The sequence below is a fragment of the Pseudomonas sp. 21615526 genome (assembly GCF_013386245.1).
GTDB lineage: Bacteria > Pseudomonadota > Gammaproteobacteria > Pseudomonadales > Pseudomonadaceae > Aquipseudomonas.
The window spans coordinates 1-115,343 of record NZ_JACAOM010000014.1; the positions used below are offsets into that span (position 1 = coordinate 1).

Below are 115,343 nucleotides of genomic sequence, written 5' to 3' on the forward strand. Positions count from 1 at the left end.
GAGGGCATTCTGAATGAACGCGGCGCTCTCAGGTTTTTCGCGAGCAAGCCCGCTCCCACAGAAAAGCAGATCTGTTTTCGCTCTGGTCTTTGCTTTTAACACTCAAGCCCGCCGGGAGGCCGCTGTGCTCTTGCTTTTGATCCCCAATAAGTCCGAGGCCGAACGCAGGTATTGCGGAGCGGCGGCCCGCGGAGCAATGCCGTTTGGTGGACTTTGCCGCTTTTGCAAAGTGACTCGCTGTAAGAGCGAAACCATACGCCGCCGTTACCCAAATAACGGATATGTACCCAATCACTGAGCTGGCTTGCAGGCCATGGCATCAGGTTTTTGCAGCCAACTCCCGCAGCACCTTGAGCAATGTGGTCTCACCCTTAACCACGTCCGCCTGCTCAAAGCAGATCCAACCTTCGTTAAACCCATCAATCATGCGCATGCGCGGCATTGGATTCTGCGCGCCTTGCTCACGAAACATCGGCTCCCACGCATCGCGAGGCACCACCTGTGCTGTCACACCACGACCAAGCACTTCGGTCAACGTGCGAGCGATGTCGTTCGGGCTGACCCATTGGCCTTCCAGCTCAACTACCCGATGCCCACTCCAGTGCTGCTGTAACAATTGCGCGGCAAGGCGGCCGACGTCGGCAGTAGCGATCATCGGCACGGTCTTATCCAGCGGTTGCAGGAAGCTGTTGATCACCCCGTGCTCGCGGGCGGCCAGCACGTCATAGGCCGAGTTCTCCATAAACCAGCCCGGACGCAAAAAGGTCACCGGCACGTTCAACGCGCTCAGCGCCTGTTCCATCAAGGTGCGTTGGGTCAGCAGATTCAGGTGCTCGGCCTGGGCGCCGATGGTCGACAGGCAAACAACTTTCTGCGGGGCCGCCGCTTCAATGGCCTGAGCGACGGCGGCAATCACCTTGCGCGCCTCGGGAAAACCCGGCTCCGGGTCGAAATCCGAAGGCGGCAGGATGAACACGCCGGTGGCACCCTTGAATGCTTCAGTGAGGGCCGCAGCGTCGTCCATATTGGCGATGGCGACCTCGCAACCAAGGGCGGCCCATACGGCGCCTTTGCTGGCATCGCGAATGACTGCGCGCACGGGTTGACGATCGTTGAGGAGAAAGCGCGCGAGGGCGCCGCCAACTTTGCCTGTGATTCCGGTGATGACATACATGGTGTTTACGCCTGTTGTTCCAATGTGTGGATCAAGCATAAACACCGCCCTGGATTGACAGAATAGCGATCCCGTCACTGCATCAGTGACTCAGAATCATGAATCACTCAGTGGTGGCAATCGGCGTTTTACCGGGGTTTTCTTGACGATGGCGGTGTTGGTTTCGGCGTAAGCGTTGAGCTTATCCAGCAGTGTGTCGAGTTGGTCCATGGTGCGCACATGCAGGCGTGCGATGAAGCAGTCATCGCCGGTCACCTTGTCGCATTCGGTGAACTCGGGGATTGCCTGGATCTGGCGCTCCACCTCCTGCAGTTTCCCGGGCAGCGGGCGAATGCGCACGATGGCTTGCAGCAGGTAGCCGAAATGTTTGGGGTCGATGTCCACGGTGTAGTTCTTCAATACGCCGCGCTCTTCCAGGCGCCGCAGCCGCTCGCCGACGCTGGGGGAGGACAGGCCGGTGATACCCGCCAAGGCCTTGAGGGACAGGCGCGAATCGTCCATCAGCGCTGCGATCAGTTGCTGGTCAATGCTGTCAATCATGGTCGCTCCGAAAGCGATTGCTCAGGTTTGCCTAATAAGAATAGGCGAAATGCAAGGTTCGCCTTATTTAGAATCTGGAGTCGCTACAGGCCAGATTGCCATAATTGAGCCTCACTTGAGGAGCTCAATCATGGACAAATCCATACGTCGCGGTTCATGGGAAATGGTCGCCGCCATGCTCATATCCGGCACCATCGGCTGGTTCGTGCTGGTATCGGGGGTGCCGGTGGTCGAAGTGGTGTTCTGGCGTTGCGTGATCGGCGCGCTGACGTTGCTGGTGGTGTGCTGGCTGCTCGGCTATCTGCGCCTGGACTTGCTGGACTACCGCAAACTCGGGCTGGCGATGCTCAGCGGCGTGGCGATCGTGGGGAATTGGTTGCTGCTGTTCGAGTCCTACGCCAGGGCATCCATTTCCATCAGCACGGCGGTGTATAACGTCCAGCCGTTTATGTTGGTGATGCTGGCGGCGGTGTTCCTGGGGGAGAAAATCACCTTGCAAAAACTTGTCTGGTTGAGCGTGGCTTTCGTCGGGATGCTGGCGATTGTCACCGCCCATGGCAGTCAGCAAAACACTGGGGATGACTACCTGGTGGGGGTGGCATTGGCCCTGGGCGCAGCGTTTCTGTACGCAATTGCGGCGCTGATCATCAAACGCTTGAAGGAAGTACCACCGCATCTGATGGCGTTGATCCAGGTGACCACGGGCGCCTTGCTGCTGGCACCGCTGATGCAGTGGCACAGCCTTTCGGCGTCGATGGATGCCTGGGCCGCATTGCTGACCCTGGGCATGGTGCATACGGGCTTGATGTACGTGTTGCTGTATGGCGCGATCCAGAAGCTGCCGACGGCAATTACCGGGGCGCTGTCATTTGTCTACCCGATCGCAGCAATCTTCGTCGACTGGATTGCCTTTGGGCATCGGCTGGGCTGGATGCAATGGCTGGGCGTGGCGGCCATTCTGCTGGCGGCGGCGGGATTGCAGCGGGGTTGGTGGTGGCGTTCGAAAACAGTGATGAGCGTCACGCCGTAGCATGACGCTCACCGGCGACTCAATGTGCGCCGCGCGGGATGGTCTTGAGCAGGTCATCCGGGCTGATATAACCCACCACGCTGCCCGGTTGCGGCAGGCCGAGGATGTGGCCCTTGATCTTGCCGATCACGTGCATCTCGCAAGGCTTGCAGTCGAACTTCAGCGTCAGCACTTCGTCGCCGTGGATCAACTGCATCGGCGCGACCTTGGTCTTCACCCCGGTCACCCCCTTGGCCTGTTTGGGGCACAGGTTGAACGAGAACCGCAGGCAGTGCTTGGTGATCATCACCGGCACTTCGCCAGTTTCTTCGTGGGCTTCATACGCCGCATCGATCAGTTGCACACCGTGACGGTGATAGAAGTCGCGGGCCTTCTGGTTGTAGACGTTGGCCAGGAACGACAGGTGCGATTCCGGGTACACCGGCGGCGGCGTGGTTTCTGCCTTGCGGCCGCCCCGTGGATGGGCCTGGATACGCGCCTCGGTCAGCGCCTCGATCACTTCACGGCGCAGGGCCTTGAGCTGCGAGTTCGGGATGAAGAACGCCTGCGGCGCATCCAGCTCGATCGCAGTGGCGTGGTACTGCGTGGTGCCCAGTTGGCCCAGCAGGTCACGCAGGGTTTCCAGGGCCTGTTCCGGCTTGTTGGCCACGCCAAACGGGCCGGGCAGGGCAACGCTGGCGCTGATGCCTTCTTCGCTGGTGACGGTCAGTTCCAGGCGATCTTCCTGCAGGCGAGCCGCCCATGACACGCCGATCCGGCGTTCGGCGGAAGTCTTCAGCAAAGCCTGCTGCCAGTTATGGTCCAGGTTGCGGTTCAACGGATGGTTCGGGCGCAGTTGGTGCAAGCCTGCCGGCATCTCGTTGGGTTCGACGCGGTAGCGATAGCGCTTCTCGCCGTCTTCTTCGAACTCACCTTTTGGCTCGGCGATGTTGGCGCGGAAACCCACCACTTCACGCTTGATCAGCACATTGAGGCCGTCGCCATTGGACAGCGGCTCATGGGTGACCACTTGCAAGTCACGCTTGCCGGCTTTTTCCACCACCCCCACCGGCAGGCCGGTAAAGGTTGGGGTGTCGAAGGCGCCAATGTCGACCTTGCGGTCGGTGACGAAGTAGTCGGTGCTGCCACGGTGGAAGGTCTTTTCCGGGTCCGGCAGGAAGAAATGCGCGGTGCGGCCGCTGGAGGCGCGAGCCAGGTCCGGGCGGTCTTCAAGAATCTCGTCCAGGCGCTGGCGGTAATAGGCGGTGATGTTCTTCACATAGCCCATGTCCTTGTAGCGGCCTTCGATCTTGAACGAACGCACGCCGGCATCCACCAGGGCGCGCAGGTTGGCGCTCTGGTTGTTGTCTTTCATCGACAACAGGTGCTTTTCAAAGGCAACCACACGGCCCTGGTCATCCTTGAGGGTGTAGGGCAGGCGGCAGGCCTGGGAGCAATCGCCACGGTTGGCGCTGCGGCCATTCTGGGCGTGGGAGATGTTGCACTGGCCGGAGAAGGCCACGCACAAGGCACCGTGGATGAAGAACTCGATGGCGGCATCGGTTTCATCGGCAATCGCACGGATTTCCTGCAGGTTCAGCTCACGGGCCAACACCAGCTGCGAAAAACCGGCCTGGTCGAGGAACTTGGCCCGGCCCAGGGTGCGGATGTCGGTCTGGGTGCTGGCATGCAGTTCGATGGGCGGGATATCCAGCTCCATCACCCCCAGGTCCTGGACGATCAGCGCGTCGACGCCGGCATCGTAGAGCTGGTGGATCAGCTTGCGCGCCGGCTCCAGCTCGTTGTCGTGCAGGATCGTGTTGATGGTGGTGAACACCCGCGCGTGGTAGCGCCGAGCGAACTCCACCAACTGCGCGATATCGCTCACGTCGTTGCAGGCGTTATGGCGCGCGCCGAAACTCGGGCCGCCGATGTACACGGCGTCGGCGCCATGCAAGATGGCCTCGCGGGCGATGGCAACATCGCGGGCAGGGCTGAGCAATTCCAGGTGATGCTTGGGCAAGGACATAGTTTTTTTAGTCAGGCTTGTCACGGAGGCGGGCATTGTAGCTGCGAAATGCGCTATCGACATCTATCAAGCCCCAGGTGTGCTCCCAAATTGGAATGCACTCAACGGTGGGAGCCGGGCTTGCCCGCGATGCAGACACCGCGGTGTATCAGTGACACCGCGGCGATCCCATCGCAGCCTCGCTGGGGCTCGACAGCTCCCACATCTGATCATCGTTGGTTGATATAGAGCGTTTGGCTCAGCCCTTGGCGGCCATCGCAGTGACTTCAACCCGCATGCCTTCGACGGCCAGGGCGGCAACACCAACCGCCGCACGCACCGGCCAGGGCTTGGCGAAGTAGCGCTTGTAGACTTCATTGAAAGCGGCGCGGTCGGCCATGTCGGTCAGGTAGATGGTCAGGTGCATGACCCGGTCAATCGAACTGCCGGCACGTTCGAGCGCAACCTTGAGGGCTTGCAGGGTGCATTCGCTTTGCAGGGTGATGTCGCCAAGCTCCAGGCTGCCGTCGGCGCGGGTAGGGATTTGCGTGGAGACGAGGATGCCGTTGAAGCCGATGACGTCGGAGGAGATGGAGTCCGGGTCGAGATCGGGGGTGAAGGCGAGGTCGTGGTTGGCCATGGGATTCCCTTGGGTGACATCAGAAAGAAGGCCGATATGGTCCCCGAAAAAAAGGCCCGGGGCAAACCCGGGCCTTTTCGGCGAAGCAGCAAGGTAAAACGAAAGTCCACGATCAACCGTGTTTGTTTAACTAGCCTGTTGTTTCGTGGATAGTTTAATTGCCAATAGTTGCGTGCGCAGGTGCACTGCCGATTAAACTCGATTAATTAAAATTCACTGTGCATATGCGCACGCTGCTGTAGTTTTAACCCTGTCTTAGCCGCTCTGCTTCGACAACATCCTTTGGTTTGCCGCCGCAGTCTCTGCGGCGGATTTTTTATGGGCGCTGATGTATATATATTTAACTTATTTATAAAGTGGCACTTTGATAGTTGGTTGAATCAAACTATCAGTACACCAAGAGAGGCTTGTGCCTGCCCCATTTCGCACAACTGCTGTGCAAGATGAGGGATTAATCCACCGCCGCTGAATGCCTATAGTTCTTTCACCGCCGCAGCGCCCCACGGGGCATGCGAAATCCAGTCGTAGATTGAGGTGATCATAATGAATAGCGAATTCAAGCCTGACGTGGCCGATACCCAACTGCAGCACCTGCTCGATGCCGAATACTTTGAATACAGCAAGGCTGCCAATCCCATCAGCGCCAACCTGATCACGCGCATTCCCTATCACAGCTTCCCGGCCTCGCTGTACGACAGTGGGCCCTCTAGGGTAGTGCCGCTGGACCTCAGCGATGCCTTGGGTTGCGAAGGTCCGGCCACCGGTCCGGGGCTGTGTGCGAACTTCATTCGCCTGAACGCCGGCGATACGCTGGAACTGCACCCCAACGCCACCTCACAGGTGTTTTATGTCATCGCCGGGCAGGGCAGTGTGGTTCAGGGCGCGCACCGCATCGACTGGACCAAAGGCTGCTTCATTGCGCTGCCAGGTCTGCAGCAAGCGCGGTTCAGCGCATCAGAGGATGCGCGCCTGTATTACGTCCACGATGAGCCGCTGTTGCGTTACCTGGGCGTGACCCGCAGTGCCGATCGCTTCGTGCCGACGCTGTATCCCGCGGAGCTGGCCAACGCAAAACTGCGGGAAGCGGCCGATGATCCCCGCGCCCAGGACCGTAGCCGTATCAGCATCCTGCTGGGCAATCGCAACTTCCCGCAGACCCGTACCGTGACCCATGTGCTTTGGGCGATGTATGGGATTCTGCCCGCCGGCTCGATTCAGAAGCCCCACCGACACCAGTCGATTGCGCTGGATTTCATCATTGATTGCCCCAAGGGCTGCTATTCGCTCGTGGGCACCGAACTGGACGCCGATGGGCAGATCCGCAACCCGGTGCGGGTCGACTGGTCGCCGGGCCTGGCGTTCGTGACGCCGCCAGGTTACTGGCATGCCCACTTCAATGAGTCCGACACGGAAGCCTTCCTGATTCCGATCCAGGACGCCGGGCTGCAAACCTATCTGCGGTCGCTGGATATCCGCTTCAGTTGAAACGTTTCCAGTGCGGTGATTCGCCCATCTGCTCGACGATAAAGTCGATGAAGCACCGCACTTTGGAAGACACGATGCGCTTGGGTGGATACACGAACCACACCGCCGATTCACGGCCTGCGATGCGGATCTCCCACTCAGGCAACCACACCAGCAACTCGCCGGTTTCAATGGGTTTGGCTACCAGCCAGTCGGGCAGCAAGGCAAATCCCAGGCCCTGTTGTGCGGCGATCAATTGTGCGTCCAGGTCGTTGATCCGGATGCTGTCTTTATGCACCAGCGGTGACACCTCACGCCCGTTGGCAAATGCACTGTCAGCCGCCCCCAGAATCGCCGGCATGGCAGCCAGGTCGGCAGGGTTGACCGGCGCCGGATACTCCCGGCAAAACGCCGGGCTGGCCACCAGCCGGTAGCGCTCATCGCAGATCTTGCGTGCCTTCAAGGTGGAATCCGCCAGGGTGCCAATGCGGATCGCCAGGTCCGCGCCGGCATGAATCAGGTTGACGTGGCTGTCGTCCAGCACCAGTTCCAGCTTGATCTGCGGGTAGCGGGCCAGGAAGGCATTCAAGGTGGGAAGGATATGGTGGCGGGCAAAGGCGGGCGGCAGGTTGAGCTTGAGCACGCCCCGTGGTTGTTCGTTCAGCGCGGAGGTGGCCGCCTTGGCTTGTTCCAGCTCGTCCAGCACCCGGCGTGCGTGCGTCAGGAATGTCTGGCCACCCTCGGTCAGGTGCAGCGTACGGGTAGAGCGGTTGAACAAGGCGATGCCGAGGTCCTGTTCTAGGTCCTTCACGTAGCGTGAAACCGTGGAAGCCTTGATGCCAAGCCGGTCGGCGGCACGGGAGAAGTTATTGCCCTCGGCGGCTTCGACAAAGGCGGTTAACGCAGCGAAGTAATCCAAGGGCGGCCTCGACTTGACGGTGGGTTGCCTGGCGCTACAGCGGCGTCAGCACGTTCATCACGGTGTCCAGCGCCACCCGGGTATCGTCCAGTTGCACCAGGGAGGCATGCCGCGCGCCGAGGGCGTCACGGTTCTTGATCGCCGTGAGAATCGCCTTGTGCCGGGGCAGGCTGAGGCCCTGGATGTCGGGGCGGCGGTTGGTGATGTTGATGGACTCGCGAAGTGGCAGCGACAGCATGTTGCACATGTAGGCCAGCAAGTCGTTGCGGGTCGCATCGGCAATCGCCCGGTGGAAGTCCAGGTCGGCCTGCAGCAACGTTTCGTGGGTATTGGCGGTTTCCATGCCGAGGTAGGCTTTTTCGATGGTGGCGATGTCGGCGTCGGTGGCGGTGGTCGCGGCCATCGCGGCGATTTCCGGCTCGAGGATCCGGCGCACACCGGCCAGGGTGTTGAAAAACTCGCTGTGGGGTGTCGACTGCATCAGCCAGGTCAGCACGTCCGGGTCCAGCAAGTGCCACTGCACCCGTGGGCGCACCACGGCGCCAACCTTGGGCTTGGAAATCACCAGGCCCTTGGCGCTGAGCACCCGGGTCGCCTCACGCAATACCGAGCGGCTGACCTTGTACTCCTCGCACAAGGTGGCCTCCATGGGCAACCGTTCTTCCGGCTTGAAGCGCCCGGAAACGATGTGCATGCCCAAGTCCTGGACGATTTGGGCGTGCATGCTCTTGCGCGGCTTGGTCGGCTGCTGATCCATAACAGGGAGGCTACTCTGGCGAAATACGCGGCATCATAACATTGCTCCCGTCCCAATTAGTGGGAATGACGCGGCACTTCGGCGCCACGGCAGCCCACCAGGAAGTCGAAGTCGCAGCCCTGGTCTGCCTGCAGTACGTGGTCGATGTACAACTGGCGGTAGCCCCCGACAATCAGCTGCTGCGGCGGCGCGAGGTCGGCCATGCGCGCCGCCAGTTCGGCGTCCGGTATATCCAGGTGCAGGCGGCCGTTGGCGCAATCAAGTTCGATCCAGTCGCCTTCCTTGACCGTCGCCAATGGACCGCCGGCCGCGGCTTCCGGTGCCACGTGCAGCACCACGGTGCCGTAGGCCGTGCCGCTCATGCGCGCATCGGAAATCCGCACCATGTCGGTCACGCCCTGGGCCAGCAGTTTGGCCGGCAAGCCCATGTTGCCGACTTCCGCCATGCCCGGATAACCCTTGGGCCCGCAGTTTTTCATCACCAGGATCGAGTTGGCATCCACGTCCAGTTCCGGGTCGTTGATCCGTTCCTTGTACATGTCGAAGTTCTCGAACACCACGGCACGCCCACGGTGCTGCATCAGCTCGGGGCTGGCAGCCGATGGCTTGAGTACCGCACCCAGTGGCGCGAGGTTGCCACGCAGCACACAAATGCCGCCGTCGGCGCGGATCGGGTTGTCGAGGGTGCGGATCACTTCGTCCTGGCCGTAGATCGGCGCTTCCCGGGTGTTTTCGCCGAGGGACTTGCCGTTGACGGTCAAGGCATTCGGGTGCGGGATCAGGTTGGCCTCACCGAGGCGGCGCAGCACCGCCGGCAGGCCGCCAGCGTAGTAGAACTCCTCCATCAGGAAGCGCCCGGACGGCTGCAGGTCGACGATGGTCGGCATGCCACGGCCCATGCGGGTCCAGTCGTCCAGGTCGAGCTCGACGCCGATGCGTCCGGCGATGGCTTTCAGGTGAATCACCGCGTTGGTCGAGCCGCCGATGGCTGCGTTGACGCGAATCGCGTTTTCGAAAGCCTCCTTGGTCAGGATCTTCGACAGCTTCAGGTCTTCACGCACCATCTCCACCGCACGCATGCCGGACATGTGCGCCAGTACATAACGCCGTGCATCCACCGCGGGAATCGCCGCGTTGTGGGGCAGGGAAGTGCCGAGTGCTTCGGCCATGCAGGCCATGGTCGAGGCGGTGCCCATGGTGTTGCAGGTGCCCGCCGAGCGGGACATGCCGCCTTCGGCCGCGAGGAAATCGTCGAGGGTAATGGTGCCCGCCTTGACCTGTTCGCTGAGCTGCCACACCACGGTGCCCGAGCCGATGTCCTGGCCCTTGTGCTTGCCGTTGAGCATCGGCCCGCCGGTGACGACGATCGCCGGCACGTCGCAACTGGCGGCGCCCATCAGCAGCGCCGGGGTGGTCTTGTCACAGCCGGTCAGCAGCACCACGCCGTCGATGGGGTTGCCGCGAATGGCTTCCTCCACGTCCATGCTGGCCAGGTTACGGGTGAGCATCGCGGTGGGGCGCAGGTTCGATTCGCCGTTGGAGAACACCGGAAATTCCACTGGAAAGCCACCGGCCTCGATCACGCCGCGTTTCACATGCTCGGCAATCTGGCGGAAGTGCGCGTTGCAGGGCGTCAGCTCCGACCAGGTATTGCAGATCCCGATGATCGGTTTGCCGTGGAACTGATGATCGGCAATCCCCTGGTTTTTCATCCAGCTGCGGTACATGAAGCCGTTTTTATCGGCGGTACCAAACCAACTGGCGGAGCGCAGGACGGGCTTTTTCTCGGACATGGCTGACTCTCTTATTGTAAGACTATATTGATCCATTCTCGGCTTAACATAGGCGTAAATTCGGGTGTTTGGAAGTGTTGTTGATTAAATAGTATTACTATATAGTCCGATTCAACGAGGCCTGGCCCTGGCGGTTTTCCGCGAGAGGCGACCCGAAACGCTCTATAAAAATAACAATCGGAGACCGCTCACATGAGCCAGGAACAGCGGCTGATACGTCGCATCACGCTGAAACTGATTCCCTTCCTGATCTTGCTGTACCTGATTGCCTACGTGGATCGCTCGGCCGTGGGCTTCGCCAAATTGCACATGGGCGCGGATGTCGGCATCGGCGATGCGGCGTATGGACTGGGAGCAGGGCTGTTCTTTATTGGCTACTTCCTGCTGGAAATCCCCAGCAACCTGATGCTCGACCGTTTCGGCGCGCGGCGCTGGTTCGCACGAATCATGGTGACCTGGGGCGCGATTACCATCGGCATGGCATTCGTCCAGGGCCCCCACAGTTTCTATGTGATGCGCTTTCTGCTGGGCGCCGCCGAAGCCGGGTTCTTCCCGGGTGTCCTCTACTACATCACCCAATGGTTCCCGGTAAGGCACCGCGGCAAGATCCTCGGGCTGTTCATCCTGTCCCAACCCATCGCCATGATGATCACCGGCCCCGTGGCGGGCGGCTTGCTCGGCATGGACGGGATACTCGGCCTGCACGGCTGGCAGTGGTTGTTCATCGTCATCGGCACCCCGGCGATCCTGCTGACCTGGCCGGTGCTGCGCTACCTGCCGGATGGGCCGCAACAGGTGAAATGGATGGACCAGGCGGAGAAGGCCTGGCTCACCGGCGAGCTGGCCAAAGACCTGCAAGCCTACGGCCAGACCCGGCACGGCAACCCGCTGCATGCGCTGAAGGACAAACGCGTGCTGCTGCTGGCGCTGTTCTACTTGCCGGTGACCTTGAGCATTTATGGGCTGGGCCTCTGGCTGCCGACCTTGATCAAGCAGTTTGGCGGCAGCGACCTGACCACCGGGTTTGTGTCGGCAGTGCCCTACATCTTCGGGATCATCGGTTTGCTGATTGTCCCGCGCAGTTCCGATCGCCTGAATGATCGCTACGGTCATCTTGCCGTGCTCTACGTGTTGGGCGCCATCGGCCTGTTCCTCAGCGCCTGGCTGACAGTGCCGCTGTGGCAACTGGCAGCGCTGTGCCTGGTGGCGTTTGCGCTGTTCTCTTGCACGGCGGTGTTCTGGACCTTGCCGGGACGTTTCTTTGCCGGCGCGAGTGCAGCGGCGGGCATCGCCTTGATCAACTCGGTGGGCAACCTCGGCGGCTACATCGGGCCGTTCGTGATCGGCGCCCTCAAGGAGTACACCGGCAACCTTGCGTCGGGCTTGTACTTCCTGGCGTGCGTGATGCTGTTCGGGGTGGTGTTGACCGGGGTGGTCTATCGGTTGCTGGAGCGCAGGCACGTGCTGCCGCCCGACCAGTTCGCCGCCAGCGCCCGTGGCGCCACGCGTACTTAATTGGCAATCAGGAGAACACTCATGGGGTTAGTGCAGTTTGAATTGAACAACGGCGAACGCCGAGTGGGCGTGGTCGACGGCGATCAGGTACGCGAGGTGCGGGCCGCCCGCACGGTACGCGACCTGGCACTCGCCGCCATCGAGGCTGGCGTCACCCTGCAACAGCACATAGACCACCTCGGCCTGGCCGAGAGCCACGACTACGCCAGACTGCTGGCCGCGCAGAAGATCTTGCCACCGCTGGATCACCCGGACCCGGCCCACACGCTGGTCAGCGGTACCGGCCTGACCCACCTGGGCAGTGCGTCGGCGCGGGACAAGATGCACCAGAACGCCAGTGACGAAAGCGCGATGACCGACAGCATGCGCATCTTCAAATGGGGCGTGGAGGGCGGCAAACCGGCTGCTGGCCAGGCCGGTGTGCAGCCGGAATGGTTCTACAAGGGCGACGGCAGCATCGTGGTGCGTCCGGGCCAGCCATTCCCGTGGCCGGCGTTTGCCGAAGACGCCGGCGAAGAGCCGGAAATCGCCGGGCTGTATGTGATTGGTCACGACGGCAAGCCGTATCGCCTGGGCTACGCGGTGGGCAACGAGTTTTCCGACCACGTGATGGAGCGCAAGAATTACCTGTACCTGGCCCACTCCAAACTGCGCAGTTGCAGCTATGGTCCCGAGTTGCGCCTGGGTGAACTGCCCCGGCACCTGGCGGGCACCAGCCGTATCGTGCGCAATGGCGAGGTGTTGTGGCAGCACGAATTCCTCAGTGGCGAAGCCAACATGTGCCACAGCCTCGAAAACCTTGAATACCACCATTTCAAATACACCCAGTTCCTGCGCCCAGGTGACGTGCATATCCATTTCTTCGGCACCGCCACCTTGTCGTTTGCGGACGGCATTCGTACCCGGCCAGGCGATGTGTTTGAAATCAGCCAGGCCGAATTCGGCGCGCCATTGATCAACGGCATTGCCGTGGCCAACAGCGGCGTGGCACCTGGCGGCATAGGCACCCTTTGAAGGAGACAGGCATGACCCGGATTTGTGGCCACAACTACATCGGCGGCCAGCGCAGCGCTGCCGGCAGCATCACCCTGCAGAGCATCGACGCCACCAGTGGCGAGGCATTGCCCTTTGATTTCTACCAGGCCACCGCGCAGGAGGTCGACGCCGCGGCCAACGCCGCCGCTCAGGCTTACCCGGCTTATCGCAGCCTGAGCGCGCAGCATCGTGCGTCGTTCCTGGAGGCGATAGCCGATGAACTGGACGCCCTGGGCGATGACTTTGTCGCCCTGGTCTGCCGCGAAACGGCGTTGCCCGCCGGGCGTATCCAGGGTGAGCGCGGTCGTACCAGCGGCCAGATGCGGTTGTTCGCCAAGGTACTGCGGCGCGGTGATTTCTACGGCGCGCGGATCGACCAGGCGCTGCCGGATCGTCAGCCCTTGCCGCGCCCGGATCTGCGCCAATACCGCATCGGCCTGGGGCCGGTCGCGGTGTTTGGGGCGAGCAATTTCCCCCTGGCCTTTTCCACTGCCGGTGGCGACACCGCCGCCGCGCTGGCGGCCGGTTGCCCGGTGGTGTTCAAGGCCCACAGCGGCCACATGGCCACCGCCGAGCGGGTCGCCGATGCGATCATGCGGGCGGCCGAGCGCACAGGTATGCCCGGCGGCGTGTTCAACATGATCTTCGGCGGCGGTGTGGGGGAAGCGCTGGTCAAGCACCCGGCGATCCAGGCCGTGGGTTTCACCGGCTCGCTCAAGGGCGGCCGGGCGTTGTGCGATATGGCGGCGGCACGCCCGCAACCGATCCCGGTGTTCGCCGAGATGTCCAGCATCAACCCGGTGATCGTCTTGCCCCAGGCCCTGCAAACCCGGGCAGACACCATCGCCCGCGACCTGGTCGCCTCGGTGGTGCAGGGGTGCGGCCAGTTCTGCACGAACCCGGGCCTGGTGATCGGGATTGCCTCGCCAGCGTTCACAGGCTTCACCCAACAGGTCGCCCAACTGATCGGCGGCCAGCCCGCGCAAACCATGCTCAATGCCGGCACCTTGAACAGCTACGGCAAAGGCCTGCACACGCTGCTGGCCCATCCTCGCATCGAGCACCTGGCGGGCCAGACGCAAACCGGCAATCAGGCGCAGCCACAGCTGTTCAAAGCGGACGCCAGCCTGCTGATCAACGGCGATGAAGTGTTGCAGGAGGAAGTGTTCGGCCCCACCACGGTGTTTGTGGAAGTCGCCGACCAGGCCCAACTCGCTGCGGCGTTGCACGGCCTGCACGGCCAATTGACCGCGACGATCATCGGCGAACCGGCGGATTTCACCCAGTTCGGCGAGTTGACGCCGCTGCTGGAGCAAAAGGTTGGCCGCATCCTGCTCAACGGCTACCCCACGGGCGTCGAGGTGTGTGATGCGATGGTCCACGGCGGGCCGTATCCGGCAACGTCGGATGCCCGTGGCACTTCCGTGGGCACCCTGGCGATCGAGCGTTTCCTGCGACCTGTGTGCTTTCAGAATTACCCTGATAGCCTGCTCCCCGACGCGCTGAAGAATGCCAACCCGTTGCGCATTCAGCGTCTGGTAGATGGGCAGCCGTCGCGCGACGCGCTGTAACCGGTACCACCTGAAAACAACAAGAAAGCAGGAGGTTTCATGTCGTGGACCGCAGTCACACCGCACCGGGCTCGGCTGGGCGAAGGGCCGTTCTGGGATGTACCGGGCCAGGCCTTGTATTGGGTGGACATCATCGGCCAGCAGGCCTTGCGCCTGCAGGGCGGGCAATTGCACACCTGGCAATTGCCTGAGCCGGTCTCGGCGTTTATTCCGTGCGCCAGCGGCGATGCACTGGTGACCCTGAGCAGCGGCGTGTATCGCCTCGACCTCGATTCGACGCCGAGCGATCCGCGCCTGACCTTGCTTTGCGTCGCCGATCCGCAACCGGGCAACCGTGCCAACGAAGCCCGCTGCGATGCCCAGGGTCGGCTGTGGCTGGGCACCATGCAGAACAACATCGGCGAGCACGGTGAAGACTTGCCGGTGCTGCGACGTTCCGGCGGCCTGTTCCGGGTCGATACCGACGGGCAGGTCACGCCGTTGCTGCAAGGCCTGGGGATTCCCAACACCTTGCTCTGGAACGACGCCGCCACCCACGTGCATTTCGGCGACAGCCTGGACGGCACGCTCTATCGATACCCGATGACTGAACAGGGCCAGCTCGCACCCGCGCAAGTCTGGTTCGGGCCTCACTCCCGGGGTGGCCCGGACGGTTCGGCCATGGACGCCGAAGGCTATATCTGGAACGCCCGCTGGGACGGCAGTTGCCTGCTGCGGCTGACGCCGGGCGGTGAAGTCGACCGGGTGATCGAGCTACCGGTCAGCCGTCCCACCAGTTGCGTGTTCGCAGGCCCCGACCTCAAGACCTTGTACATCACCAGTGCCGCCAGCCCGCTGGATCACCCGCTGGACGGTGCGGTGCTGGCGATCGAGGTCGATGTGCCGGGGAAAATCTGCCACCGCTTTGCAGGATAACCAACAGGCTGTTTAACGCATTCAAAAACAACAACAAGGAGTCACCCTATGAATCGTCGTCGTGGTATCCGTTCCCTGTGCTGCGCCGCTGTGGCGGTGTCCGCCGTCGGCCTGAGCAGCCTGTTGCTGGCGGCCGAGCCGGTGAAGATCGGCTTTCTGGTCAAGCAGGCGGAAGAGCCCTGGTTCCAGACCGAATGGGCCTTCGCCGAAAAGGCCGGCAAGGACAAGGGCTTCGAGGTGATCAAGATCGCCGTGCCCGACGGCGAGAAAACCCTCTCGGCCATCGACAGCCTGGCCGCTAACGGGGCCAAGGGTTTTGTGATTTGCCCGCCGGACGTGTCCCTCGGCCCGGCGATCATGGCCAAGGCCAAAGCCAACGGCTTGAAAGTGATCGCCGTGGATGACCGTTTTGTGGATGCCAAGGGCAACTTCATGGAAGACGTGCCTTACCTGGGCATGGCCGCGTTTGAAGTGGGCGAGAAGCAGGGCAGTGCCATGGCCACTGAAGCGAAAAAACGTGGCTGGGATTGGAAGGACACCTATGCGGTGATCAACACCTACAACGAACTCGATACCGGTAAAAAGCGCACTGATGGCTCGGTCAAATCCCTGAAGGCCGCGGGCATTCCGGATGATCACATCCTGTACGCAGCCCTCAAGACCCTCGACGTCCCCGGCAGCATGGACGCCACCAACTCGGCGCTGGTCAAGCTGCCCGGCGGCGCGAAAAACCTGATCATCGGCGGCATGAATGACAACACCGTGCTTGGCGGCGTGCGCGCCACCGAAAGCGCCGGGTTTGCGGCGGCGAATGTCATCGGCATCGGCATCAACGGCACCGATGCCATTGGCGAATTGAAGAAAGCCAACAGCGGCTTCTTCGGCTCGATGCTGCCCAGCCCGCACATCGAGGGCTACAACACCGCGAGCATGATGTTCGAGTGGGTCACTACGGGTAAGGAGCCGCCGAAGTACACGGCGATGGATGAGGTGACGCTGATCACCCGCGAGAACTTCAAGCAGGAGCTGCAAAAGATCGGTTTGTGGAACTGATGGCCGCTGACGTTTCCCGGCAGCCCTGCTAACGCCGGTACTGTGGGAGCTGTCGAGCTTCAGCGAGGCTGTGATAGCGGTGGGTCAGGCACCTTGGATATTGATAGTGCCGACGTCATCGCAGCCTCGCCAAAGCTCGACAGCTCCCACAGGTTTAGTCAGCAGAGAATTTCAGCACGGTATTCTGCGTGTAGGTCTGGCCAGGATCGAGACGGGTAGAGGGGAAGCTCGGCTGGTTGGGGCCGTCGGGAAAATGCTGGGTTTCCAGGGTGAACGCACTCCAGTGGGCGTAAGGCGTGCCACCCTTGCCCTTGATCGTCCCGTCGAGGAAGTTGCCGGTATAGAACTGCACGCCAGGCTCGCTGGTATACAGCTGCAAGCGGCGACCGGACTGCGGGTCACGAACGTCGGCGGCCAGTTTGCCGATATCACCCTTGGCATCCAGCACCCAGTTGAAGTCAAAGCCACCTTGTTTAGGTTCGGCGAATTTCAGCTGGGGATGATCGTCCTTGATGTGCTGGCCGATGGCAGTGGGCTTGAGAAAGTCCATCGGCGTACCGGCGACCGGGGCCAGTTCGCCGGTGGGAATCAGGGTGCTGTTGACCGGGGTGTAGTGGCTGGCATGCAGGGTGGCGACCTGCTTGAGCACATCACCGCTGCCGGCGCCGGCGAGGTTGAAGTAACTGTGGTTGGTGAGGTTCAGCACCGTGGGTTTGTCGGTGGTGGCCTTGTAGTCGATGTGCAGTTCGTTCTTGTCGTTGAGGCTATAGGTGACATCGACTTTCAGGTTGCCGGGAAAACCCATCTCGCCGTCCTTGGACAGGTAGCTCAGGGTCACGCCCACCGAATCGTCCTGCTTGACCGGCTGGGCTTTCCACACATGCTTGTCGAAACCTTGCGGGCCGCCGTGCAGCGAGTTCGGCCCGTCGTTGAGGGGCACTTGATAGCGTTTGCCGTCCAGTTCAAAGCTGCCCTTGTCCAGGCGGTTGCCAAAACGGCCGATGGTCGCGCCGAAGAACGCAGTACCGGCCTGGTAGCCCTGGACGTCATCGAAGCCCAGCACCACGTCGGCGAACTGGCCGTGTTTGTCGGGTACTTTCAGCGACTGCAAGACCGCGCCATAGGTGATGACCGTGGCTTGTACGCCATGGCTGTTACGCAATACATACTGCTCGACGGCGGTGCCGTCATTGGTTTTGCCGAAGGGTTTGTGTTCGCTGGACAAGCCAGCCGCCTGAGCGCCCAGGCTGGCCACCGCCAGGGAGAGGCCAAGGCCGGTAAGCAGGAATCGGGATTGCCGCATGACTGAGCTACCTTTATTGTTGTTAATTAAATAGTTCTACTATTTATTCGGCTGCAGGGCTGATTTATAGCCAATATCGCAAAACATGCAATATAAAATAAGACTAAATACAGCGGAGTGACTGCCCCATGAACACTGAAAAACAGCCCGGCGCGCAGGCGATGTACCCGGACCTGCGGGATAAAACCGTGCTGATCTCCGGCGGTGCTTCCGGGATAGGCGAGGCCATGGTGCGTGCCTTCGCACGCCAGGGGGCCAAGGTAGCCTTCGTGGACCGGGCGCAAGGGCAGGGCGACCGATTGGCGGCGATATTGTCGGCCGAGGGCCATGCCGTCGAATTCGCCCATTGCGATATCACCGACGAGATCGCGTACAAGGCCGCGATAGCGTGCCTGGCGCAGAGCCTCGGGCCGATCGACGTGCTGGTGAATAATGCCGCCAATGACGTTCGGCACACCCTGGATGAAATCGACTCGGAGCGGTTCGACCAACTGATTTCGGTCAACCTGAAGCACGGGTTTTTCGCGGCCCGGGCCGTGGTGCCGATGATGAAGGCCGCAGGCGGCGGGTCGATCATCAACCTGGGTTCCATCGGCTGGATGATGGCTTCCAGCGGCTACCCGGTATATGCCGCCAGCAAAGCCGCCGCCCACGGCATGACCCGGGCCCTGGCGCGGGAGCTTGGGCCCAGCCGTATCAGGGTCAATACGCTGGTGCCGGGCTGGGTGATGACCGAGAAACAACTGGCGATGTGGGTGGATGACGCGGCCCGGGAGTTGATCGCCCGCAGCCAGTGCCTGCCGGGCAGTGTGGAGCCGGAACATATCGCCAATATGGCGCTGTTCCTGGCCTCTGATGTATCGGCGATGTGTACCGCACAGAACTTCATTGTGGACGGCGGCTGGGTCTAGGCCGGGGAAGGGTCGCCATCCCGGATGCAACGAATCGCCGCCCGGGGCCTCATACAGTAACGAACGGTGGTTCATATGCAGCCACCGCAACCGACTACTTCATGGGTGCAGGTGATTGATTTATGACGGACGCCGATAAGAAACATGTGGCCTGGCTGGTGGAACAATCGATGCTGCATGCCGCCAAGCAGCGCGCCAGGCTTTATTCGGGGCAAGGCCGGTTGTGGCAACAGCCATATGCCCATACCCGGCCCCGTGATGCTTCAGCCCTGGCATCGGTGTGGTTCACGGCCTATCCGGCGTCCATCGTCACCCGTGAGAACGGCAGCGTACTGGAGGCCCTGGGCGATGAAACCTTGTGGCACGCGCTGTCGAAAATCGGCATCCAGGGCATCCATAACGGCCCGTTGAAACGCTCGGGCGGTCTATCCGGCACCCAGCACACCCCCACCATTGACGGCAATTTTGACCGCATCAGCTTCGACATCGACCCGCAACTGGGCACCGAAGCCCAGCTTCAGGCGCTGGCCCGCATGGCCGCCGCGCACAACGCGGTGATCATTGACGATGTGATTCCGTCCCACACCGGCAAGGGCGCGGACTTCCGCCTGGCCGAGATGGCCTACGAAGACTATCCCGGGCTCTACCACATGGTGGAGATCCGCGAGGAAGACTGGCCGCTGCTGCCCGACATCAGCGAGGGCCGCGATGCGCAGAACCTCAGCCCGCAGCAGGTCGACGTGCTCAGGGACAAGCACTACATCGTCGGCCAGTTGCAACGGGTGATCTTCTTCGAGCCCGGGGTCAAGGAAACCGACTGGAGCGCGACCGATATGGTCATCGGCGTGGACGGCAAGCCCCGCCGCTGGGTGTACCTGCATTACTTCAAGGAAGGGCAGCCGTCGCTGAACTGGCTGGATCCGACCTTCGCCGCGCAGCAGATGATCATTGGCGATGCCCTGCACGCCATCGACGTGATGGGGGCGAAGATCCTGCGCCTGGACGCCAACGGTTTCCTTGGCGTGGAACGAAAACTGGAAGGTAACGCCTGGTCTGAAAGCCATCCGCTGTCCATCACCGGCAACCAGATCCTGGGCGGCGCGATTCGCAAGGCGGGCGGTTTCAGCTTCCAGGAATTGAACCTGACGGTGGACGACATCGCCGCCATGTCCCACGGCGGCGCAGACCTGTCCTACGACTTCATCACGCGCCCGGCTTACCAGCACGCGTTATTGATGGGCGACACCGAATTCCTGCGCCTGATGCTGCGGGAGATGCACACCCTGGGCATCGACCCCGGCTCGCTGATCCACGCCTTGCAGAACCATGACGAGCTGACCCTGGAACTGGTGCACTTCTGGACGTTGCACGCCCATGACACCTACCTCTATCAGGGGCAGACCTTTCCCGGCGGCATCCTGCGCGAGCATATCCGTGAGCAGATGTACGAACGCCTGGCTGGCGAACACGCGCCGTATAACCTGAAGTTCGTGACCAACGGCGTGTCCTGCACCACCGCCAGCATCATCACGGCGGCGCTGGGTATTCGCGACCTTGAGGCGATTACCCCGGCGGATATCCAGCAGATCCGCCAGATTCACCTGCTGCTGGTGATGTACAACGCGATGCAACCGGGAGTGTTTGCACTGTCCGGCTGGGACCTGGTGGGCGCATTGCCGTTACCGGCGCAGGAGGTGGCCCACTTGATGCTGGATGGCGACACACGCTGGATCCATCGCGGCGCCTATGACCTGGTGGACCTGAATCCGGATGCGGAGCAATCCGCCGGGCAGATGCCGCGCCCGAAAACCTTGTATGGCAGCCTGATCAGCCAGTTGGCCGACCCGGATTCATTTGCCTCGCAACTGCAAAGAATCCTCGCGGTGCGCCGAGCCTACGACATCGCCGCCAGCCGCCAGATCCTGGTGCCGGATGTGCAGCACCCGGGGCTGTTGATCATGGTGCACGAGCTGCCGGCGGGCAAAGGTACTCAGATCACGGCGCTGAACTTCGGCTCGACGCCGATTACGGAAACCCTGCACCTGCCCGATATTGCGCCCGGGCCGGTGGTGGACATCATCAATGAGCGGGTGGAGGGCGATCTGACACCCGAGGGTGATTTCACCATCACCCTGGATGCGTATGAAGGCTTGGCGCTGCGGGTAGTGATCTGACCCACTGATCCACTGCAGGAGCGAGCAAGCTCGCTCCTACACGGGGACCGGCTGTTCCGCCTCCTGATGGTGCGTGGAGCCAATGAACATATACATCGCCGGCACCATGAACAGCGTCAGCACGGTACCGATCGACAACCCGGCGAAGATCACCAGGCCCATGTCATGCCGTCCCGCAGCCCCGGCACCGGAGGCCCACACCAGCGGCACCACGCCCAGCACCATGGCGGCGGTGGTCATCAGGATCGGCCGCAAACGCACGCCGGCGGCTTCTTCTATGGCCTCACGCTTGCTGTGACCGGCGCGCTGCAACTCGTTGGCAAACTGCACGATCAGGATCCCGTGCTTGGTGATCAACCCCAGCAACGTCACCAGCCCCACCTGGGTGTACACGTTGATCGAGGCAAAGCCCATGGTGATAAACGCCAGCGCGCCGAAGAGTGCAGGGGGCACCGAGAACAGGATCACCACCGGGTCGCGGAAACTCTCGAACTGAAACGCCAGGGCCAGGTACACGATCAGGATCGAAAACATCAGCAGGCCGAAGAACCCGCCGGATTCCTGCATGAACTGGCGTGATTCGCCGGAGAAGTCCGAGGTGTAACCCGACGGCGCAATATTGGTCAGAATGGTGTTCAGTTTCGCCAGCAGTTCGCCCTGGGCCACGCCGCTGACGCCCGACAGGGTCGCCGAGTTGAGTTGCTGGAAGTGGTTGATGGATTCCGGCTGGGTCGAGGTTTCGATATGCGCCACGGTCCGCGCCTGGATCATGCTGCCGGATGGCGTGCGAATGTAATAATCGAGAATCTGGTCCGGGTTGAGGCGATCAACCTGCAACACCTGGGGAATCACTTTGTACGAGCGCCCGGCAGTGGAGAAGTAGTTCACGTAGTTGCCGCCCAGTGCCGCGGACAGCGCCGCACCGACGTCGGCCTGGGTCATGCCCAGTGCGGCGATTTTTTCCCGGTCCACCACCAGCTTGGCTTGTGGCTTGTCGAGTTTCAGGTCCATGTCGGAGAAATAGAACAGCTGTTGTTTCTGGGCCTCGGCCACCACGGCCTGGGCGACTTCGTTGAGGTTTTCCACCGAGTCGGTGGTGGTGATCACGAACTGCACCGGCAAGCCCTGGGCGCCCGGCAGCGATGGCAGCGGGAAGGCCGCAATGGTGGCGCCCGGCACCTGGTTCCATTTCTGCTGGAGTTCCAATATCAGTTGGGCCTGGGAGCGCGAGCGGTCGCCCCAGTTTTTCAGCAGCACACCGCCCAGGCCCTGGTTGAGGATAGGCAACCCGGTCAGCTGGAACATCTGCGCGTATTCCGGCTCTTTGTTGGCGATCTGGAAGGCCTGGTCGGCGATGCGCTCCATCTGCTGCGGCGAGGCGGTGGGCGGGCCCTTGATCTGCATGAACACCAGCCCCTGGTCCTCGGTGGGCGACAGTTCGCTTTTGGCGGTCATGCCGCTGGCGGCCACCAGCAGGAACAGCACAAAACCAAACGTCACCAGCACTGGCCATACGTTCAGGCCGCCCGAGAGTACGCGGTGGTAACGGCCCCGCAACCAGTCGAAGTACTGATCGAGCTTGCGGGCAAACCGGCCTTCTTCCTGCCCGGACTTGAACAGCCGGGACGTCATCATCGGCGAAAGCGTCAACGCCACCACGGCCGACACAGTCACGGCACCCGCCAGTGAGAAGCAGAACTCCTTGAACAGCGCACCGGTAAGGCCGCTGCGCAGCCCGATGGGCACGTAGGCGGCGATCAGCACCACGGTCATCGCGATGATCGGCCCACCCAGTTCCCGGGCGGCAACCAGCGCAGCTTCCAGCACGCCTTTACCTTCTTCCTTGATATGCCGGTCGACGTTTTCCACCACGATAATCGCGTCGTCCACCACCAGGCCGATCGCCAATACCAGGGCGAGCAGGGTCAGCAGGTTAATCGAGTACCCCAGCAGGTACATGATGAAGAAGGTCCCGACCAGCGACAGCGGGATCGCCACCAGCGGCACGATCACCGCGCGGAACGAGCCGAGGAACAGGTAGATCACCACCGACACAATGATCATCGCCTCGACCAGGGTCTTCACCACCTCATAGATCGAGGTGTTGATGAACTCCGTGGAGTCATACACGATCTCGCCGCGTACCCCGGTGGGCAACTGGGATTGCAGCTCGGGGAAGGCCTCGCGCACGCTGTCGGCCACCGTCAGGATATTGGCAGTCGGCGCCGTCTTGATGCCGATGAACACCGAACGCTTGCCGGAAAACGCCACGCTGCTGTCGTAGCTTTCGGCGCCGAGGGTGACGGTGGCCACGTCCTCCAGGTACACCAGGGCATCGCCTTTCTGCTTGACCACTAGCCGCTTGAATTCATCCACGGTGTGCAAGTCGGTCCCGGCCGTCAGGTCGACCGTCACCGTTTGCCCGCGGGTGGAACCGACGGCAGACAGGTAGTTGTTGTTGGCCAGGGCGGTGGATACGTCCTGGGCGGTCACGTTATGCGCCGCCAGTTTGTTCGGGTCCATCCAGGCGCGCAGGGCGAACTGGCGCCCGCCGAGGATTTCGGCGGTTTGCACGCCCTGGATCGAGTCCAGCTTGGGCTTGACCACCCGCACCAGGTAGTCGGTGATGTTGTTGGTGGGCAGGGTGTCGCTGTAGAAACCCAGGTACATGGCGTCGGTGGTCTGCCCGACCGCCACCGTCAGCACCGGCTCCTGGGACTGCGCCGGCAGTTGGTTCTTGACCGAGTTGACCTGGGTGTTGATCTCGGTGAGGGCCTTGCTCGCGTCGTAATTCAGCCGCAGCGTGGCGGTAATCGTCGAGACACCGGTGATGCTCGTTGAAGACAGGTAGTCAATGCCCTGGGCCTGGGCGATGGCCGACTCAAGCGGCTGGGTGATAAAGCCGGCAACGGTGGAGGCGTCCGCGCCGTAGTAGGCGGTGGTGATGGTGACCACGGTATTTTCGGTGCGTGGCCATTGGTTCACCGGCAATTCGAAGATCGAGCGCAGCCCCAGGATCAGGATGAACAGCGAGACGACAATCGCCCAGACCGGCCGCTGGATAAAGGTATCGGTAAGCTTCATGGGACACCTTTAGTGTTCTTGGGGAGTCGGCGCAGGATCGTTCAGCGGCGCGGCGCTGTTATCGACCTTCACCGGCGAGCCATTCTTGAGCTTCATCTGGCCGCTGGTGATCAGCAGGTCGCCTTCCTTCACGCCCGACAGGATCGCCACCTGATCGCCCCGGGTCGGTCCGGTCTTGATAAAGGTCTGTTGCGCGGTGAGGACTTCCTCACCCTTGTCGTTCTTGCTCGATGTGGCAATGAATACCGTGGTGCCGTAAGGGTTGTAGGTCACCGATGTCTGCGGGACGGTGAGGTAGCGCTGCGTCGCACCGGAGTTGACCACGGCGCGGGCAAACATCCCGGGCACCAGGTTCTGTTTGGGGTTGTCGACGGTGGCTTCCACGGTGACATTGCGCGTGGTGGCGTCGAACTGGGTGTCGATGGTGCTGATCTTGCCGGTGAAGGTTTGATTCGACAGTCCGTCGGCCGTTACCGAAACCCCTTGGCCGATGGCGATGGCCTCCATTTGAGTCTGGGGCACCGTGAAGTCGATGTAGATCGGATCGAAGGTTTGCAGCGTGGCGATCTTGTCGCCGGGGTTGAGGTATTGGCCAGGGTTGACGCTGGTGATGCCGATGCGCCCGGCAAACGGCGCGCGGATGGTTTTTTTCGCCACCAGCGCGCGCTGTTGTTCGGCGGCGGCGAGCTTGGCTTTGAGGTCGGCGGTGTCAGTGTCCACTTGTGCCTGGGAGATGGCGTTAACCGCCAGTTGCGCCTTGTCACGCTTGAGGACGATCACCGCCAGGTCAGCCGTGGCCTCAAGGGAATGCAGTTGCGCGATGTCCGAGTCGGCATTCAGTTGGACGAGCAGCGCCTGGGCCGCCACTTCTTGCCCGGGCGTGAAGCCGATGGTGCGCACGATGCCGCCCACTTCAGTGGTCACATCCACCCCCCTGACCGCTTTCATTGAGCCCACGGCGCTGACATTCGGTTGCCAGTCGCTGAACGGCACCTTCATGGCCGTGACCACGGAGGCCGGCAGGGGCATTTTCGACTGGGCGATCAGCGCCGAAATCTGCACGAACTTCACCCCGGCAATGATCGCGACAATCACCAGCACCACCACGATCATGATGATCATCGGCCGCCACAGTCGGCGCTTGCGCGGTGCGCCGGGCTCGGTGGGCAGGGGAGAGGCGGTTATGACGTCAGCCATGGATGTTCTCGCTGTTTCAAGAGTTCAGTTCAGTTGAACCGTGCCGAATCGGCGGGCGCTGCCTCGTTCCTGGCCGGCATGATCTCGTTCCACGAAGGCAGGCCGAACCGATCAGGCCGGCCCTTGGTGGCAGGGTCCACATCGGTACGGTTCCACCATCCGCCACCCAATGCCTGGAAGAGCGCGGTGGTGTCGCTGTAGCGGGAGGCCTGCGCCCTGACGCGGGCCAGCACGGTGTTCTGGTAGGTTTGCTGGGCCGTGAGCAGGTTGATGTACGCCACGGCACCGAGCTTGAACTGCGCCTGCACCAGGTCCAGGTTGGCTTGGGCAGAGCGCTCGGCCACCACCTGCTGGTTGAGCGCATCGGCATCCGCCTCCAGCGCCCGCAGTGCGTTGGCCACGTCCTGGAACGCGCCGATCACCGTGCCACGGTAGCGGGCTGCCGACTCGTCATAGGCGGCCACGGCAGCGCGTTTGCGATGTTCGAGTGCGCCGGCATCAAAGATCGGTTGGGTGATCGACCCGGCAAGGCTCCAGACCCCACTGCCCGCCGAAAACAATTTGGTCCCGCTGGCCACCGTGGAGCCCACCGACCCGGTAATGCTGAACTGGGGCAACTGATTGGCGACGGCCACGCCGATATTGGCACTGGCCTGATGCAGTTGCGCCTGCGCAGATCGCACATCGGGCCGCTGGCCAACGATGGCCGAAGGCAGGCTGAGCGGCAGTTCTTCGGGCAGGTGCAGGGAGGCGAGGTTGAAGCGCTCGTCCCGGTCCTGGTTGGGAAACCGGCCGAGGTAGGCCATCAACTGGTTGCGGGTCTGGGCGAACTGCTTTTGCAGGGACGGCAAGGTGGCACGGGTTTGCGCCAGCGCGGTCTGCTGTGTGAGCACGTCGGTGTCACCGATCGCACCCAGCCGGCGCTGCGCCTGCAGGACGTCGAGCTGATCACTCTGTAGCCGAATGATGGTTTCGGTGGCGGCGATCTGGTCGCGTATAGAGGCGAGGCTGACTGCGGTGTTCACCACATTGGAGGTCAACGTGAGGTAGGTCGCCTCCAACTGGAAGCGCTCGTACTCGGCCTGGGCCGAGGTGGATTCAATTTGCCGGCGCGTGCCGCCGAATACATCCGGGGCATAGGACACGCTCAGCGACGCCGAGCTCACCGTGAGAATCGGCGACTCCGGCAGGCCCGAGGTGACGCCCGATACTTTCTCGCGGGCCTTCTGCACGTTGCCGCTCACCGAGGGAAACAGCGACGCCTGGTCGGCATAGACCAGCTCGTTGGCCTGGCGCAATGCCGCCTGCGCGGCGGTGACATCCGGGTTGGCGCGCAAGGCTTCCTCCACCAGCGCGTTCAGTTCCGGTGAGCGGAACAGCGTCCACCATTGCCCGGGAATATCCATCCCGGCGATCAACCGCTGCGCCGCACCGCCGGTGTCGATATCGGCCTTGGCGGTGGAGGTGAGTTTTTCTCGTGAATAATCGGCGTTCGCCGGCACCTCAGGACGCGCGAAATCGGGCCCGACGGTGCAGCCGGCGAGGGCGATGCACAGCAGGCTCAAGGGAGCCAGAAGGTGGGGTGGTCGAAAAAGGGCGCGGCTGTGCGCCACTGGTTGCGGTGCCGATGCAAGCTGCCGAGGCTGCTCTTTCATATTTACTCTGATTAATCAGTTGGTTAACTGCTTTATTTGTTGAGCAATGAGTGCGCGGGCATCGGGCCATACGGCTGAAAAAATGGCGCGAGAGTCGCCGAATTCAAATCAGTGTAGGTGGTGCAGGCGGGTACGCAATGTCCGTGCGCGCCGACCACCCCCAAAAATGCATTTAACGCATTAATATCGAATTAGGTTATGCGTTATAAGTATTTTACATGCAGCCGTCAGCCCCTCATCGTAGCCCTCCCTACGAACACTGCCGAGACCGCACGCGCGGATCGACTTTCAATGCTTGAGAAGGCATCTGGAGACGAACGTGCGTTACCTGACAAAACTGGCGGCCGGGTTGGCCGCCACGCTGCTGTGCCTGACCGCGAACGCGCAAACGCTGGTGGTCGGAGACCAAAGCTACAACGCCCAGGCCGTGATGGAAGCGGCGGGGGTGCTGGATGATCTGCCCTACACCCTTGAATGGAAGCAATTCACCGCCGGGTCTCCGGTGGCGGAAGCCCTCAATACCAACAGCCTCGACATCGGCCTGCTCGGCGATGCGCCCGTGCTGTTCCTCGGTGCACTCGGCGCGCCAATCAAGGTGATTGCCATCAGCCGGCAAAACCTCGAGGGCGTGGCCATCCTGGTGAAAAAGGATTCCTCGATCCACAGCCTTGCGGACCTCAAAGGCAAGCGCGCCGCCATCTGGAAAGGCTCCTGGAGCCAGCAACTGCTGCTGACCGCACTGGATAAGGCCGGCGTGCCGAAGGACGCCCTGGAGTTGCGCTACCTCAGTGCACTGGATGCTTCCCACGCACTGGAAGGCGGTTCGGTCGACGTCATCGCCACCTGGGAACCCTACGTCACCCAACAGGAACGCCAGGGCGCACGGGTATTGGCGACCGCAGACGGGCTGATCCCGGCCCAGAGTTTCGTCGCCGCCAGCACCAGGGCCGTCGATAACAAGCGTGCGCAAATCAGCGATTTTCTCCAACGCCTGAAGAAAGCCCGTGACTGGACGCGCCAAAGCCCGGCCAACGCCGACGCGTATGCAGATGCCTGGGCCAAGCGCACCCGCGCAGATGCCGACATTGCCCGCGCCTGGTTTGCCCGGGCACGCACGACGGTCGAACCGGTGACAGCCCAGTCGCCTGTAGAAGCACAAAAGACCGTGGACTTTTTCACAAGCCAGGGACTGGTCAAGTCTTACCCGGCAGCCAAGCTGTTCGACGACTCCTTCGCGGCGTCCTTGCAACCAGCCGTCGCCAGAACCCAGCCCTGAACGTTTCCAGGAATACGTTGGACATGACTAAAAGACAGCTCAAACTCGGCGCCCTGACCATGGGCTGCGGCGGGCCCGGCCGCCACAATCTGTGGCTCGACCCGCAATTGCCGGCCGATGCCAGCGTCAACGTCGACTGGTACATCGACATTGCACGCCAGGCCGAGGCGGCATTGTTCGACTTGATGTTCATCGTCGACAGCCAATTCATCACACCGGGTTCGCCATCCCACTACCTGAACCGGCTGGAGCCGCTGACGCTGTTATCGGCACTTGCCGTAAGCACCCGGCACCTGGGCCTGGTCGGTACGCTGACGACCTCTTACAACTCGCCCTATAACGTCGCGCGGCGCCTGGCCTCACTCGACCTGATCAGCAAAGGCCGCGCCGGCTGGAACGTGGTCACCAGCGGCGACGCCGGTACCGCCGGCAACTACAGCCGCGACGAACATTATGACTACGACACCCGCTATGGCCGGGCGGCCGAACACGTCCAGGTCGTGCAGGGCCTGTGGAACTCCTATGAGGAAGATGCCTTCGTGCGTGACCGCGCCACCGGCCGGTTTCTCGACCCCGCCAAACTCCACAGCCTGAATCACAAGGGCGAGCACTTTTCCGTGGTCGGGCCGCTGAATATCCAGCGCTCACCCCAGGGCCAACCGGTGATCTTCCAGGCTGGCGATTCGGAACAAGGCCGCGACCTCGGTGCGGCCACGGCCGATGTAATCTTTACCCATGCGGCCAGCATCGAGCAGGGCCAGGCTTTCTATCGGGATATCAAGGGCAGGGCGCTGCAACATGGCCGTGACCCGGAGCAATTGCTGGTGATGCCCGGCGCCGAGATTTATGTAGGCGATACCGATGAACAGGCGCGTGAAATCGAGCGGCACTACCATCAGGCCGACCACAGTTTCGAGCTGGCGCTGAAGGAGTTCGGACGCAATTTCGGCTGGCATGATTTCAGCCAGTACGACCTTGATGCGCCGTTCCCGCAGGAGAGCCTGGAGGCGGCACGCAGCAGCTTTTTTACCGCGGCCAAACGCATTGCCGATCAGGCACGGGAGAAAGGTTTTACATTGCGCCAGGCGGTGGAATTTGGGCGGCAACTGCGCCCGGGAGCGTTTGTCGGATCGGCGGATACCGTCGCTCGGAAAATGGCTGACTGGCTTGAAGCCCGCGCGGTGGATGGTTTCAACATCTACATCGGCCATCCGGAGCAGTTCAAACGCTTCACGCACGAGGTCATCCCGTTGTTGCAGGAGCGCGGCGTGTATCGCACGGCTTATGAAGGTACGACCTTGCGGGAAAGCCTGGGATTGAAGATTCCACGGTTTGCGCGCAACGGCGGCGGTTGACTCAAAAAAACTGTCCAGATGAATAAATTGGTGGGCCGGGGATTTTTTTAGACATACTGAGGGCTCAAGCCACTCATTTGTCCCGAGACTTTCCTGATGCCATCCCATCCTGCACAAGGGCCTTTCAATCAGGACGACCGGTATCGACTGCTCGTCGACGCAGTGGTCGACTATGCCATCTATATGCTTGATACGAACGGCTTGATTCGCAGTTGGAACTCCGGGGCGAGAAAGATCAAGCAGTACGAACAGAGTGAAGTGCTGGGCAGGCATTTTTCGCTGTTCTACACCCCGGAAGACCTGGCCTCGGACTTGCCGGGCCGGGCACTCCAGAGCGCCGAGCAGTCAGGGCGCTTCGAGGGCGAAGGTTGGCGCATCCGCAAGGATGGGACTCGTCTCTGGGCACTGGTGATCATCGACCCGATACGCGCCGACGACGGCACGTTGATTGGCTTCGCCAAGGTCACACGGGACCTGACCGAGCGTAAGGCCGCGGAGCAGGCGCTGCGCCAGAGCGAGCAGCAATTCAGCCTGCTGGTGCAAGGCGTCACCGACTACGCGCTGTATATGCTGGACCCCAACGGCGTGATCACCACCTGGAACGCCGGCGCCCAGCGCATCAAGGGTTATCAGCCGGCAGAAGTCATCGGCAGGCATTACTCCATGTTCTTCCAGCGTGAGGACGTAGACCACAACGTCCCGCAGCGCGCCCTTGAAACGGTGGTCAGGGAAGGTCGTTACGAAGGGCAGGGCTGGCGCCTGCGCAAGGACGGCACGGGATTCCTCGCCCATGTGGTTATCGACCCGATCAAGAATGAACTGGGTGAGCTGGTGGGGTTTGCGAAGATCACCCGGGACGTTACCGAAAGCGTGCAGGCTCAACAGGAGATCAAGGAAACCCGAGAGGCGTTATTCCAATCCCAGAAAATGGAGTCCCTGGGCCAGCTCACCGGCGGCATCGCCCATGACTTCAACAACCTCTTGATGGTGATTCTGGGGAGTCTTGAACTCGCCAAGAAGCGTGTCCCGCAGGACTCGAGAACCTGCGCCTTACTGAATAATGCCATCGCGGGCGCCCAGCGGGGCGCAACGCTGACTCAGCGCATGCTGGCCTTTGCCCGTCGCCAGGAGCTTGACCCTCAGCCTGTGGATGTGGGCGATCTGATCCGCAACATGTCAGACCTGCTGTCCCGCATGTTGGGCGCAGGCATCAACGTCGACACACAGTTCCCATTGATCCTGCGGCCGGTATTGGTCGACATGAGCCAACTGGAAATGGCTGTGATGAACCTGGTGATCAACGCCCGGGACGCAATGGAAGGTCGGGGCAGGATCCTGATTTCAGCGCGGGAGGATGCGTTTCCCGACGGGGCGAATGACTCGCAAAGGCTGATTTGCATCTCTGTCATCGACACCGGCCCCGGGATGAATGACGCGACCTTGCAACGGGCCATGGAGCCGTTCTTCACCACCAAGGGAGCGGGAAAAGGCACCGGGCTTGGGCTTTCGATGGTGCATGGCCTGGCGGCACAGTCACAGGGCCACTTTGTGCTGAAGAGCCGGGTAGGAGAGGGCACAACCGCAGAGCTCTGGTTACCGGTGGCGGTGACCGACACCACACAGTCTGCGGCGCTGGCATCAACGGCAGATACACCCGATGCAGCCCATCAGCAAAGCCTCGAGATTCTGCTGGTAGATGACGACCCGCTGGTGCTGATCAGCACCGGGGCGATGCTTGAAGACCTGGGCCATCATGTTGTGTCGGCAGGAGATGGGCATGCTGCGTTGGCGCTCCTGGCGCAAGGCGCATGCTTTGACCTGGTCGTGACAGACATGGCAATGCCGGACATGACCGGGATCGAGCTTGCCGGCAACATCGAGTCGTTGTATCCCAACCTTCCCATCATTCTTTCCTCAGGCTTTGCGGAAATCTCCCTGGACCTCAAGACCACATTGACGCGCTTACCCAAGCCATTCGATCAATCTGCACTGGCCAGGGTGATCGCCGAAACCATGCGCAGCCGGATCGACAAGCCGTGTTGAGCCAGGCGGCTGGCCGTCCGTTGTTTGTTTCCATGGATGGCCCCAAGGGTACTGGCAAAACCACATTGCTGGAGGCCGTAACAAAAGCGCTTAGGGCTGACAACAGAATGGTGATCCGGCTTTGCGAGAGAAAAAGCGATCCCTTCAGAAGTGAAACAATGACCCTCGTTAACAGACTCGCCAGGCATCCCGGCCTGGATCTGGAGTGGGAGGTTTGTGAACGCTTCGCTGATAGCCGCGCGTGGATTTCCCGGCACGTGCTGGCTAGACAGCCACCAGGCAGCATCGTCCTGATCGACCGCTGGTACCCGTCTGATGCCGCGTTTCGCCGGGAAGTCCCGCTGGCAGAAATCCTGCAGTTGAACATTGATCGAAACGTGCAAGTGCCGGACCTGCATGTCGGGGTCGTCACTGCCCCTGATATTTCATGGGCACGGGCCGCGGCACGCCGGCGCGGACTGAGCAGTACCGTGATCCACACGCTGGCAGAACATGTCGCCTGTACCCAGGCGTTCGAGCGAGCGGTTGCGGATCACGGCTGGGTGTTATGCCGGAATGAAGGAACCATTGAGGGCGCAACACGGCAGGTGGTTGCCGAAATTTATAACGTCCTTGAGTCCTTCCAGTGTGATTGACCCGAGCCCTGTTCAGGCACTTGCCCCGTTGAACATGCTGACCAGGCTATAGGGTGCATCGTCACCAAACAGCAACTCGTGCAGTTCATTCCCCTCGGCAGCCATTTGCGCGCTGCGCGGGAACATGGCCTGTTCGTATTCGCCCAGGGCGGCTTCGACGTCATCAGGGTATGAGGCGATGGCCTTGCCGAGTTCGGCACCATCGTACATGGCCAGGTTGGCACCTTCGCCATTCGGGGCCGCAAGGTGTGCGGCATCACCGATCAGCGTTACGCCCGGCACCCGGTCCCAGCGGTGATCAACCGGCAGCATAAAGAGCGGGCGCCATACCAGTTCGGTGTCACTGTCGGTGATCAGCGCCGTGAGGGCAGGGGACCAGCCTGCGAATTCCTGCGCGATCCGTGCCGCCGCCGTTGCCGTGTCGGTGAAATCGATGGCGGCAAACCAGCTTTGGGATTCGGTGAGCACTACGTAGGTGTGCAGCGTGGCGCCCGTCTCACGGTGCGCCTGGATCCCTTTTCCCGGTTGAAGTGCGAACATCGCACCGCCACCTACCGCCCTGGAGGTGGCCGGGTGCCGGGCGTCGCTGTCATACAGGTAGGTTTCGATCAACGAGCGGCCCATGTACTCGGGGGCAGCGTCGCTGAGCAGCGGCCGGACCTTTGACCAGGCTCCGTCCGCGCCAACCAGCAGGTGGGTAGCAACGCAAGTACCGTCGGCGAAGGTCACTTCGTGGCGACCCTCGCCGAGGGCGCGCACGCTCTTGACCTTGTGGCCCCAACGCACAGTACCGGCGGGCAGTGAATCGAGGAGCATCTTGCGCAGCTCGCCACGCATGACCTCGGGACGGCCGCCTGTGCCGTCGTCGGGTTGATCCAACAGAGTGGCACCCTGCCAATCAAGCACCCGAGTCGCCTCGCGACCTTTCAGGATAAGCGCGCGGAACTCGTCCGTCAGGCCCGCTGCCTGCAAGGCCAGTTGGCCGTTGTAGTCGTGGATATCGAGCATCCCGCCTTGGGCGCGTGCGGTTGCCGACGGCTCTGCTTCATAGACGGTGGCGGCAATACCGTGGACGTACAGCACGCGAGCCAGGATGAGACCGCCCAGGCCAGCACCGATGATTGTGACGGGGGTGTGCATAGGGTACCTGTTGAATGTGAGAAATCTTCCGGACTGTTTTTACGCTATTTTGTGGAAAAAATGGCCTGGTTCAAGGGGTTTACTTTCCGCAGGCGATTGAATATAAAGTTTGCTTCGGCGCACAACCGTTGTTGCGCCCCATGATGTTGACAGGAGGAAGCTATGTCACCGTTAAACGTGATGAAGTTCTAAACGATCAAACCGTCACCCCCTCGCTTGAAAACCTCGAAACACGCTGGTCTCAGCATTGGCAGCTCGAAGGCACGTATGCCTTTGACCACAGCGCCCAACGCGACGCTGTATTCTCCATCGACACGCCGCCACCGACAGCCTCAGGTTCGTTGCACGTTGGCCATGTCTTCAGCTACACCCACACCGATATCATCGCCCGGTTCCAGCGGATGCGCGGCAAGGCTGTGTTCTACCCCATGGGTTGGGACGACAATGGCTTGCCGACCGAACGCAGGGTCGAGAATTTCTACGGCGTACGTTGCGACTCGTTGGCCGCTTACCAGCCTGGCTTCAAACCCTCCGAGTCGATTCCATTAAAACGGGCTGACTTTGCCGTCATCAGTCGGCGCAACTTTATCGAGTTGTGCCATGAGCTGACGGCCATCGATGAGCAAGCGTTCCGTGCACTGTTCGTGCAACTGGGCTTGTCCGTTGATTGGAGTCTTTCATACGCCACCATTGATGAACGCTCCCAACGAGCCAGTCAGCGCGCGTTACTGCGTAACTACCAGCGTGGCGAACTGTATAGCCAGGAGGCTCCGTGCCTCTGGGATGTGACGTTCCAGACGGCCGTAGCCCAGGCAGAGCTTGAGGAGCGCGAGGTTGCGGGTGCGTATCACGAACTCGGCTTCGACGCGGCTGATGGTGCCGAACTGAAGATTGCTACGACTCGACCTGAGTTGCTGATGGCATGCGTGGCGCTGGTGGCTCACCCGGACGACGCTCGTTATCAGGCGAGGTTCGGGCAGACCGTGCGTGCGCCGATTTTTGACCTGGACGTTCCGCTGCTGGCCCACCCTTTGGGTGACCCCGGCAAGGGCACCGGGTTGGCGATGGTCTGCACCTTTGGCGATCTAACCGATGTGATTTGGTGGCGGGAGTTGCAGCTGCCCACACGGTCAGTCCTGGGAAAGGACGGGCGCCTGTTACTTGAGACGCCCTCCTGGTTGACGACGCCGCGCAGCCAACAGGCCTACGCAGGCCTGGCCGGCCGTACCCTGTCCCAGGTTCGTACGCAGCTCGTTTCGATGTTGCGTGACTGCGGCGCCATGCGAGATGAACCACGACCGATTAACCACGCGGTAAAGTTCTTCGAGAAAGGCGACCGGCCTTTGGAAATTCTCGCGACGCGGCAATGGTACTTGCGCAATGGCGGACGCGACGCGAACCTGAGGGACGTGTTGCTCGACGCTGGCCAGGCGTTGGACTGGCATCCGCCGCACATGCTCAGGCGTTACGAGCATTGGGTAGGGGGGTTGAATGGAGACTGGCTAATCAGTCGCCAACGTACGTTCGGCGTGCCGATTCCGTTCTGGTATCGCCTGGACGCACAAGGCGAAGCCGAGCATGGCGCTCCGATTATCGCCAGTGAGGCAAGCCTGCCTGTTGATCCGGGCCTGGATACACCGCCTGGGTATCGACCCGAACAACGTGGTCAACCCAACGGGTTTATCGGCGAACAAGACATCATGGACACCTGGGCCACCAGTTCCCTGACGCCTCAGATTGCCGGCGGCTGGGGAGAGGACGATGGGTTGTTTGCCAAAATATACCCGATGGACCTCAGGCCCCAAGGTCACGACATAATCCGAACCTGGCTGTTCTCGACACTGGTACGCAGCCATTTTGAACACGGTTGCGCGCCATGGCGCAACGTCGCGCTTTCCGGGTGGATCCTTGATCCCGATCGCAAGAAAATGTCCAAGTCCAAGGGGAATGTGGTCATCCCTCAAGCCTTGCTCGACCAGTATGGAAGTGACGGCGTGCGCTATTGGGCTGCCTCGGCGCGGCTCGGCAGTGACACAGCCTTTGAAGAGCAGCAGATGAAAATCGGCCGCCGCCTGGCCGTCAAGCTGTTCAATCTTTCGAGGTTGGTTCAAGGCTTTGCGAAGGATGACACCGGGGATATCGACCAACCGCTGGATCAAGCCATGCTTGAACGCTTGGGTGGCGTAGTCCAGGACGCAACCGTCGCGCTGGAGGCCTATGACTACAGCGGGGCGTTGTCGCGTATCGAAGGATTCTTCTGGTGGTTTTGCGATGACTACGTCGAATTGGTCAAACGTCGTGCCTATCGACCCGACGGCTACTCGGCGCGTAATGCATTGGCACATGCGCTGAGCGTGCAGCAGCGACTGTTTGCGCCATTTCTGCCCTTTGTGTGTGAGGAGGTCTGGCAATCCTGGAATTGCGGCTCAGTGCACAAGGCGCCCTGGCCGCAAGGGGGCGCTTGCCCTGACGCGGCTGTTGAACAGTTATTGATGAGCCTGAGCAGCGTGCTGTCTGCAATTCGCAAAGCAAAGTCTGACGCCAGCCAATCCATGAAGGCTCCGGTAGCACGTGTTGAGCTGGTCGACAGCGCCGCGCAGCTTGAACTGATAAAAGGCGTCAGCCAAGACCTGATAGAGGCGGGGCAGGTCGAGGCCTTGGTGTTTATAGAGGGCGCGGAGCGGCAGGTCGATGTCTGGCTGACGTAACGAGGAGTGGTGCCGACCGCCTCAGTGACACCCACTGGGGCGGGCCGGATCATGCAAGCCTGTTACGCCACCCCACCTTTCAGAATTGTGCGCCGGCCATAAGCACATACTTGACGTGTACGTACTCCTCGATCCCGTAGTAACTGCCTTCGCGACCGTAACCGGACTGCTTGATACCGCCAAAGGGAATCGACACGGTACCCACGGATCCCGAGTTCAGAATCACCATGCCCGCCTCCAACTGGCGGGAAAGGCGCAATGAGCGCCCCAATGCGCTTGTGTAGGCATAGGCGACCAGGCCGAACTCAGTCTGGTTGGCGCGAGCAATCACTTCCTCCTCATCCTTGAATGAATAAATGGCGAAGACCGGGCCGAAGATCTCGCTGGTGGCCAGCGGCGAATCATCCTGCAAGCCGGTCAGCACAGTCGGCTCATAAAACAGACCGCCCTTGGCGTGAGGCTTGCCGCCCATCAGGACTTTTGCTCCGGCGGCCTTGGCTTGCTCCACCAGCGATACAACTTTGTCAAAACCCGTCTGATTGACCAACGGCCCCACCACAAAGTCTTCACGCATGCCCTGGTCAACATCGATCCTGGCTACGCTTTCCTTCAGGCGCTTCACGAAGTCTTCAAAAATAGTGTTCTGCACGAAGATGCGGTTAGGCGAGATACACACCTGCCCGGAATTGCGCAGCTTTGCACCCACCAGGCCTTTGATTGCTTCCTCGATATTTGCGTCCTGGAACACGATGAAGGGTGCATTGCCACCCAGCTCCAGAGTCATTTTTTTTACCGTCGCCGCACATTGTGAAGCCAGGAGTTTGCCTACACCGGTCGAACCGGTGAACGAGATTTTGCGAATGCGCGGATCGCCAGTCAGGATCAGGCCGATCTCCTTGGGATCACCGACGATGACCTCGAATACACCTTCAGGAATTCCCGCCTTGCGAGCATGTTCCAGCAACTTGAAGGCAGTAAGCGGCGTGTCTTCTGCGGGCTTGATCACCATGGTGCAACCTGCGGCCAGCGCGGTCGCCACTTTGCGGGTAATCATCATGAAGGGGAAGTTCCAGGGGGTGATCGCGGCGACCGGCCCGATAGCTTCCTTGGTGACAACCACATTGGCATTTTTATCGTGGGTAGGAATAGTGTCCCCGTAGACGCGCTTGGCTTCTTCGGCGTACCACTCGATGAACCCCAACCCATAGTCGATTTCGCCTCGGGCTTCAGAAAGGCACTTGCCGTTCTCCCGACACATCAGTTCGGCGAAGGCTTCCTTATCATCCTTAACGCTGTCGTGCCAGCGCCGCAGAATATCGCTGCGCTCGCTGGCCAGTTTCGATGACCATTCCGGGAACGCTGCACAGGTACGATCTACAGCAGCCTTTACTTGTGCTGCGTTGCTTTTGGCCACGCGGCCGACTTCGCTGCCATCGGCCGGGTTGTAGACGACTAACATGGGCTTATCTCCAATAGTTAAGTATTCATCAGCGCAGAAGCTGAGCGCCCAAGGTAAGGCGCGGCAGACATGGCGCGAATACCGGTTCATCTGCTTTGCTTGCCTAATCCAATAACTGCCGGGCGATGTCACGAGGGGTGTGCCTGGACGAAGCAAGCACAGAGAGGAATGAGCAAGACCCTGATGCTTTCAGGCGTTTTCATCGGGCGATGCCTTGCCTAACGTGGCAGGCTCAACCAGGAGCGCGCCATGAAATCAACCCAACAAGCGCTGAACGCATTTGACGCCATCGTATTGTCTGTCTGCTGCGGACTGTCGGTGGCCACCGCGTACTACAACCAGGCAATGCTGCCCTTGATCGGTGCCAGCTTTACGGTGTCGCCTACGCACACCGGCCAGGTCGCGACCGCCACACAACTTGGCTACGCGCTGGGCCTGTTGCTGTTTGTACCGCTGGGCGACCGCGTGCAACGCCGCAACCTGATCATGGCTTTGCTGACAGGCAACATCGTCAGTTTGCTTTGGTGTGCCAGCACCGGAAGTTACAGCACGCTGTTAGTGAGCAGCGTTGCGATCGGGGTATCGGCCATCAGTGCACAAATCATTATCCCGGGCACGATGACGTGGGTGGATGCGCAGCATCGGGGCAGGGTGCTTGGCCTTATGGTCAGCGGATTGTCGGCTGGCGGGTTGCTTGCACGTACGGTCAGTGGTGCGTTGGGGCACTGGTTGGGTTGGCGAGGAATGTTCACTGTAGCGGCAGGCATGGATGTGTTGGTGCTGCTGGCGATTGCCGCGCGTATGCCGCGCAGCGAGGTTGTCATTAGCTTGCCCTACGGCGCGCTCCTGGGTTCGTTGGGAGGGCTGCTCCGGCGCTATCCGTCACTGTGGCGTTCTGCGCTGTGCGGTGGCTTGTTGTTTGGCGCACTCAATGTGTTCTGGGGTTCGATGGCAGGCTTGCTGGCGCGGCCACCGTATGGATTCAGCACCCTGCAGTCAGGATTGATAGGGCTGTCGGCCGTGGTTGGCATTGTCAGTGCTTCGACCCTGGGGCGCTGGACGCGACAGCATAGCTTGCGCCTGTCCTGCCTTGGGGCCACGCTGGTGCTGGCGGCGTTCTTGGCATTGGTGTTTGCCGCAGACGCCAAATTGATACCGCTGGTGGTACTCGCTGCCACCTGTATCGACCTGGGCAATCGTGCCAACCAGTTGGCCCATCAAACCCAGGTACTGGCCTTGCAACCGGATGCCGTCAGCCGCCTGAATACGGTATTTATGATGATTTACTTTATTGGCGGTGCCTTGGGTTCATCGTTGGGCGCTGCTGCCGCGGGGCGCTATGGCTGGCCAGGGATGGCGGCAGCCGGGGCCTTGCTGTCCATTGCGGCAGGTGTCGGCAGCGCCGCTTTTTCCAGAACTCGCCAGGGCAGCAAAGCCATTCCTCGCCAAGCGAATAGGAATAGGCAAGCCTCATAGATGATCCGGCATAGGTCGCCAGCGGTGGCTTGGCTACCATTAGCACTCAGTAACCGAGAGGAATTTCTATGAGCACTCACAAAACCCTGTTTATCACCGGCATCAGCAGCGGCTTTGGCAAGGCCCTCGCGACCGAGGCACTGGCTGCAGGCCACCGTGTCATTGGTACCGTTCGAAACGAAGCCGCGCTGCAAACGTTCGAGGCATTATCAGCGGAGCGTGCTCATGGCGTGATCCTGGATGTCACCGACTTTGAGCGGATCGACAGCGTCGTTGCCGAGATCGAGACCCGCTACGGCCCGGTGGATGTCCTGGTGAACAACGCAGGTTACGGCCATGAGGGCATTTTCGAAGAGTCGCCGCTGGAAGAAATGCGTCGTCAGTTCGACGTCAACGTGTTCGGCGCCGTCGCCGTGACCAAGGCGTTCGTGCCGTACTTCCGCCAGCGCCGCAGCGGGCACATCATCAACATCACGTCCATGGGCGGCACCATCACGATGCCGGGTATCGCCTACTACTGCGCCAGCAAGTTCGCGCTGGAAGGCATCTCCGACACCCTGAGCAAAGAACTCAAGCCATTCAACATTTTTGTCACCGCCGTGGCGCCAGGCTCATTTCGCACCGATTGGGCCGGCCGCTCGATGCAGCGTACGCCCCGCAGCATCGCCGACTACGATGCCAGCTTTGATCCGGTACGCCAGGCGCGCGAAGCGAAAAGCGGCCACCAGTTGGGGGACCCGCAAAAAGCTGCGCAAGCCATGCTGCAGTTGATCGCCAGCGACAACCCACCGGCCCACCTGCTGCTCGGCAGCGATGCCATAGGCTTTGTGCGCGAAAAGCTGACGCAATCCCTGCGTGACATCGACCAATGGGAAGCACTGACACGCTCTACGGATGGTCACGCTTCATGAAACCGCAAGAGGGGCCTATGAATCATTTTGCCGCGCGAACCCGGCGCATGGTCCAACTGATGGAGCAGTTGGCCCCCCTGGAGGGCTACAACCTGAGCGCACTGGAAGACATACGCTTTCTGCGCTCCAATCGCCCGCTGACCCGCACGCCAGTGCTCTACGAGCCTGGCATCGTCATCCTGTGCCAGGGGCGCAAGCTCGGCTATCTGGGCGACGAGGTCTACCTTTACGACGCCCAGCACTACCTGGTGGTGTCTGTGCCAGTGCCTTTCACCATGGAAACCGACGCCAGCGAAGAGGAACCGATGCTGGCGGTATACATGCGCCTGGATTTCAAACTCGCTGGCGAACTGATCCTGGAAATTGACGAAAAATCCGGTCCGACCCACGAACGTCCCAAAGGCATGTATTCCTCGCCGATGGACGAGATGTTGCGCGAGTCCACACTGCGCTTTCTCGAAGCGATGAGCCATCCGGTCGATGGCCCGATCCTCGGCCCCTCGCTGGTGCGCGAGATTTACTACCGGATCATCGCAGGTGAACAAGGAGGGTCCATGCGGGCGGCCCTTGGCAAGCAAGGCCATTTCGCAAAGGTGACCCGCGCCATTCGCAAGATACACAGCTGTTACCAGGAGCGGCTGGACGTCGAGTGCCTGGCCCAGGAGGCAAGTATGAGCGTACCCAGCTTTCATCTGCACTTTCGAACAGTCACCGACTCCTCACCCATGCAGTACCTGAAATCGACGCGTCTGCACCAGGCAAGGTTATTGATGCTCCGCGACGACATGTCGGCCTCATCTGCGGCTTTTAACGTGGGCTATGAAAGCGCATCGCAGTTCAGCCGAGAGTTCAAGCGCTACTTCGGCCGCACACCCCATGCTGAAGTCGAATGGATGAAAGCAACCTATTCGCTGCCAGCGCCGGCGCAGCCTTCTGTCTATGTGTCTTCGCACTGACCTGACAGCCAGGGCGCTGCCCCGTATCTGATTTTTCTGCATATGCCAATTTGACAGGCTATTGTTATTTTTTATTCTTTCCTAACCTATGCTCCCCTCATGCAAAGTCCGCCTCCAGCGATGGCTTTCCATTGCTCATCAACCGCCAGGCTGAATGGCCTTTATTCGCATGGAGCATGCAATGGGTGTGAATCAGAACCCACATTTCGGTCTGATTGGGCAGATGTTCAAAAGTGACTACAGTTGGCTTTGCACGCGGGTAAGCCGGGCCATGGGGTGCGCCCATGGGGCTCAGGACATTGCATCGGAGACCTTCCTGCGGGTACTGGCATTGCCCGACCCTTCGCAAATCCGCGAGCCGCGGGCGTTGCTGACCACCATCGCGCGGCGCCTGATGTATGAGGGCTGGCGTCGCCAGGACCTGGAACGTGCCTACCTGGAAGCATTGGCCCAGGCGCCGATGATGGTGCACCCGTCGCCCGAGGAGCGTTTGCTGTTGATCGAGACGCTGCTGGAAGTCGACCGCTTGCTCGACGGTTTGTCGGCCAAGGCCAAGGCGGCGTTTTTGTATCACCAGCTGGACGGTTTGACCTATGCGCAGATTGCCGAGCGCCTGCAGGTCTCGGTCAGCCGGGTTCAGCAATACATGGCCGATGCGTTCAAGCGCTGCTACCTGGCGATGACACAGCCATGAGCCACAGCGCGCCGGATGAGGCGATCATCGACGAGGCAGCACAGTGGATGGCGTTGCTGCAATCCGGGCACGCCAGCGCTCAGGAGCACCAGGCGTTCCGTCGCTGGAGTGAGGGCGACCCACGGCGTGCCGAAATCTTCAACATGATGGGCGGCGTTCCGGCCGTGCTGAACAATGACGAACTGCGCCGCATGCCCCGCGACAGCCTGTTGCACACCCTCAACGCACCGTCGGGCCGCCGGCGCTTCTTGCGCAATACCCTGGCGCTGGTTGGCGTTGTGTCGTTTGGAAGTCTGATCACGCGGCTGTCCGACAGCTGGTTGCCGTTGGGCGCTTTGCGCACCGGTACGGGCGAGCGCCTGAACCTCACGCTGGAGGATGGCAGTGCATTGACCCTGGATGCGCGCAGCAAGGTGCTGACGCATTTCGATGCTCGGCAACGGCTGTTGCAGTTGCTCGACGGCAAGTTGCTGGTGGACGTTTTCAAGGACAGTCTCAGACCGTTTATCGTCGAGACCGAACACGGCCGCATGCGCGCCTTGGGTACGCGGTTTCTGGTACAGCAGGGCGAGGATCGAACCCAAATCACGATGCTGCATTCCCAAGTGGAAATCACCACGCGCGACGGCGCTGTGCAGGTGATCAGTGCCGGCCAGAAAGCCACGTTCAATGCCCATGGCATCCTCGACCTGGAAACCGCCAGCGGCGGCGAGGCCTCGTGGACCCAAGGCTTGCTGGAAGTGCGTGACCGCTCATTGGGTGAAGTGGTGCAAGCCCTGCGTGACTACCGGCGCGGCATCATCCGCGTCAGCCCCGAGGCGGCGAGCCTGAGGCTGAGCGGGATTTTCCCGCTGGACGACAGCCAGGGCGCCCTGCAATTGCTGGCCAAATCCCTGCCGGTGCAGATCGATTATCACAGCCCTTATTGGGTCAGTATCGAGCGCCGATAAAAATAATTTTCCCAGCTCTATAAAACCTCCGCCACTGTTGCACAACCCAATACAGGCCGGGGTGTATCTGCCTGGGAGTGTTGTTTCGGGCCGTTATAAACCCATGCTTTTTTAGCCTAACGGCCGCCTATAAAAAAAACCGATCTGTTGTTCAACCCATCAACGGCATATCAATGATGGGAACCTCAACCATGCAACTCAAACCTCTCAGTCGCGCATCTCTGGCGGCACTGTCTCTGACGATTGGCCTGACTTTGGCGGGACATGGCACGGCGGTGCTGGCACAGCCGCTGTCCGCGATATCGACCGCCCAGACTTTTGATTTTGATATCGCCAGCGGCCCCCTCGACCAAGCGCTGTTGACCCTGTCGCGCAGCAGCGGGCAGATCATTTCCTTCCAGCAAGACCTTGTGCAAGGCCTGACCAGCGCGCCGGTGCGGGGCACCTTCACCACCGAGCAAGCGCTGCGACAGGCACTACACGGTGCAGCCCTCGACGCCGTGCCCAGTGGCGACGGCGGTTGGACCCTGCGCCGGGCGGCCAAGCCACCTGCAGCGGCGGTCAAGGCGGCGCCCACGGCGGCGAAAGTCCCGGGCGATGTAGCGTTGGAAAAGGTCGTGGTCACGGGGTCACGCATTGCCCGTGCCCAGGTTGAAGGGCCGTCGCCGGTCACGGTCATCACCGCTGACGAAGTCACCCGCAGGGGCTACAAAAACGTCTACGACGCCATCGCTTCGCAAACCCAGAACACCGGCATGACCCAGGGCGAAGACTACGGCAACACCTTCCAGCCGGCCGCCAGTGCCCTCAACCTGCGAGGGCTGGGGCCGAACCACACACTGGTGCTGATCAACGGCAGGCGCGTGGCCGACTACCCCACGGCGTACGACGGCGCGGTCAACTTCACCAACCTTGCGAACATCCCGGCGGTGATGATCGAGCGTATCGAGATCCTCAGCAGCGGCGCCTCGGCGGTGTATGGCTCCGACGCGATTGCCGGGGTGGTGAACATCATCCTCAAAGACAAAATCAGCGGCGTGGACGTCAATCTGCGTGGTGGCGCCGCCGAGCGTGGCGGCGGCGACAACCAGCGCCTGCAGATCAGCGGCGGCGAGACCTGGGGCGATTTTGACGGGGTATTCGGCCTGGAGCTGACCCAGCGCCAACCGATCTGGGCCAACCAGCGCGGCTTTATGAGCGACGGCCCGGCCAAGGATGTGGGCTACCGCCGTAACCTCGACAGCGGCGCCTACCTCGGCCCCGGCTGCGGTGCCTACGGCGGTATCTACAACGGCAAGCTCGGTGGCAGCAGCACCCGCTGCACCACCAACCAGTACTACAACGACTACTGGACCTTGCAGGCGCAAAAGGAAAACTATGACGGCTACACGCGCGGCACCTGGCACTTCAGCGACACCGGCAAAGTGTTTGCCGACTTGATGTTTGGCTTTGATCACACGCAGAACAACACCCGCGGCCCAAGCTTCACCTCGCCGGACTTTATCAACCGCAACACCGGCAACCTGGAGCGCTGGTCACGCAACTTTTCCAGCGAGGAAATCGGTGGCAAGACCAGCAACAACAGCAAATGGCGCGAAGTGTCCTGGACCGGCACCCTGGGCCTGGAAGACAAGTTCACCAACAGTGATTGGGGTTATCAGATTGCGGCGAACCGCTCCGAGTACACCAGCGACCGCACCACCCGCTACACGCCTTTGAGCGGCATCCGCGATTACTACCTCGGGCCGCAACTGGGCACGCAGGACGGGCACCCGGTCTTCGCGCCAGACCCTTCGCGGCTGGACCAGCCGCTGACTCCGGAGCAGTGGGATCAGTTTCGCGGCAACCTGGTGCAGAAGAGTAAATCGGTTTCCCAAACCTTCAGCGCCAACATTAACGGCGACCTGTTCGAGCTGCCCGCCGGGCCGGTGGGCTTTGCCGGTGTGACCGAAGTGGGGCGGCAATCCTACAGCGTCGATGTCGACGACCAACTCAATGACGGCACGTTTTACAACACCACGCCGGCCTCCAATTCAGGCGGTTCGCGTGACCGCTACGCCGCGGGTGGCGAGCTGAGCATTCCCGTTACCGACACCTTGCTCGCCTCGGCGGCCGGGCGCTGGGACCAATACAAATTCAGTGGCCGCACCGAGCAACAAAAAACCTACAACCTGGGCCTGGAATGGCGCCCGGTGACCAGCCTGCTGTTTCGTGGCAGCTACGGCACCAGCTTTCGCGCACCCGACCTCAACTACCTCTACCAGGCCGCGACCAATGGCTACACGCCTGACCAGATCGACTATTACGGTTGCAGCAAGGGCGTAGAAGGGGCGTGTGACCGAGGCCGCGTGGATTACACCCAGACCGGTAATTCGGATCTCGCCTCCGAGCGTGGCAAGTCCTGGACGTACGGCTTTGTCTGGTCACCCTCGCATCAGTTTGATTTCTCCGCCGACTTCTGGCGCGTCGAAATCAAGGACCTGTTGACCACCGTCGACATCAACCGCTTGCTGCAACAGGAAAACCAGTGCCGCAACGGCCAGCTTGATGCGACCACTTGCGCCGACGTCCTGGCACGCATCCAGCGCAATGCCAGCACGGCGGCAGTGGACCCGAACGTGCTGCAACGGGTGCAGGTCAATGCGATCAACGCCGCCAGCGAGCGGGTCAGCGGCCTGGACCTCAAGAGTAATATTCGCTGGGGCGCAGGCCAGTACGGCGCGTTCAGTTCGGCGATTGGCTACAGCCTGGTGCTGTCCCACTACCTCAAGGAATCGGACGATGCGCAAACTCAGAACCTGCGCTCCAGCACCGACAACCACGACTGGCGCAGCAAGGTCAACGCGAGCCTGACCTGGGACTACCAGCACCTCACCACCACGCTGACCGGCATTCGCTACGGCAGCGTGACCAATGGCGCCGGAGATGGGCGCCTGTCGCCGTGGACCACCTTCAACGCCAGCGCCCGTTACCAGGTGAACGAGCAGGCGAGTGTCGGCCTGACCGTCAACAACCTGCTCAATCAGGTCAAGCACGATGACTCCGCCGGCTGGCCGTATTACCCCAGCGGCAACTACGACCCCTATGGCCGCCAGGTCTGGCTGGACGTGAGTTACCACTTCGGCAAGTAGCGCATAAGCACATGCGCTAACGGTCTAACCGGTGCTCTATAAAAACCCTGGCGTCGACGCACAACCCTGCATAAGTGAGCCTTCAGTGTTTTTGGAAAAGGAGTTGAGTTTGTGAGCCTGTTTCGCTTCATGGTGTGGGCACTGCTGACGGGCCTTTGGGCGCCGTCACTGCTCGCTCAACCGACGCACGCTTTGACGGTATACGGCGAAGCGCCCAAGTACTCGGCCAACTTCAAGCACCTGGATTACGTCAACCCGAACGCGCCCAAGGGCGGCAGTTTGCGTCGTTCGTCCATGGAAGGCGGGGCGTTTGATCACCTGATCCCGTATGTCGACAAAGGCACCGGCATCACCCAGATCCAGGGTTGGCTCTACAGCCCGTTGGCGTACCGTTCGCAGGATGAGCCGTACACCGTGTACGGGTTGGTCGCGAAAGGCATGGAGCTGGCAGATGACCATTCATGGCTGCGTTTCTACCTCAATCCCAAGGCGCGTTTTGCCGATGGCACGCCCATCACCGCGCAGGACGTGGCCTACACCTTCAAGCTGTTCACCACCGAAGGGAGCCTGGCGTATCGCCAAAGCTTTGCCGATGTGGACCAGGTGCTGGTGGAATCGCCGACCCAAGTGCGGTTCACCTTCAAAAGCGCCGACAATCGCACCTTGCCCCTGGACCTCGCTTCACTGCCGGTGCTGCCGGAACATTGGTGGCAGGGGCGCAATTTCGCCAACGGTGGCGGCTTTGAACCGCCGGTGGGCAGCGGCCCGTACCGTATCAGCAGCGTGGACAACGGCCGCAGTGTCACCTTCGAGCGGGTCAAGGACTGGTGGGGGCGAGACCTGCCGGTGACGCAGGGGCAGTACAACTTCGACACCCTGCGGCTTGAATTTTTTGCCGACGGCGACGTGTCGCGCCAGATCCTGCAAGCCCAGGGTTACGACTTCAATCGCGAATTTTCCGCCACCAGTTATTCGGTGGGCTACGACGGCGAGGCTTTGCGCGACGGTCGTCTGCAACGTGAACAACTGGCACCGAATGCCGTGCAGGGCACCCAGGGTTTTGTGTTCAACCTGCAAAAACCGCAGTTCCAGGACCGCCGCGTGCGCGAGGCGCTGAGCCTGTTGTGGGATTTCGACTGGAGCAACCGGCAGATGATGCACAGCCTGTACCTGCGCCAGCGCAGCTTCTTTTCCCGCAGCGCATTGGCGGCCACCCAGCTGCCGGATGCCCAGGAGCTGGCCATTCTGGAACCCTGGCGCGGGCAAGTGCCGGAGGAGGTGTTCACCCAGGTCTACCAGCCGCCGCGCACCGATGGCAGCGGGCGCATTCGGCCGCAGCAGGCGCAAGCGCTGAAGTTACTGGCCGAGGCGGGCTGGACCCCGCGCGGCGACCAGTTGGTTAACGCCGAGGGCACGCCGTTGCAGTTCACCTTCCTGAATGCCCAGAAAGGCTTCGAGCGTTTGCTGCTGCCCTACAAACGCAACCTGGCGCAGATCGGCATCGGCTTCACGATCCGCATGATCGACTCGGCCCAATACGCCAACCGCGTGCGCGCACGGGACTACGACATGATCGTCAACGGCTACCCGGTCAGCCCATCGCCGGGCCGCGAGCTGACCAACTACTTCGGTTCCGAGAGTGCCGATGACCCTGGCTCCAACAATTACATGGCACTGCGCAACTCGGCGGTGGACGCCTTGATCGATGGCCTTGTCCGCGCCAACGACCGCCCGACCATGGTGCGCTACGCCCATGCCCTCGACCGCGTGTTGCAGTGGGGCTTCTACTGGATTCCCAACTATTACCCGCCGGGCTCGTCCTCGCTGTGGTGGAACCGTTTTGGTCGGCCCCGCACAGCGCCGCTCAATGACGTGGGCATCGACACCTGGTGGGAAGTGAGCCCGACACCGCTGACCACCGCACAGATGCGTCAACTGACTGAGGCTTCCCAACATGCTGGCCTATAGCGCGCGCCGTTTATTGCTGATCGTGCCGACGCTGGTGTGCATCCTGCTGGTCAACTTTTTTATCGTGCAAGCCGCCCCGGGTGGCCCGGTTGAGCAAGCCATCGCGCGCTTGCAAGGCATCGGCAGCCAAGCGTCGGTGGCCGGCACACGGGTGGAAACCGGCAGCACTGAATCGCGCACAACTCGTGGCCTGGACCCGGCGCTGGTGGCCGATATCGAGCGCCAATACGGCTTCGACAAGCCCCTTGGCGCGCGGCTGTGGTTGATGCTCAGCAGCTACGCGCGGCTGGATTTTGGCGATAGCTTCTTTCGCGGCGCCAAGGTCACCGACCTGATCCTGCAAAAACTGCCGGTGACTTTGTCCCTGGGCTTCTGGGCCACGCTGATCAGTTACCTGGTGTCGATCCCGCTGGGCATCCGCAAGGCCGTGCGCCATGGCAGCCGCTTCGATGTGTGGAGCAGTGCGGCGGTCATTATCGGCCACGCCATGCCGGCGTTCCTGTTCGCCTTGCTGCTGATCGTGGTATTCGGCGGCGGTAGCCTGTTGAACTGGTTTCCGGTGCGCGGCCTGGTCTCGGAGAACTTTGCCAGCCTGTCATGGGCGGGCAAGGTCGTGGACTACTTCTGGCACCTTGTCTTGCCGGTATCGGCGCTGGTGATTGGCGGCTTTGCCACACTGACCATCCTCACCAAAAACAGCTTCCTCGACGAGATCAGCCGCCAGTACGTAGTGACCGCGCGGGCCAAGGGCTTCAGCGAAAAACAGGTGCTGTACAAACACGTGTTTCGCAACGCCATGCTGCTGATCGTGGTTGGCCTGCCCCAGGCGCTCACCGCGATGTTGTTCGGCGGCTCGTTGCTGATTGAAGTGATTTTCTCCCTCGACGGCCTCGGTCGCCTGAGCTACGAAGCGGCAGTGGCACGGGACTATCCCGTGGTCTTTGGCACGCTGTTTATCTTTACCCTGGTCGGGTTGGTCATCAAGTTGCTGGGCGACCTGTGCTACCGCCTGCTGGACCCCCGGCTGGATTTTTCCGCGAGGTCGCATTGATGCCGGTTTTTACTCCGATTACTCGTCGCCGCTGGCTGCACTTCAAGCGCAATCGCCGCGGCTGGTGGTCGCTGTGGATGTTCCTGGCGCTGTTCGCCGTATGTCTGGGTGCCGAACTGCTGGCCAACGACAAGCCACTGGTGATGGCGTACCAGGGCTCACTGTATTTCCCGGCCTTCGAGCGCTACACCGAGCAGGATTTCGGCGGCACGTTGCCGTTTCAGCCGGATTACCGTGACCCTTACGTGCATGAACTGATTGAAGGGCAGGGCGGCTGGATGCTGTTTGCGCCTATTCCGTTCAGCTACGACACGGTCAACTACGACCTCACGACCCCTTCGCCGGCGCGGCCCAGCGCGAGCAACTGGCTGGGCACCGATGATCAAGCCCGGGATGTATTGGCGCGGGTGATTTTCGGCACCCGGGTATCGCTGTTATTTGCCTTGGCGCTGACCGTGGTGAGCACTTTGATCGGGGTCGCCGCCGGCGCGCTGCAAGGCTATTACGCCGGTTGGGTCGACCTGTTGGGGCAGCGCCTGATCGAGATCTGGTCGGGGCTACCGGTCCTGTACTTGCTGATCATCTTGTCCGGATTTGTCGAACCGGGTTTCTGGTGGCTGCTGGGGATCATGGCGCTGTTTTCCTGGTTGACCCTGGTGGATGTGGTGCGCGCCGAGTTCCTGCGCGGGCGCAACCTGGAGTACGTGAAGGCCGCGCGGGCCCTGGGTGTGGGCGATGTTCAGGTGATGTTGCGGCACATTCTGCCCAACGCGCTGACTGCCACCTTGACCTACTTGCCGTTCATTTTGACCGGGGCCATTTCGACCCTCACCGCCCTGGATTTTCTTGGCTTCGGCATGCCCACGGGCAGTGCGTCCCTGGGTGAGTTGATCGGCCAGGGAAAAAACAACCTGCAAGCCCCGTGGCTGGCGCTGACCGCGTTTTTTGCGTTGGCGTTGATCCTGTCCCTGTTGGTGTTTATCGGCGAAGCCTGCCGCGACGCCTTCGACCCCCGATCCTGATAAGCGAGCTGTGCCGTGACTGACGCGTTGATTGAAATTCGTAACCTGAAAGTGGCGTTCGACGGGCACAAAGCGGTGCGTGGCATCGACCTGGATATTCACCCGGGCGAGTGCCTGGCGCTGGTGGGCGAGTCGGGCTCCGGCAAATCGGTGACCGCCCACTCGATCCTGCAATTGCTGCCGCCCCACACCACGCGTACCCAGGGCAGTATTCGCTACCAGGGCGAAGAGCTGCTCGGCGCGCGGCCGGAGCGTTTAAGGCAGATTCGCGGCGATCGCATCGCGATGATCTTTCAGGAGCCGATGACCTCGCTCAACCCGCTGTACAGCGTCGAACGGCAGCTGTCCGAAACCCTGCTGCTGCACAAAGGCCTGGGCGGTGCGGCGGCGCGTGAGCGCGTGTTGGAGTTGCTCGAACTGGTGGGCATCCAGCACCCGCGCCAGCGCCTTGCGGCGTACCCGCATCAGCTATCCGGCGGGCAGCGCCAGCGGGTGATGATCGCCATGGCGCTGGCTTGCGAACCGCTGCTGCTGATTGCCGACGAGCCCACCACGGCCCTGGACGTGACCGTGCAACGACGCATTCTTGCGCTGCTCAAAGACCTGCAGCAACGCCTGGGCATGGCGCTGCTGTTGATCAGCCACGACCTCAACGTGGTGCGCAGCATCGCCCAGCGCGTGGCGGTGATGCGCGCCGGCCAGATCGTCGAACAGGCCGACTGCCAGGCACTGTTTGCCGCGCCGCAGCACGCCTACAGCCGGCAGTTGCTCGAGGCCGAGCCCGAGGGCAGGGCGGTGGTACGTGAGACGGCGGACAACCTGCTGGAAGTGGACAACCTCAAGGTCTGGTTCCCGCAAGGCGGCCTGCTGCGGCGCAAACCGCCGATCAAGGCGGTGGACGGCATCGACCTGCGCCTGCAACGTGGCAAAACCTTGGGCATTGTTGGCGAATCCGGCTCGGGCAAATCCACCCTTGGCCAGGCGATCCTGCGGTTGATCGACGCCCAAGGCAGCATTCGCTTCCAGGGCCAGGCCCTCGACGCACTCAAAGGCAAGGCCCTGCGTCCCTGGCGGCGCAAACTACAGGTGGTGTTTCAAGACCCGTTCGGCAGCCTCAGTCCGCGCATGAGCGTGCAGCAAATCATCGAAGAAGGCCTGCGCGTACACACGGACCTCAATGCTTGCGCGCGCGAAGCTCAAGTGATTGCCGTGTTGCGCGACGTCGGACTCGACCCCGATACGCGCCATCGCTTCCCCCACGAATTCTCCGGCGGCCAGCGCCAACGCATCGCAATCGCCCGCGCACTGGTGATCAAGCCGGATTTGATATTGCTCGACGAACCCACCTCAGCTCTCGACCGCACTGTGCAAAAGCAGGTGGTGAGTTTGCTGCGCAGGTTGCAGGAGGAGCATGGGCTGACCTACTTGTTTATCAGCCACGACCTGGCGGTGGTAAGGGCGTTGGCTCACGACTTGATCGTGGTGAAGGATGGCGTGGTCGTGGAGGCGGGGAGTACCGAGCAATTGTTCGACGCACCGGAGCATGCCTATACGCGGGATTTGCTGGTAGCGTCGTCGTTGAGGAATCGCGAGTAGTACAGCCTAGTGGGCGCTGATCTCACGCTTTACCGTCTGCTGTGCTTCTGCCAACAACCAGTCCCGGAACGTCGTCAGTTTGGGCAGGCTGGCGCACTCAGGCCGATAAATGACGTAGTAGGCCAGCTCCGAGTGTTCGGCGTGATGGCGGTCGGGTCTTTTTCGTCGGGTGGGCTGCTGTCGGCTTATGGCTGGAACACAGTGCTGTGGGTTTCGCTTTTACCGCTGGTGTTGGCTGTCGTCGCGCTGGCACTGACTGTCCCCAAGTACATGGCCGGTCGGTTTGATCTGAAAGGGCAAGGTGCGTTAGCCACTCGAGCGCATTTCCTGCTCAAACAAATCCCGGGCGCTATACGTTATTTAACAAGTGGGCGATGTCAGATGTTCATAAGCAGTTCACGGGCCCGATTTTACTGAATCAGTGATCTCGAAATTAGCGCGACTGTTCATCGATGAATGTTCACGGACCTAGTTTTCCCCGCCATCCTTAGCCCCGTCGCCCGGCCTGTGACGGTCCCAGTCCAGAGGCTAAGCCCTTAATGCTGGAGTTCGGAAGGTGAGTTTGCCGGATGCTTACGAAAAGCGTGTGGCACAGATAGGAGAAAAAATCTGAGAAAATGGATGGTAAGGAGATCCCGCTTTTTCTTTGTCCCTCAAATATAACAACTCCGTTTTATTTTTTGTTTTATAGGGTTGACATTCGGAAATCATACAGAATTGTGATGTGCATCAGGGAAAATGGCTGATTTCTTTGGTTTCCGTTAGGTTTGTTTTTCAAGTGGCGTCTTTTGAACCCGTCGCAGCGACGACTTAAATGAAGCCGGTCAGCCTGTCATTTTTAGGGCTTTTTCGTGACCCTATCCGGGAGCTCGCAAGGGCAGAAAATAGGCTTGCTGAAAACCCTGTGGCAGATAAGCTGGTGTTGGACGTTCGCAAATCATCGCAGCGGGAGATGCTCCCGCTGCGTCACGGACGTCAAGGACGGGGAGTTGCGGGAGGAAGTGCTGCTATGTATTGCAGGGCTTCCAAATTCATGCTCAGACCGAGTATGAAACAGGATCGCCATCCGTTGAGGGAGCGGTCGGATGCCTCCTCAACCCTCTGCCAGCGCTGCAGGACCCTGATCACAGCATTGATGTCGGTCGGGTCATCAAAATAAGCGTAAGGGTCGAGAAGTATTGAACCCCATAGGTCGCGGATTTCTCTGTGAAAACCTGCTGGCACGATAATGTTGTCGATGTGCCACTTTGCAGTTACCAGCTCAGCGCCCGTGACATCATAAGGGATAGCATTGACCTCTGGTGCCTTCCAAGGAGGTGAGATCACGATGAGCATGATTCTGCGCTCTGCAAAGGCATCGAAATAAGGGTGAATAGGGCGTTCGCCGTCAAGCGCACCTTTGGTGAGGTTGCCTCTCTTCGTGTTGCAGTTGAAGCAAGCAGGCACCAGATTCTTTGAGTAGAAAGAAAACTCCGCATAAAAGCTTTTTGGCAGGTAATGATCGAGGGTGCCAACACCTCGCCCCCCGCACACCGGACAGGCGCCCGCCAGCGAATATCTTAATTGCTCTATAAAACCCAACGCCAAGGGTGGGCTTGTGTAGAGATGTTGCAAATGGGCTTTCTTATCCTCAAATTGCTGATCAACATCAACCAGCCACGGATTACCACAGCCTCGATCGTATTCCGCAAACCGTTCTCTCATAGCTGGCATGTGCGCCACGATGGCTTGCGCATTATCGGATTTTGAAGCCTCAAGAAGCTGCAAGTTTTCAATGTCATCTACGACGGGTAGCGGGATCTTACGCATTTTCGCTATCCATTTTTTTATGAAGCAGCATCAACGCTTCAGTACTTAGCTCACCCGAATACTTTTGCAAGGCCTCGGTAAATGTGCTGCTCTGATTTTTGGCATGAACGACGAGCTCCTCATAAAGGTGCATGGGAAGATCGTCGCCAAACACTTCATTAGAAATGGACGCAACGTTTGCCCCCAGGGTTTGGAGGCGAGGGTGGCTCACCTTTATTAACCCCTCTGACTCCCACATGACATGCACCTGAGCGCTTTGGACTTCGCGAACTACGAATGGCGAATGGGTCGCTATAATTGCTATGGACTGTGTTGCTTCTAGGATTTTATTGAGCGTTCGCATGAACCTTGAAATAAGGTTCGGATGCAAGAAGTTTTCAGGCTCATCAATGATAAACGCGGAAGAAGGGCCAGCGTTTGCAAGCGCTATCAGGCAAAAATTAATGAATGACTGCTGTCCCAAACTCAGGGGTCGTTCGCTGCCTCGCTCGTCGACAAACTTAATTGGACGGGAGTGATCAATCTGTGCGATCTGTTTCAGCTGGCTGAATTCTCCACCCCTCATCCAATCTTCAAAATCGGCGTGACCGTCTCGTTTGTTAGAGTTGGGCTCGTTATTGTTCGGGTGGTCGATCGGAATGTATAGCTGAAGATTTGGGAATTCAGCGGCGAGGACTTCTCGAAAAATGTCCAATGATTTATACATGGGGCCAAGACTGCGGGCGACATCGACCAGCAGTTGTGTCATAGGCACTGAGTCATATTTTTTGGGCGTAGCGGGGTTAAACGTGAATATCCGGGCTCTACCCATGCCTGCTTCTGAAGCAGGTGTAAACTGGCGGCGTGATGAGGTGTGAATGAAGGCCAGAACCTGATTAAGATCTGGGCGATTGGTGATCTCTACGCTCTTATTTTTTGTATCCGCCAAGCCGCGCGCCAGCTTTGCAAGCGATGCAGTTTTACCTGATCCGTTTTGGCCGATTATGACTGAAATTCGTCCTCTGAAGAAGTTTGACTTGTCGAATAGAAAGTTGAACGTAACGTTCGGCCCTTTTCCTATTAAAGCGGCGCTGAAGGTCTGGCGGGCATCCGCTACTTTGATGCTCAATCCTTGGATAATTCTCTTTGCCCGACGGAAGGCGAAATAAGCTTCGCTTGATCTGATAAAGCCCAAAGAAAATTCGGAAGAAGAGGTGAAACCGCGCCAGGATACATGGAACCCAGTTGCCACAGCGATGTCTTGAGCGGCTGTTAATAGCTCTCGTGCCCGCTTGGCTCCGAAGATGTTGTGCAGAAGATTGTAAGATTTGCTGTCGGAAAGTAAAGTTCTGAACGGTACTTTGAGCGAGCGGGCATCAATAGGCTCATGACTTTGTAATACGCTGTTGAAAAACTCATTCAGGTTGTTGTTTCCTTGGATGGCGCAGTGCCCATTGAAACTCTCGTATGCGCCGTCATATGTCCTGAAGTAGATTGCGCACCCCATTCCAAACTTTGTGTCTTTTCGATTGCTCAGCTTAGGTGTGATGACGATATCGTGTGAGTTTTTGTTAAAGTTGGGATAAGGGTCATGGTAGAAAAAAACTGTGACGGGTTCCGTCGGAGATGCCTTTTTTGTCTTCATTGAATTGGGTATCATTCGGGCAATAGAGTGTTTTGGAGACGCCGCTATCTATTAGCAGGGCTTAGTTATGCTGTGGCGAAATGATATCACGAAAATTGATGCCTCTACTGCACAGATAGCTCAGGCCAATCGTTACTGATCGACCACCGGCTCAGCGTGAGGAGGTGGATGTAATGGAGTTGAACCATTCCAAAGTCGATGCCGGATGCGGCTAATTGGTTAATCTAATCCGGGAGGCTCTTGCGGGTTAGATAGCGAGACAAAGCGGCCTGTGGCTCGGCACCAGGCGATCGTTGTGCCTGACTAGCTCTCGCCACTTTGGTGAATCCACGTTGCGTATGCCGATATCAACGTTTCGGGCAGGCTGGGTAGATTCCGCTCGGCCTGTGCGATCTCCGGAGCACTTTTGATGCATTCAGCTAGCCAGGTGATTAGCCGAAGGCGTGAGGTAGGGCATCGCATTACTTGACTTTCCAGAGCGTCGGCCAAACTACCCGAGCAAAAGAAGATCAACGTCTGCTTGGCTTGATCAAACACGCTTGGCTAGAAAGCGGAGGTGTATACGGCTACCGCAAAATTCACGATGACCTACGTGAACTGGGAAAGGCATGCGGGCGAAATCGAGTCGGGCGCTTGATGCAGGCGGAGGGGCAGCTTCGATATGGCTGTAGCCCTGGTCGAGCACCAGACTTGCAGCTTCGCGCTTGAACTCGGGCGTAAAGGAACGACGTTGCTTGGTCATCGGACACCTCTCTATGGCGAGCATTCTCGCCTAAATGGGTGTCCGGTTTCATTAGACCACTACAATGAGCCCACACCTGATTTTCTAGGCCCGTAGCTAAGAGAAGCTAGATAACTGTTTTGCAGAGCCGTCCTCTCTCTCCCGATTTTCTTAATTTTAATCAGCTTCTGCTCCTTCCACTCAACAACCTTGGTTCAGCTATTTCCCGCTTTATTCCGAGCAAAAATATCAGCAACGCAGCCAGCAGAAGTACGCTAGTGATCCAGTGCAGTTGTGAAACATCAATTCCACGCGCGATAGCGGCACCGCCGATGGCTGCTCCAGTCGCAAAGCCGATGTAAATGACGGAATGATTCAGTGCAATTAGAAGGGCGCTATTTTGCGGCGCCAGGTTGATCAAGCGTGCCTGTTGAGGAGCGAAGGTCGCCCAACCGGTGATCGACCATATGGCTAATGCACATGCGGTAGTTAACGTAGAAGTCGCACTTATCTGCATCATGGCTTGATTGATGGCTGCGATAGCCAAGCAAAATGCGAGAGGTGTTGTTACGCCAAAACGGTCGAGAAGACGACCGCCCAACTGGCTACCGATCAGCCCTCCGACACCGTATACGAAGAACAAAAAAATCACTGTCTGAGGATCATGACGCTCTGCAAGCATGGCGCCCAAATACGTGTAGCTAGTCAGGTTTGCGGTGTTCCAAAGCAAGCTGGGCAGCAAGGCCAGCAGAACCGTTGGCCGTATAAGGGGCGCAAATCGTGCTGCGTAAGTCAGCCGACTCGTATTCAGGTGTGATTGGTTTGCAAACGTACGACATGAAAGTGCAAATACAGCCCCCCCCGAGAGGGTCGCCACGAGCCAGAATGTAGCTCTCCAGCCAATCGCGTGGCCAATGGCCGCGCCGATTGGAACGCCAAAAACCGCGGCCGCAGTCAATCCCAATGCAACGGCGGACAGGGCCGCACCCTTGCGATTGGCTGGCGCAAGAGCGGTGGCCAGGGCATAGGCGGTTGAGGTGTACAGCGCTGCTGCGATGCCTGCAATGGCACGGGCGACCATCAGCAGTTCATAGGATTGAGCCAGGGCACAAAGGAAATTGCCGACAGCGAACATGGCCAGTGCTGAGATACACACACGCCGTTGGTTCAGTGTTGCAGTCATTGGCACTATCAATGGCGCGGCCAAGGCGTAAGTGAGGGCGTATGCGGTGACTGTAAGGCCCGCTGACTCAAGGCTGGTGCTCAGGTCTTGTGCCATGAGTGACAATACGCCGGAGACTACAAAGACGTCTGTTCCTATGGCGAAGGTGCCCAATGCAAGCAGCCAGATGACAGGGTTCAGTGCTGTGGTGGGTGCTTTACTCATCAATCATTCATCACTCTTTGCGCGTTCAACCCTCATGCAAATGTTTCGTCGAGCCAATCAAAAATAGTCTGATGAACGCGACTCATCGCCCCCATATGGCAATGCTCCCCGGCACCTTCGGAGGTCAGCAGTAGAGCCAGATGTTTTGGGCAGGTTAATACCGCATACACCTGCTCGGGTTGCCCTTTTAAAAACTGATCGTTTTCGGCGTCCAATACCAAGGTGGCAGCCTTGATCAAGTGAGCGCAGTCTTTCAGCGTGTACTGTCTGGTCATGCGGATAAACTCGGCGCCGGAGGTAACGCCAAACGTCCATTTGCCGTTATCAAGTGCCCATCGCTTGCCCGTGTTCAGGCGTCTGGCCAGGTTCAGCAACGGTTCCGCGAGGCTGTCCTGCTTGTTCGAGATCCATGTGGTCAGGAAAGAAGGGAGTGCGTTTCTAAACGCAAAATTAAAATCATAAAGCCCGTCATCCAGGATGATTGCAGCGACGCGATGCTCATACGCTGCAGCACGCGCGACCAGGTAGCCGCCAAGGCTGTATCCGAACAATGCGATCTTGTCGGCGAGCACTTCCGCACGCGTCAATGCAAAATCGATGACAGGCGTAATCACCGCCTCCCAGTCGTGCCGAAAGGGAATTCGCTGATCGCGAATAACCGATCCCTGGCCTGGGCCGTCAAACGCCAACACGTTATACCCACGTAACAGCGCCGCTGCGGCGATTGCGTAATAGGACTCTTCCTGAGTGGAGTCAAAGCCGTTGTTATAGATGATTGTGGGTTTGGGACTGCCCGAATGATCAGCCAGGAAAAGGTACCCCGGAAGGGTCGTTCCCTCATAAGGGATGGATACTATTTCGAAGGGGGTATCCAGAAGCTGTGCTGCCGAAATGAATGCCTCACGCGAGGCGTTACTGATTCGCGCAACGTCTTTATCCGTTTCAGGGTTGGCGCGTTTGAAAAACTCGGCCGTCCTGTAGTAATTAGCCGCTCTGAAAAAAGCTTCACGGGCGCTGACTCGGTGGCCACGCGCCAGAGAATGCTCTGCCAATCCCGCAACACGGTCCGCGGTGGCTTCCCACTCCCGTAGCCATGCTTCTTCGTTTCCTTCTGGAATGGCTTTAGCTGTCATAAGTACTTCGCCCAAATCAGCACCGCTGTAGCCAGCAAAACCGGCGGTTCTGAGGGTTTCGAAAGAAAAAGACTCATTTTTGAAAAGGAATTTCATGGCAGACACCCCGGCGCAGAAAATGGAATCGTATTCTCAGTGATGGAGCAAATGCAACGTTAATGTTCGATCGATAAATAAAGCGGATGAGTATTTGATTGAATCATAGACGTACATTCGGGAGTGCCGGCTCGATTACAGGGTTTCGATCATTTTGGCTTTACTAAAGGCATCCCGAGTGGAATGGCGCGCTTTGCCACGTCATCTGATCAAAGCAATTCGCTTAGAAATTCGATGAACGCATTGACTCTTCTAGAGCCTCGATAATTGGGCAGATAAAGCGCTGAGATGGCCGAGCTCGCGCTATTGGGGTTGACCACAAAAGATTCAAACAAGGACGTCAGCCTTCCGCTTTCGATATCTTCGCTGACGAGCCAGTCAGGCAACAGTGCCACGCCACCGCCTGCCAGTGCGACTTCGCGCAAGACTTCGGCATTGTTACTTTTGAACCGGCCATCAACCGATACGCGGACCTCCCCACTGTCTTCCTGAAAGGTCCAGACCTGCTGCTGAGGGCCATAGCTGAAGCGCATACAGTCATGTTGCAACAGGTCGGTTGGCTGCTTTGGAAAGCCGCGTACGTCCAGGTATTCGGGGCTGGCGACTACTTTTCGGCGAAACGTACCTATGGCGCGGCTGACCACTCCGTCCATGGTTGCTGCTGTTCCCAGTCTGATAGAAAGATCGATACGCTCACCGAGCAAATCGACGATGTCATCCGACAAGGTCATATCTAATTCAAGGTCTGGATAGCGCTGTAGAAATGCACCGATATGAGGGCTGATCAATCGTCGTCCAAACGCGACAGGCACTGAAATACGTAATTGCCCGGTAGGTGCATCACCCCGATCCGTGACCGACGCATCAGCGTCAGCCATGGCACTCAGAATTTCCCGAGCCTTCAAATAATATGCGGAGCCCGCGTCAGACAAGGTGACTTGACGGGTTGAGCGATTGAGCAATACAGCGCCTAGTTCGGCTTCCAGCCCATCGATCATTCGCGTTACCGAAGAGGTTGCCAGGCCCAATTGTCTGGCCGCAGATGAAAAGCCCTTGGAGTCGACGGTCTGCACGAACATCTTCAGGGCCAGCAGCTTGTCCATAACACTCCTTAAACGATATCAGCGCGTCTGTTGGTGCAGTTGATAGCGATCAGAGATTCTTCTCTGACCGCGCATGTCGAGATCCGCAGGGTGCTTTGCGCATTGCGCAAGATTGTGTTGCAGATCGCACCGATTCTCCTGTTGAGACAGCGCCGCTACCTTGCACGCCTGAAACCTATTCATGCGCGGCGTAGCCCGCTTATCTACAGGAAAGCCTATGAAACTTTTCGACCCCATTACAATTGGCACTCACACTCTCAAGCATCGTATCGCGATGGCTCCCCTGACGCGCTCGCGTGCCGGTCAACCAGGTAACGTGCCGACGCAGTTGAATGTCGAGTATTACCGTCAACGTGCAAGCGCCGCGCTAATCATCACAGAGGCTTCTCAAATTTCACAGCAGGGTCAAGGTTACGCCTGGACTCCAGGTATCTACACGCCCGAGCAAGTTGCTGGATGGAAGGCCGTCAGCGATGCCGTTCATGCCGAAGGCGGTACGATATTCTTGCAGCTTTGGCACGTGGGTCGTATCTCCCATCCCAGTTTTCAACCCAACGGTGGATTGCCGGTCGGGCCGAGTGCTTTGAGTGTAGAGGGCGGCAAGACATTCATTATTGATGAAGAAGGCAATGGCGTCTGGGGTGACGTTCCAGTACCACAGGCCCTGACAATCGAGGGTATCCAGTCAATTATTCAGGACTACCGTGTTGCCGCGCGTAATGCTGTACTGGCGGGTATGGATGGCGTAGAAATCCATTCTGGCAATGGGTATCTGCTAGACCAGTTCATCGATTCCAACAGCAATAAGCGTGATGATATTTACGGAGGGAGTATTGAGAATCGTGCTCGACTTTTGCTCGAAGTCACTCAGGCAGTGATTGAGGAAGTGGGGGCTCACCGTGTCGCGGTACGCCTGACGCCCATGGGGCGTTTCATGGGCATGGGAGATGCGACACCAGAAGCGACATTCGGTTATGTGGTGACGCAGCTCAACACGATGAATCTGGCTTATCTGCACCTGGTCGAACCGGTCATTGTGGGCATCGAGCGAGATGAAAACTTCGATCCGCGCTGGGACACGATCATCAAGCAGCTTCGTGAGAGTTACAGCGGTGTGCTGATGCTCGCCGGTGGGTACGATCAAAAGACTGCCGAGGCTGCACTCGAAAGTGGGCGAGGGGACATCATTGCATTCGGGCGTAACTTCCTCGCCAACCCCGATCTCCCAGCGCGTTTCAAGGCAAACCAGCATTTGAATCCGGCTGATGGCGCCACGTTCTTTGGTGGCGATGCGACGGGTTACACCGATTACCCCGCTCTGGCAGATCATGCCTGAACTGGCGCGTGAACGTTGAACCCCATCGGTAGAGAGCCTGGCCATTCATAGCCAGTGCATTCTTTTGTTTTGTATGATGCCTCAATCAGCTCGAGCGAGGCGTTATGCAAGACTCAAAAAAGGTCAACAACAAGGCCTCCGGCAAGGTGGCGCAGACAGCCGCGGTGGTCAAATCGACCGCACGGCGTTTGTCGCCCGAAGTCAGAGAACAGCAAATCGTGCAGAAGGCGATAGAGCATTTTGCGACGTGCGGATTTTCGGGCAGTACGCGCGAACTGGCGCGCCAACTTGACGTCACCCAACCGCTGCTCTACCGATACTTCCCCAGCAAAGAAGCACTGATTGACCGCGTATACGATGAGGTCTATCAGTGGGATGACGCTTGGGAGTCCATCATAAAAGACCGCTCGGAAGGTCTTCAGTCTCGCTTGGTGCGTTTCTATACCGCTTATGCCCAGGTGATCCTGCGACGAGAATGGATTCGTATCTTCGTGTTTGCCGGTTTGACTCGCGAAGGTATCAATGATCGCTATCTGGCCAAATTGCGCGAGCGGGTCTTCATTCCCGTTATCGCGGAAATTCGCCACGCGCATGGTCTGGCGCCGTCAGCGAGTGCGACGATCAGTGAAAGCGAACTCGAACTGATCTGGAGTTTGCACGCCAGTATTTTTTACGTGGGCGTTCGAAAGTGGATCTACGATCTTCCCGTGACTGAGGACATAGACGTGCTGATCAAGCAAATGGTCGACGCGTTCCTCAACGGCAGCCCTCACACCCTGCAACAACTGGATAGCGACGCGCTCGACATCCACTCTTGAGTTGAACAGCGATGCCGCCCCTGTGCGGCGTTGAACACTGCTTTTAGACGTCTGCATTACTGGCTGTCATTACTTTCCTTGGCGATTTGCGCAAAGGGTGATGGATGGCGCGCCCCCCGCTTTCGCGCTAAGAAAACTCCCTGATACCCGCCTGATAAGCCTTCCGAATCGGCGGCACGCAGCATTGCGCGCACAAAAATATGCCCCCCAACCTATTTACTTCAAATTCGTGAAGCTCTATTGTTTATCAAGTGATAAATAAACACAAAACGTTGGAGGCATCATGCAAGTCTTGAAGCTCGCTCACTATTCAATACGCTCGTTCGATCTGGAAAAATCGAGCCGATTTTATGAAAAAGTGCTTGGGTTTACTCCCGGCTACCGGCCGCCGTTCGATTTTCCCGGCGTCTGGCTGTACATGGGCGGCGACGAGAAGGATTACGGCACGGTTCACATTATCGGGATTGATCCGAATAACCCCGAAGGCCTCAAGCAATACCTGGGTGATAAAGAAATCCCGCAGACCGGCACCGGTACCGTCGACCATATTGCGTTTCTGGTCACCGGCCTGGTCGATTTCTGGAGCGTTTTCAAAGCCGAAGGGGTTGCTTGGCGTGACCGCACCGTTCCCAGTCTTGGCCTTCATCAGGTGTTTATCGAAGACCCTTCAGGCGTGACCATCGAGCTCAATTTTCCGGCATCGGAAATTCAAGCGGTCGGTTCTTATGCAGACCATGTGGCGGCCATGGGAGGAGAGCGGTCATGACTCATTCTTCGAACAAGCGCCGGGCTATTGTTGTGGGTGGTTCTCTGGGAGGGCTGTTTGCAGCGAATATGCTATTGCGCAAAGGTTGGGATGTAGAGGTCTTCGAGCGCGTGCCGGATGAGCTTGCCGGACGTGGCGCCGGCATCGTGACGCACCCTGAGTTGTACGAGGCGATGGCAGTGGCGGGTATTCCTCTCGACACCTCCATCGGTATCGATGTGCATTCACGCGTTACCCTGGCGCAGGGCGGTAGCGTCGTACTTGAGACGGCACACCCGCAGACTTTGACCGCGTGGGGGAAGATGTACCAGGTGCTTCGCGCGGCTTTTCCAGATTCTCAGTACCGCTGCGGTGGCAATGTAATCTCGGTCGAAAGTACTCCGACGCACGCCAGTGTCACGTTGGCCGACGGGACAACCCACCAGGCCGATCTCATTATCGCCGCGGATGGATTTCGCTCGACCATTCGCCAGCATTTTTTACCAGACGTGCACCTGCAATATGCCGGGTATGTTGCCTGGCGCGGACTGGTTGATGAAAGTGCGCTCTGCGACGCCACTCACACGGCGCTTTTCGACAAGTTTGCATTTTGTTTGCCGCCTCAAGAGCAAATTCTGGGCTACCCCGTAGCCGGGCATTCCAATAGTACGGCTGCAGGCCAGCGTCGCTACAACTTTGTGTGGTATCGCGCGTGCGACGACGATGCCTTGCGCGACTTATTGAGGGATGAAAGCGGTAAACAATTTGAAGGCGGAATTCCTCCCGGGCTGATACGCGGTGACGTGCTTGATGCTATGTACAAGGCAGCCGATACCTTACTGGCTCCCCAGTTTGCCGAAGTCGTAAGAAAGGCGTCTCAACCGCTGTTTCAGCCGATTTACGATCTTGAAGTTCCGAAGATGAACTTCGGCCGTATTGCTTTAATCGGTGACGCCGCGTTTGTAGTGCGTCCTCACTGCGGCATGGGTGTTACCAAGGCTGCCGGCGATGCTTTGGCCATTGTGGAAGCACTGGAGCGTCATGCATCTGTTGAGCTCGCATTGGCAGACTTCAGCGAACAGCGCTGCCAATTCGGGACGTCGATTGTTCAGCATGCGCGGCACTTGGGGGCCTATATGCAAGCGCAACTGAAAAACGAAGAAGAGCGCGAAATGGCTGAGTTGCATAGGACTCCGGAAGCCGTCATGCGTGAAACTGCCGTGCCTGTGAGCTTTTAATTCGGTCGTAAGCCCTTCTGCAGGAGATTCCTATGCAAGCTCTATATCCGCAAGACGGTGACCCGGCCGTGTCTGCCAATCAGCTGGAAAACGCCATCAGGAGTCCGATACTCGACAGCCCCGACTTTCGTGGGCTGGTCAAACAGCGTCGCAGATTTTCGTGGAGCATGAGCCTTCTCATGTTGACGGTCTATTTTGGATTCATCCTTTCCCTGGCCTTTATGCCCGAACGTTTGGGCACTCCGATTATTGAAGGGCAGCCCATTACCTGGGGCATCCCTGTCGGCTTTGGAATGTTTGCCTTCACCACGCTGCTGGTGGCCATCTATGTATGGCGCACTACGACCTGTTATGACCCGAAAATAAAAAAAATCATCAGGATCTTTCACACATGAAGCGTCTACTCATTGGAGCCACAGCCGTTGTTACTTCAGCGGTGGCACAGGCAGCCGAGCCCTCCATCGCCGCACAACAACATAGTTATTTAGCCATTGGTATGTTTTTAGCGTTCGTTATATTCACGCTATTTATTACGCGATGGGCTGCACGCAAAAACAACAGCGTCGCAGATCACTATGCTGCCGGTGGAAAAATCACCGGGTTCCAGAATGGTTGGGCCATCGCCGGGGACTATATGTCCGCCGCCTCGCTGCTTGGTATATCAGCACTGGTGTTTACCAACGGCTTTGATGGGTTGGTTTATTCAATTGGGTTTCTTGCAAGCTGGCCAATCATCCTGTTTTTGATTGCAGAGCCCTTGCGCAATTTGGGCCGTTATACGCTCGCGGATGTGCTGAGTTATCGGCTGAAGCAACGGCCTATACGCGCTTTTTCGGCATCCAGCTCGATCGTCATTGTTCTTCTGTACCTGGTGTCTCAGTTGGTAGGCGCCGGGAAGCTGGTGGAGCTGTTGTTCGGCTTTGATTACACGGCAGCCGTGCTGCTTGTAGGCACGCTCATGGTGATCTACGTTTTTTTTGGCGGGATGTTGGCCACTACCTGGATTCAGATTATCAAAGCAGTATTGCTGCTGACCGGCTGCGTTTTCATGGCGGTCATGGTCTTGGCCGAATTCGGCTTTAGTTTGAATCAGCTGTTTACTCAAGCAATCCGTGTCCATCCCTCTCATGTGGCAATCATGAGCCCCGGTGGGTTGATAAGTGATCCTGTGTCCGCGATCTCACTGGGCTTGGCACTTGTGTTTGGTACGGCAGGCCTTCCGCATATCCTTATGCGTTTCTTTACCGTAGGCAACGTGAAGGCAGCACGCCAAAGCATTCTTTATGCGACGGGTTTAGTCGGCATCGGCTATGCGCTAATTGTGATCATTGGTTTTGGCACCATCGCATTGGTTGCAGGCAACCCCGACTATCACGATCAGTCAGGCGGAATATTGGGCGGCGTGAATATGGTTGCGATTCATCTGGCACACCATGTCGGCGGCGAGGTGTTTCTTGGCTTCATGTGCGCGGTATCGTTTTCGACGATATTAGCGGTCGTGGCGGGGCTGACCCTTGCCGGCTCATCTGCTGTTTCACATGATCTCTATGCACATGCCTTGCGTCGCGGCGCGGCGAATGATCGTGAAGAGATGCTGGTGTCACGTGTGACCACTATTGTGCTGGGCGTTTTGTCGATTCTTCTGGCCATCGCGTTTGAAAAACAGAACATCGCTTTTATCGTGAGCTTAACGTTCTCCATCGCTGCCAGCTCCAATTTTCCAGTGCTGCTGCTGTCCATTTACTGGAAAGGCCTGACAACACGCGGCGCAGTGGTGGGCGGTTCCTTGGGACTGGTATCTGCAATCACCTTGTGCATTCTCAGCCCTACCGTTTGGGTCAAGATACTGCACCATCCGCAAGCCTGGTTCCCATACGAGTACCCGGCTCTATTTTCCATGTCGATAGCATTCATCGGTATCTTCCTGTTTTCCATCACAGACCGCTCTGCGGGCGCAGCGGGGGAGCGCGACCGATACGCAAACCAATTGGTAGATTCTGAACTGGGGACACCTGCAACGTGGAGCGCGCAGTTGAAGGTTGAGTGAGCATTATGAGAATCCTGCTCGTACGCCTTGCTCCAGGACTCAAGGTCAAGCCGGTTATTGCGCCATCAATCGTCGAAAATGCAGAGGGTACCGGCCGGTAACGCGCTTGAAGGCGCTGCTGAAGGCGCTCTCGGATGTATATCCGAAAGACCGTCCAATGTCCCCGATGGAGGCACGCGTCTCGCGCAGTGCACGCTCTGCGAGTCGCATGCGCCAATGGGTCAGGTAGGTCATTGGGGCGACACCGGCGACCGTTTTGAAGTGTAATGCGAACGTCGCTCGCGACATGGCGGCTGCCTTCGCCAATGCTTCGAGTTGCCAGGGATAGCCGGGATCGCCGTGCATCAATCGAAGCGCCGGCGCAATGCGCTTGTCGGTCACGGCCCTCAACCACCCCGGGTTCAGGGGGGCTTCAGTAACAAAATGAGCGCGCAGGGTCTGGATGAACATCAGGTGGGCAAGCTGTGCCGAGGCAACGCCAGAGCCCGGTGAATTGTCTTCGCGCTCCTGAATAAGTTCATCCATCAACCAGGAAAGTTTTAGCGCTTGACGCGAAGTGCCCCGCACGTGAATGGTTGCCGGGATGGCGTCCAGAAACAGCTGATCGTAGTCAGAGCCAAGTTCCACACCCGCAACGATCACATAGCAGTCATCACCGGACCCGAGTTGCACCGTGGCGCCCACGCGATTCTTGACCACATCACTGAGGTCTACTCGTGGTGCGCAAAGGTCGCTGGCGATGGTGAGCGAGCGAGGCCTCGAAGAGAGAAACACATCACCTTCTTCCAGCAGGATGGGCGTCGCTTCGTCATCGAACGACAACCAGCAGCTGCCGCGAGCCACCCCCCAGAACTTGATCGTGTCCGGCGCTGGAATGGCTATCGCCCAGGCACCGCCTGCCACTAGTCCGCCGGACATGACGGATCGCGCGTTTACGAAATGCAGGAACTCTGAAAGGGGATCGCTGTGCATGCTCAGACGATGACGCAAGTAATGCAGAGGATCAAGCATTAATAATCTGGTTTGACAGCGTTATCTTGCAGGTGTACCGGGGGAGAGCCACCGGACAACACGCCCTTCGCGATGATTGCGGTGGGCCTACTCATTGAACGACTACTCGTCTAAAAGGGCACCCATGACACAGCGCACTTGGTTTATTACTGGCGTCAACAGCGGTTTCGGCCGCGTCATGACAGAGCAACTGCTAGCCCGCGGTGATCGGGTGGCAGGCACCACGCGCAAGATGGAAGCACTGAGCGATCTCAAGGACAAGTATGGCGATCAACTGTGGCTCGCCCACTTGGATATGACGGACACCGTCGGCATCCAACAAGTGGTGAGCAACGCTTTCGGTGCGCTTGGCAAGATCGATGTCATTGTCAGCAATGCAGGCTATGGCTTGTTTGGCGCAGCGGAAGAGTTGAGTGACGAACAGGTCAACCATCAATTGTCGACAAACCTGATTGGTCCAATCATGTTGATTCGCGCGGCCTTGCCTCACTTGCGTGCGCAAGGGGGCGGCCGAATCATCGGCCTTTCGACGTTTGGCGGGCAGACAGTGCTGCCCGGTGGCTCTCTTTATCACGCGAGCAAATGGGGGCTGGAGGGTTTTCTGGATTCTTTGTCCATCGAGCTTGCACCCTTCAAGATCGGCGTCACGATTATTGAACCCGGCAGCGCACGCACCAATTTCCGTTTCGGTGGTGCACAGCTCGGTAAGCCTCTCGCTGCTTACAAGGACACTCCGGCCGGGATGGTGCATATGATGATCAAAGATACCTCGCGCCAGCCTCTCGGAGACCCGGCGAAGATGTCGGAAATAATCCTCGACAGTGTCGATCACGAACCTGCACCGAAACGGATTGTTCTTGGCTCCGACTCTTGGGGCATCCTCTTCAAGTCGTTGACTGATCGGTTGGCGGCGGTTGCGGATCAGAAGGCTCTCGCTTCATCGACGGACATCCCGGCCAGTGCCTGATCATCATGCTTTTTGTGGGCGCTCCATCACCAGCAACGTGGAGGTAGCGCTTGCGTAGATGCGCTCGTCGGGGCCCTTCAAGGTAGCCTCGGCAAACGCCGCCCGCCGGCCGACCGAGATGACACGGCCCTCTGCGCGCAGTGGGCCTGTCTCAGTGGTAATGGGGCGCAAGTATGAAACTTTCAGTTCAAGGGTTGTGTAGGCCTGGGTGGCTGAAAGCTTTGAGTGAACGGCGCACCCGCATGCCGAGTCGAGCAGCGTTGCAGCATATCCGCCGTGGACCGTGCCGATCGGGTTGTAAGCATGCAGGCCGGGCGTGCCTGTAAAGACCGCCCACCCATCACCTGCCTCGACAAACGTGAAGTCGAGCGAATCTCCAATCGGCGGTCGTCCCCCGGCTGAAATCAAAGCCTGGAGGGTTTCAAGTCCGGATAGGCCGGGTGCAACTTCATTGACTAGATTCACTGATATTTCTCCATTTGGGCCGCAGCGTTCTCGCTGGCCGGACGATGCAACGGGATTGAGCGCCTGATGTGTGGCGGCTCCTGTCGTTTAAATTCAATGGGCATTCGCGGACGGCTGCTTCGGCGGCTGCACCTTGTGCATCAACGGCACCAGCAACACCGCGACAACAAAGCACGCCATGATCATCAGGAACGCATCGGCATACGTCAGCGTCTGCGCCTCGCGCCATGTCAGCGCCCATAGTTGATGCAGCGCGAACTGGCCCGCATCCAGGCTGTTTTGCCCAAGTGACTGAGCGTTGCCCGAAAGCTGATCAAGCCAGACATTCATGGTTTCGTTCTGGATGTTCAGGTGCTCGGCCAGCCGCAGGAAATGCAGGTTGGTGCGGTCGTTGAGCACCGTAGCGCAGGCGGCGATACCGATGGCGCCGCCGAGGTTGCGCATCAAGTTGAACAGCCCGGAGGCGAGTTTCAGCCGGTCGGGGGCCAGTGCACCGAGAGTCAGGGTCACCACGGGTGGCACCGTTATTTGCTGGGCAAACCCGCGTATGGCCTGGGGCAGCAGCAGTTCCCTGGCGCCCCAGTCGTGGGTGATGGGGGAGAAGTCCCACATCGACAAAGCGAACAGCGACAGCCCGAACATCAGGATCCAGCGCAGGTCGAAACGGCTGGCCAGCACTGCGTACACCGGGATGGCCAGCAACTGGAACACCCCCGTTGAAAACACCGCCAGGCCGATATCCAGCGAGCCATACCCACGCACCCGGCCAAGAAACAGCGGCGTGAGGTAGATGGTGGCGAAAATGCCGATGCCAGTGATGAACGAAAACAGGCAGCCCAGGGCGAAGTTTCGGTCCCGCAGAGCGCGCAGGTCGACAATCGGCTCCTTGATTTCCAGGCAGCGCCAGATAAACAGTGCGCCGCTGATGGCGGTTATCCAGGCAGTGGTGGCGATGGTGCTGTCACTGAACCAATTCCAGCGCGGGCCTTCTTCGAGGGTGTATTCCAGGCAGCCGAGAAACACTGCCATCAACGCCATGCCGATGTAGTCAGCGCCCTTGAGCAACGATGGGTTGGGGCGGTCGACCTTGACCAGCATCGGCACGGCAAAGGTCACAAACAGGCCGGGCAGCAGGTTGATGTAGAACAGCCAGTGCCAGGAGGAAATGTCGGTGATCCAGCCTCCCACTGCGGGGCCCAGTGTGGGCGCCAGTGACGCGATGGCGCCGATGGTAGACGCGGCGATCACCCGTTGCTTGCCGTTGAAATACATAAACGCGGTGGTGAACACCAACGGGATCATCGAGCCCCCCAGAAACCCCTGCAGGGCGCGAAACGCGATCATGCTCTGGATGTTCCAGGCCAGCGCGCAGAGCAGGCTGGTCAAGGTAAAACCGGCCGCCGAGGCCGCGAACAGCCAGCGCGTGCTCATCACTCGGGAGAGCCAGCCCGACATCGGGATCACGATGATTTCCGCGATCAGGTAGGCGGTCTGCACCCACGCCGTATCGTCCGCACCGGCAGACAACCCGCCGCCAATGTCCTTGAGCGAGGCGGACACGATCTGGATGTCGATCAGGGCGATGAACATGCCCACACACATGGTGGCGAAGGCCGCGACCTTTTGCGCGGTGCTGAGGGTGGGCAACGGGCTGTTCATAGCTGGGCCTTGAGTGCGCTGGCCTGGTCGTCGAACACCTCCTGGGTGTTGACCTTGGCCATCACCGACAAGCCCGGTCGCAGGGCGCCAAAGTCGGCGTCATTGCTGTCGAGCCGCACACGTACCGGCACGCGTTGCACAATCTTGGTGAAGTTGCCGGTGGCGTTCTCCGGCGGCAACACGCTGAACTGCGCACCGGTGGCGGGAGCCAGGCTCTCGATGTGCCCGTGGAATTCACGGCCGGGGAGGATGTCGGCGCGGATACTCACGCTTTGCCCAATCTGCAGGCGACCCAACTGGTCTTCCTTGAAGTTGGCGTCTACCCATAGCCCTTTTGCCGGTACCACCGAGATCAGTTGGCTGCCGGCCGCGGCGTAGGCACCGACCCGGGCGCGGCGGTTGCCCACATACCCGTCCACCGGTGCTCGCAGTTCGGTGTAGCTGATATTCAGTTGGGCCTGGTCGCGTTCGGCTTGCGCCTGTTGCAGCGCGGCGCGAGCCTGGCCGCGCTGGGTTTCAATCACGTCGATTTGCCGGCGTGCCGCCATCAACCCGGCTTGCGCCCGGGAGTGATCGGCGCGGGCGGTCTTCCACACGGCGTTGACCCGTTGCGCGCTTTCGACCGACACGGCCTGGCTGCGCACCAGGTTCTGGTAACGCGTTTGATCGTCGCCGGCCCGTTGCGCCTCGGCGTCGGTGGCGTCGATCTGCGCCCTGGCCTGGTTGATCACCGCCAGTTGCAGCTGTTCGGTGGCGTCCAGGTTGGCGAGCGCGGCCTGTTGCGCAGCCACGGCGCCGTCGGCTTTGGCCAGGGCGGTGCGGTAGTCGCGCACATCGATGCGGGCCAGCACGTCGCCGGCGTGCACGAACTGGTTGTCCTGCACGGCCACTTCGCTGATATAGCCGGGCACTTTGGCGCTGATGACGGTCACATCCGCCCCCACGTAGGCGTCGTCGGTGTCTTCAACAAACCGGCTGACCAGCCACCAGTGGCTGGCGTACCAGACGCCGCCAGCCACGGCCAGGGTCAGCAGCCCCAGGCGCAGCACCTGTTTGCGCCGGGATGTTTTGGTGGGTTCGGGCACAGCGCTGACTGGAGCGTCCATGGCGAAATGACCTCATTGAGTATTAGTGGGGGAAGGGGCTGACCAGTTGGTCTTTTTCGGCGTAGGCCCGGCCGGTTCGCGCGCGCCACAGGGTCAGGGGTTCGGCGTCGGCGGCGACATGCACCCGGTGGCCCTCGCGGGTGATGGGTTTACCGGTGTTGGCGTCCATCAACGCGAGTTTCACGGGGCGCCCGGTGGCTTCATCGGCCAGAAACACCTTGGTCGAGCCTTCGGCATGCCGTGCGCCCCAGGCCATCAGCGTGAGAATGACCTGGCGCAGCTCCCGACCGGCTTCGGTGAGGTGGTACTCGTGGCGCGGCGGGTTGTCCTGGTACGGGCGCCGCTCCAGCAAACCGTGGGTCACCAGGGCGTTCAGGCGGCGGGTCAGGGTGTTCGAGGCGATCCCGAGGCTCTGGAGGAACTCATCGAAACGGCGCAGCCCGTAGAACGCATCCCTCAGGATCAACAGGCTCCAGCCATCACCAATGTGCTCCAGAGCACGGGCGACCGGACAGGACATGGGCTGGAAGCTGGCTTTTTTCATCATGGTCACCTGCGTCAGTCGAGCAATATTACATACGTAATATTGCATTGTGACTTTCATAATGAAAGCTACTTTAGAAATTATTTGTTACGTTGGGCTGGGTAGGGGCGCTTGGCCCTAAAACGAAAGGAAACGAAGTCGTGCCGTATGGAAGGCACGCGGACCCCGGAAATCATCTTCAAAGCTCGTGATTTACCGTCTGTTGTGCCTCTGCCAACAACCAGTCCCGAAATGTCGCCAACTTGGGCAAGCTCGCACACTCAGGTCGATAAACGACGTAGTAGGCCAGCTCCGATGCAACACTGATGTCTGGAAACAACCGCACCAACCGTCCGCTTGCCAGGTCGTCGTGGGCCATGACGCTGCGTGCAAGTGCGACGCCGTGCCCCTCAACCGCAGCCTGCAACACGGCGGCGGAATTGTTGATTTGCATGCCCCGCATGGAGCGGGTGTCTTTCGCCCCGGCTTTCTGCATCCAGGTTTCCCAGCTTGGAAAACCGGTATGGCTATCCATTGAGAGGTCGTGAATCAACATCTCCTGCGCCAAGTCATTGGGCTTTTGCAAACGCGAGTGCTCGCGCAGCAATTGTGGTGAGCACACCGGATAGACCTCTTCATCCATCAGTTTTTCGGCGCTCAACCCTGGCCACCGCCCCGTGCCATAACGCACACCGATATCGATCCGCTGCGCGACGAAATCCACCGGTTTGAGGTTGGTATCCAGGCGCACGTCTGTTTCGGGACAAACCGCCTGGAAGCGCTCGATGCGAGGCAGCAGCCATTTGGCGGCAAACGCCGGGCTCACGGCCACGGTCAATACGCCGGTGATCGAACTTTCCCGCAGTCGCTCCATCCCCAGCGTCAGCCTGTCGAAACCTGCGCGGATGTCGGGCAGCGCGCGCTCGGCCACTTCCGTAGGCACAAGCCTTGCCCGGCCACTGTTGCCGCGCACAAACAGTGGGCTACCGAGCCATTCCTCCAGCGTGCGTACCAACTGACCGACCGCCGCGGGTGTGACGTTGAGTTCGACCGCCGCCGCAGAAAAGCTCTGATGGCGGGCGCTGGCCTCGAAGGCGCGCAGGGCGTTCAGATGGACCGGTGATTTCATGGTGATAAAGTTTTTCTTTCAGGGATTGACACTTTATCTCGTTTGTCTGCAGCCGTGAAGAAGAGAAAAATCGCCTCCATGCCGACTGTTGATCTGTTTGATGGGTGAGCGCATAGGCATGCGAGTGCCGTTGGAAACAATAGTTTTTCTTCCATTCAAGTCCTGCCTGGCGGCGGGCGCACAGAGAGATTTTCAAGATGAGCAATCAATTCAAGGGCAAGAAGCTGTTGGTCGTCGGTGGCACCAGCGGCATGGGCCTGCAGACGGCGCGCACCGTACTGGCCGAAGGCGGCAGCGTAGTCATCGTGGGCAACCGCCCGGAAAAAACCGAAGCAGCCCGCCGGGAATTGGCTGAACTGGGCCAGGTATGGGCACTGACCGCCGACCTGGCCAACGACGCCGCCGTCGCTTCGCTGATCAAAACCCTGGACGAACAGCATTCGGATATCGACCTGCTGGTCAACGCCGCTGGCGTGTTCTTCCCCAAGCCATTCCTGGAGCATTCGGAAGCCGATTACGCCCAGTACATGTCGATCAACAAAGCGACCTTCTTCATCACGCAAAAGGTTGCCGCCAACCTGGTCGCCAAGAACCGCCCGGGCGCGATCGTGAACATTGGTTCGATGTGGGGCAAGCAGGCGATCGCGGCCACACCGTCGTCGGCCTACTCGATGGCCAAGGCGGGTCTGCACTCGCTGACCCAGCACCTGGCGATGGAACTGGGCAGCAAGAACATCCGTGTTAACGCGGTGTCGCCTGCCGTGGTGCAGACCCCTATCTACGAAGGCTTCATTCCAAAAGCCGAAGTGCACAGTGCGCTGCAAGGCTTCAACAGCTTCCACCCGATTGGCCGTGTGGGCACGCCTCAGGATGTCGCCGAAGTGGTTGCCTTCCTCCTCTCGGACAAGGCGGGCTGGGTTACTGGCGCCGTCTGGGACGTCGATGGCGGTGTCATGGCTGGCCGTAACTGACCTGCGCCGCTGACGCACTGAGTTCTTTGCCAGGCGAGACCCCACACCTGGCTTCAATCTGTTTTTGGAGAAAGACCATGATGCAAGACTGGAATGGCTACCGCGACGCCCTGATGGAGCGCGTGGGCGACTACGCTAAACAAAGCCCGGACGTGATGCGCGGCCTGATGATGATCGACAATTCGGCGGTCAAGACGGGGCATCTGGAACCGAAGATCCACGAGCTGATCGCATTGGCGGTGGCTGTGACCACGCGCTGCGACGGGTGTATTTCCGTTCACACCAAGAAGGCGGTCGAGCACGGTGCCACGCTTGAAGAAATCACCGAAGCCCTCGGTGTGGCGATTGCCCTGAACGCGGGTGCTGCACTGACGTACTCGGCACGCGTCGTCGAGGCCTATCAACAACTGCCCAGTCAGTAAGCCCTATCGATATGCACCGCCCACCCACGGACGGGTTGGCCGGTGTCTTTGTCCCCGTTTGGATAACCCTCATGCTGATCAATGCCGATTTCACTCGCCGCGCCATCGTGGCGTCCCAGCAGTGTCAATGGGTGGCTTCGCCCCAGGATGGCGTCGAGCGCGTGATGCTGGATCGCGTGGGCGCGGAACAAGCCCGTGCCACCAGCCTTGTGCGGTATGCCCCTGACTCCCGTTTCCCTCGCCACCCCCATCCCGGGGGAGAGGAGATTCTCGTGTTGTCGGGGACCTTCTCCGACGGGAGTGGGGACTACCCGGCGGGCTGGTATTTGCGCAATCCCCCCGGGTCCAGCCATCAACCCTCCAGCGCCGGGGGCGCCGTCATTTTCGTCAAGCTTCAGCAGATGCAGGGACGCGAGCAGCGCCATGTGCGCATTGATACCCGTGACCCTGCCGTGTGGCGTCGGGAGGGCCGGCGCGAGGTTTGCACGCTGTTCCGTGATGAAACGGAGCAGGTCTGTCTGCAACGTCTGGCACCGCATGACGCGATTTTCGAGACGCTGCCTGATGGCGCTGAACTGCTGGTGCTGGCGGGCAACGTGACGCTGGATGGAAAGGCATACGAGTGCGGCAGTTGGGTGCGCCTGCCTGCTGGTGAGTCTGCGGATCTCTACGCTGGCGACCAAGGCGCCACCCTGTACCTCAAAACGGGCCACCTGGCCGATGTGGCGGCAGAGGAATGAGCAAGCACACGGTACGCATTGCTATCGTTGGTGCCGGTTTGAGCGGCCTGTACGCCGCCTACCTGCTGGAACGCCAGGGCATAACCGATTATGTGTTGCTGGAGGGGAGGGAAGCCCTCGGCGGCCGTATTGCGTCCATCGACGCCACCGGCCAGGCCGTTACCCACATTGGCGCGAACACCGACGGCATCGACCGCTTCGACCTGGGCCCTACCTGGTTCTGGCCTGGCTACCAACACGAGCTTGGCCGGCTGGTGGAGGCCTTGGGCCTGGAGCAGTTTGAGCAGTTCGAGGAGGGCGACATGATGGTGGAGCGCTCACCCGAGGAGCCTGCTGTGCGCATGCATGGCTACGTGAACTCGCCCGCGTCCATGCGCCTGGCCGGTGGCATGGGGCGCTTGACCGAAGCCCTGCGAGATAAGCTCGCCCCGGCAAACATCATCACCGGCCACACGGTGCGCCGACTTCGCAAACACCACGGCTGTATCGAGCTTGAGAGCGAAAACGCCGCAGGCCATGTCAGTGCCTGGCAGGCCGAGCATGTCTTGCTAGCGCTGCCGCCTCGACTGGTCGAACGCACCATCGCATTCGAACCGGCCTTGCCTGCATCGCTGGCCCTGCAGTGGCGTGAAACGGCGACGTGGATGGCACCTCAAGCCAAGTACGTCGCCATCTATGACACACCGTTCTGGCGGGAGCAGGGGTTGTCCGGTGAAGGCCGCAGTGCACGTGGGCCACTGGGTGAAATCCATGACGCCTCCATGCCGGGTGGCAGCGCAGCGCTGTTTGGCTTCCTGGGCGTGCCGGCGCGTGTACGCAGCACGGTCTCCGACGAGGCATTGCGTACGCACTGCCGTGCGCAACTGGTACGGATGTTTGGCCCTCTGGCGGCGACGCCCAAGGCCGAAGCCATCAAGGACTGGGCGCAAGACCCGCTTACGGCCACCGCAGTCGATGTAAATGCGGCGGCCCAGCATTCCCGGGCGCCCTCGGCCAAGGCAACTTCGGGACCCTGGCAGGGATGCCTGACAGGCATCGCCAGCGAGTGGTCGCCGCAGTTTTCCGGCTATTTGGCCGGGGCCGTCGAGGCCGCCGGCCTGGGCGTGAAGGCGTTGACTGAACATGCCAGTGCGGCTGCGTTGAATCCATCGAAGCGTTGACCTGAGATCGCAAGGCAAGACGGCGCTCGTTGTTGTTTCGGCCTGACACTTTTCCGTTTTTTATCTTTTCAGGAGCCGAGGGCTATGAACGCTACATACCGTGCCATGCAAGTCACCCGACCGGGTTTTCTGGAGCTGGTTAACCGTCCAACAACTGCCCCTGGTAGTGGGCAGGTGCTGATTGCCGTGGAGGCCTGCGGCATCTGTGGTGCCGATATTGGCGACATCGAAGGGGCAGACCCTGCACTGCAGCCGCCGCGTGTGCCGGGTCATGAAGTGGTCGGCCGCATCGCCGCGCTGGGCGAGCACGTTCCATCGCTCTGGAAAGTCGGCCAGCGTGTGGGCGTGGGCCGCCTGGGCGGGCCTTGCGGCGAATGTGTACCGTGTCGCCAGGGGCACTTTCAGCTGTGCCAACACCAGCCCTTTGTCGGCGCTACTTGCGACGGTGGTTATGCCGAAATGATGCTGGCGCGAGCCTCCGGGTTGGTATCGATTCCTGACGAACTCCTTGCCGAGGAAGCCGCGCCGTTGCTTTGCGCCGGCATCGCCACGTTCAATGCGTTGAAGAAGTGCGGCGCGCAGGCGGGCGATACGGTTGCCATCTTTGGTATTGGCGGCCTGGGGCATATGGCCCTGCAGTACGCGCGCCGGATGGGGTTTCGCGTGGTTGCCATCGGGCGCGGCACTGATATCGCCGACGACGCATGGAACCTGGGAGCCCATGTCTACATCGACACCCATGAAGAAGACGCGGCGACGAAGCTCAAGGAAATGGGCGGCGCTCAGGCCATCGTGAGTACTATCAGCGCCCCTGCTACCGTATCGGCGCTCATGGCCGGGCTCGCACCACAAGGCCGTCTTGTTCTGCTTGGAGCGGGCAAAGATCCGTTGCCGGTGTCGACCGGCCACCTGGTCGTAGGTGAGCGCAGCCTGCTGGGTTCGATCACCGGCTCGCCCTACGAAAACGAAAGGACCCTGGATTTCAGCGTGCTGGCTGACGTACGCCCGAGGATCGAAGTGATGCCCTTCGAACAGGCCAATGAAGCCTACCAACGGATGAAGTCCGGCGACGTCAAATTCCGCATGGTATTGAGCATCGCAGGTGAGCACGCCGCTGCGCGCATTGACCCGTGATGACGACCTTGCGATGGGTACTCGACACCCATTAAGAACCATGACCTCAACACTGCCCCAACAGACTGCCGATGCCGACGGCTGAAGAGCTTGGAGGAGGGCGTCCGCTCGGAATTGGCCATGCACCTGCGGGCATTAGCAATGCCTCGGCCAATCTGGGACTGCAATTCGACGGGGCGCTGATCCTGCTCAAGCAAATCCCGGGCGCTATACGTGATTTAACATAATATACATTATGCGTAATCATATGATCCGTTATCAGGGTCAGTGCAGCCAGATTTCAACCAGTGCACCACGCTCCTCATCGACCAAACCCAGCCTGTCTCGATTTGGTCGATGAGCCTGGATCACACCTGAGCGAAACCGCCATCCACGAACATCTCGCTGCCCGTCATGAAGCTGCTCTCATCCGATGCCAGGAACAATGCCGCATTCGCCACTTCATCTGGCTGCCCCATACGACCCAGCGGTACACGCGTAACCATCGAATCGACAATCGCATCCTTCTGGCCGGTACCTGATAGCGCTCTGTCCAAACCCGGTGTCGTTGTCGGCCCAGGTGAAAGCACGTTCACGCGAATACCTGTGCCTTGCAGATCCAGCGCCCAGCTTCTCGCGAAGTTTCGCAGTGCGCCTTTCGACGCGCTGTAGACGCTGAACGCTGCGGTGCCCATCGAGGCCGTCGTCGAACCTGTCAGCACAATCGAGCCACCGGCGCTCATCAATGGCAACGCGTTCTGTACGGTGAACAACGTGCCTTTCACGTTCACGCCAAAGGTGCGATCAAACGATTCCTCCGTGATCGCCCCAATGGGCTCCAGATCCCCAAGGCCTGCATTGGCGAACAACACATCAACACGACCTTTGTCAGCCTTGATCTGCGCGAATACCCGCTCAAGATCACGCAGGTTTGAAATGTCGCCCTGGATCGCGATCGCGTCATGCCCGATCAGGACCAAGGCTTTGTCCAGTTCATCCTGGCGGCGTCCCACGATAACGACCTGTGCACCTTCGGCCGCAAAGCGTATGGCGCTGGCCAAGCCGATCCCGCTGTTGCCACCGGTGACGACGGCGATTTTCCCGTTGAGCCTGTTCATGAGTGTTTCCTTCAAATGTTGAGGCCCAAGCGTAGATCTGCGCTATTGTTTTGAATAGTATGCACCTTTTGGTAAGTACCAAGCCTGAGGGCAAAAACATGTCAAACAGCACCTTTAACTGCGGGCTCGACGCCGCCCTGGCGGTGATTGGCGGGAAATGGAAACCGTTGGTCCTGTACCACCTGGCCCATGAAGTTCACCGTTATGGCGAACTGCGGCGCGCCGTTGGCGGCGTGACGGACAAGGTGCTGATCCAGCAATTGAAGGAGCTGGAACGCGATGAGATCATCGCGCGCATCGACTACAAGGAGATACCGCCAAAGGTCGAATACTCCCTGACTCCCTTCGGACGCTCGCTGGCCCAGGCATTGGGGCCGCTTTGCCAATGGGGGACCGACCATATGCTGGCGGTTGAACGCATCAGTGAGCGCCGAGCGACCGCCCTCGCCCAGCCTTAAATTCGCGAAATATCCAACTCGACTAAATGGATATTTAGTTGAGTTAAATCAATACTTTACGTCTATCTCCCGTATCAATTGCCTATTCACGACACCCTGCCGCTGGTGACTATGTAGCGAGTCTGTAAACACCGGCTTGTATGCGCCGAGGGCGATCACTAAGCTGGCCCCTCTTTTTTACCGCCGCCCGGAACCACCATGTCTCGAAGTATCGCCCACCTCGCCCTGCTGCTGGGGTTGATCACCGCCGTCGGCCCGTTTGCCATCGACAGCTACCTGCCGGCGTTGCCGACACTCGGCGCCAGCCTGCATGCCTCGCCTGCCGCGGTGCAGATGAGCCTGACGGTGTTCTTCATGATCATCGGTGTGTGCCAGCTGTTCTACGGCCCGATCAGCGATGTGTTCGGGCGCAAGCCGCCGATCTATGCCGGCCTGGCGATTTTCATCGTGGCCAGCATTGGTTGCGCCCTCGCCCCCTCCATCGAGGTGCTGATCGGCTTCCGGGCGTTGCAGGCCTTTGGCGCCTGCGCCGGGATGGTGATTCCGCGGGCGATTGTGCGTGACTTGTACACCGGCCATGAAGCCGCGCGCCTGATGGCGTTGCTGATGCTGGTGGTGAGCATTTCACCGATTCTCGCACCGCTGGCCGGCAGCGTGATCATTGCCGTGTGGAGCTGGCGCGAAGTGTTTTGGGTACTGGGTGTGGCCGCAGTGCTGTGCCTGATCATGACCGCCGTGCAATTGCCGGAAACCCACCCCGCCGAACGCCGCCTGGGCAAGACCCTGGGCAATGCGTTCGGCAGCTACGGCGCGTTGCTGCGTGATCCGGTGTTTACCGGGTTGTCGGTAGTGGGCGGTTTTGGCCTTGCGACGTTCTTCGTGTTCATCGGCAGCGCGCCATTCGTTTACATCGAGTACTACGGGCTCACGCCAACGCAATTCAGCCTGTGCTTTGCCCTCAACGCGGCGTCGTTTTTTGCCCTGAGCCAGTTGACCGCGCGCTTGAGTGCACGCTTCGGCCTCGCGCCGTTGATTCGCTGGTCGGTGGCGGGCGTGGCAACGGTCATGGCCTTGCTGGCGCTCACCACGCTGTGGGTCAATAGCCTGCCGTTGATGATGGCGCTGCTGTTTATCGGCTTCGGTTTTCTCGGGCTGCTGTTGCCGGCGGCCGGGGTATTGTCCCTGGAAGACCATGGCGCAGTGGCCGGTTCTGCATCAGCGTTGCTGGGCGCGATCCAAATGATCACCGCCGCCGTGTGCATGGCGGTGGTGGGTGTGTTTGCCGACCACACCCCGGCACCGATGTTGATCGGCATCGCCCTGAGCGCGGTGGCGGCGATGCTGACTGCGTGGTGGACCCTCAACCGATTGCCACCGCACCTGGCCCGCGCGGGGTCATAGCGACGCCGGGTAGGTCGTCGCCAGCCTTCGACCGAATGGCTCACGCCTGTTCCTGGGGTTGCCACACCCGGCAGTCGGGCCCCTGCTCTACCCCGCTGTCCGGGACTTTCGCGCTTTTGCGTACGATCAACCGCCCCCTCACGACTTCCTGAATGGCAGGCGTATCGGGGTTTTCCAATTGCGCGCAGATGATCCCAACCGCACGACTCACCATATCGCTCACCGGTTGAACGTAGGTGGTCAACGAAAACACTGGCCAGGCGGCCAGGCCGATGTCATCGAACCCGACGATCGAGATCTCTTTGCCCGGTGTGAGCCCGAACTCCTCGCGTGCGACATTGATGGCGCCCAGGGCCATGATGTCATTCGCACAAAAAATCCCGTCAGGCGGACTGGCACTCGACAGCAGCCGGCGTACGGCCTCCATCGCGCCTTCAAAGGTGTAGTCACCCACGGCGCGTTGCGGTACCGGATGCCCCAGACGTTGCAGTGCGTCGACAAAGGCGATTTCCCGGTCACGACTGGTCGAGGAGCTTTCCTTGCCGGCGATATAAGCCAGCTCGCGATGCCCGCCAGCCACCAGGAACTGCGCAATTTCCATGCTGCCCTGGGCGTTGTCGCTGGTCACGCTGGAGATACTGGTGCTGTCATTTCGACGGTTGACCAGCACCACTGGCAACCCGGTTTGCTTGCACTCCTCGGCAAACCGCGAAGACAGGCTCGCCGACACCAGCACCAGCGCCTCCACGCGGTAGCCCAGTATCTCTTCCAGCACCGGGTCAGAGTCTTCGTGGTTGGCCGTGGAGAACAACAGTACTCGATAGCCAAGCTCTTCGAACGCCGCCGACAAGGCTTCCAGCACTGCAGAATAAAACGGGTTTTCCATACTTGGCGCGACCACGCCAATCAGGTTGGAGCGCCGCTTGATCAACGAACGCGCCCACTGGTTCGGACGGTAGCCCAATGCTGCCGCCGCCGCCTCCACCTTTTGCCGGGTTTTCGGCGAAACACTGGCGCCTTTGGTGAACGTTCGCGAGACCGCAGACTGCGAGACACCGGCCAACCGGGCCACATCATGGGCAGTGATCGGGTGTCTGGAAGGGTCGTTGGAGTCTGCCATTGAGTCTGCATCCACATTTCAAATGCCGATCATACCTGCCATTTAAAGCAAGGTGTGTCGCCCGTCCCATGCTCGCCCGTCTCGCGCAAATTTCTCGGTCTTTTTTCGCCCTCCCCCTTTTCATCTCGTCCGGGAATGGCTTAGCATCGGCTAAATTGCATACGTATGCAATATCTAAAACAACAACGCTAGGAATTCATCCCATGGCAATTTGGCTCAAAAAAGGCGCAGAAGCGTCCGTCATCAAATCAGCAGCGCGTGAGGTGCGTGACACCGTCGAAAAGACCCTGGCAGACATCGAAGAACGGGGTGATGACGCGATTCGTGAGCTATCGATCCGCTTCGACAACCTGGACCGGGATGACTACCGGCTCTCCAGCGCCGAGATCGATGCCTGCATGGCGCAGTTGACCAAGCGCGACATCACCGACATCGAATTCGCCCAGACCCAGGTGCGCAATTTCGCCCAGCACCAGCGCAACAGCATGCGTGACCTGGAAGTCGAAACCCTGCCGGGCGTAGTGCTCGGCCACAAACACATTCCGGTTAACGCGGCGGGCTGCTATGTACCCGGTGGCAAGTATCCGTTGTTGGCCTCCGCGCACATGTCGGTGATCACCGCCAAGGTCGCCGGGGTTCCACGCATCATCACTTGCGCCCCGCCGTTCCATGGCAAGCCGGCACCGGCGATTGTCGCCGCACAGCACATGGCGGGTGCCGACGAGATCTACTGCCTGGGCGGCATCCAGGCTATCGGCGCCATGGCCCTGGGCACCCAGTCGATTGCTGCGGTGGACATGCTGGTGGGGCCGGGCAACGCGTTTGTGGCGGAAGCCAAGCGTCAATTGTTCGGCCGCGTCGGTATCGACCTGTTCGCCGGTCCGACCGAGACCCTGGTGATCGCCGATGAAACCGTGGACGGTGAAATCTGCGCCACGGACCTGCTCGGTCAAGCCGAACACGGCCCGGATTCCCCGGCGATCCTGCTCACCACGTCGGAAAAACTCGCCCGCGAGACGATGGCTGAAATCGAGCGCTTGCTGACGATCCTGCCGACCGCCGGGATTGCGCGCCAGGCCTGGGAAAGCTTCGGCGAAGTGATCGTCGCTGAAGACGAACAGGAGATGCTCGCCATTGCCAATGACCTGGCGTTCGAACACGTACAAGTCATGACCCGTGACCCGGACTTCTTCCTGGACAACATGCGCAACTACGGCGCCCTCTTCCTCGGCCCTCGCACCAACGTCTCCTACGGCGACAAGGTGATTGGTACCAACCACACCCTGCCCACCAAAAAAGCCGCGCGTTACACCGGTGGGCTATGGGTCGGCAAGTTCATCAAGACCTGCACCTACCAGAAAGTGATGACCGACGAAGCCTCCTCCCTCATCGGCGAATACTGCTCACGCCTGTGTGCCCTCGAAGGGTTCTCCGGGCATGGCGAACAGGCCAACATCCGCGTGCGTCGCTACGGCCACAAGCACGTCCCTTACGCCGGTATCGCAGAATAAAAACAGCTTGGCTACAACGGGTCGCGCCACGTGCGCGGCCCGACAAAAACAAAAATCATAGCCATCGCGCAGCCCAACACTGGCCCTCTGCGCCAAAGGCCCAGCCTCGAAGGACATCCCATGAGTGTCATCATCGCCTTGCTGGCGTTGTTCGCGTTAATGCTCGCTGCATATCGGGGATACAGCGTCATTATCTTCGCGCCTCTCGCCGCACTCGCTGCCGTTCTACTGACTGACCCCGGCGCCGTTGCGCCGGCGTTCACTGATATTTTCATGGACAAGATGGTCGGCTTTATCAAACTGTACTTTCCGGTGTTTTTGCTCGGCGCCGTGTTTGGCAAGTTGATTGAGTTGTCCGGCTTTTCCCGCTCCATTGTCAAAGCCGTGATCCAGGTGCTCGGCAGCAGCCAGGCCATGCTGGTGATTGTGCTGGTCTGTGCGCTGCTCACCTACGGCGGTGTTTCGCTGTTCGTGGTGGTGTTTGCGGTGTATCCGTTTGCCGCGGAAATGTTCCGCCAAAGCAACATTCCCAAGCGCCTGATGCCCGCAACGATCGCCCTGGGTGCCTTCACCTTCACCATGGATGCGTTGCCTGGTTCGCCGCAGATCCAGAACATCATTCCCACCACGTTTTTCGGTACCACGTCCTGGGCGGCGCCCTGGCTGGGAGTCCTGGGTTCGTTGTTCGTACTGATCGGCGGCATGCTGTACCTGGAGCGCCAGCGACGCAAAGCCCGGCGCGCGGGCGAGGGTTATGGCACCGACCTGCGCAATGAGCCCGAAACGCCCCAGGACATCGCCCTGCCCCACCCGCTAGTGGCGTTGCTGCCGTTGCTGTTGGTAGGCGTGATGAACCTGGCCTTCACCCACTGGATTCCACAGTGGTACGGCAGCATTTATGAAATTGACCTGCCCGGACTGAAGGCACCGATCCAGACCCAGGTATCGAAGATGATCGCCATCTGGTCGGTCCAGGCGGCCTTGCTGGTAGGCATCGTCACGGTCTTTGCATTCGCCTGGCGCACCCTCGTCAGCAAACTCGCCGAAGGCAGCCGCACCGCCGTTGGCGGGGCCATGCTCGCTACGCTCAATACCGCCTCGGAATATGGGTTTGGCGCAGTGATTGCGGCGTTGCCTGGCTTCGTTGCAGTGGTTGAAGCGCTCAAGGTGATCCCCAATCCGCTGATCAACCAGGCCATCACCATTAACTTGCTGGCGGGTATTACCGGGTCGTCATCGGGTGGCATGAGCATTGCCCTGGCGGCGATGTCGGACACCTTCATCGCCTCCGCCAACGCCGCGCATATCCCGCTGGAAGTCATGCACCGTGTGGCCGCCATGGCTGCCGGGGGCATGGACACCCTGCCCCACAACGGCGCGGTCATCACCTTGCTGGCGGTCACCGGCCTGACTCACCGCCAGGCCTATAAAGACATTTTCGGCATGACGATCTTCAAGGTACTGGCGGCGTTTTTCGTGATTGGCGTGTACTACCTCACGGGGCTTGTTTGATCCGGACCGTGTGACGGGAAGTTATACCGCCGCGTTGTTTTAGTCCGACGGAGCCCCGGCCTGGGGCTCCATCTGTGCCAAATAAGCCCACGGGTAAATCCCCCGCTGGTGCCCATCGCTGAAAATCAACTGCACGCCATACCCCTGGGGATGGACCTCCAGCACCCGGACACGGTCCGACACCAGCGGCGGCATGCCTCTCAACCGAAAGGCCCGGCACTGCGAGCACGGGCATTCACGGCGCAGGCGAGCGTGGTCGATCCATTGCACGCCGTCGCGCCATTCCAGCCTCAAGCGCCCATCATCATCGCGGCCAATGCCGTTCGGTGCACTGTTCATTGCAGTTGTGCCAGGGCAATGCGCACCGCCTTGCGTACTTCCGGGTCGCCATCGTCGGCCGCATCACGCAGCGGGCCAAGGGCCTGTCGGTCGCCCAACTCGCCCAGCGCCAGGGCGGCTTCCTTGCGCAGGTTGCTGATGCTGTGGCCCAACGTCAGGAGCAGCGCCGGCAACGCCGGTGCATACCGCAGGCGCCCAAGGCTGCGGGTGGCGCGCAGGCGGACTTGCCAGTAGTCATCGGCCAGCGCCGTGATCAAGGCGTCGCCCGCGCGGGTGCTACCGACTTTGCCCAAGGTGGTCGCGGCCTCTTCCCGTACTTGCCAGGTGGCGTCCTGCAACGCTTCATACAGCGCCGGCAGTACCCGCTCATCACTGGCCAGGCCGAGGGCGCCGGTGGCGGCACGCCGGACCTCGGTGTCCGGATCGCTGCTGGCCAACCTCGCCAGGGCGTCCAATGCCGGCAGGTGCTTGAGCCAGCCGAGCACACCGACCGCTTCGCGGCGCGCCCCCGCATCGGTATCGTTCAGCGCCAGCATTGCCGACGGCGCCGCCGCTTCAAGGCGCAACTCGCGCAGGGCACGGAAGATTGCCGTGCGCACGCTCGCGTCGGCGTGGGTGGCCCACGGCAATAACAGCCGGCCCGCCTGCGTCGTCTTGAGTACGCTCAAGCTCTGGGCGGCGGCATCACGTACCGTCGCTTCAGTGTCGGTCAGCGCCTGGCACAGCGCCTCGACCACTGCGTCTTCTTCCCACGCCTCCAGCAGGCTGGCAGCCTGGGCGCGCACGTCGGTGGCCGGGTCGTGGCGCAGGCTGTCCACCAGCCACACCAGGCCGTCGGGGTCTTCCAGGTCAGCCAGGTCAATCAGGGCGATCCGGCGCATGCCGGCATCCGGCGCTTGCAGCCGCGGGCGCAGGGCTTGGATGTCGGGTTTTTCGGTTTCATAGGTCATATGGCAAATCGCGGTCTTGGGTGATCGTTGGGTAGCCCGAGCGGGTTCAGCCGTGGTAACTGGCGACCATCTTCGTGGTGCAGCAGCTCCAAGCAATGGCGCTTGAGGTGGGTAAATTCCGGCGAGGTCATCAGTTCGGTGCTGCGCGGCCTTGGGAAAGTCAGCTGGAAATCCTCGATGATGCGCCCGGGGCGCGGGCTCATGACCAGGATGCGGTCGGCCAGGAACAGCGCTTCGTCGATGTCATGGGTGACAAACACCACGGTGGTGCGGATGCGCGTCCAGATGTCCAGCAGCAAGGCCTGCATCTTCATGCGGGTCAGGGCATCCAGCGCGCCGAACGGTTCATCCATCAACAGCAGGCCGGGACGATTGATCAATACCCGGGCAATTTCCACCCGCTGCTGCATGCCACCCGACAGCTGGTTGGGCCAGCGCTCGGCAAAACCTTCCAGGCCCACCAGGTGAAGGATCTCATCGGCGGCGGCCAGGCGCTCGGCCTTGCCTACGCCGCGCATCTTCAGGCCGAAGGCAACGTTTTCGCGCACCGAACGCCAGGGGAACAGCGTGTGTTGCTGAAACACCATGCCCCGTTGCTGGGACGGGCCGGCAACCGGCCGGCCATCCATTTCCAGCGTGCCCTGGCTTGGCGTGAGATGCCCGGCCAGTGCGCCGAGCAAGGTCGACTTGCCACACCCGGACGGGCCGAGGATGCACACGAACTGCCCCGGCTCGATCCTGCAATCCAGGGCTTTCACCGCCTCGAATGCCTGCTGCTGTTCGCCCAATACAATGGATAAGCCGCGTATGTCGACACGGCCTTCAAGATGACTCATCAGGCTTTACCTCGTGGTCGATGCCAGGGAGTGAACAGTGCGCCGAGACGCTTGACCAACAGGCTGCTGCCCATGCCCAGCACGCCGATCAACAGCATGCCAACGACAATGTCGGCATAGTTCTGGATGGTGTAGGACTCCCAGGTGTAATAGCCGATACCGTACTGGCCGGAGATCATTTCCGCCGTCACCAGGCAGAACCACGAAGTGCCCATGCCAATCGCCAGGCCGGTGATGATGCTCGGCGCGGCGCCCGGCAAAATCACCTCCAGCAGGATCGCCCGGCGCCCTGCCCCCAGGCTGCGCGCCGAGGCGATCAGCCGAGGATCGACGCCTTCCACGCCATGCACCGTATTGAGCAGCACCGGAAACAGCGCGCCGGTGAAGGTGATGAAGATCATCGACAGCTCCGACGACGGGAACATCAGGATCGCCAGCGGAATCCAGGCCACCGCCGGGATCGGCCGGATCACCTCCAGCGGCGGCAACAGCAGGTCTTCCGCCCACTTCCAGCGGCCAATCGCGATGCCCAGGCCGATCCCCACCAGCGCGGCCGCCAGGTAGCCCTCGAACACCCGGGTCAGGCTTGCGCTCAAGTGCCGCACAAGCTTGCCCGAGTCCGCCAGCCCCAGGGCAGCCTGCACCACGGAGCCCGGCGTGGGCACATTGGCAAACGTCACCAGCCACAGGTTCCAGTGCTGGCTGGCCGCCAACTGCCAGAACAGCAGGCACAACAGCAAGGAAGCGGCCTTGGGCAGCCAGCGCCATGGGGTGCTTGTCATGAACACGCTCCCTCAGCGACCGGCAACGGCCTGCGCGCCGGCGTCGGTGAAGTTGAACACCTTGCCGCCCTGGGCCTGGGCAAATTGCTGCGCCTGGCCCTTGAGCAGGAATGCACTGAGTTGGCCGTGCTGGTTGGTGGCAAACCAGGCCTGGCTCGCCAGCAGCTTGATGCCGCTGTCTTCGGCCTGGGCATACACGGCGCGCACCGCCTTGCCCTGTTTGTTCAGGCTGTCCAGCGCGGTGAACGCCGCCTCGGCCGACGCGTAATCACGCACCTTGGGCTCACCCTTGACCCAGATTTGCGCGACGTGCTTCCAGTCAGTGATCGGCGCGCCGCTCAGGGCGTCGTTGGCCTCCAGCGGGGCCTGGGCGTAGTTGCCCAATTGCGCCGCATAGTCCAGGCCCGAGGCCTTGAACGCGGCACGGATGTACTGGTCATCGATAAAGGTATTGAGGTCCAGGCCACGGTCGGCCTTTTTCAGCAGCTTGAGGGTGTCGATCGCGGTGCCCACGGCCTGGCGGTATTCGGGTTTCCAGCTCAAGTCACGGGTCTGCACGCCCAGCGGGCCATGGAACAGGTAGTTGACCTCGGCTTCGACGCCGGTGACTTTTTCGATCAGCTCGCTGTACTTCTCCGGCTCTGCGGCCAGCAACTGATTGGCCTCGATACTCGCGCGCAGGTAGGCGACGACCACTTCCGGGTACTGTTTGGCATAACTTTCGTCCACCAGCGCGCCGTGGAACGTCGGGGTGTTGGATTGCGAGCCGTCGTAGATCTTGCGGGCGAAACCACGGTTGGGGAACAGTTCGCCGAACGGCACAAAGTCGGCATGGGCGTCGATCTTGTTGGCCTGCAACGCCGAGCCTGCCACTTCGGGCGCCTGGGCAATGATGTTGACGTCCTTGAGCGGGTCCCAGCCCTGGGCCGCAACAGCGCGCAGCAACATGCCATGGGCCGTGGAGGCGAACGGCACGGAAATCGTCTTGCCTTTGAGGTCCGCCAGGGACTGGGCGCTGGAAGCGATCGGCACCACAATGCCGTTGCCGCTGCCCTTGATGTTGCCCGACAACACGCTGATGAACAGGCTGTGCTTGCCCGCCGCCTCGAACGCTACGCCGTTGAAGGCACCGGGGAAGTCGGCCATTGCGCCAAAGTCCAGTTTGCCGGCGACCATTTCATTGGTCAGCGGCGCGCCACTGGTGAAGTTTTTCCACTGCACGTCGTAGGTCGCGTCCTTGTACTTGCCGTCGTGCGGCAGGTATTTGTCCAGCAACCCCAGCTCGCGGATCAGCAAGCCGCCCGCGGCACAGTTGATGGTGGTGTCCTGGGTGCCGATGGCCACCCGGATCGTTTGTGCCTGGGCCGACAGGCTCAAGCAAGCCAGCACCAGGCCGGCCAGGGTTGCGCGCAATAACATTGGGTAGTTCCCCTCGAATCATGGTTGAAGGAATCGTCTCCGCCACGGTCTGGCGCGGTGGGAAACGAGGGGGTGTGGCTAGGGCTGCGTCCGGGGTTGGCGGATGGCGTTTGCGGCAGGTCTCAGCGCAACAGGTACGGAATCTCGACCTTGACGGCGCCGGTGGGGCAATCTTTTTCACAGGGCATGCAGTACCAGCATTCATCGAACGCCATATACGCCTTCTGCGTTGCCGGGTTGATCGCCAACAGGTCCATCGGGCACACGTCGACGCAGACCGTGCAGCCTTTTTCGGCGATGCACTTGTCCTCGTCCACCGTTACCGGGGCGTTGGAGCGGAAGAATATTTCCTGGGGCTGATAGGCCATTTCACGGTGTCCTGTGGTGAGCGAGCTTGGGGGGGCACATTCAGGCGGCGTCAGCCCCTACGCGCAGGCGGTCGTAAGCCTGCATCTCTTCGGCATCCAGCGGGATCACATAGGGCTCGACGGGTTTCTTGAAGCTGACCATCTGCCCGTCCTCGCCCTTTTTCAGGTGGCAATGGCAGAACCAGTCGGCGTCGTTGCGTTGCGGGTGATCGACCCGGTAGTGGTACAGGCCCCAGCGGCTTTCGGCGCGGTACAGCGAGGCGCGGGCAGCCATTTCGGCGCAGTCGCGGATCACGCTGGTTTCCATGGCGCGCATCAATTCATGGGGGTTGTGCGCCTTCATCTGGTCCAGGTCGCGCTCGATATCGGCGAAGCGTTGCAAGCCGATTTCCATCTTGCGGGTGACCTTGGGCGGCTGCAGGTAATCGTTGACGAAGCGCCGCAGCTTGTACTCGACCTGGGCCGGCGGCAGACCGGTTTCGCGGTCCAGTGGCGCATAGACCCGAGCCTGCTCGGCGGCCACTTGCCGGGCATCCACCGCGCTGAATTCGCGCCCGGCCACAAAGCTTGCCGCGTTGGTGCCGGCAAACCAGCCATAGGTGAACGCGCCGAGCATGTAGTTATGTGGCACCGCCGCCATGTCGCCCGCTGAATACAGGCCCTTGACCGAGGTTTCCGCGCGCTCGTTGACCCACACGCCCGACGCCGAATGCCCGCTGCAAAAGCCGATCTCGGAGATATGCATCTCGACCATCTGGCTGCGGTAGTCGGTGCCTCGGTTGGCGTGGAACTGGCCACGGCTGGGGCGCTCGTTGCTGTGCAGGATCTGCTCGATGTTCTGGATGGTTTCCTCCGCCAGGTGATCGAGCTTGAGGAACACCGGGCCGTTGCCGCTTTCCAGTTCCTGGTGGAACTCCCACATCATCTGCCCGCTCCAGTAGTCGCACTCGATGAAGCGTTCACCCTTGTTGTTGGCGGTGTAGCCGCCCAAGGGGCCGGTGACATAGGCGCACGCCGGGCCGTTGTAATCCTTGATCAGCGGGTTGATCTGGAAGCACTCCAGGTTCGCCAGTTCGGCTCCGGCGTGGTAGGCCATGGCGTAGCCGTCGCCGGCATTGGTCGGGTTTTCATAGGTGCCCATCAGGTAACCCGAGGACGGCAAGCCCAGGCGGCCGGCCGCGCCGCAGCAGAGGATCACCGCCTTGGCCTTGATCACCTGGAAGTCCGCAGTGCGGCAGTCAAAACCCATCACGCCATTCACCGCGCCTTCGCTGTCGGTCAGCAAGCGGGTGCACACCAGGCGGTTGGTGATGCTGACCCGGGCGCGCTTGAGCTGGCGATACAGCACCTTCTTGATGTCGTGCCCTTCAGGCATCGGCAACACGTAGGCGCCCATGTGATGGACTTTTTTCACCGCGTAATCGCCGGTTTCGTCCTTCTCGAACTTCACGCCCCAGCGGTCCAACTGCTCGATGGTTTCAAAACTGTGGGTCGCGTAGGCGTACACCGCCGCCTGATTGACGATGCCGTCGTTGGCAATCGTGATTTCCTTGGTGTACTGCTCCGGCGTGGAGTGGCCGGGAATGATCGCGTTGTTGAGGCCGTCCATGCCCATGCTGATGGCGCCGCTGCGCTTGACGTTGGCCTTGTCGATCAGCAATACGCGCAGATCGCGGTTGGCCTCCTTGGCCTTGATCGCCGCCATGGGGCCGGCTGTACCGCCGCCGATCACCACGATGTCGTATTCCAGTTCCAGGGTTTGGCGGCTCACGGGCGACTACCTCGCTGACGGTCGATGCGCAGGCGATACTGAAACGCGTCGCCACGGTAATACAGGTGTTCGAAGTCCACGGGCTGACCGTCTGCGGTGTGGGTCAGGCGTTCGATGCGCATGATCGGCGAGCCGGCCTCGACGTTCAGCGCCTGGGTCAGCTCGCTGTCGGCGAGTACCGCGTCAATCGCCACGTCGGCGTGACCCAGTTGCAAGCCGCAGTCGTTCTCCAGGATCAGGAAGATGTCGCGGGTCACCAGGTCGGCGTTTTCCAGGCGTTCGCCCAGGGCCTGGCTGAGGTAGGTGATTTCCAGCGACACCGGCTCGCGGTTGATCAGCCGTACCCGCTTGATCTGCGCGACAGTGCTGCCCTCCTCCACGCCCAGGCGCTCGGCCACCAGCTTGTCGGCGGGCACGAAGCGGTAGCTGCGCAGGCGGTTGATCACTTCATAGCCGCGCTCGGTCATGGACTCGCCCAACCCCTGCAGGGTGCTGACGTTCTGATAAGCCTTGGGTTTGGAAACAAAGGTGCCTTTGCCGTGGATCTTGTAGATCAGGCCTTCCTTTTGCAGATCACCCAGGGCCTGGCGCACGGTGATGCGGCTGACTTTGAAGCGCGTGCCCAGTTCGCTCTCGGAAGGCATCTGGGTGTTCGGCGCGTACTCACCATCAAGGATGCGGCTGCGCAGCAGGTCCCGCAGTTGGGCATGCAGCGGAACGCTGGACAGAGGGGATAAGGCGACGGTTGATTCGTTCATCAGGACCACTTGTCATAACGAGTTATGACGTGATCATAAGGAGTCTTATGAAAAGCCTGGAAATACCGTTTTGGAATAAGGTTATGGACCGGCGAAACCCGCTGCACCTGCGAGGCAGGCGCAGCGGATCCGTCGGTTTTATAGCGCAGTGTCTGAAGCGGATGAACAATCAGAAGTTATAGCTGACTCGGGTATAGAGGATGCGGCCAAACGGGTCGGCGTATTTCGGGTCGTACCCGCTCTGGAACGCATAGGTCTGGTTGCTGAACGGCGGCGCGCGGTCAAACAGGTTTTTCGCGCCCAGCGTGACGGCCAGGGACTTACTCCAGTTGTAGGTACCCGCCAGGTCCCAGACGTTGTAGGAGCCTACGGAGTCGTGGGTGTCGGGGTCCGAGTCGTGATAGCCACTGGTGTAGCGGTTGGTCAGGCTGACGCCCAGCGGTCCGCGGGCCCAGGTACCGGTCAGGCTGTGGCGCCAACGCGCAACGGCGCCCGCGGTGGAGAACTCGCCGCCACGGAAATCACCGAGTTTGTCGATGTAGTCGCCCTTGAGCTCCTGCTGGTATTTGTATTCGTTGACGTAGGTGCCTTGCAGGCCGATGCCGAAGTCACCGATGGCGGTGCTCGGGAAGCGGTAGTCGAAACTCACATCCACGCCGTTGGTCTTGGTCTTACCCAGGTTGGCAAGGCCGGTAACGATGTGATCGATGGAGCCATCCGCCTTGCGAATCAGGCGGTCGCCGTAGGCATCCGGGTCGTCGAATACCGACGATTCAGGAAATTCGGCAATCTGGTTGGCGATGGTGATCCACCAGAAATCCAGGCCGGCACTGAGGCGCTCGATCGGTTGGAACACGAAACCAAAGGTCACGTTACGTGCGGTTTCCGGGCTCAAGCTGCCGTTGCCCCCGCTTTGCCGGCGGAACTGCTGGGCGCAGTCGCGGTTGCCGATCCCGCCATTGGCCGGGGTGCCGCCCGGGCACAGGCGCGGGTCGTTGTAGTTGGCCACGGTGTAGCTGGTGTAGGTCGGGTTGTACAACTCATACAGCGACGGCGCACGGAAGCCTTCACTGTAGGCACCGCGCACCACCAGTTCCTTGAACGGCTGGAAGCGGAACGAGTATTTCGGGTTGGTGGTGCTGCCAAAGTCGCTGTATTTGTCATGACGCACGGCGGCAGACAGTTCCAGGCTTTCGAGCACCGGCACGTTGACTTCGGCGTACTCGGCCGACACGCTGCGATTGCCGCGCACCGCGCCATTGGGGTCTACGCCCAGGCTCTGCACGGTCTCGGCAAACTGGGCGAAATCCTGGTGGAAATCCTCCTTGCGATATTCACCGCCCAGCGCCAGGCCCGTCGGCCCCGCACCGAACCAGTCGCCGATTTCACGGCTTACGCGCCCGTCGATACTCTTCACTCGGCCCACGGCAGTGGCGTAATCGCCATCGACGCGGCTGGAGGCGAGCAACGCCCTGCCCGCTTCACTCTGCGGCCCGAACGGGTTGATCACACCATTGGCAATCCCCTGGCTGATGGTCTGGTCGTTTACATAGCCGTCAAGAATGGTTTGCACCACTTTGTTCTGGTTGTAGGACGCGCCGACGTTGTAGTCCCAGTTCGCCACATTACCTTCGAAACTCAGCAGCAGGCGCTGGCTGGTGTTGTCATCTTCGTGCTTGCGCGCGCCGGCATCGGTTTCACGCCAGTTCACGTCTACCGGCTGTGTCGGGTCCAGGGCGAAACCCGTGGGCCCCGGGGTGATGCCGTTGCCCGGATAGAAAGGCGTACCCGGATTGACCTGGGCCCCCATCAGGGTGCCTGGGCCAATCTGCGTGCGGCTTTCGTTGCGCGCCCAGAAGTATTCGAGGCTGACGGTATGGTCATCGGCCAGCTTGCCGGTGGCTTTGGCAAAGGCCGAGGTTTTTTCGGTTTCCGGCACCAGGTCCAGGTAACTCCACAGGCTTTGGCGGCAGATGCCATTGCGTGACAGCAGCCCGGGGGAATTGCAACCGGAGCCGGCCAGCGGGTTGGTCGCGTTGCTGCCCTGGCTCCAGTTGGCCGGCGCGGCGGTGCCGGAGGTGAAATCCAGGCCGCGACCTGGCTGGTAGTTGTAGGTGAAGTCACGGTCCTTGGCCGCCAGGCGCGTCTGCTTGTCGTAGCTGACCACGCCGAACACGTTGAAGCGGTCCTCTTCAAGGTCGCCGAAACCGTAGCTGCCACTGAAGTTATGGCTGTCGCCGCCCCCGGAGCGTGTGGGCGAATCGTAGTTGGTGGAAAGTTGCCCACCGGTGAGGCTGGTCTTGGTAATGAAGTTGATCACCCCGCCAATCGCATCGGTGCCGTACAGTGCCGAGGCGCCATCGCGCAGGACTTCCACGCGGTCGATGGCGGCGAACGGGATGGTGTTCAAGTCCACCCCGGAACCGTTGGTGGTGTTGACGGCGTTGTTGCTCAGGCGCCGGCCATTGAGCAGCACCAGGGTTTTGTTCGCGCCAATCCCGCGCAAGTCGGCATACGCCGCACCGCCGCTGCTGGAGCCCACCGAACGCCCGGAGCCAACGGCAGACTGGTTGGCCGAAATGCGGTTGATCAACTCCTCGGTGGTGCTCACACCCTGCTCGCGCAATTGCTCGACCCGCAGGATGGTTACCGGCACTGCCGTTTCCGCGTCCACCCGGCGAATCGCCGAGCCGGTCACCGTGACTTTTTCCAGGCGGTAATCAGTACTTTTGCCCTCGGCCGGTGCGACGCTGGTGGACGTCACGGGTGCTGGATGCACCGTCAGTCCCTGTTCGCTGTCGCTTACTTGCAGGCCACTGCCCTGCAATGCCTTGTCCACCGCTTGCAGGCTGCCCAAATCGCCGCGGATGGCGGCACTGCGCTTGCCCTGCACCCACTGTTGATTGAACGAAATCATCACCCCGGTCTGCCGGGAGATATCCAGCAGCACCGTATCAAGCGGGCCGCCAGCGATATCGAAGGTGAACACCTGGCCGGCCACTTCCTGGGCCATCACCGATGTCGTGCACACTCCCATCGCCAGCGCCGCCGCCAGCGTCAGCCTTGGTAGTTGTTGTTTGAATAAAAACATCGAGGAGCTCCCTGTTGTATGTGTCTACAGGGATGAGCAGCGGCAGACGGATATTTATAGGGCTGCGTTTAGGCGAAGATGCTATGAGTTTATAACCGGTTATAAGAGGCTTGCTGCATCGATTTGGCTGATGTCTTCTATTGGCCCGCAAGCGTTCATCCCCGCGCCAGGCGCTTTGTAGAATGAACCCCACAGTCAAGCCACCACCTTCGTGGTGTCGGAGGTTCTCATGCGTTATCTGCTTATCGCCGTGCTGGGCCTGTTCAGCACACTTGCCTTCGCCCAGGGCGAAACCCCGGCACCCACTGTGAGTGCCAACGCCCCCGCCAGCGAGGCGTACGACTATTCCCAGGACCTGGACATCGCCAAGGTGGTGCGCGTCAGTACCGAATCCTCCACCGAGTGCGGGCCGGTCAAGGGTCACATGGTCTACATCGACAGCCACGGCGTGCGTCATGAACTGGACTACATGCGCCTGGGCGATGCCTGCCAGCACGGTTGAGCGCAAACCATTCGTCGGGCTCGGCCGGCATCGATTACAACTATCCGGCAGCTGAAAATCACTAATCCATAGAACCCGTTGTGATCTATGGAGATTGAGATGACTGACTACCCACGCCCACCTTTCGCCAGCCAGGCCCAATCCGTTCCCGGTTCGCAGAAGAAGATGGACCCCTATCCCGACTGCGGCGAGAAGAGCTACACCGGCTCCGGCCGCCTGGCCAACAAGATCGCCCTGATCACCGGCGCCGACAGCGGTATCGGCCGCGCCGTGGCGATTGCCTTTGCCCGCGAAGGTGCCGATGTGGCCATCGCCTACCTGGACGAACACGAGGACGCGAAGGAAACCGCACGCTGGGTTGAAGAAGCCGGCCGCCAATGCCTGCTGCTGCCCGGCGACCTCGCGCAAAAAGCCAACTGCCAGGCGATTGTCGACCAGACCGTCGAGCAGTTCGGGCGGATCGACGTGCTGGTCAATAACGCCGCATTCCAGATGACCCACGAGACCCTCGAAGAGATACCCGACGAGGAATGGGTCAAGACCTTCGATATCAACATCACCGCGATGTTTCGCATCTGCAAGGCGGCGCTGCCACATATGAAGGCCGGCGGGTCGATCATCAATACCAGCTCAGTGAATTCCGATATGCCCAAGCCAACGTTGCTGGCATACGCCGCCACCAAGGGCGCGATTGCAAACTTTACCGGTGGCCTGGCACAACTGCTGGGCAGCAAGGGCATCCGCGTGAACAGCGTGGCGCCGGGGCCGATCTGGACGCCATTGATTGTCTCGACGATGCCGGACGAAGACGTGAACAGCTTTGGCAGCGAAACACCGCTGGGCCGCCCCGGCCAGCCGGTGGAAGTGGCACCGATCTATGTGTTGCTGGCGTCGGATGAGGCGAGTTACATCTCGGGCTCGCGGTATGCGGTGACGGGCGGCAAGCCGATTCTCTAGAGTCGAATGCAATTCCAGTGTGGGAGCGGGCTTGCTCGCGAAGGCGGAGTGTCAGGCAATGCATGTGTAACTGAACCACCGCCTTCGCGAGCAAGCCCGCTCCCACATTGGGTGCTCGGTCAGCCCTTAGATCGTGTCGGGTCAGCCTTGCGCGGGTAGGTTCTTTCTTCCTGAATCCGCCCATCCATGCTGTGAATCCTCAGCGACGCCGTCTTGTCGCTGAGAAACTCCTTCGCCAACTCAACGATCGCCTCCTTGGTCTCTGCCGTATGCCCAAGCCAACGTTGCTGGCTTACGCCGCCACCAAGGGCGCGATTGCGAACTTTACCGGTGGCCTGGCGCAACTGCTGGGCAGCAAGGGCATCCGCGTGAACAGCGTGGCGCCGGGGCCGATCTGGACGCCGTTGATTGTCTCGACGATGCCGGACGAAGACGTGAACAGCTTCGGCAGCGAGACACCGCTGGGCCGCCCCGGCCAGCCGGTGGAAGTAGCACCGATCTATGTGTTGCTGGCGTCGGATGAGGCGAGTTACATCTCGGGCTCGCGGTATGCGGTGACGGGCGGCAAGCCGATTCTCTAGGGTCGGATGCAAATCCAGTGTGGGAGCGGGCTTGCTCGCGAAGGCGGAGTGTCAGGCAATGCATGTGTAACTGAACCACCGCCTTCGCGAGCAAGCCCGCTCCCACATTGGGTGCTCGGTCAGCCCGGAGATCGTGTCGGGTCAGCCTTGCGCGGATAGGTTCTTTCTTCCTGAATCCGCCCATCCATGCTGTGAATCCTCAGCGACGCCGGCTTGTCGCTGAGAAACTCTTTCGCCAACTCAACGATCGCCTCCTTGGTCTCCGCCGTTTTCGACGGCCGTGCCGAGCCCTGCTTGGTCAACGCCCAACCGGTGCCGGTCTTGTTGATGTTGTAGGTATCCATGGTCTGCTCCTTCGACTGAATAAACACGGCACGCGGCAAAACCCGCGCCCTACTATTGCGAGCGCGGCTGCCGGGCAGAGTTCAAGGCAGTTGGCGGGCCAGGTTACGGGCGGCCCTACAGGTCAAACCGATCCACGGCCCTGCGCCGCTCATTGTCGTCGCGCACATCGTAGGTGGCGGTGGTCTGGATATTGGTGTGGTGCGCCAGCTTCTGGGCGATCGACAGGTCGTACTCTTCAATGACCCGCGTGATAAACGAACGGCGGAAATCATGGGGCATGATTTTCACGCCGACCTGTTCCCCACGCTGGCGGGCGATGTAGTAAATCGCGTGTTTGGTGATGCGCTCGCGGGTGATATGGCTGCCCCGGCGAATCCGGTTGAACAGGAAACCGTCGTCCTGCTCACCCGGTTTCAACTGGCTGCGGCGAAACGCCAGCCACGCCTCCAGCTTGGCAAAGGCCCAGGCCGGTGCGTACTTGATCAATTGCTTGTTGCCCTTGCCGGTAACCTGCAGGCTGCGCTCGTCAAAGTTGACCTGGCCCAGCTCGATGTTCACCGATTCTGACTTGCGCATGCCCGAGCCATACAGGATCCCGATCACCGCCGCATCCCGCAGGCCCTGGGGGCGCGGATCGGCGGCGCAGACTTCCATCAACTCACGAATCAGCGTACGCCGCAGGTTGCGCCCCTGGCTCAGCCGCGTGCCGGCCATGGCCTTGACCGAGCGCATCTTCAGCAGGTGGTCCTGGCTGATCAGGCTCATGCGCCAGGCTTCGTTCATCACCCCGCGCACGGCGTTGACGTACAGCGATGAGGTGTTCGGCGCATACCCGTCTTCCCGCAGCACCGCCACCAGGGCCATGACGTGTTCGGGCTGCAGCAGGTGCCAGTCGATATCTTCGAGGTTGATGTCTTCAAAACCCAGGCGGTCGGCGGCGTCCTGCAGCACGTAGCGCATGGTCAGCTGGCTGGAGGGCGCCAGGCGGGTGAGATAGAGGGTCAGCGGGTTGCGGGTAGACTCAGTCAAGGTAGATCAGCCTTTGGATTAAATATGTCGACTAACCATCTGTTTAATCGACATATTTAGTGAATTGGCGAGCGCCGAGTCTAGCGCAGGTCAATCCCCGGGGCTATTCCTGATCGTCTTCCGCCGGGGCTGGCGTCTGCTGCTGGCTCCAGTCGGTGTCCTGCTTCTGCATCAAGGCAAACCAGTGCTGGCGCATGAACTCCAGGTACGGTTTGGGCGCCTTGGCAAAATCTTCTTCGTCGCCGTAACAGCCAGGAAGCGGCAGCTCGGTACCCTGCTCCTTGTACTGGCTGACCAGCGCCTGTTGGGCGGCGATGCTGCAATCCTTGGGCAACGGCATGCCTTGCAGGGCGCCGGCGTCTTCATCCCACCAACTGGCGCCATAGCGGTCGATGCCGCGCAGGCGGTACTTCTGCGACTTGCCGATGTGCATGATCAGCTTGAAATCATTGGGGCTGACGTCACTGGTGCAGGTGCGGCTATACCCTACGGTGACCTGGCTGATGCCATCGCCCAGCAGGTCGGTGACCCGGGTGGCGTCGCTGTTGAAGTGCGCGCCGGCATCGAACTCGCAATGCTGCACGTCGTCGTAGAGCATCCACAGGCGCTTGGGCCGGTCACCGTCGAGCAGGTACTGGGCGGCGTAGACAAAGGCCGACTGCGCACCGTCGTCGTCGCGTTCGCTGACTTGCTCTGCGATTACCAACAGGTTCTTGCCCTGTTTGTCGCTCCAGACGAAGGCGCCGACCTGTTTACCCCGCACTTCTACGCCATCGGGCACCTGGTCGATGGACGTCAGTGCCACGCCGTCATCGGCCCGCACACTCGTGGCCCAGGCCACCGTCATCAACAACACCATCAACATTGGCCGTAAACGCTGCACGCTATTCATCCGACTGCCCTGGCAAGAGATGGCTTACTTTACCGGCACTTGCGCGGCATTGCAGAGAAGATTCTTCAGGAACCAGCCCGCGCGCGGAAAAAGCTACCGGCCCTTCTCGCCTCATCGGCACAGCGTTGTCCGTGCTTCTGCTGTTTACCTGAACCCTAGCTGTCTACCTGCCAAAAAAACGACTTTTTCATCTGCGTTTCATATTCGTTGAACATTTTTGCGCTTAATCTTGGCGGCACGACTTGAGAACGAACCGTACTTTGCAGGTTAACTCGTTGATTCCGCTTTACCTTTGAGCATTTTGGTCTTTACTCACGTAAGCCATGGAAGACCCACTGTGACCTGTCAGGACTGTCGAATGAATGCCACAAATCAACGCTATCTTTGATCGGATGCCCGGCATCCGAGGCTGACGATAACTGCTGTCTTTACGCTCCAAGTTGCTCTAACCCCCGAGGTAATGAATCTTTGAAACCCTATCCAATTCATTGCGTGTCGATCGTTATCCCGGTCTACAACGAACAAGAAAGCCTGCCTGAACTGCTGCGCCGCACCATGGCGGCCTGCAAACAACTGGCTTACGAATACGAAATCATCCTGGTGGACGACGGCAGCCGCGACAACTCCGCGCAATTGCTGGAAGACGCCGCCGCGCTCGAAGGCAGCAATGTAGTGGCGGTGATCCTCAACCGCAACTACGGCCAGCACGCCGCGATCATGGCCGGCTTCGAGCATTGCCGGGGCGACGTGGTGATCACCCTGGACGCCGACCTGCAAAACCCGCCGGAAGAAATCCCGCGTTTGGTCGAACAGGCCGCCCTGGGCTATGACGTGGTTGCCACCGTGCGCAACAACCGCCAGGACTCGGCCTTCCGCCGCTGGCCGTCGCGCCTGATCAACCTCGCCGTGCAACGCTCCACCGGCGTGGCCATGAGCGACTACGGCTGCATGCTGCGTGCTTATCGCCGCACCATCGTCGACGCCATGCTGGCCTGCCGCGAGCGCAGCACCTTTATCCCAATCCTGGCCAACAGCTTTGCGCGCCACACCACGGAAATCCTGGTGCATCACGCCGAGCGTGAACACGGCGAGTCCAAATACAGCCCGATGCGCCTGATCAGCCTGATGTTCGACCTGCTGACCTGCATGACCACCACGCCATTGCGCCTGTTGAGCATCGTCGGTTTCAGCCTGGCGGCCCTGGGCATGCTCTTCGCCTTTGCACTGATCGTGCTGCGTATCGCTTTCGGTTCCGGTTGGGCCGGCGACGGCATGTTCGTGCTGTTCGCCGTATTGTTCGTGTTCACCGGTGGCCAGTTCATCGGCATGGGCCTCCTGGGTGAATACCTCGGCCGCATGTACAGCGATGTGCGGGCCCGCCCACGGTTCTTTATCGAAAAAGTGCTGCGCAACCAACCGGCAGCACCGGCCGAGACCTTTACGGTCGACGGCCTGACGTCCTCCCACACCTCTACTTCTCCTTCCGATCAGGTTTCGTCATGAATTCAAACGCTGTTGTCTTCGCTTACCACGATATTGGCTGTGCTGGCATTGAAGCCCTGCTCAATGCGGGTTACGAAATTGCTGCCGTGTTCACCCATGCCGATGATCCCAAGGAAAACAATTTCTACGGTTCCGTCGCCCAGCTGTGCGCCCGCAATGGCATCCCGGTACACGCCCCGGAAGACGCCAACCACCCGCTGTGGATCGAGCGCATCGCCAAGCTGAACCCGGACTACATCTTCTCGTTCTACTACCGCAACCTGCTGAGCGAAGCCCTGCTGGCCACCGCCAAGAAAGGCGCGTTCAACCTGCACGGCTCCCTGCTGCCTAAGTACCGTGGCCGCGCACCGGCCAACTGGGTGCTGGTGAACGGCGAAACCGAAACCGGCGTGACCCTGCACCGCATGGTCAAGCGTGCCGATGCCGGCGCGATCCTGGCCCAGCAGAAAGTCGTGATCGAGCGCACCGACACCGGCCTGACCCTGCACGCCAAACTGCGTGACGCCGCCACCAACCTGCTGCGCGATGCCCTGCCGCAACTGGCTCAAGGCAAGCTGACCGAAACCGCCCAGGACGAAAGCAAGGCCACCTACTTCGGTCGTCGCACCGCCGCTGACGGCAAACTGGATTGGAAAAAACCGGCTGAAGAGCTGTTCAACCTGGTTCGCGCCGTTACCCAACCGTACCCGGGTGCCTTCTGCGCCGTGGGCGAGCACAAGCTGATCGTCTGGAACGCCGAAGTCGTCAAGGGCAACGAAGGCCTGGCGCCAGGCCGCGTGATCAGCGTCAACCCGCTGCGCATCGCCTGCGGTGAAGACTCCCTGGTGGTCAAGTCCGGCCAGCGCAACGAGAACGGCCTGTACCTGGCCGGCCCATCCCTGGCGGATGAACTGGGCCTGGTGGACGGTTCCGTACTGCGCGGCGCCGAGTCCGGCCGCAAGCCGCGTCGTACCCGCGTGCTGATCCTGGGCGTGAACGGTTTCATCGGTAACCACCTGTCCGAGCGCCTGCTGCGTGACGACCGTTACGAAATCTACGGCCTGGACATCGGCTCCGACGCCATCGAGCGCCTGCGCAGCCACCCGAATTTCCACTATGTGGAAGGCGACATCAGCATCCACTCCGAGTGGATCGAGTACCACATCAAGAAGTGCGACGTGGTCCTGCCGCTGGTGGCCATCGCCACCCCGATCGAATACACCCGCAACCCGCTGCGCGTATTTGAACTGGACTTCGAAGAGAACCTGAAACTGGTTCGCTACTGCGTGAAGTACAACAAGCGCGTGATCTTCCCGTCGACCTCCGAAGTGTATGGCATGTGCCAGGACCAGTACTTCGACGAAGACACCTCCAACCTGGTGGTGGGCCCGGTCAACAAGCAGCGCTGGATCTACTCGGTCTCCAAGCAACTGCTGGACCGCGTGATCTGGGCCTACGGCGACAAGGGCCTGAAGTTCACCCTGTTCCGTCCGTTCAACTGGATGGGCCCGCGCCTCGACCGCCTGGACTCGGCCCGCATCGGCAGCTCCCGCGCCATCACCCAGCTGATCCTGAACCTGGTGGAAGGCACGCCGATCCGTCTGTTCGACGGTGGCGAGCAGAAGCGTTGCTTCACTGACATCGCCGACGGTATCGAAGCCCTGGCGCGCATCATCGATAACGACAACGACAACTGCAACGGCCAGATCATCAACATCGGCAACCCGGAAAACGAAGCCAGCATCCGTCAGTTGGGCGAAGAACTGCTGCGTCAGTTCGAAGCTCACCCGCTGCGCAGCAACTTCCCTCCGTTCGCCGGTTTCCGCGACGTAGAGAGCAAGGCGTTCTACGGCACCGGTTACCAGGACGTGGCGCACCGCAAGCCAAGCATCGACAACGCCAAGCGCCTGCTGAACTGGGAGCCTACCGTGGAGATGAGCGAAACCATCGGCAACACCCTGGATTTCTTCCTGCGTGAAGCCATGCTCGAAATCGCGGACAAGCGCTGATGCAAGCGGGTCTACGCATCGACGTCGACACCTACCGAGGCACCCGCGAAGGGGTGCCAAGGTTGTTGGAGTCGCTCGACGAAGCCGGGGTCAAGGCGACCTTCTTCTTCAGCGTCGGGCCGGACAACATGGGGCGCCACTTGTGGCGCCTGATCCGTCCGCAGTTCCTGTGGAAGATGCTGCGCTCCAACGCTGCCGGTTTGTACGGCTGGGACATTTTGCTGGCCGGCACCGCGTGGCCGGGCAAACCCATTGGTCGCGACCTGGGGCACCTGATGCGCCAGGCCAAGGCCGCCGGGCATGAAGTCGGGCTGCACGCCTGGGATCATCACGGCTGGCAAGCCAACACCGGGCGCTGGAGCGATGCACAGCTGATCGAGCAGATTCGCCGTGGCGTCGACACCTTGAGCGACATCCTCGGTGAACCCATCGACTGCTCAGCCGCCGCCGGCTGGCGTGCCGATGAGCGCGTGGTGCAAGCCAAGCAACAGTTCAACTTCCGCTACAACAGCGATTGCCGTGGTACCAGCCTGTTCCGGCCGACCCTGGCGGATGGCAGTGCCGGCACGCCACAAATTCCGGTGGACATGCCGACCTTCGACGAAGTCGTGGGCCCGGTGGTGGCCGCCAAGGATTTCAATAGCTACATCCTCGACCGCTTCAAGCCGTCGAAGCTCAACGTCTATACGATCCACGCAGAAGTAGAAGGGATTCTGATGGCCAATGATTTTCGCCAGTTGCTCGCCCAGGCAGGGCAGCGCGGCATCGCGTTCAAACCGTTGGGCGACCTGTTGCCCGCCGACCTCACCACCCTGCCCCAGCAACAGCTGGTGCGTGGTGCGTTGAGCGGCCGTGAAGGCTGGCTCGGAGTGCAAAAGGCATGATCCGGCGCTGGGCCCTGCCCCTGCTCCTGCTGGCCTTCGGGGTGTTCTACCTGATCCCGTTGGCCACCCACGGGCTGTGGATTCCCGACGAAACCCGCTATGCGCAGATCAGCCAGGAAATGCTGCTGACCGGCAAATGGGCCTCGCCACACTTCATGGGGATTCGCTACTTCGAGAAACCGGCGGCCGGGTACTGGATGATCGCGCTGGGCCAGGCGATTTTCGGGCAGAACCTGTTCGGCGTGCGTTTTGCCTCGGCCTTGAGCACTGGCTTGAGCATCCTGCTGGTGTATTTCGTGGCCCGGCGTTTGTGGAACGACCCGCGCAAGAGCCTGGTCAGCGCCGTGCTGTACATGAGTTTTGTCAGCGTCGCGTTCCTGGCGGGCTATGCCAACCTCGACCCGCAGTTCACCTTCTGGGTCAACCTGACCGGGGCGGCGCTGTGGTTCTGCTTCGACAGCACCACCACCCGCGGCCGCCTGTGGTCGTGGGCCTTGCTCGGGTTCGCCTGCGGCATGGGGTTCATGACCAAGGGTTTCCTTGCCTGGTTGCTGCCGGTGCTGATCGCCCTGCCCTACGTGCTCTGGCAAAAACGCATTCGTGAACTGCTCACCTATGGCCTGGTGGCCGTGGTGGTGGCGATTGTCGTGAGCCTGCCCTGGGCGCTGATGGTGCATGCCCAGGAACCGGACTACTGGAATTTCTTCTTCTGGCACGAGCACATCCAGCGCTTTGCCGGCGACGACGCCCAGCACTCCGAGCCCTTCTGGTATTACCTGCCGCTGATGGTTGCGTTCACCCTGCCGTGGATGGCGTTGCTGCCGTCCACCGTGAAGCAGGCATGGCTGGAAAAACGCAACAGCAAGGTCGCCTTCCTGCTGCTGTGGCTGCTGATGCCGCTGGCGTTCTTCAGCCTGGCCAAGGGCAAGCTGCCGTCGTACATCATGCCGTGCCTGCTGCCACTGGCGCTGCTGATGGGGCATACCCTCGCCGACAAACTGGCCCAGGCCCGTGGCCGCGTACTGCGCATCAACGGCTGGGTGAATCTGGTCATTGGCATATTGGCGTTGCTGGCCCTGACCTGGTTCCAGCTGAAAAAACCGGTGTACGAGCACGGCCAGGAAACACTCAGCCTGGTGCTGGTGTTCGTCTTCCTGTTCGGCTGGATCATCGCCAACCTGCTGCAAGCCGCCCGCCCGTTGCACATGTGGGCCGCACCGGTGATGGGCAGCTGGTTGCTGGTGGCGCTGGTGCCGGCCGCGTTGCCGCACTCGGTGGTTTATAACAAGACCCCCGACCAGTTCATCATCGACCACCTCCAGGAGCTGCAGCCGACCACTGCGTTGCTGAGCAACGACCTCGGCGCCGCATCGGCCTTGTCATGGCGCCTGCAGCGTCCTGAAGTGATGCTCTACAACACCGTTGGCGAAGTGAAATACGGCATCGCCTTCCCGGACACCGCTTACCGCAAGATCGATGCCGCCAGCGTCCAGCAATGGATGAGCGAGGCGCGCAAGCAAGGCTCGGTGGGCGTGGTGATGCGGGTCAAGGGTGACGACGAACGCCAGGAAGTGGACCTGCTGCCCAAAGACGGCAAGCGTTACGAGCAGGGCAATATCGTGATTCTGATCTTCCCGCAGAGCGCGCCATGACCACTCTGTTGCTGTTGTTAGGTGCCTGCCTGCTGACCTGCATGGGCCAGGTGTCCCAGAAGTTTGCCGTGGAAGGCTGGCGTGACCAGCCCGACGGTTGGGCCCTGAAGCTGCGCTCGCCGTGGCTGTGGTCGGCGCTGGTGTGCCTGGGCCTGGGTTTGCTGGTGTGGCTGCTGGTGCTGCAACGTTTGGAAGTCGGCATCGCCTACCCGATGCTGAGCCTCAACTTTGTATTGGTCACCCTGGTGGCGCGCTTTGTGTTCCACGAACACATCGATGGTCGCCACTGGTTCGGCGTGCTGCTGGTGATTGCCGGTGTGGTGCTGCTGGGGCGTCAGGTATGAGTCGCGCTCGCGGTTTTGCCCTGGCCCTGGGCAGCGTGGCACTGGTCAGCGGTGCCCAGTTGGGCATGCGCTGGAGCATGACGCGCCTGCCATTGCCCACCGAATGGCTGACAGCACTCAACACGGGTGCCATCGACCTCGGCGCACTGGGCGTGGTGATCCTGGCGATCATCGCCTATGCCCTGTCGATGCTCTGCTGGCTTGGCGCGCTCAAAGACCTGCCGCTGGGCCGTGCCTACTCGCTGCTCAGCATCAGCTACGCATTGGTCTACCTGCTGGCCGCCAGCCTGCCGGTGTTCAACGAACATTTTTCGCTTTCAAAAACTGCGGGAGTGGCCTTGGTCATTCTCGGAGTCCTGACTATCAACTCTCGTCGTGCTAGCACCACAAGTCCCAGGAATGCCCCATGAAAATCAGTGTATTTGGTAGTGGTTACGTCGGTCTGGTGCAGGCCACCGTATTGGCCGAAGTCGGCCACGATGTCATCTGCATGGACGTTGACGAGAACAAGGTCAAGCTGCTGCAACAGGGCCACGTGAGCATCTTCGAGCCGGGGCTGGCGGCCATGGTCAAGGAAAACCTCGAAGGCGGACGCCTGACGTTTACCTATGATGAAAAACTCGCCGTCGAACATGGCGAAGTGCTGTTCATCGCCGTGGGCACCCCCTCCGATGAAGACGGTTCGGCCGACCTGAAATACGTGCTGTCCGTGGGCGATGCAGTGGCTCGCCACCGTATCGACCCGGTGATCCTCGTGGAAAAATCCACCGTACCCGTAGGCACCGGCGACACCTTGCGTGCGCACATGGAAAAAGCCCTGCGCATTGCCGGCCGCCACCTGGAGTTCGATATCGTCTCCAACCCGGAATTCCTCAAGGAAGGCTCGGCCGTTGCCGACTGCCGCCGCCCGGACCGGATCGTCATCGGCTGCGAACGTGAAGAAGTGCGCGAGGTGATGCGTGAGTTGTATGCACCGTTCAACCGCAACCACGACCGCATCATCTTCATGGACCTGCGCAGCGCCGAACTGACCAAGTACGCCGCCAACTGCATGCTGGCCACCAAGATCAGCTTTATCAACCAGATCGCCGAACTGGCCGAACACCTGGGCGCCGACATCGAAGCCGTGCGCCTGGGCATTGGTGCCGACTCGCGTATCGGCTACCACTTCATCTACCCAGGCTGCGGTTATGGCGGCTCGTGTTTCCCCAAGGACATGCGCGCCCTGATCCACAGCGCCAAGGCCGCCAACTGCTCCAGCGACCTGCTGGAAGCCGTGGAAGCCATCAACCAGCGCCAGAAGAGCAAGCTGTTCGAACGCGCCAATGCATTCTTCAAGGGCGACCTGCGCGGCAAGACCTTCGCCTTGTGGGGCCTGGCGTTCAAGCCCAACACCGACGACATGCGCGATGCGCCAAGCCGGGTGCTGATGGAAGCCTTGTGGGCCGCCGGCGCCAATGTACGTGCGTTTGACCCGGAAGCCATGCAGGAAACCCAGCGCATCTACGGTGATGACCCGCGCCTGATGCTGATGGGCACCCCGGAATCCACCCTGAGTGGCTCTGACGCCTTGATCATCTGCACAGAATGGCAACAGTTCAAGGCACCGGACTTCGACCTGATCCAGCAACGCCTGAAAACCCCGGTGATCTTCGACGGCCGCAACCTGTACGACGGCGAACGCCTGGCACGCAAAGGCATCCAGTACTTCCCGATGGGCCGCGGCGATTCCTGCAACTTGCCGATCCCCCAGCAAAACTGGGCGCCTCAGGCCGAGGAAGCCTGAGACGTGGACAAAGCTCATCGGCCCCTGCTCAGCCCGACGATCCGCCGACACTCATGGGTGCTGGGGCTCCTGGCACTGGTCCTGTTTATCGCAGGCAACTGGAACCAGGCAATCATCGGCTTTGACTCGCGCTTCGTGCTGTTCGCCCAGGAGATGCTGCGCCATGGGCCGGGGTTCTTCCCGACGACGTACGGGCAACCTTATGCCGATTACCTGGCCACCTCGACGCTGATGACCTGGCTGCTGTCCCTGCCCCTGGGGCAGGTCACCAGCCTGACGGCCTGGCTGCCCACGGCCATCGCTTCGGCGCTGCTCGTGGTGCTGGTCTACCGGCTGACGGCGCCCTACTCCCGGCGCTGGGCGCTGCTGAGCATCACGGTGATGCTGCTCAGCAGCACCTTCATCAGCGAAACCCGCGCGGTGTCCCTCGACCAGATGCTGGCGGCAGTGGCCCTGACAGTCTTCTACCTGGGTTACGCCCACGACCACTTCGGCGCCGGCAAGCGCCTGCACTGGCTGTTTGCGCTGCTGATCGTGGGGTTCGCGATCCGTGGACCGATCGGCCTGGTGATCCCCACCGGCATGCTGTGCAGCTATTACCTGATCAATCGGCAATGGCGCCAGCTGTTCAGTTTCGGCCTGCTGGCGTTGGCGTTACTGGCGGCGTGCGTGGGCCTGCTGTTGCTGCTGGCCAAGCTCAGTGGCGGTGAAACGTTCATGCAGGACGTGATCCGCATGCAGTTCCTGGGTCGCATGGACGGCACCGAAGGCTCCGGCAGCGCGCTGTATTACTTCAGCAGTTCGCTGGGCAACTACGCGCCGGCGTATCCGTTGGCAATACTCGCGCTGATTGCGATTATCGCCGGTGGCCGCGAGGACAAGGGCCCGGCGCTGAAACTGGTGCTGTACTGCCTCGCCGCCGGCTTGATCGTGATGATCGGCTTGTCGGTGCCCCAGGCGAAAAAAGCGCGCTATGTGCTGCCGATGCTGCCCCTGGCAGCAATCATCGCCGCGTACCCGTTCCAGGTGTCGCGGGGCAGACTGTTCGCCGGGCTGCGCTGGCTGATGCTGGGGTTGTGGACGATCATTCCGGGGCTGCTGATCGCAGGCTTGTTCGTGGCGCGTCATCGCTTCCCCGAGCAGATTGGCAGCCTCAATCCGGTGTTCGGGATCCTGATCGCGATCCAGGTGCTGGCACTGGGCTTGCTGTTCAACCGGCGGCTTCGCTACGTGGGCCCGGCCTTCGCCGCGGTATTGGCGGTGTGGCTGGCGTATATCGTGATGGTCGAGCCGCTGGAGCGCCGGTTGTATGACACGCGCACCTTTACCCTCCAGGCCCATGCGCTGACCCAGCAACAACCGGCGCCGCTGGTATTGCACGCACTGGGCAAGGACGCAAAAGCCATCAAGTTCATGGTCAACCTCGATTGCGACCGGGTGCCGTTGTTTACCCAGTTGCCTGCCGACCTGGCGCCGATCCAGGCTCCTGCATGGCTGATCATGAGCCAGTCGGACTATGAAGCGTTGAGCGACCCGCGTTTTCGTTCACTGCAGCCGGTACTGACCGGCCAGTTCGACAAGAACCCCTACGTACTGCTGCATTTGATCAAACCCGCACAACCTTGATACACGGCGCGGGATAAGCGGAACCAACCGCTTATCCCGCACCAGTACATTCAGTAGTTATAAATCCAAGTGTATGTAAGAAACTTCTTTGCCACTTCAACTTCGAAACTTTTAGCGTAGCAACTATCGAGAAACATCCTACGCATCTATACGCTGCTACCGATAAGACGCCCTCTTCCCGCCCCTAGCCCTCGACTGTAGACTCGCCTGCCAAGCGAGTTAATTATTTAATACCTTTTAACTATTTTCAGAAGTTCCAAAGGTGCGGTGTAAGGCATTCCTGTTACTTTCGAAAGAAACTCGACGAACGTAGCAGCAAGCCATCAATCAAGACATGCCCCGCTTAAACGAACAGTCGAAATAACAATAAAGACCTTTTAAACAGCATTCAGCGCTGCCGTTTATTTCATTTAGAGGAATGTTTTGTGTCCGACCGTCGATTGCCCGACCCCTCAACCTCTGACGCTGTCGCGCCTTTGTCCCGCGACAGAGTCAATGCGGGTTACATCCCGCTGCCAAAACTGGATCGGCTGATGGAACTGCGTGATGCACTGGTGGTGCTCAAGGGGCCATTGGCCAACAATCCATCGCTGCGGGAAAATGTACAAAACCTGCTGATCAACGAGGAAACCGATGACCGTGTGCTGGGCAAGATCAGCAACCCCATGCCACCGCCAACCCGCCTGATACCGTTTGGCTGACACGTTTTACTGCAAAAATACTGCACTTGACCTGCATTAATATGCATTGGCAGCAGTCTTCATCGATTGGCACACTGCGCAGGTTCCTCCCCCAAATGCAGGAACTTCTTTAAAGGGCTTTTCCGGGAAACCAGGCAAGCCTTTTTTTTCGCCCGCTTTTCACGGATCGTCTGTCAATGCTCGCTCGCTGGTTACCCGCTGCCATCAATACCCGCCCTGCCGAATGGAGTCGTGCCGCCATCGGCATGGCCCTGGGCACACTGTTCAGCGTCTGGGTGTGCGCCCAGGTGTTCGGCACCGAGGTGGCCCTGCACCTGATAGGCCCGCTGGGAGCCTCGGCGGTGCTGCTGTTTGCCGTATCCTCCGGCGCGCTGGCCCAGCCCTGGTCGATCATCGGCAGCTACCTGTGTGCCGGGATCGTTGCGCTGCTGGTGGCCCGGGTATTGGGCCGAACGCTGGGCAGCGCATGCCTGGCTGCCGGGATGACCGTGATCCTGATCTGCTGGCTGCGCTGCCTGCATCCACCGGCGGGCGGCCTGGCCATGAGCCTGGTGCTGGCTGACCCTGCCTCGATTGCCATGGGCTGGCACGAACTTGCCGCAGTCATGCTGGGAGCCACAGCCTTGTTGGCCTGCGCGCTGGCCTACAACAACGCCACGCGCACGCGTTACCCCAAGGGCACCCGCGAACCGGCTGCGCCGATCTTTATGCCAATCGCCACCGAAAACCCCGGGATCAGCGCCGAGGACCTCAAGCAGGCCCTCGCCGAGCGCGAGCAGTTCCTGGACGTTACCCCGCAGGAGCTGGAGGAGCTGATCCAGGCCAGCGAGCGGTATGCCCGGCGGCGCACCATCGGCGCGGTTTTCCAGCACCAGGGCCAGCCTCCTCCATAAGGCAAAAATGCAAAAACGACCTGCATGATTCCGACTTGTACTGGGCAAATTTGCACTGGTACGATCGCGAGATGGTTCGCCCGCGAACATCTTGATAAAGAACAATAAAAGCAGGGAGTTAGAGATGACTGCTCAGGTTTCATCCGAGGCAAGCAGCGCCGGGATTGTGCAAGACGAGGTCCTGGCGCACGTACGCAACCATATTGGCCACCTGACCCTCAATCGCCCCGCAGGCCTTAACGCCCTCACCCTGGACATGGTCCGCAGCCTCAGCCGGCATTTGCAGGCGTGGGCGGACGATCCCCAGGTGCATGCCGTGGTGTTGCGCGGTGCCGGTGAAAAAGCCTTCTGCGCCGGCGGCGACATTCGCTCGCTGTACGACAGCTTCAAGAGCGGCGACACCCTCCACGAAGACTTCTTCGTCGAGGAATACGCCCTCGACCTCGCCATTCACAACTATCGCAAACCGGTCCTGGCACTGATGGACGGCTTCGTCCTTGGCGGTGGCATGGGCCTGGTGCAAGGCGCCGACCTGCGGGTGGTCACCGACCGCAGCCGCCTGGCAATGCCCGAGGTGGCCATCGGGTATTTCCCTGACGTGGGCGGCAGCTATTTCCTGCCGCGCATTTCCGGGGAACTGGGGATCTACCTCGGGGTGACCGGCGTGCAGATTCGTGCCGCCGACGCCCTGTATTGCGGCCTGGCGGACTGGTACCTCGACAGCGCCCGGCTCGCCGACCTCGACCAGCGCCTGGACCGCCTGGAATGGCACGATTCTCCCCTCAAGGACCTGCAAGGCCTGCTGGCCAGCCTCGCGGTGCAACAATTGCCCGACGCCCCCCTGGCGGCGCTACGCCCAGCCATCGATCACTTCTTTGCCTTGCCGGACGTGCCGAGCATCGTCGAGCAATTGCAGCAAGTCACCGTCGCCGACAGCCATGACTGGGCATTGACCACCGCCAGCCTGATGCAGACGCGCTCCCCCCTGGCCATGGCCGTGACCCTGCAGATGCTGCGTCGCGGGCGCCACCTGCCGCTGGAGCAATGCTTTGCCCTGGAACTGCACCTGGACCGCCAATGGTTTGCCCGTGGCGACCTGATCGAAGGCGTCCGCGCCCTGCTGATCGACAAGGACAAAACCCCTCGCTGGAACCCTCCAACCCTGCAGGCGTTGGAGGCTGATCATGTCGAAAGCTTCTTCCGCGACTTCGACAAGAACGGGAACTAAGTCATGCAAGATATTGAATTTACAGAAGAACAAGTGATGATCCGCGACATGGCGCGGGACTTTGCCCGTGGCGAAATCGCCCCCCACGCCCAGGCTTGGGAAAAGGCCGGCTGGATCGACGATGCTTTGGTCGCCAAGATGGGCGAGTTGGGTTTGCTGGGCATGGTGGTGCCCGAAGAATGGGGCGGCACCTACGTCGACTACGTGGCCTACGCCCTGGCAGTGGAAGAGATTTCCGCTGGCGACGGCGCTACCGGCGCACTGATGAGTATCCATAATTCAGTGGGTTGCGGGCCAATCCTAAACTACGGCTCACAAGCACAAAAGGAAACCTGGTTGGCGGAACTGGCCAGCGGCCAGGCCATCGGTTGCTTCTGCCTTACCGAACCCCAGGCCGGTTCCGAAGCGCACAACCTGCGCACCCGCGCTGAACTGCGGGACGGCCAGTGGGTGATCAACGGCGCCAAGCAATTCGTCAGTAACGGCAAGCGCGCCAAGCTGGCGATCGTGTTTGCAGTGACCGACCCGGAGCTGGGCAAGAAAGGCATCTCGGCGTTCCTGGTGCCGACCAACACCCCGGGCTTCGTGGTGGACCGTACCGAGCACAAGATGGGCATTCGTGCCTCCGACACCTGTGCCGTCACCCTCAACCAGTGCACCGTACCGGAAGCCAACCTGCTGGGTGAACGCGGCAAGGGCCTGGCCATCGCCCTGTCCAACCTCGAAGGCGGACGCATCGGGATTGCCGCCCAGGCGCTGGGTATTGCGCGTGCCGCCTTTGAGGCCGCGCTGGCCTATGCCCGTGACCGGGTGCAGTTCGACAAGGCGATCATCGAGCACCAGAGCGTGGCCAACTTGCTGGCCGACATGCAAACCCGCCTGAATGCGGCGCGCTTGCTGATCCTGCACGCCGCCCGATTGCGCAGTGCGGGCAAGCCATGCCTGTCGGAGGCCTCCCAGGCCAAGCTGTTTGCCTCGGAAATGGCCGAGAAGGTGTGCTCTTCAGCCATGCAGATTCATGGGGGTTATGGCTATCTGGAGGACTACCCGGTGGAGCGTTACTACCGGGATGCGCGGATTACCCAGATTTACGAGGGCACCAGCGAGATTCAGCGGATGGTGATTGCCAGAGAATTGAAAAACTACCAGCTGTAACAGGTATTTCGCATAACCCATGTGGGAGCGGGCTTGCTCGCGAAGGCGGTGAATCAGTCGATACATCGGGTGACTGTAATACCGCCTTCGCGAGCAAGCCCGCTCCCACATTTTTTGATCTTCAGCGTTTCAGGACAGTGTTTACTTGTCCTTGAACTCCGGCGCACGCTTGGCCACAAACGCCGCCATGCCTTCCTTCTGATCCAGCGTGGCAAACGCCGCGTGGAACACCCGGCGCTCAAAGCGCACGCCTTCAGACAGGCTCACTTCAAACGCACGGTTCACGCTTTCCTTGACCATCATGCTGATGGGCACCGACTTGCCGGCGATCAGGGTCGCGACCTTCAATGCTTCGTCCAACAGCTCATCCGCCGGCACGATGCGCGCAACGATCCCACAGCGTTCGGCTTCCACCGCATCGATAAAGCGCCCGGTCAGGCACATTTCCATGGCTTTGGCCTTGCCCACGGCGCGAGTCAGGCGTTGGGTGCCGCCCATGCCCGGCAGCACGCCGAGGTTGATTTCCGGCTGGCCAAACTTGGCGTTGTCACCCGCCAGGATGAAGTCGCACATCAAGGCCAGTTCACAGCCGCCACCCAGGGCAAACCCGTTGACCGCCGCGATGATCGGCTTGCGGCGGTTGGCCACGCGATCGCTGTCGCTGAACAGGTCGTCGAGGTAGATCTGCGGGTAGGTCAGCTCGGCCATTTCCTTGATGTCGGCACCGGCGGCAAAGGCTTTTTTCGAGCCGGTTAGCACGATGCAGCCGATTTCCGGGTTGGCTTCCAGGCTGTCCAGCGCCTGGTTCAGCTCGCTGACCAGTTGCGCGTTCAGGGCGTTCAGCGCTTGCGGGCGATTGAGGGTGATCAGCCCGACCCGGCCCTGCACGTCCAGCAAAATGCTTTCGTAACTCATAGAGACTCCTCAGAGATTGCGTGAAATGACCATGCGTTGAATATCGCTGGTGCCTTCGTAAATCTGGCAGACCCGCACATCGCGGTAGATCCGCTCCAGGGGAAAGTCGCTCAGGTAACCGTAACCGCCGAGGGTTTGCAAGGCTGCCGAGCAGACCTTTTCGGCCATTTCCGAAGCAAACAGCTTGGCCATGGACGCTTCCACCAGCGCCGGCTTGCCGCTGTCACGCAGGGCGGCGGCGTAATGCACCATCTGCCGCGCCACGGCGATTTGCGTCGCCATGTCCGCCAGGCGGAAGGCCACGGCCTGGTGCTCGATGATCGGCTTGCCAAAGCTTTCCCGCTCGCGGGCGTAGTCCCGGGCCGCTTCAAATGCCGCCCGTGCCATGCCTACCGCTTGCGAAGCAATGCCGACACGCCCGCCTTCGAGGTTGGCCAGGGCGATCCGGTAGCCTTCGCCCTCCTCGCCCAAACGATTGGCCACCGGCACCTTCACATCCTCAAACAGGATCTGGCAGGTGTCGGAAGCATGCTGGCCGAGCTTGTCCTCGACCCGCGCGACGCTGTAGCCCGGCGAGTCGGTGGGCACGATAAAGGCGCTGATGCCGCGTTTGCCGGCAGCCGGATTGGTGACTGCAAACACAATCACGATCCCGGCGTTTTGCCCGGAGGTGATGAACTGCTTGCAGCCATTCAAGACGTAGTGATCACCCTCCAGCCGGGCACGGGTTTTCAGGCCGCTGGCGTCGGAACCGGCCTGGGGCTCGGTCAAGGCAAACGCACCGAGCATCGCACCACTGGCCAGGGGCTTGAGGAACTGCTCGCGCTGTTGATCATTGCCGAACTTGAGGATCGGCACGCAGCCCACGGAGTTGTGCACGCTCATGATGGTCGAGCAGGCGCCGTCACCGGCAGCGATCTCTTCCAGGGCCATGGCGTAGGCCAGGTAGCCGGTATCACAGCCGCCCCATTGCTCCGGGACCAGCATGCCGAAAAAGCCCAGCTCGGCCATTTCACCAATGGCTTCCTTGGGAAAGCGATGCTCGCGGTCCCACTCGGCAGCGAACGGTTTAAGGCGTTCCTGGGCAAATTGCCGGGCGGCTTCGCTGATTTGCAGTTGTTCGTCATTCGGCAGCATAGGTGTTCCTTAGTACAGGCATTCAACGGCCATGGCCGTGGCTTCACCGCCGCCGATGCAGATAGCTGCAACGCCGCGCTTGAGGCCTTTCTGGCGCAGGGCCGAAAGCAGGGTCACCAGGATCCGCGCGCCGGAGGCGCCAATCGGATGGCCCAGGGCACAGGCACCGCCGTGGATGTTGACCTTGCTGTGGGGAATCTCCAGCTTGCTCATGGTCACCAGGCTGACCACGGCAAAGGCTTCGTTGATTTCAAACAGGTCGACTTCGTCAAGGTTCCAGCCGGTCTTGCTCATCAGCTTGCGGATCGCCCCCACCGGCGCTACCGGGAACAGGCCAGGCTCATCGGCAAACGCCGCGTGGCCATGGATCACCGCCAGAGGCTTGAGCCCGCGCTTGTGCGCTTCGGACTGGCGCATCAGCAGCAGCGCCGCCGCACCGTCGGAAATCGAACTGGAGTTGGCTGCCGTCACCGTGCCGCCTTCACGGAAGGCCGGCTTCAGGGTGGCGATCTTGTCCAGCTTGGCTTTCGGCGGCTGTTCGTCGTGGATGATGGTTTTCTGTTCCTTGCCCACGGTGACCTGCACCGGGACGATTTCGGCGATGAAGTTGCCGTCGGTGATCGCCTGTTGCGCACGGGTCAGGGACGCAATCGCGAACGCGTCCTGGGCCTCGCGGGAAAAGCCGTTGTGCTCGGCGCAGTCCTCGGCAAAGGTGCCCATCAGGCGGCCCTTGTCGTAGGCGTCTTCGAGGCCGTCGAGGAACATGTGGTCGAGCACCCGGCCGTGGCCCATGCGATAGCCGCTGCGGGCGCGGTCCAGCAGGTACGGCGCGTTGGACATGCTCTCCATGCCACCGGCGATGGCCACCTCCACGCTGCCTGCCAGCAACGCGTCATGGGCCAGGATCGTGGCTTCCATGCCCGAGCCGCACATCTTGTTGAGGGTGGTGCAGCGCGTGGACTTGTCCAGGCCAGCACCCAGCGCCGCCTGGCGTGCCGGCGCCTGGCCGAGGCCGGCGGGCAGCACGCAGCCGAACAGCACTTCATCCACGGCATCGGAAGCGATACCGGCGCGTTCGACCGCTGCACGAATCGCCGCAGCGCCCAGTTGCGGAGCGGTGAGGCCTTTGAGATCACCCTGGAACCCGCCCATCGGGGTGCGTACCGCGCTGACAATAACGATTGGATCAGTCATGAAAATCTCCTTATTTGGCTGCCATGCGCAAGGCGCCGTCGAGACGGATCACCTCGCCGTTGAGCATGCTGTTTTCAATGATATGCCGCACCAGCGCGGCGTACTCGCCCGGTTTGCCCAGGCGCGGCGGGAATGGCACGCCGGCGGCGAGGGATTCGCGCACTTGCGGCGTCATGCCCGCCATCA

General features: G+C 60.5%; 96 protein-coding genes and 4 pseudogenes (1 of these 100 running past the window's edge). 56 read left to right on the forward strand and 44 right to left on the reverse strand.

The genetic code is table 11. The annotated features are described in order from the left end of the window. Window positions 1-319: 319 nt before the first annotated feature. Together HX786_RS05675 and HX786_RS05680 are read right to left on the reverse strand one after the other, a co-directional pair. Window positions 320-1,174, reverse strand: a complete 855-nt coding sequence (locus HX786_RS05675; protein ID WP_178911812.1) for an NmrA family NAD(P)-binding protein — start codon at window positions 1,172-1,174, stop codon at window positions 320-322. 96 nt (window positions 1,175-1,270) lie between these two features. After that, a complete protein-coding gene (locus tag HX786_RS05680) occupies window positions 1,271-1,714 on the reverse strand; it encodes an Lrp/AsnC family transcriptional regulator (protein ID WP_003217805.1) in 444 nt (147 codons plus the stop codon). Window positions 1,715-1,844: 130 nt separating this feature from the next. Here HX786_RS05680 and HX786_RS05685 point away from each other — a divergent pair, with 130 nt between their 5' ends. After that, entirely contained in the window at window positions 1,845-2,744 is a 900-nt protein-coding gene (locus HX786_RS05685) for a DMT family transporter (RefSeq protein WP_178911813.1), read from the forward strand. A 19-nt stretch (window positions 2,745-2,763) separates the two neighbouring features. On the opposite strand, the gene HX786_RS05690 is transcribed toward HX786_RS05685, so the two are convergent. Then, on the reverse strand, window positions 2,764-4,752 hold the full coding sequence (locus tag HX786_RS05690; protein WP_102369094.1) for a U32 family peptidase: 1,989 nt from the start codon (window positions 4,750-4,752) through the stop codon (window positions 2,764-2,766). 238 nt (window positions 4,753-4,990) lie between these two features. Further along, complete coding sequence (locus HX786_RS05695; RefSeq protein WP_003217799.1) at window positions 4,991-5,371, reverse strand: RidA family protein; 381 nt, start codon at window positions 5,369-5,371, stop codon at window positions 4,991-4,993. A gap of 543 nt (window positions 5,372-5,914) precedes the next feature. On the opposite strand from HX786_RS05695, the gene HX786_RS05700 reads away from it, so the two are divergent. Further along, window positions 5,915-6,856, forward strand: a complete 942-nt coding sequence (locus HX786_RS05700) for a cupin (protein ID WP_178911814.1) — start codon at window positions 5,915-5,917, stop codon at window positions 6,854-6,856. Here the strand turns inward: HX786_RS05700 and HX786_RS05705 are convergent. From HX786_RS05705 to HX786_RS05715, 3 genes are read right to left on the reverse strand one after another with little or no spacing between them, the layout of a single operon-like run. Further along, the gene (locus HX786_RS05705) at window positions 6,849-7,754 is read right to left on the reverse strand and encodes a LysR family transcriptional regulator (protein ID WP_008433334.1); all 906 of its coding nucleotides are present in this window, start codon (window positions 7,752-7,754) and stop codon (window positions 6,849-6,851) included. The genes HX786_RS05700 and HX786_RS05705 overlap by 8 nt on opposite strands. A gap of 34 nt (window positions 7,755-7,788) precedes the next feature. Then, window positions 7,789-8,511, reverse strand: coding sequence for a FadR/GntR family transcriptional regulator (locus tag HX786_RS05710; RefSeq protein ID WP_003217775.1), 723 nt, complete (start codon window positions 8,509-8,511; stop codon window positions 7,789-7,791). 56 nt (window positions 8,512-8,567) lie between these two features. Further along, window positions 8,568-10,304, reverse strand: a complete 1,737-nt coding sequence (locus tag HX786_RS05715) for an IlvD/Edd family dehydratase (protein ID WP_017480274.1) — start codon at window positions 10,302-10,304, stop codon at window positions 8,568-8,570. 192 nt (window positions 10,305-10,496) lie between these two features. On the opposite strand from HX786_RS05715, the gene HX786_RS05720 reads away from it, so the two are divergent. Genes HX786_RS05720 through HX786_RS05740 form a run of 5 tightly spaced genes read left to right on the forward strand, consistent with a single transcriptional unit; the run spans window position 10,497 to window position 16,393 of the window. Further along, entirely contained in the window at window positions 10,497-11,819 is a 1,323-nt protein-coding gene (locus HX786_RS05720) for an MFS transporter (RefSeq protein ID WP_087693837.1), read from the forward strand. A gap of 21 nt (window positions 11,820-11,840) precedes the next feature. Next, the gene (gene araD1, locus HX786_RS05725; protein ID WP_178911815.1) at window positions 11,841-12,833 is read left to right on the forward strand and encodes an AraD1 family protein; all 993 of its coding nucleotides are present in this window, start codon (window positions 11,841-11,843) and stop codon (window positions 12,831-12,833) included. A gap of 11 nt (window positions 12,834-12,844) precedes the next feature. Beyond that, on the forward strand, window positions 12,845-14,425 hold the full coding sequence (locus tag HX786_RS05730; protein ID WP_008433344.1) for an aldehyde dehydrogenase (NADP(+)): 1,581 nt from the start codon (window positions 12,845-12,847) through the stop codon (window positions 14,423-14,425). Window positions 14,426-14,464: 39 nt separating this feature from the next. Next, window positions 14,465-15,340 (forward strand): SMP-30/gluconolactonase/LRE family protein, encoded by an 876-nt coding sequence (locus HX786_RS05735; RefSeq protein ID WP_178911816.1) that lies wholly within the window; start codon window positions 14,465-14,467, stop codon window positions 15,338-15,340. Window positions 15,341-15,388: 48 nt separating this feature from the next. Further along, the gene (locus HX786_RS05740) at window positions 15,389-16,393 is read left to right on the forward strand and encodes a substrate-binding domain-containing protein (RefSeq protein WP_087693833.1); all 1,005 of its coding nucleotides are present in this window, start codon (window positions 15,389-15,391) and stop codon (window positions 16,391-16,393) included. Between the two features lie 154 nt (window positions 16,394-16,547). Here the strand turns inward: HX786_RS05740 and HX786_RS05745 are convergent, their stop codons facing one another. Then, entirely contained in the window at window positions 16,548-17,696 is a 1,149-nt protein-coding gene (locus HX786_RS05745) for an aldose epimerase family protein (RefSeq protein ID WP_177029048.1), read from the reverse strand. A gap of 128 nt (window positions 17,697-17,824) precedes the next feature. Between HX786_RS05745 and HX786_RS05750 the strand changes: the two genes are divergently transcribed. Both HX786_RS05750 and treS read left to right on the forward strand, forming a co-directional pair. Beyond that, entirely contained in the window at window positions 17,825-18,607 is a 783-nt protein-coding gene (locus HX786_RS05750) for an SDR family NAD(P)-dependent oxidoreductase (RefSeq protein ID WP_003217767.1), read from the forward strand. A 122-nt stretch (window positions 18,608-18,729) separates the two neighbouring features. Then, complete coding sequence (gene treS / locus HX786_RS05755) at window positions 18,730-20,781, forward strand: maltose alpha-D-glucosyltransferase (RefSeq protein ID WP_178911817.1); 2,052 nt, start codon at window positions 18,730-18,732, stop codon at window positions 20,779-20,781. Window positions 20,782-20,817: 36 nt separating this feature from the next. Here the strand turns inward: treS and HX786_RS05760 are convergent, their stop codons facing one another. The 3 genes from HX786_RS05760 to HX786_RS05770 all read right to left on the reverse strand — a co-directional run bounded on the left by HX786_RS05760 (window position 20,818) and on the right by HX786_RS05770 (window position 26,627). Then, the gene (locus HX786_RS05760) at window positions 20,818-23,865 is read right to left on the reverse strand and encodes an efflux RND transporter permease subunit (protein WP_008433352.1); all 3,048 of its coding nucleotides are present in this window, start codon (window positions 23,863-23,865) and stop codon (window positions 20,818-20,820) included. 9 nt (window positions 23,866-23,874) lie between these two features. Next, window positions 23,875-24,987 (reverse strand): efflux RND transporter periplasmic adaptor subunit, encoded by a 1,113-nt coding sequence (locus HX786_RS05765; protein WP_008433355.1) that lies wholly within the window; start codon window positions 24,985-24,987, stop codon window positions 23,875-23,877. 104 nt (window positions 24,988-25,091) lie between these two features. Then, window positions 25,092-26,627 (reverse strand): efflux transporter outer membrane subunit, encoded by a 1,536-nt coding sequence (locus HX786_RS05770; RefSeq protein WP_256735050.1) that lies wholly within the window; start codon window positions 26,625-26,627, stop codon window positions 25,092-25,094. A gap of 409 nt (window positions 26,628-27,036) precedes the next feature. Between HX786_RS05770 and HX786_RS05775 the strand changes: the two genes are divergently transcribed. The 4 genes from HX786_RS05775 (at window position 27,037) to HX786_RS05790 (ending at window position 32,026) form a co-directional block, all read left to right on the forward strand. Beyond that, window positions 27,037-27,993 carry an ABC transporter substrate-binding protein gene (locus HX786_RS05775; protein WP_178911818.1) on the forward strand — a complete coding sequence of 319 codons (957 nt, stop codon included), beginning with the start codon at window positions 27,037-27,039 and terminating at the stop codon, window positions 27,991-27,993. A gap of 23 nt (window positions 27,994-28,016) precedes the next feature. Continuing rightward, entirely contained in the window at window positions 28,017-29,348 is a 1,332-nt protein-coding gene (locus HX786_RS05780) for an LLM class flavin-dependent oxidoreductase (RefSeq protein ID WP_003217715.1), read from the forward strand. A 96-nt stretch (window positions 29,349-29,444) separates the two neighbouring features. Next, window positions 29,445-31,391 carry a PAS domain-containing sensor histidine kinase gene (locus HX786_RS05785; RefSeq protein WP_178911819.1) on the forward strand — a complete coding sequence of 649 codons (1,947 nt, stop codon included), beginning with the start codon at window positions 29,445-29,447 and terminating at the stop codon, window positions 31,389-31,391. Between the two features lie 32 nt (window positions 31,392-31,423). Further along, window positions 31,424-32,026 (forward strand): dTMP kinase, encoded by a 603-nt coding sequence (locus tag HX786_RS05790; protein WP_178911839.1) that lies wholly within the window; start codon window positions 31,424-31,426, stop codon window positions 32,024-32,026. A gap of 12 nt (window positions 32,027-32,038) precedes the next feature. Here the strand turns inward: HX786_RS05790 and HX786_RS05795 are convergent, their stop codons facing one another. Continuing rightward, the gene (locus HX786_RS05795) at window positions 32,039-33,166 is read right to left on the reverse strand and encodes an NAD(P)/FAD-dependent oxidoreductase (protein ID WP_178911820.1); all 1,128 of its coding nucleotides are present in this window, start codon (window positions 33,164-33,166) and stop codon (window positions 32,039-32,041) included. A 140-nt stretch (window positions 33,167-33,306) separates the two neighbouring features. Here HX786_RS05795 and valS point away from each other — a divergent pair, with 140 nt between their 5' ends. Continuing rightward, a complete protein-coding gene (gene valS, locus HX786_RS05800) occupies window positions 33,307-35,874 on the forward strand; it encodes a valine--tRNA ligase (protein WP_178911821.1) in 2,568 nt (855 codons plus the stop codon). Window positions 35,875-35,953: 79 nt separating this feature from the next. Here valS and HX786_RS05805 read toward each other — a convergent pair whose 3' ends face one another. Continuing rightward, on the reverse strand, window positions 35,954-37,333 hold the full coding sequence (locus HX786_RS05805) for an NAD-dependent succinate-semialdehyde dehydrogenase (RefSeq protein ID WP_178911822.1): 1,380 nt from the start codon (window positions 37,331-37,333) through the stop codon (window positions 35,954-35,956). 249 nt (window positions 37,334-37,582) lie between these two features. Between HX786_RS05805 and HX786_RS05810 the strand changes: the two genes are divergently transcribed. The 10 genes from HX786_RS05810 to HX786_RS05855 all read left to right on the forward strand — a co-directional run bounded on the left by HX786_RS05810 (window position 37,583) and on the right by HX786_RS05855 (window position 51,088). Then, window positions 37,583-38,809: an MFS transporter gene (locus HX786_RS05810; protein WP_178911823.1), complete on the forward strand. Its 1,227-nt coding sequence runs from the start codon at window positions 37,583-37,585 to the stop codon at window positions 38,807-38,809. Window positions 38,810-38,877: 68 nt separating this feature from the next. Beyond that, entirely contained in the window at window positions 38,878-39,720 is an 843-nt protein-coding gene (locus tag HX786_RS05815; RefSeq protein WP_177046642.1) for an oxidoreductase, read from the forward strand. Between the two features lie 17 nt (window positions 39,721-39,737). Further along, complete coding sequence (locus tag HX786_RS05820; protein WP_003217685.1) at window positions 39,738-40,676, forward strand: AraC family transcriptional regulator; 939 nt, start codon at window positions 39,738-39,740, stop codon at window positions 40,674-40,676. A 181-nt stretch (window positions 40,677-40,857) separates the two neighbouring features. Further along, the gene (locus HX786_RS05825; protein ID WP_003217684.1) at window positions 40,858-41,370 is read left to right on the forward strand and encodes a sigma-70 family RNA polymerase sigma factor; all 513 of its coding nucleotides are present in this window, start codon (window positions 40,858-40,860) and stop codon (window positions 41,368-41,370) included. Continuing rightward, the gene (locus HX786_RS05830) at window positions 41,367-42,320 is read left to right on the forward strand and encodes a FecR domain-containing protein (protein ID WP_003217682.1); all 954 of its coding nucleotides are present in this window, start codon (window positions 41,367-41,369) and stop codon (window positions 42,318-42,320) included. The genes HX786_RS05825 and HX786_RS05830 overlap by 4 nt, the downstream gene beginning before the upstream one ends. Window positions 42,321-42,511: 191 nt before the next feature. After that, on the forward strand, window positions 42,512-45,451 hold the full coding sequence (locus HX786_RS05835; RefSeq protein WP_008433381.1) for a TonB-dependent receptor: 2,940 nt from the start codon (window positions 42,512-42,514) through the stop codon (window positions 45,449-45,451). A gap of 129 nt (window positions 45,452-45,580) precedes the next feature. After that, window positions 45,581-47,419 (forward strand): extracellular solute-binding protein, encoded by a 1,839-nt coding sequence (locus HX786_RS05840; protein ID WP_178911840.1) that lies wholly within the window; start codon window positions 45,581-45,583, stop codon window positions 47,417-47,419. Next, window positions 47,406-48,470 (forward strand): microcin C ABC transporter permease YejB, encoded by a 1,065-nt coding sequence (locus HX786_RS05845; protein ID WP_003217676.1) that lies wholly within the window; start codon window positions 47,406-47,408, stop codon window positions 48,468-48,470. The genes HX786_RS05840 and HX786_RS05845 overlap by 14 nt, the downstream gene beginning before the upstream one ends. Next, entirely contained in the window at window positions 48,470-49,492 is a 1,023-nt protein-coding gene (locus tag HX786_RS05850) for an ABC transporter permease (protein WP_003217674.1), read from the forward strand. The genes HX786_RS05845 and HX786_RS05850 overlap by 1 nt, the downstream gene beginning before the upstream one ends. 15 nt (window positions 49,493-49,507) lie before the next feature. Continuing rightward, a complete protein-coding gene (locus tag HX786_RS05855; protein WP_177042032.1) occupies window positions 49,508-51,088 on the forward strand; it encodes an ABC transporter ATP-binding protein in 1,581 nt (526 codons plus the stop codon). A 975-nt stretch (window positions 51,089-52,063) separates the two neighbouring features. Here HX786_RS05855 and HX786_RS05860 read toward each other — a convergent pair. Both HX786_RS05860 and HX786_RS05865 read right to left on the reverse strand, forming a co-directional pair. Next, entirely contained in the window at window positions 52,064-52,897 is an 834-nt protein-coding gene (locus HX786_RS05860; protein ID WP_178903479.1) for an HNH endonuclease, read from the reverse strand. Then, window positions 52,890-54,521: an AAA family ATPase gene (locus HX786_RS05865; RefSeq protein ID WP_178911824.1), complete on the reverse strand. Its 1,632-nt coding sequence runs from the start codon at window positions 54,519-54,521 to the stop codon at window positions 52,890-52,892. Before HX786_RS05865 ends, HX786_RS05860 begins: the two co-directional genes overlap by 8 nt. Window positions 54,522-55,007: 486 nt before the next feature. On the opposite strand from HX786_RS05865, the pseudogene HX786_RS05870 reads away from it, so the two are divergent. Then, window positions 55,008-55,175: pseudogene (locus tag HX786_RS05870) on the forward strand (IS3 family transposase); the annotation flags it as partial. Here HX786_RS05870 and HX786_RS05875 read toward each other — a convergent pair. The 4 genes and pseudogenes from HX786_RS05875 to HX786_RS05890 form a co-directional block, all read right to left on the reverse strand. Beyond that, window positions 55,171-55,263 (reverse strand): annotated as a pseudogene (locus HX786_RS05875) (transposase); the annotation flags it as partial. The pseudogenes HX786_RS05870 and HX786_RS05875 sit on opposite strands and share 5 nt — an antisense overlap. 160 nt (window positions 55,264-55,423) lie before the next feature. Continuing rightward, window positions 55,424-56,629 carry an MFS transporter gene (locus HX786_RS05880; protein ID WP_178903481.1) on the reverse strand — a complete coding sequence of 402 codons (1,206 nt, stop codon included), beginning with the start codon at window positions 56,627-56,629 and terminating at the stop codon, window positions 55,424-55,426. A 32-nt stretch (window positions 56,630-56,661) separates the two neighbouring features. Further along, window positions 56,662-57,858: a S9 family peptidase gene (locus HX786_RS05885; protein ID WP_178903482.1), complete on the reverse strand. Its 1,197-nt coding sequence runs from the start codon at window positions 57,856-57,858 to the stop codon at window positions 56,662-56,664. 209 nt (window positions 57,859-58,067) lie between these two features. Continuing rightward, a complete protein-coding gene (locus tag HX786_RS05890) occupies window positions 58,068-58,961 on the reverse strand; it encodes a LysR family transcriptional regulator (protein WP_178911825.1) in 894 nt (297 codons plus the stop codon). A 217-nt stretch (window positions 58,962-59,178) separates the two neighbouring features. Here HX786_RS05890 and HX786_RS05895 point away from each other — a divergent pair, with 217 nt between their 5' ends. The 6 genes from HX786_RS05895 (at window position 59,179) to HX786_RS05920 (ending at window position 65,145) form a co-directional block, all read left to right on the forward strand. Continuing rightward, entirely contained in the window at window positions 59,179-60,297 is a 1,119-nt protein-coding gene (locus HX786_RS05895; RefSeq protein WP_178911826.1) for an alkene reductase, read from the forward strand. 104 nt (window positions 60,298-60,401) lie between these two features. Then, a complete protein-coding gene (locus tag HX786_RS05900; RefSeq protein ID WP_178903485.1) occupies window positions 60,402-61,115 on the forward strand; it encodes a TetR/AcrR family transcriptional regulator in 714 nt (237 codons plus the stop codon). Window positions 61,116-61,398: 283 nt separating this feature from the next. Next, window positions 61,399-61,881: a VOC family protein gene (locus tag HX786_RS05905; protein WP_178903486.1), complete on the forward strand. Its 483-nt coding sequence runs from the start codon at window positions 61,399-61,401 to the stop codon at window positions 61,879-61,881. Further along, on the forward strand, window positions 61,878-63,098 hold the full coding sequence (locus HX786_RS05910; RefSeq protein WP_178903487.1) for an FAD binding domain-containing protein: 1,221 nt from the start codon (window positions 61,878-61,880) through the stop codon (window positions 63,096-63,098). Before HX786_RS05905 ends, HX786_RS05910 begins: the two co-directional genes overlap by 4 nt. A gap of 32 nt (window positions 63,099-63,130) precedes the next feature. Continuing rightward, entirely contained in the window at window positions 63,131-63,493 is a 363-nt protein-coding gene (locus HX786_RS05915) for a DUF485 domain-containing protein (RefSeq protein WP_178903488.1), read from the forward strand. Further along, entirely contained in the window at window positions 63,490-65,145 is a 1,656-nt protein-coding gene (locus HX786_RS05920; protein WP_178903489.1) for a cation acetate symporter, read from the forward strand. Before HX786_RS05915 ends, HX786_RS05920 begins: the two co-directional genes overlap by 4 nt. A 54-nt stretch (window positions 65,146-65,199) precedes the next feature. Here HX786_RS05920 and HX786_RS05925 read toward each other — a convergent pair whose 3' ends face one another. Further along, the gene (locus tag HX786_RS05925; protein WP_256735064.1) at window positions 65,200-66,156 is read right to left on the reverse strand and encodes an AraC family transcriptional regulator; all 957 of its coding nucleotides are present in this window, start codon (window positions 66,154-66,156) and stop codon (window positions 65,200-65,202) included. Between the two features lie 124 nt (window positions 66,157-66,280). Here HX786_RS05925 and HX786_RS05930 point away from each other — a divergent pair, with 124 nt between their 5' ends. Then, window positions 66,281-67,123, forward strand: coding sequence for an SDR family oxidoreductase (locus tag HX786_RS05930; protein ID WP_178903491.1), 843 nt, complete (start codon window positions 66,281-66,283; stop codon window positions 67,121-67,123). A gap of 3 nt (window positions 67,124-67,126) precedes the next feature. On the opposite strand, the gene HX786_RS05935 is transcribed toward HX786_RS05930, so the two are convergent. From HX786_RS05935 to gcvA, 5 genes are all read right to left on the reverse strand, one after another. After that, a complete protein-coding gene (locus tag HX786_RS05935) occupies window positions 67,127-67,588 on the reverse strand; it encodes a PaaI family thioesterase (RefSeq protein WP_177077749.1) in 462 nt (153 codons plus the stop codon). A gap of 93 nt (window positions 67,589-67,681) precedes the next feature. Beyond that, the gene (locus HX786_RS05940; protein ID WP_178911827.1) at window positions 67,682-69,247 is read right to left on the reverse strand and encodes a DHA2 family efflux MFS transporter permease subunit; all 1,566 of its coding nucleotides are present in this window, start codon (window positions 69,245-69,247) and stop codon (window positions 67,682-67,684) included. Then, complete coding sequence (locus tag HX786_RS05945; RefSeq protein WP_178903493.1) at window positions 69,244-70,353, reverse strand: HlyD family secretion protein; 1,110 nt, start codon at window positions 70,351-70,353, stop codon at window positions 69,244-69,246. The genes HX786_RS05940 and HX786_RS05945 overlap by 4 nt, the downstream gene beginning before the upstream one ends. Before the next feature lie 22 nt (window positions 70,354-70,375). Further along, the gene (locus tag HX786_RS05950) at window positions 70,376-70,897 is read right to left on the reverse strand and encodes a helix-turn-helix domain-containing protein (RefSeq protein WP_178903494.1); all 522 of its coding nucleotides are present in this window, start codon (window positions 70,895-70,897) and stop codon (window positions 70,376-70,378) included. Between the two features lie 178 nt (window positions 70,898-71,075). Continuing rightward, a complete protein-coding gene (gene gcvA, locus HX786_RS05955; RefSeq protein ID WP_178911828.1) occupies window positions 71,076-72,005 on the reverse strand; it encodes a transcriptional regulator GcvA in 930 nt (309 codons plus the stop codon). A gap of 197 nt (window positions 72,006-72,202) precedes the next feature. Between gcvA and HX786_RS05960 the strand changes: the two genes are divergently transcribed. The 5 genes from HX786_RS05960 to HX786_RS05980 all read left to right on the forward strand — a co-directional run bounded on the left by HX786_RS05960 (window position 72,203) and on the right by HX786_RS05980 (window position 76,432). Then, on the forward strand, window positions 72,203-72,976 hold the full coding sequence (locus HX786_RS05960) for an SDR family NAD(P)-dependent oxidoreductase (RefSeq protein WP_177042036.1): 774 nt from the start codon (window positions 72,203-72,205) through the stop codon (window positions 72,974-72,976). Between the two features lie 80 nt (window positions 72,977-73,056). Next, the gene (locus HX786_RS05965) at window positions 73,057-73,398 is read left to right on the forward strand and encodes a carboxymuconolactone decarboxylase family protein (RefSeq protein WP_218169017.1); all 342 of its coding nucleotides are present in this window, start codon (window positions 73,057-73,059) and stop codon (window positions 73,396-73,398) included. A 71-nt stretch (window positions 73,399-73,469) separates the two neighbouring features. Continuing rightward, entirely contained in the window at window positions 73,470-74,138 is a 669-nt protein-coding gene (locus HX786_RS05970; RefSeq protein WP_178911829.1) for a cupin domain-containing protein, read from the forward strand. Further along, window positions 74,135-75,298 carry an FAD-dependent oxidoreductase gene (locus HX786_RS05975; RefSeq protein ID WP_178911830.1) on the forward strand — a complete coding sequence of 388 codons (1,164 nt, stop codon included), beginning with the start codon at window positions 74,135-74,137 and terminating at the stop codon, window positions 75,296-75,298. Before HX786_RS05970 ends, HX786_RS05975 begins: the two co-directional genes overlap by 4 nt. Window positions 75,299-75,382: 84 nt before the next feature. Beyond that, a complete protein-coding gene (locus tag HX786_RS05980; protein WP_177042044.1) occupies window positions 75,383-76,432 on the forward strand; it encodes an alcohol dehydrogenase in 1,050 nt (349 codons plus the stop codon). A 347-nt stretch (window positions 76,433-76,779) separates the two neighbouring features. Here HX786_RS05980 and HX786_RS05985 read toward each other — a convergent pair whose 3' ends face one another. Next, on the reverse strand, window positions 76,780-77,529 hold the full coding sequence (locus HX786_RS05985) for an SDR family NAD(P)-dependent oxidoreductase (protein ID WP_087692989.1): 750 nt from the start codon (window positions 77,527-77,529) through the stop codon (window positions 76,780-76,782). A 98-nt stretch (window positions 77,530-77,627) separates the two neighbouring features. On the opposite strand from HX786_RS05985, the gene HX786_RS05990 reads away from it, so the two are divergent. After that, on the forward strand, window positions 77,628-77,987 hold the full coding sequence (locus tag HX786_RS05990; RefSeq protein ID WP_008433396.1) for a helix-turn-helix domain-containing protein: 360 nt from the start codon (window positions 77,628-77,630) through the stop codon (window positions 77,985-77,987). Window positions 77,988-78,185: 198 nt separating this feature from the next. Next, entirely contained in the window at window positions 78,186-79,388 is a 1,203-nt protein-coding gene (locus HX786_RS05995) for a multidrug effflux MFS transporter (RefSeq protein WP_003217667.1), read from the forward strand. Window positions 79,389-79,428: 40 nt separating this feature from the next. Here HX786_RS05995 and HX786_RS06000 read toward each other — a convergent pair whose 3' ends face one another. Next, window positions 79,429-80,508: a LacI family DNA-binding transcriptional regulator gene (locus HX786_RS06000; protein WP_102604341.1), complete on the reverse strand. Its 1,080-nt coding sequence runs from the start codon at window positions 80,506-80,508 to the stop codon at window positions 79,429-79,431. A gap of 203 nt (window positions 80,509-80,711) precedes the next feature. Here HX786_RS06000 and hisD point away from each other — a divergent pair, with 203 nt between their 5' ends. Further along, window positions 80,712-82,019, forward strand: a complete 1,308-nt coding sequence (gene hisD, locus HX786_RS06005) for a histidinol dehydrogenase (RefSeq protein WP_003217662.1) — start codon at window positions 80,712-80,714, stop codon at window positions 82,017-82,019. Between the two features lie 120 nt (window positions 82,020-82,139). Then, entirely contained in the window at window positions 82,140-83,531 is a 1,392-nt protein-coding gene (locus HX786_RS06010) for a GntP family permease (protein ID WP_003217660.1), read from the forward strand. Between the two features lie 39 nt (window positions 83,532-83,570). Here HX786_RS06010 and HX786_RS06015 read toward each other — a convergent pair whose 3' ends face one another. The 9 genes from HX786_RS06015 to HX786_RS06055 form a co-directional block, all read right to left on the reverse strand. Beyond that, the gene (locus HX786_RS06015; RefSeq protein WP_003217658.1) at window positions 83,571-83,870 is read right to left on the reverse strand and encodes a DUF971 domain-containing protein; all 300 of its coding nucleotides are present in this window, start codon (window positions 83,868-83,870) and stop codon (window positions 83,571-83,573) included. Further along, the gene (locus HX786_RS06020; RefSeq protein WP_178911831.1) at window positions 83,867-84,820 is read right to left on the reverse strand and encodes a HEAT repeat domain-containing protein; all 954 of its coding nucleotides are present in this window, start codon (window positions 84,818-84,820) and stop codon (window positions 83,867-83,869) included. Before HX786_RS06020 ends, HX786_RS06015 begins: the two co-directional genes overlap by 4 nt. Further along, window positions 84,817-85,656 (reverse strand): ABC transporter ATP-binding protein, encoded by an 840-nt coding sequence (locus tag HX786_RS06025; protein ID WP_177052033.1) that lies wholly within the window; start codon window positions 85,654-85,656, stop codon window positions 84,817-84,819. Before HX786_RS06025 ends, HX786_RS06020 begins: the two co-directional genes overlap by 4 nt. Further along, window positions 85,656-86,438: an ABC transporter permease gene (locus HX786_RS06030; RefSeq protein ID WP_003217654.1), complete on the reverse strand. Its 783-nt coding sequence runs from the start codon at window positions 86,436-86,438 to the stop codon at window positions 85,656-85,658. The genes HX786_RS06025 and HX786_RS06030 overlap by 1 nt, the downstream gene beginning before the upstream one ends. 12 nt (window positions 86,439-86,450) lie before the next feature. Then, window positions 86,451-87,857 carry an ABC transporter substrate-binding protein gene (locus HX786_RS06035; RefSeq protein ID WP_178911832.1) on the reverse strand — a complete coding sequence of 469 codons (1,407 nt, stop codon included), beginning with the start codon at window positions 87,855-87,857 and terminating at the stop codon, window positions 86,451-86,453. Between the two features lie 122 nt (window positions 87,858-87,979). Then, the gene (locus HX786_RS06040) at window positions 87,980-88,225 is read right to left on the reverse strand and encodes a ferredoxin family protein (protein WP_003217650.1); all 246 of its coding nucleotides are present in this window, start codon (window positions 88,223-88,225) and stop codon (window positions 87,980-87,982) included. Window positions 88,226-88,265: 40 nt separating this feature from the next. Next, window positions 88,266-89,996: a fumarate reductase/succinate dehydrogenase flavoprotein subunit gene (locus tag HX786_RS06045; RefSeq protein ID WP_003217648.1), complete on the reverse strand. Its 1,731-nt coding sequence runs from the start codon at window positions 89,994-89,996 to the stop codon at window positions 88,266-88,268. Next, the gene (locus HX786_RS06050) at window positions 89,993-90,754 is read right to left on the reverse strand and encodes a GntR family transcriptional regulator (protein ID WP_008433419.1); all 762 of its coding nucleotides are present in this window, start codon (window positions 90,752-90,754) and stop codon (window positions 89,993-89,995) included. The genes HX786_RS06045 and HX786_RS06050 overlap by 4 nt, the downstream gene beginning before the upstream one ends. Before the next feature lie 169 nt (window positions 90,755-90,923). After that, window positions 90,924-93,845 (reverse strand): TonB-dependent receptor, encoded by a 2,922-nt coding sequence (locus HX786_RS06055; protein ID WP_178911833.1) that lies wholly within the window; start codon window positions 93,843-93,845, stop codon window positions 90,924-90,926. 229 nt (window positions 93,846-94,074) lie between these two features. Between HX786_RS06055 and HX786_RS06060 the strand changes: the two genes are divergently transcribed. Both HX786_RS06060 and HX786_RS06065 read left to right on the forward strand, forming a co-directional pair. Continuing rightward, the gene (locus tag HX786_RS06060; RefSeq protein ID WP_008433423.1) at window positions 94,075-94,347 is read left to right on the forward strand and encodes a DUF2790 domain-containing protein; all 273 of its coding nucleotides are present in this window, start codon (window positions 94,075-94,077) and stop codon (window positions 94,345-94,347) included. Window positions 94,348-94,446: 99 nt separating this feature from the next. Beyond that, complete coding sequence (locus tag HX786_RS06065) at window positions 94,447-95,304, forward strand: SDR family oxidoreductase (protein WP_003217640.1); 858 nt, start codon at window positions 94,447-94,449, stop codon at window positions 95,302-95,304. A gap of 119 nt (window positions 95,305-95,423) precedes the next feature. Here the strand turns inward: HX786_RS06065 and HX786_RS06070 are convergent. After that, a pseudogene (locus HX786_RS06070) lies at window positions 95,424-95,573 on the reverse strand (DUF2188 domain-containing protein); the annotation flags it as partial. Between HX786_RS06070 and HX786_RS06075 the strand changes: the two are divergent. After that, a pseudogene (locus HX786_RS06075) lies at window positions 95,574-95,885 on the forward strand (SDR family oxidoreductase); the annotation flags it as partial. Window positions 95,886-96,004: 119 nt separating this feature from the next. Here the strand turns inward: HX786_RS06075 and HX786_RS06080 are convergent. The 3 genes from HX786_RS06080 to HX786_RS06090 all read right to left on the reverse strand — a co-directional run bounded on the left by HX786_RS06080 (window position 96,005) and on the right by HX786_RS06090 (window position 98,151). After that, complete coding sequence (locus tag HX786_RS06080) at window positions 96,005-96,229, reverse strand: DUF2188 domain-containing protein (RefSeq protein ID WP_087692997.1); 225 nt, start codon at window positions 96,227-96,229, stop codon at window positions 96,005-96,007. Between the two features lie 115 nt (window positions 96,230-96,344). Further along, entirely contained in the window at window positions 96,345-97,259 is a 915-nt protein-coding gene (gene xerC, locus HX786_RS06085) for a tyrosine recombinase XerC (protein WP_087692998.1), read from the reverse strand. A gap of 103 nt (window positions 97,260-97,362) precedes the next feature. Beyond that, a complete protein-coding gene (locus HX786_RS06090; protein WP_178911834.1) occupies window positions 97,363-98,151 on the reverse strand; it encodes a M949_RS01915 family surface polysaccharide biosynthesis protein in 789 nt (262 codons plus the stop codon). Window positions 98,152-98,619: 468 nt separating this feature from the next. On the opposite strand from HX786_RS06090, the gene arnC reads away from it, so the two are divergent. From arnC to HX786_RS06150, 12 genes are all read left to right on the forward strand, one after another. Further along, the gene (gene arnC, locus HX786_RS06095) at window positions 98,620-99,654 is read left to right on the forward strand and encodes an undecaprenyl-phosphate 4-deoxy-4-formamido-L-arabinose transferase (RefSeq protein WP_003217633.1); all 1,035 of its coding nucleotides are present in this window, start codon (window positions 98,620-98,622) and stop codon (window positions 99,652-99,654) included. After that, the gene (gene arnA / locus HX786_RS06100) at window positions 99,651-101,642 is read left to right on the forward strand and encodes a bifunctional UDP-4-amino-4-deoxy-L-arabinose formyltransferase/UDP-glucuronic acid oxidase ArnA (RefSeq protein ID WP_177021104.1); all 1,992 of its coding nucleotides are present in this window, start codon (window positions 99,651-99,653) and stop codon (window positions 101,640-101,642) included. The genes arnC and arnA overlap by 4 nt, the downstream gene beginning before the upstream one ends. Continuing rightward, entirely contained in the window at window positions 101,642-102,526 is an 885-nt protein-coding gene (gene arnD, locus HX786_RS06105; RefSeq protein ID WP_023658828.1) for a 4-deoxy-4-formamido-L-arabinose-phosphoundecaprenol deformylase, read from the forward strand. The genes arnA and arnD overlap by 1 nt, the downstream gene beginning before the upstream one ends. Beyond that, a complete protein-coding gene (arnT, locus tag HX786_RS06110) occupies window positions 102,523-104,178 on the forward strand; it encodes a lipid IV(A) 4-amino-4-deoxy-L-arabinosyltransferase (protein WP_178911835.1) in 1,656 nt (551 codons plus the stop codon). Before arnD ends, arnT begins: the two co-directional genes overlap by 4 nt. After that, entirely contained in the window at window positions 104,175-104,522 is a 348-nt protein-coding gene (arnE, locus tag HX786_RS06115) for a 4-amino-4-deoxy-L-arabinose-phosphoundecaprenol flippase subunit ArnE (RefSeq protein WP_003217625.1), read from the forward strand. Before arnT ends, arnE begins: the two co-directional genes overlap by 4 nt. Beyond that, window positions 104,519-104,932, forward strand: coding sequence for a 4-amino-4-deoxy-L-arabinose-phosphoundecaprenol flippase subunit ArnF (arnF, locus tag HX786_RS06120; protein ID WP_177021107.1), 414 nt, complete (start codon window positions 104,519-104,521; stop codon window positions 104,930-104,932). The genes arnE and arnF overlap by 4 nt, the downstream gene beginning before the upstream one ends. Further along, window positions 104,929-106,308: a UDP-glucose/GDP-mannose dehydrogenase family protein gene (locus HX786_RS06125; RefSeq protein WP_102369058.1), complete on the forward strand. Its 1,380-nt coding sequence runs from the start codon at window positions 104,929-104,931 to the stop codon at window positions 106,306-106,308. Before arnF ends, HX786_RS06125 begins: the two co-directional genes overlap by 4 nt. A 3-nt stretch (window positions 106,309-106,311) precedes the next feature. Beyond that, on the forward strand, window positions 106,312-107,934 hold the full coding sequence (locus HX786_RS06130) for a phospholipid carrier-dependent glycosyltransferase (protein ID WP_178911836.1): 1,623 nt from the start codon (window positions 106,312-106,314) through the stop codon (window positions 107,932-107,934). 521 nt (window positions 107,935-108,455) lie between these two features. Then, window positions 108,456-108,635, forward strand: a complete 180-nt coding sequence (locus HX786_RS06135) for a type VI secretion system contractile sheath small subunit (RefSeq protein ID WP_256344058.1) — start codon at window positions 108,456-108,458, stop codon at window positions 108,633-108,635. Window positions 108,636-108,811: 176 nt separating this feature from the next. Next, window positions 108,812-109,528 (forward strand): HPP family protein, encoded by a 717-nt coding sequence (locus HX786_RS06140; RefSeq protein WP_102369056.1) that lies wholly within the window; start codon window positions 108,812-108,814, stop codon window positions 109,526-109,528. Between the two features lie 124 nt (window positions 109,529-109,652). After that, window positions 109,653-110,756, forward strand: coding sequence for an enoyl-CoA hydratase/isomerase family protein (locus HX786_RS06145; RefSeq protein ID WP_087693005.1), 1,104 nt, complete (start codon window positions 109,653-109,655; stop codon window positions 110,754-110,756). Window positions 110,757-110,759: 3 nt separating this feature from the next. Continuing rightward, window positions 110,760-111,911 carry an acyl-CoA dehydrogenase family protein gene (locus HX786_RS06150; protein ID WP_177021110.1) on the forward strand — a complete coding sequence of 384 codons (1,152 nt, stop codon included), beginning with the start codon at window positions 110,760-110,762 and terminating at the stop codon, window positions 111,909-111,911. 141 nt (window positions 111,912-112,052) lie between these two features. Here HX786_RS06150 and HX786_RS06155 read toward each other — a convergent pair whose 3' ends face one another. The 4 genes in view from HX786_RS06155 to HX786_RS06170 are tightly spaced (at most 10 nt apart) and all read right to left on the reverse strand, a layout consistent with a single transcriptional unit that may run on beyond the window. Further along, window positions 112,053-112,826, reverse strand: a complete 774-nt coding sequence (locus HX786_RS06155) for an enoyl-CoA hydratase (RefSeq protein WP_003217608.1) — start codon at window positions 112,824-112,826, stop codon at window positions 112,053-112,055. Window positions 112,827-112,835: 9 nt separating this feature from the next. Continuing rightward, a complete protein-coding gene (locus tag HX786_RS06160) occupies window positions 112,836-113,963 on the reverse strand; it encodes an acyl-CoA dehydrogenase (protein ID WP_178911837.1) in 1,128 nt (375 codons plus the stop codon). Window positions 113,964-113,972: 9 nt separating this feature from the next. Further along, window positions 113,973-115,157 (reverse strand): acetyl-CoA C-acyltransferase, encoded by a 1,185-nt coding sequence (locus HX786_RS06165; protein WP_008433457.1) that lies wholly within the window; start codon window positions 115,155-115,157, stop codon window positions 113,973-113,975. A 10-nt stretch (window positions 115,158-115,167) separates the two neighbouring features. Then, window positions 115,168-115,343: the end of an SDR family NAD(P)-dependent oxidoreductase gene (locus HX786_RS06170; RefSeq protein WP_008433459.1), read on the reverse strand. Its footprint extends 592 nt past the window's final position; the window shows 176 of its 768 coding nt (coding positions 593-768); its start codon lies beyond the right edge, outside the window — the gene reads right to left on this strand; the stop codon is at window positions 115,168-115,170.

Excerpts from the sequence above, each read along its gene's own strand:
- HX786_RS05895 (WP_178911826.1), top strand. The coding sequence starts at position 59,179 with ATGAAACTTTTCGACCCCATTACAATTGGCACTCACACTCTCAAGCAT.
- treS (WP_178911817.1), top strand. The coding sequence starts at position 18,730 with ATGACGGACGCCGATAAGAAACATGTGGCCTGGCTGGTGGAACAATCG.
- HX786_RS05945 (WP_178903493.1), bottom strand. The coding sequence starts at position 70,353 with ATGGACGCTCCAGTCAGCGCTGTGCCCGAACCCACCAAAACATCCCGG.
- HX786_RS05695 (WP_003217799.1), bottom strand. The coding sequence starts at position 5,371 with ATGGCCAACCACGACCTCGCCTTCACCCCCGATCTCGACCCGGACTCC.
- HX786_RS05810 (WP_178911823.1), top strand. The coding sequence starts at position 37,583 with ATGAAATCAACCCAACAAGCGCTGAACGCATTTGACGCCATCGTATTG.
- HX786_RS05745 (WP_177029048.1), bottom strand. The coding sequence starts at position 17,696 with ATGCGGCAATCCCGATTCCTGCTTACCGGCCTTGGCCTCTCCCTGGCG.
- HX786_RS05890 (WP_178911825.1), bottom strand. The coding sequence starts at position 58,961 with ATGGACAAGCTGCTGGCCCTGAAGATGTTCGTGCAGACCGTCGACTCC.
- HX786_RS05880 (WP_178903481.1), bottom strand. The coding sequence starts at position 56,629 with ATGAGTAAAGCACCCACCACAGCACTGAACCCTGTCATCTGGCTGCTT.
- HX786_RS05825 (WP_003217684.1), top strand. The coding sequence starts at position 40,858 with ATGGGTGTGAATCAGAACCCACATTTCGGTCTGATTGGGCAGATGTTC.
- HX786_RS05975 (WP_178911830.1), top strand. The coding sequence starts at position 74,135 with ATGAGCAAGCACACGGTACGCATTGCTATCGTTGGTGCCGGTTTGAGC.
- HX786_RS06080 (WP_087692997.1), bottom strand. The coding sequence starts at position 96,229 with ATGGATACCTACAACATCAACAAGACCGGCACCGGTTGGGCGTTGACC.
- arnE (WP_003217625.1), top strand. The coding sequence starts at position 104,175 with ATGACCACTCTGTTGCTGTTGTTAGGTGCCTGCCTGCTGACCTGCATG.
- HX786_RS06035 (WP_178911832.1), bottom strand. The coding sequence starts at position 87,857 with ATGTTATTGCGCGCAACCCTGGCCGGCCTGGTGCTGGCTTGCTTGAGC.
- HX786_RS06065 (WP_003217640.1), top strand. The coding sequence starts at position 94,447 with ATGACTGACTACCCACGCCCACCTTTCGCCAGCCAGGCCCAATCCGTT.
- HX786_RS06015 (WP_003217658.1), bottom strand. The coding sequence starts at position 83,870 with ATGAACAGTGCACCGAACGGCATTGGCCGCGATGATGATGGGCGCTTG.
- HX786_RS05995 (WP_003217667.1), top strand. The coding sequence starts at position 78,186 with ATGTCTCGAAGTATCGCCCACCTCGCCCTGCTGCTGGGGTTGATCACC.
- HX786_RS06145 (WP_087693005.1), top strand. The coding sequence starts at position 109,653 with ATGACTGCTCAGGTTTCATCCGAGGCAAGCAGCGCCGGGATTGTGCAA.
- HX786_RS05795 (WP_178911820.1), bottom strand. The coding sequence starts at position 33,166 with ATGCACACCCCCGTCACAATCATCGGTGCTGGCCTGGGCGGTCTCATC.
- arnF (WP_177021107.1), top strand. The coding sequence starts at position 104,519 with ATGAGTCGCGCTCGCGGTTTTGCCCTGGCCCTGGGCAGCGTGGCACTG.
- HX786_RS05760 (WP_008433352.1), bottom strand. The coding sequence starts at position 23,865 with ATGAAGCTTACCGATACCTTTATCCAGCGGCCGGTCTGGGCGATTGTC.
- HX786_RS05720 (WP_087693837.1), top strand. The coding sequence starts at position 10,497 with ATGAGCCAGGAACAGCGGCTGATACGTCGCATCACGCTGAAACTGATT.
- HX786_RS05675 (WP_178911812.1), bottom strand. The coding sequence starts at position 1,174 with ATGTATGTCATCACCGGAATCACAGGCAAAGTTGGCGGCGCCCTCGCG.
- HX786_RS05990 (WP_008433396.1), top strand. The coding sequence starts at position 77,628 with ATGTCAAACAGCACCTTTAACTGCGGGCTCGACGCCGCCCTGGCGGTG.
- HX786_RS05815 (WP_177046642.1), top strand. The coding sequence starts at position 38,878 with ATGAGCACTCACAAAACCCTGTTTATCACCGGCATCAGCAGCGGCTTT.
- HX786_RS05750 (WP_003217767.1), top strand. The coding sequence starts at position 17,825 with ATGAACACTGAAAAACAGCCCGGCGCGCAGGCGATGTACCCGGACCTG.
- HX786_RS05910 (WP_178903487.1), top strand. The coding sequence starts at position 61,878 with ATGACTCATTCTTCGAACAAGCGCCGGGCTATTGTTGTGGGTGGTTCT.
- HX786_RS05685 (WP_178911813.1), top strand. The coding sequence starts at position 1,845 with ATGGACAAATCCATACGTCGCGGTTCATGGGAAATGGTCGCCGCCATG.
- HX786_RS05790 (WP_178911839.1), top strand. The coding sequence starts at position 31,424 with ATGGATGGCCCCAAGGGTACTGGCAAAACCACATTGCTGGAGGCCGTA.
- HX786_RS06050 (WP_008433419.1), bottom strand. The coding sequence starts at position 90,754 with ATGAACGAATCAACCGTCGCCTTATCCCCTCTGTCCAGCGTTCCGCTG.
- gcvA (WP_178911828.1), bottom strand. The coding sequence starts at position 72,005 with ATGAAATCACCGGTCCATCTGAACGCCCTGCGCGCCTTCGAGGCCAGC.
- valS (WP_178911821.1), top strand. The coding sequence starts at position 33,307 with ATGATGTTGACAGGAGGAAGCTATGTCACCGTTAAACGTGATGAAGTT.
- HX786_RS05690 (WP_102369094.1), bottom strand. The coding sequence starts at position 4,752 with ATGTCCTTGCCCAAGCATCACCTGGAATTGCTCAGCCCTGCCCGCGAT.
- HX786_RS05740 (WP_087693833.1), top strand. The coding sequence starts at position 15,389 with ATGAATCGTCGTCGTGGTATCCGTTCCCTGTGCTGCGCCGCTGTGGCG.
- HX786_RS06090 (WP_178911834.1), bottom strand. The coding sequence starts at position 98,151 with ATGAATAGCGTGCAGCGTTTACGGCCAATGTTGATGGTGTTGTTGATG.
- HX786_RS06160 (WP_178911837.1), bottom strand. The coding sequence starts at position 113,963 with ATGCTGCCGAATGACGAACAACTGCAAATCAGCGAAGCCGCCCGGCAA.
- HX786_RS05985 (WP_087692989.1), bottom strand. The coding sequence starts at position 77,529 with ATGAACAGGCTCAACGGGAAAATCGCCGTCGTCACCGGTGGCAACAGC.
- HX786_RS05925 (WP_256735064.1), bottom strand. The coding sequence starts at position 66,156 with ATGCTTGATCCTCTGCATTACTTGCGTCATCGTCTGAGCATGCACAGC.
- HX786_RS06010 (WP_003217660.1), top strand. The coding sequence starts at position 82,140 with ATGAGTGTCATCATCGCCTTGCTGGCGTTGTTCGCGTTAATGCTCGCT.
- HX786_RS05900 (WP_178903485.1), top strand. The coding sequence starts at position 60,402 with ATGCAAGACTCAAAAAAGGTCAACAACAAGGCCTCCGGCAAGGTGGCG.
- HX786_RS05715 (WP_017480274.1), bottom strand. The coding sequence starts at position 10,304 with ATGTCCGAGAAAAAGCCCGTCCTGCGCTCCGCCAGTTGGTTTGGTACC.
- HX786_RS06125 (WP_102369058.1), top strand. The coding sequence starts at position 104,929 with ATGAAAATCAGTGTATTTGGTAGTGGTTACGTCGGTCTGGTGCAGGCC.
- HX786_RS05940 (WP_178911827.1), bottom strand. The coding sequence starts at position 69,247 with ATGAACAGCCCGTTGCCCACCCTCAGCACCGCGCAAAAGGTCGCGGCC.
- HX786_RS06030 (WP_003217654.1), bottom strand. The coding sequence starts at position 86,438 with ATGACAAGCACCCCATGGCGCTGGCTGCCCAAGGCCGCTTCCTTGCTG.
- HX786_RS05980 (WP_177042044.1), top strand. The coding sequence starts at position 75,383 with ATGAACGCTACATACCGTGCCATGCAAGTCACCCGACCGGGTTTTCTG.
- HX786_RS05830 (WP_003217682.1), top strand. The coding sequence starts at position 41,367 with ATGAGCCACAGCGCGCCGGATGAGGCGATCATCGACGAGGCAGCACAG.
- HX786_RS06040 (WP_003217650.1), bottom strand. The coding sequence starts at position 88,225 with ATGGCCTATCAGCCCCAGGAAATATTCTTCCGCTCCAACGCCCCGGTA.
- HX786_RS05765 (WP_008433355.1), bottom strand. The coding sequence starts at position 24,987 with ATGATCATCATGATCGTGGTGGTGCTGGTGATTGTCGCGATCATTGCC.
- HX786_RS05835 (WP_008433381.1), top strand. The coding sequence starts at position 42,512 with ATGCAACTCAAACCTCTCAGTCGCGCATCTCTGGCGGCACTGTCTCTG.
- HX786_RS05780 (WP_003217715.1), top strand. The coding sequence starts at position 28,017 with ATGACTAAAAGACAGCTCAAACTCGGCGCCCTGACCATGGGCTGCGGC.
- HX786_RS05905 (WP_178903486.1), top strand. The coding sequence starts at position 61,399 with ATGCAAGTCTTGAAGCTCGCTCACTATTCAATACGCTCGTTCGATCTG.
- HX786_RS05930 (WP_178903491.1), top strand. The coding sequence starts at position 66,281 with ATGACACAGCGCACTTGGTTTATTACTGGCGTCAACAGCGGTTTCGGC.
- HX786_RS06155 (WP_003217608.1), bottom strand. The coding sequence starts at position 112,826 with ATGAGTTACGAAAGCATTTTGCTGGACGTGCAGGGCCGGGTCGGGCTG.
- HX786_RS05920 (WP_178903489.1), top strand. The coding sequence starts at position 63,490 with ATGAAGCGTCTACTCATTGGAGCCACAGCCGTTGTTACTTCAGCGGTG.
- HX786_RS05840 (WP_178911840.1), top strand. The coding sequence starts at position 45,581 with ATGGTGTGGGCACTGCTGACGGGCCTTTGGGCGCCGTCACTGCTCGCT.
- HX786_RS05950 (WP_178903494.1), bottom strand. The coding sequence starts at position 70,897 with ATGAAAAAAGCCAGCTTCCAGCCCATGTCCTGTCCGGTCGCCCGTGCT.
- arnD (WP_023658828.1), top strand. The coding sequence starts at position 101,642 with ATGCAAGCGGGTCTACGCATCGACGTCGACACCTACCGAGGCACCCGC.
- HX786_RS06000 (WP_102604341.1), bottom strand. The coding sequence starts at position 80,508 with ATGGCAGACTCCAACGACCCTTCCAGACACCCGATCACTGCCCATGAT.
- HX786_RS05735 (WP_178911816.1), top strand. The coding sequence starts at position 14,465 with ATGTCGTGGACCGCAGTCACACCGCACCGGGCTCGGCTGGGCGAAGGG.
- HX786_RS06140 (WP_102369056.1), top strand. The coding sequence starts at position 108,812 with ATGCTCGCTCGCTGGTTACCCGCTGCCATCAATACCCGCCCTGCCGAA.
- HX786_RS05850 (WP_003217674.1), top strand. The coding sequence starts at position 48,470 with ATGCCGGTTTTTACTCCGATTACTCGTCGCCGCTGGCTGCACTTCAAG.
- HX786_RS05970 (WP_178911829.1), top strand. The coding sequence starts at position 73,470 with ATGCTGATCAATGCCGATTTCACTCGCCGCGCCATCGTGGCGTCCCAG.
- araD1 (WP_178911815.1), top strand. The coding sequence starts at position 11,841 with ATGGGGTTAGTGCAGTTTGAATTGAACAACGGCGAACGCCGAGTGGGC.
- HX786_RS05865 (WP_178911824.1), bottom strand. The coding sequence starts at position 54,521 with ATGAAGACAAAAAAGGCATCTCCGACGGAACCCGTCACAGTTTTTTTC.
- HX786_RS05820 (WP_003217685.1), top strand. The coding sequence starts at position 39,738 with ATGAATCATTTTGCCGCGCGAACCCGGCGCATGGTCCAACTGATGGAG.
- HX786_RS06165 (WP_008433457.1), bottom strand. The coding sequence starts at position 115,157 with ATGACTGATCCAATCGTTATTGTCAGCGCGGTACGCACCCCGATGGGC.
- HX786_RS06060 (WP_008433423.1), top strand. The coding sequence starts at position 94,075 with ATGCGTTATCTGCTTATCGCCGTGCTGGGCCTGTTCAGCACACTTGCC.
- HX786_RS05785 (WP_178911819.1), top strand. The coding sequence starts at position 29,445 with ATGCCATCCCATCCTGCACAAGGGCCTTTCAATCAGGACGACCGGTAT.
- HX786_RS06020 (WP_178911831.1), bottom strand. The coding sequence starts at position 84,820 with ATGACCTATGAAACCGAAAAACCCGACATCCAAGCCCTGCGCCCGCGG.
- HX786_RS05730 (WP_008433344.1), top strand. The coding sequence starts at position 12,845 with ATGACCCGGATTTGTGGCCACAACTACATCGGCGGCCAGCGCAGCGCT.
- HX786_RS05845 (WP_003217676.1), top strand. The coding sequence starts at position 47,406 with ATGCTGGCCTATAGCGCGCGCCGTTTATTGCTGATCGTGCCGACGCTG.
- HX786_RS06025 (WP_177052033.1), bottom strand. The coding sequence starts at position 85,656 with ATGAGTCATCTTGAAGGCCGTGTCGACATACGCGGCTTATCCATTGTA.
- HX786_RS05700 (WP_178911814.1), top strand. The coding sequence starts at position 5,915 with ATGAATAGCGAATTCAAGCCTGACGTGGCCGATACCCAACTGCAGCAC.
- HX786_RS05680 (WP_003217805.1), bottom strand. The coding sequence starts at position 1,714 with ATGATTGACAGCATTGACCAGCAACTGATCGCAGCGCTGATGGACGAT.
- HX786_RS05960 (WP_177042036.1), top strand. The coding sequence starts at position 72,203 with ATGAGCAATCAATTCAAGGGCAAGAAGCTGTTGGTCGTCGGTGGCACC.
- HX786_RS06150 (WP_177021110.1), top strand. The coding sequence starts at position 110,760 with ATGCAAGATATTGAATTTACAGAAGAACAAGTGATGATCCGCGACATG.
- arnT (WP_178911835.1), top strand. The coding sequence starts at position 102,523 with ATGATCCGGCGCTGGGCCCTGCCCCTGCTCCTGCTGGCCTTCGGGGTG.
- HX786_RS05805 (WP_178911822.1), bottom strand. The coding sequence starts at position 37,333 with ATGTTAGTCGTCTACAACCCGGCCGATGGCAGCGAAGTCGGCCGCGTG.
- HX786_RS05965 (WP_218169017.1), top strand. The coding sequence starts at position 73,057 with ATGCAAGACTGGAATGGCTACCGCGACGCCCTGATGGAGCGCGTGGGC.
- HX786_RS05915 (WP_178903488.1), top strand. The coding sequence starts at position 63,131 with ATGCAAGCTCTATATCCGCAAGACGGTGACCCGGCCGTGTCTGCCAAT.
- hisD (WP_003217662.1), top strand. The coding sequence starts at position 80,712 with ATGGCAATTTGGCTCAAAAAAGGCGCAGAAGCGTCCGTCATCAAATCA.
- HX786_RS05885 (WP_178903482.1), bottom strand. The coding sequence starts at position 57,858 with ATGAAATTCCTTTTCAAAAATGAGTCTTTTTCTTTCGAAACCCTCAGA.
- HX786_RS05860 (WP_178903479.1), bottom strand. The coding sequence starts at position 52,897 with ATGCGTAAGATCCCGCTACCCGTCGTAGATGACATTGAAAACTTGCAG.
- HX786_RS05710 (WP_003217775.1), bottom strand. The coding sequence starts at position 8,511 with ATGGATCAGCAGCCGACCAAGCCGCGCAAGAGCATGCACGCCCAAATC.
- HX786_RS06055 (WP_178911833.1), bottom strand. The coding sequence starts at position 93,845 with ATGTTTTTATTCAAACAACAACTACCAAGGCTGACGCTGGCGGCGGCG.
- arnA (WP_177021104.1), top strand. The coding sequence starts at position 99,651 with ATGAATTCAAACGCTGTTGTCTTCGCTTACCACGATATTGGCTGTGCT.